Origin of the sequence: Streptomyces sp. MMBL 11-1 (assembly GCF_028622875.1) — a bacterium.
Taxonomy (GTDB): Bacteria; Actinomycetota; Actinomycetes; order Streptomycetales; family Streptomycetaceae; genus Streptomyces.
The window spans coordinates 4,558,342-4,671,462 of sequence record NZ_CP117709.1; the positions used below are offsets into that span (position 1 = coordinate 4,558,342).

The window sequence follows — 113,121 nt, forward strand, 5'->3', positions numbered from 1 at the left end:
GTTCGGGGTGTTCGCGGTGCTCGCGCCCTCGGAGGACCCGCCCTTCGGGGACGGTACGTCGGCGACGGCGTCGTGGCTCCTGGTCCCGGTGACGTCGTCGCTGCCGCCGCAGGCGACGGTGAGGGCGAGTACGGGCACGGCCACGAAGGCGGCCAGGCGGAGCTTGGCGGTGGTGGTGGAGAAGCTCATGGCCTCACGCTGGCCGCCGAGGATGACGGTCCGTCCATGGCCACGTGATGGGAAGGTAACAATGCCTCCGACCTGGGCTTCCGCCCTCGGGGGAGGAGGCGGGAACGGTCCCGGCGTGCGCATAATCGGCCTCATGCCGCATGTGCTGCTCATCGAGGACGACGCGTCCGTACGGGACGGGATGGAGCTCGTGCTGCGCCGGCACGGGTACGGCGTGGAGACGGCCGCCACGGGCGAGCAGGCCCTCGCGCTGCTGGCCGGGGAGCGGGGCGCGCGGGTCGAACTGGCCGTGCTGGACCTGATGCTGCCCGGCATGGACGGCTTCGAGGTGTGCCGCCGCATCCGGGCCCGTACGGCGACGCTCCCCGTCATCATGCTGACCGCGCGCGGCGACGACCGGGACATCGTGACCGGCCTGGAGGCGGGGGCCGACGACTACGTGGTCAAGCCGGTCACCGCACCCGTCCTGGAGGCCCGCATCCGGGCCGCCCTGCGCCGCGCGGAACCGTATCCCCGGCAGGGGCCCGGCGCACAGGCCCTCGACGCCGACCGCACCGATCACGCCGGCCTGGTGATCGACCGGGCCGGGCTGACCGTGACCAAGCACGGAACGGCCGTCCCCCTCCCGCCCACCGAACTGCGGGTTCTGCTGGAGCTGTCGGCCTCGCCCGGCCGGGTCCTCACCCGGGAGCAGCTCCTCGCCTCGGTGTGGGACCACACGTTCCTGGGCGACTCCCGGCTGGTGGACGCGGCGGTGGGCCGGCTGCGGGCCAAGATCGAGGACGTGCCGGCCAGGCCCCGGTACGTACAGACCGTGCGGGGGTTCGGCTACCGCTTCGGGCCGCTGTGAGCCGCTCCGCCCACCGGTCCGAGCCCCAGCCCGGGCCCCGGCACGAGCCCGGACCCGTGGCCGCCCCCCGGCCCGAGCCCGGGGGGCGGCCCCGGCCCGTCCTCCGGTGGCCGTCCGGGCGTTCCGTCCGGCAGCTGCTCGGGCGCGGCTCGCGGCGGCTCGTCGGCGGGCTGCGGGTCAGGCTCGTGGTCACCTTCGTCCTCGTCGCCCTGGTCAGCGCGGTGACCGCGACCGCCCTCGCCTACCGGGACGCCCGCACCGCCGTCCTCCAGCGCACCCAGAACACCGCCGTGAACGACCTCCGGGAGCGGGTCGCCGCCGTCGCCCCCGGGCTCGATCTGCCGCCGGACCAGCAGTCGTTGTCCCGGTTCGCGGCGAAGGTCTCCGAGGGCCTGGGCGCGCGCGTCGTGGTCGTCCGCCACCAGGACCTGTCGGCGGTCTCGGACGCGTACGCCGACACCGAGGGCCGGATCACCCCCGAGCTGCGGGCCGCCGTCCGGGCCGGTGACGGGGCCCGGTTCCAGCGGGTCCAGTGGCGGGGCGATCCGTATCTGGTCGTCGGCACACCCGTGACGTACGCCGACGGGGACCGGCGCACCTCGGGCCTGGAGGTCTTCGTGATCACCGACCTGCGGGCCGAGCGCGACGACACGGCCGCCCTGCTGGACTCCGTACGGACGGGAACCGTGCCCGTGGTGGTGCTGGCAGCGCTGCTGGCGCTGCTGGCCGCCGGAACGGTCCTGCGGCCGGTACGGAAGCTGGGGCGGGCCACCCGTGAACTCGCCGCCGGGGACCTCGGCAGCCGGGTCGCGGTGCGCGGCCACGACGAACTGGCCGAACTGGCCAGGACGTTCAACGAGACAGCCGACGCACTCCAGGCGTCCGACGCGGAGTTGCGGGCGCAGGAGGCGAAGGCGCGGCGGTTCGTGGCGGACGTGTCGCACGAACTGCGCACGCCGCTGGCGGCGATGACGATGGTGGCGACGGTCCTGGAGGAGGACGCCGACCAGTTGCCGCCGGACGCCGCCCACGCGGCCCGTACCGTCGGCGCGGAGACGGCCCGGCTGTCCCGGCTGGTGGAGGACCTGATGGAGATCTCCCGCTTCGACGCCGGCGCGGTCCGGCTCAACGCGTCCGTGACGGACCTCGCCGACACCGTACGGGCGTCGCTGGCGCTGCGCGGGTGGACGGACCGGGTGACCCTCGAACTCCGCGAGGACGTACGGGCCGTGGTCGACCGGCGGCGCGTCGACGTCATCGTGGCGAACCTGGTGGGCAACGCGCTGCGGCACGGGGCGCCGCCGGTCACGGTCACCCTGGCGGCGCCCGGCGGTGACCGGGTGACGCTGGAGGTCGCCGACGGCGGCCCGGGGCTGCCGCCGGAGGCCCGGGAGCGGGTCTTCGACCGGTTCTACAAGGCGGACGCGGCGCGCACGCGCAGCACGACCGGGGGTGGAGACCAGGGCGGTGGCGGCCCGGGGGAGGACGGAAGCCTCGGGCAGGACGGCTTCGGGCAGGACGGCTTCGGGCAGGGCAGTGGCCTCGGTATGGCCATCGCGCTGGAGAACGCCCGGCTGCACGGCGGCACCATCGAGGTGGGCCAACGCCCGCAGGGCGGCGCGGTGTTCACACTGCGGCTGCCCCTGCGGCACCTGGAGGAGGAGGGGGACGGGTGAGGCGCTCGCGGGGAGGGGTACGGAGGAGGCGCCGGCGGGGGATCGTCCTCACGGTGCTGGGGGCCGCGCTCGTCGGGTGCGGGGTCCAGCCGACCGGGGTGGTCGAGGCGGGCGAACCCGCGTCCGGGCTGACGCGCGGGATGCGGCTGTACTTCGCGTCCGACGCCGGGCTGCGGGCCGTGCCCCTGCTCGACCGGGAGGTCGGCGGCCTCGACGCGGCGATGAAGCTGCTCGCCGAGGGGCCGACGGCCGCCGAGCGGCGCGAGGGGCTGACGACGCTGCTCCACGCCCCCGGCGGCTACACCGTGACCGGCGGCGGAGACCGCGTCACGGTGGAGCTGGAGGGCCCGTACTGGGCGGAGGCGCGGGACCAGGTGACGGGGCAACTGGTCTGCACGCTCGCCAGCTTCCAGTCCGTGCGTGAGGCGGAGATCCGGGCGGACGACGTGGAGGTGACGATCCGCCCGGGGGAGGGGCCGGTGCTGGGGCCGCTGCGGTGCGCGGAGTACCTCGACGGCTGAGGGACGCACCGGCCCGCCCGGACCGGCCCGTGGGTGCGGCGGGCTGCCTCAGCAGTGGGTGCGCCGGGGCCGTACGGAACCTGCGCCCGGCCGCCCGGCCGTGGGTGCGCCGGGACCAGCCGGGACCGCTAAGACGGCCGGGACCGCCGGGACCGTACGGGGACCTGTGCTTGGCCGCCCGGCCGCCCGGCCATGGGTGCGCCGGACTGCGTCGGCAGCGCGTGCGCCTCGGCCGTCAGAACCGCACCGTCACCTGGGCCTGGACGTGGGCCCGCAGTACCCCCGCCATGTCCGTGGCGCAGTCGCTGATCAGCCACTGGATCTGCAGGCCGTCCATCAGCGCGATGAGCTGCTGGGCCGCGGCCGACGGATCGATGTCGTCCCGGAGTTCGCCCGCCTCCCGGGCCTGGCGGTAGGCCAGCTCGGTGTTGGCGACCGAGGTGCGGTAGCGGGCCTCGAAGTACGCGTGCGCCGGATGGTCGGGGGACGTGGCCTCCGCCGCGACCACCGAGAACAGCTCGACGATCCCGCGCCGCTTCGCGTTCAGCTCGGCGAGGTCGATCAGCCGGCGCAGATGGTCGACGCCCCGGGTCAGGCCCAGGGCCAGCCACGCGTCGTCCACGTCGTCCCGGTGCTGGAGCACGGCGAGGAGCAGGGCCTCCTTCGTCGGGAAGTGGTGCAGAAGGCCCGGGTGGGAGATGCCGCAGCGGGTGGCGATCACCCGGAGCGACGCGCCCCGGTAGCCGGCCTCGCCGAACAGGGCCATCGCCTGGTCGAGGATCTCGGTCCGCTTGGCCCGGCCCTTCGCGTAGCCGCGCCCCGCCCCGGAAGTCACGCGCCATCACCCGCTGTCATCGGAATCGGACACCTCTCTCGTACCGCCGCTCCGGCCCAGATTCTCACAGGGCCGACATCCCGGAGCCCTCAATACTTACCAAGCGGTCGGGATTGAGCGTACGGTACTGCGGAGTGCCGTACGCGAAAGGAACTCCTGTGGGCCCCAAGCCGCCGTACCTCGACCCCGCGCTGCCCGTCGCGGAGCGGGTCACCGATCTCCTGGGGCGCATGACGCTGCCCGAGAAGGTCGGCCAGATGCTCCAGCTCAACGCCAAGGAGGGGGTGCGGCACCTCGTCGAGGACCTGCACGCGGGGTCGATCCTCCACGCCTCGCCGGAGCGGGTGCGCGAGGCCGCCGCGCTCACCGCGAGGACCCGGCTGCGCATCCCGCTGCTCGTCGCGGAGGACTGCATCCACGGGCACTCCTTCTGGGAGGGGGCCACGATCTACCCGACGCAGCTGGGGATGGCCGCCACCTGGGACCCGGAGCTGGTGGAGCGGATCGCGCGGGCGACGGCGGTCGAGGTCGCGGCGACCGGGGTGCACTGGACGTTCTCGCCGGTGCTCTGCATCACGCGGGACCTGCGGTGGGGCCGGGTGAGCGAGACCTTCGGCGAGGACCCGTTCCTGATCGGCGAGCTGGCCTCCGCGATGGTGCGCGGCTACCAGGGCGACGGCCTCGACGACCCGACCGCGATCCTGGCCTGCGCCAAGCACTTCGCCGGGTACTCCGAGACCCAGGGCGGCCGGGACGCCAGCGAGGCGGACATCTCGCGGCGCAAGCTGCGCTCCTGGTTCCTGCCGCCGTTCGAGCGGGTCGCCAAGGAGGGCTGCCGCACGTTCATGCTCGGCTACCAGTCGATGGACGGCGTGCCGATCACCGTGAACGACTGGCTGCTCAACGAGGTGCTGCGCGGTGAGTGGGGCTACACCGGGACCCTGGTCACCGACTGGGACAACGTCGGCCGCATGGTGTGGGAGCAGAAGGTCTACGCCGACTACGCGCAGGCGTCGGCGGCGGCGGTCCGCGCGGGCAACGACATGGTGATGACCACGTCGAACTTCTTCGCGGGTGCCCAGGAGGCCGTGGCCCAGGGCGCGTTGACGGAGTCCGAGATCGACGCCGCCGTACGCCGCGTCCTGACGCTCAAGTTCGAGCTGGGCCTGTTCGAGAACCCGCGCCACCCCGACGCGGCCCGGCAGGCCGAGGTCATCGGCAGCGGGGCGCACGCCGCGCTGAACCTGGAGGCGGCCCGCCGCTCGCTCGTGCTGCTGGCCAACGACGGCACGCTGCCGTTCGCGGGCGGCCTGGAGGCGGACGAGGAGGGCAGGGGCAGGCCCCTCGCCTCCGGCGACCCCCGTACGGTGGCGGTCATCGGCCCCAACGCGGATGACGCGCAGACCCAGTTGGGCGACTGGGCGGGCTCCTCGGGCCAGGCCGACTGGCTGCCGGAGGGCCAGCCGCGCACCATGATCCGTACCGTCCTCGACGGCTTCCGCGACCACGTGCCCGCCGACTGGACGGTCACGTACGCGCCCGGAGCACGGATCCTCGACGTGGGCCCCGACCCGGACGGCGCCTTCTTCCCGGACGGGCAGCCCCGCCCGGAGGTCGTCGTTCCGGCGGCCCCCGACGCCTCGCTGGTCGCGGAAGCCGTCGCCGCCGCCGAGGCCGCCGACCACGTGGTCGCCGTCGTCGGCGACCGGATCGAGCTGATCGGCGAGGGCAAGTCCACCGCCACGCTCGAACTCGTCGGCGACCAGGTGGCGTTGCTGGACGCACTGGCGGCGACGGGCAAGCCGCTGGTCGTCGTGGTGATCAGCTCCAAGCCGCTGGTGCTGCCGCCCTCCGCGCTCGGCGCGGCGGCGATCGTGTACGCGGCCAACCCGGGGATGCTCGGCGGCCGGGCGGTCGCCGAGCTGCTGCTCGGCCTGGTCGAGCCCACCGGCCGGCTGCCGCTGTCCTTCGCCCGGCACGCGGGCCAGCAGCCGACCTACTACAACCAGGTGCGCGGCCAGCACGGTTCGCGCTACGCGGACCTCACCCAGCGCCCGGCGTTCGCGTTCGGCGAGGGGCTGAGCTATACGACGGTCGACTACACGGGCCTGGAGGTGCTGACGCCGGTGGTCGACGCGTCGGAGACCGTACGGGCACGGGTCACGGTGACGAACACGGGGACGCGGCCCGCGCTGGAGACGGCGCAGGTGTACGTGAGCGACACGGTGACGTCGGTGACCTGGGCGGAGAAGGAGCTGAAGGCCTACCGGCAGGTGGCGCTGGCCCCCGGGGAGTCGCACGAGATCCTCTTCGGACTCCCGGCGTCCGACTGCACGCTCGTGGACGCGGAGGGCCGCCGCGTCGTGGAGCCGGGCCGCTTCGAGCTGCTGGTGGGCCCGTCGTCCCGCGACGAGGCGCTGCTGCGGGGGGAGTTCACGGTCAAGGGGTGAGACCGGGGCCGTGGCCGGCCGTGGGCACCGAGGGGACGGCGGGGTGGCGGCGGGGTGGCTTCACGCTCCCCGACGGCCCCCGGCCCCCGGCCCTCGGCCCCCGGCCCCGGCGCGCCCGTCACGAACCGCCGGGGGCCCTCGTCAGCTCGTACAGGTCCCCGGAGTCCGGGTCGCCGATGTACTGGTAGAGGACGGGCCTGCTCTCCGTGCCGCCGACGTTCCAGTAGTCGAACGTGCACGCGTCGACGGTGACGTCCACCTCCTGCGACCACGTGCTCCCGCCGGGTTCGTACGTCCAGGTGCCCTGCCCCGTACACGCGTCGCGTTCGCCGTCGCCGTCGCCGTCGTCGTCGTAGTCGACGTCGATTCCCGCTGCGGTGACCCGCCCGTCCGCCGTGAAGGTGAGGGTTCCGTCGCGCCCGTCGGACCAGCGTCCGACGATGTCCGCCGAGGCGAGTGCGGGAGGGCGGTACTCCGGGATCAGCCCCGTCGCCAGACCGACGCCTCCGAGAACGGCCGTGAGGACCACGGCGGCCAGCCCCCACAGCATCACCGGCCCGAAGATCCGCTCCCGGCGCGACCGCCAGAGCAGGGCCGGAACGGTGAGCCCTGCCGTGGTCAGCAGCCAGGCCACCGCGATGCCGACGGGCCCCGCACCGCCGGACAGGGCGACGACCAGCACGAGGGAGACGGCCGCCGCCACCGCCGGAACCCACCACCACGCCTCCCGCCCGCCGAACCGGCGTCCCAGCACGCCGCCCAGCCAGGCGGTCGGGGAGACGAGGAGCACGGACAGCGCGCCCGCGACCGCGAGCCCGAACACGGCGAGGACGGGCAGGAACAGGACGAACAGCACCGAACCGCCGCCGCCGGCGTTCGGCGACTCCTGCGTGAAGCCGTACACGACGGCCACGATGAGGGCGATGCCCGCTTCGATGTGCAGGGTCAGGATCGAGAGGAGCAGTGACAGCCCGTAGAGCCGCTTCTTCTTCACCGAGGCGTCCTCCTGGTCAGCTCGTACCGGTCCACTTCGTCCGGTTCGACGGACCGCACGACGATCCGGTGGAGTGTGGGCCGGTCCTCCGTGCCGCCGACGTCCCAGAGCGTCCGGCCGCAGCTGGGCACGTCCACGCCGACACCCCGGGCATGACGGTCCGTTCCCGTGCCGTATCCCCAGGTGCCGCGCCCCACGCAGGCCTCACCTCGTTCGCCGGAGGTGCGGTCGAGGCCGGAGACCGTGGCCCGGCCCTCGGCCGTGAGGGTCAGCGTTCCGCCTTTCCCGTCGGACCAGGTCCCCACCAGCTCGGCGCGGGCGACGTCCGGCGGACGGTACATCGTCAGGACGCCCGTGCCGAACGCGACGCCGCCGAGCACACCGGTGAGGACCACGGCCGCCAGACCCCACAGCGCCACCGGGCCGAAGACCCGCTTCCGGCGCGAGCGGCAGACCAGCGCCGGAACGGCGAGCGCGACCGTGGTCAGCAGCCATCCCCGGGCGAAGCCGGCGGAGCCCGTGCCGCCGGCCACAACGGTGGTCGCACCCACGAGCAGGAGGGAGACGGCCGCCGCCACCGGTGGGACCCACCACCACGCCTCGCGTCCGCCGAACCGGCGTCCCAGCACGTCGCTCAGGGACGCGGTGGGGAGGACGACGGCCACCGACAACGCGGCGGCCGCCGTGGCCGCGAACAGCGCGAGGAAGGGCAGCAGCACCACGGACAGCGGGGAGCCGCCGGTCGGGGTCATGGCCCAGGACTGCTGCGTCAGGCCGTGGAGGACGGACACGACGAGTGCGAGCACCGCCTCCACCAGCAGGATCGCCGTCGAGAGCAGCAGCGACAGCCCGTACGGCCGTTTTCTCTCCACCGTTCAGTCCCCCCTCGCGCACGGTGATGTACGCGGCACGCCCTCGGCGGGGCGGCAGCTGCGGCCATCGTGTCAGAGCCGTTTGAACGCGTTCAAGGCAGGGTTCGCGGTGCCTGCGGCGGCGCCCCGGTGCGGCCTCGGTGCGGCCTCGGTGCGGCCTCGGTGCGGCACCGGTGCGGCCTCGGTGCGGCACCGGTGCGGCCCCGGCGGTGCCTTCGGCGACGTACGGGCGATGCACCGGCGTGCTGTCGTGGGAGAGGGCGGACGAGGGCGGATGGGGGCGGGCGAGTGCGAGCGAGTACCGGGTGAGTTTGGGGCGCGCCCGGGGCGCGTAAAGAAGAAGCGTTTCCGCGTGCGGGTATTCCCCCGTATGGGTGTGGCGAGGCCGTCCGGACGGTGGTCGGGCGAGCACAATGGGGCGGCGGTTCGTGCAGAGGCGCGCAGGCCCCTCTCCCGCACCTTGCGCTCAAGGAGGACCGGTGGCTGAGAGCTGGACGGTTCAGCGGACCGGGCCCGGGGATGCCGCGCGCACGCAGGCGCGGGAACAACTTCTGGAAGCTGCCAGAGAGTTGTACGGCATCAACGGGTACCGGGCCACCGCCGAGCATGACGTGTGCGCGGCGGCCGGCGTGCCGGTGGAGGTGCTGCGTCAGGAGTACGGCTCCCGGGAGGGACTGCTCATCGCCCTCCACAACCGGGTCACGACGACCGGACTGCGGGCGGCGGAGCGCGCCCTGCAGGCCGATGGCATCGAGAAGCGCTCGATCGCGGAGCGGGTCAGACTGCTCTTCGACGCGTACGTGGAGGCCGTCACCAGCGACCCGCGCGAGGCCAGGGTGACGTTCGTCGAGGTGCTGGGTGTGAGCGCCGTGGTGGACGAGCACTGCAAGCTCTGGCGGGCCCTCTGGACGGAGTTCCTGACCGGGGAGGCCGAACGGGCGGTGGAGCGCGGCGAGGCGGAGGACCGGGACCACCGGGTCGACGTGATGGTGATGGTCGGCACGGTCCACGAACTGATGGCCCACCACACCCGCCGCAGCCGCCGGGCCCGCCCGGAGGAGGTCTCGGGGGAACTGACGGAGCTGGCGCTGTCGATGCTGGGGTCGCGGCGGAGCGGGTGAGGTGGCTGCGGGGTGGGGTGGCTGCGGGCGAGGGGCCTGCCCTGCTTGGACGTCAGGGTCAGGCCGCCTGCGCCCGCGCCTGCGCGTGGTGCACGGCGTACGGCCCGCCCAACCCCCACGCCTGGTGCATCGCGTCGGCGAAGGCGGCGGCGAGTTTGTGCTCGCCCGTCGGCCCGGGGTGGGTGCCGTCGTAGGTGTCCGTGCGGATGTCGTACGCCGTGGGGTGCGAGGCCAGCAGGAGCGGTGAGGACGGTTCGCCGAGGTCGGCCACGGCCTTGGCGAGGAGTGCGTTGAAGCGGGCGCAGGAGGCGGCGAAGGGGGCGTCCGTCATGGCCCGGACGTTCGGTATCACCGGGAGCAGCACCATGCGCAGGTGCGGGTTGGCCGTGCGGGCCGCCGTGACGAACGCGCGGGCGTTGGCCGCCGTCTGCTCGGCGTCCGTGTAGAACCCGAGGTCTATCAGGCCGAGCGAGACCAGCAGGACGTCCGCCTCCGTCTCGCGCACCGCGTCCGCGATCACCGGGGCCATGTGCAGCCAGCCCTCGCCCCAGCCGGACAGGTGCCGGCGGGCGGCGGGCGGGAAGGACGGATCGGCGTACGCGTGGGAGACCGGGGCGTCCGCCTCGATGTCGTACAGCGTCGTGCGCGGGCCGACGATCTCGTACGGGAGGCCGGGGCACGCCTCCAGGTGCTGCCACATCCGGTAGCGCCAGGTGAAGTCGCCGGTGGCGCCGATGGTCATGGAATCGCCGACCGGGAGAAAACGCATGGCGTCATCATGGCCGATCACCGCTCCGGCCTGCGACGTGACGATGGACACTTGGGCCATGCGCTCGTATCCGACCGGCCCGGCGGGCCGCGCCGCCGCCACCCTCGCCGCCGCTCTCGCCGTCACCGTCCCGCTGCTCGCCGGGGCCGGTCCGGCCGTGGCCGACGACGGACGGCCCGACCGTGACTTCACGATCGAGGACCCCCGTATCACCGAGTCCAGCGGCCTCGCCGCCAGCCGCGCGCACCCCGGCGTCTACTGGACGCACAACGACAGCGACGACGGCCCCTACGTCTACGCCGTCGACTCCCGCACCGGGAAGACCCTCGCGACCATCACGATGCGGGGCGTCGGGGAGCCGAGGGACGTCGAGGGCATCTCGGTCGGGCCGGACGGCGACCTCTACGTCGGTGACATCGGCGACAACCTCGACGGCACCTGGGACCACGTCTGGATCTACCGCTTCCCCGAGCCGAAGACCCTGCGCGACGCCACCGTGACGGCCGTCCAGTACGACGTGACGTACGCCGACGGGGCCCGCAACGCCGAGGCGCTGATGGTCCACCCGAAGACCGGCCGCGTCTACATCGCCTCCAAGAACGAGGACGGCGGCGGCCTCTACGAAGGTCCCGCGAAGCTGACCGCCGGCTCCACGAACGTGTTCCGGCGGGTGGACGAGGTGCCGTGGGTCACCGACGGGGCCTTCTCGCCCGACGGGACCCGGCTGGTGCTGCGCTCGTACTTCAGCGCCCGGGAGTACGCCTTCGAGAAGGGCCGCCTCGGGGAGGAGCGCTCGGTCGGGGCCCCGTTCCAGCGGCAGGCGGAGTCGGTGACGTACACGGCGGACGGCTCGGCCCTGATGTTCGGCTCGGAAGGGGCGCGCAGCGGGGTCGTCCGGGTGGAGGTGAAGGGCGGGCAGGGAAGCGGTTCCGGTTCCGGGGCCGATTCCGGTGGGTCAGGTTCCGGTTCTGATTCCGGCGAAGGGTCCGGGGCCCCGTCGAAGGACGGTGGCGAGGGGAGTGCCGGCGACGCGGGTGAGGGCGGCAGCGGCAACGCGACCCTCGGGGTCGCCGTCCTCGCCGGGGCCGCGGTGCTCTGGTTCGCGCTGAAGCGGCGGCGCGGATAGGCGGACGGGGCGGGTGGGCGACCGCCCCGGGCGGCCGGGCACGTGGGCGGGCGGCGGTCGTCCCGGGTGGCCGGACAGGCGGGCAGGCGGGCAGGCGGGCGGCGGTCCCGGGCGGGTGGCGCGGTCGTGCTCAGGTGTCGTCGTCCGTGACCGGCCACACCTCGTAGTGCAGCGTCCGGTCCCGCTTCAGCCGGTGGGCCAGCGGGACGAGCACGCCCTGCACGATCGGGTACTTCCGCGACAGCATCCGCGCCGCGTGCGTGTTCTCCTTCGTACCCGCCCGCAGCAGCCGAGCGTGCGCCTTGATCTGCGGTCCCGTCGGCCTGCCCCGGATCGTGCAGGGGGCGAGTTCCACCTGCGGGTGGTTGCGCATCCGCTCGACCTTCCAGGCGGAGGAGAACGTGCGGATGAACGCGTGATCGCCCTCGACGGCGATGTTGACCGGGGTGCCGACGGAGGTTCCGTTCTGTCGGCGGGTGCTCAGCAGGACGGTGTACTGCTTGACGAAAGGAGCGAGTTCCGGGCTGGCGTCCATATATCCATTGGGGCACGGGCCGGGCACGCTGTCATGTCCGGGCCGCTGCCCGGCCCGCCGGTCAGCCCGCCGCCCGGTCCGCGGTCCGGTCTGCCGTCCGGTCCGCGGTCCCGTCTGAGCCCTGCTCCGAGCCCTGCTCCGAGCCCTGTTCCGCGACCTGTTCCGAGGCCCGCTCCGCGACCAGGGCCTCGAACCCGGCGATCAGCCGTCGCAGACCGAACTCGAAGTGGTCGAAGTCGGCGCTGAAGGTGTCCTCCGACATGCCCGCCATCATCGGGTACGCGCCGCTGAGCATGGCCCGCTCCAGGTAGGGGCGCTGGCTGTCCCAGAACTCCTCGTTGCTCAGCCCGGTCTGCGCCACCGCCTCCGCCGCGTCCCCCTGGGTACGGGCGAGGCCCTCCACGAAGCTGTTGACGGTGATGATCACGCCGATCAGTTCGGGGTCGCGCAGCCCCATGGACCGCAGGGCCGTGAGGGAGACCTCCAGACCGCGCAGGGCGCTGGGGCCGAGCACCGTACGGGCCTGGTTGATCTTCAGCAGCCAGGGGTGGCGGCGCAGGTTGTCCCGGTAGGACCGGGCCATGGCGCCGACCGCCGTCCGCCAGTCGTCGGGTCCGCCGTGGGGGCCGCCGGGACGGTCGGGCTCGGTGGACAGGGGCTCGCCCAGCACCCGGTCGAGCATCAGGTCCAGGAGTTCGGCCTTGCCGGGGACGTACCGGTAGAGCGACATCGTGCCCGTGCCGAGCTCGGTGGAGAGCCGGCGCATGGAGACGGCGGCCAGCCCGTCCGTGTCCGCGACGGCGACCGCGGCGGTGACGATCCGGTCCAGGGTGAGGCCCGGTTTGGGGCCGCGGTTGGGGCGCTCCCCGGTGCCCCACAGGAGTTCCAGGCTGCGCGCGATGTCGCCGCTCCCGGTGGCCGTGCCGTCCGTCGCCGCTGTCGATCCGTCTTTCGCCATGGGGTCAGCGTAGTGCTCCGGAACAGGCTTGGGTACACCGTACCCGTTTAGGAGTACACCGTACTCATTATGAGGTACGGTGTACTCGATTAATGACCGGCCAGTCGGGGATTCAGGGGGTTATGCCATGCCCATGCTTAAAAGCGGGCCCGCGTCCGGGTACGCGGTGCAGGCCGAGGGGGTCGTGAAGCGCTACCGGGGGCGGGGGAAGGGGGCGACGGAGAAGCGGGCGCTCGACGGATTCGACCTCGCCGTCCGCCCCGGCACCGTCCACGGCCTGCTCGGCCCGAACGGGGCCGGCAAGACCAGCGCCGTGCGGGTCCTCGCCACGCTCCTGCGGTACGACGCGGGCCGGGCGGAGGTCGCCGGGCTCGACGTGGCGCGTGAACCCCGCCGCGTACGGAGCCGGATCGGGCTCACCGGCCAGTACGCGGCCGTCGACGAAGGTCTCACCGGGCGGCAGAACCTGGAGATGTTCGGGCGGCTCTTTCACCTCGGCAACCGCCGGGCCCGGCAGCGCGCCGGGGAACTGCTGGACCGGTTCGACCTGACCGAGGCCGCCGACAAGGGCGCCAAGGAGTACAGCGGCGGCATGCGACGCCGTCTCGACCTGGCCTCCTCGATGATCCTCCAGCCCGACGTGCTCTTCCTGGACGAGCCGACGACCGGGCTCGACCCGCGCGGCCGGGGCGAGGTCTGGGACGCGGTCCGGGCGTTGGTGGCGGACGGCACGACGGTGCTCCTGACCACGCAGTATCTGGACGAGGCGGACCGGCTCGCCTCGCACATCACGGTCATCGACCGGGGGCGGGCCATCGCCGACGACACCCCGGACGCGCTGAAGAACCGGGTCGGCGGCGACCGGATCGAGGTGGTGGCCGCCGACGCCGCAGACCTCGCCGCGGTCGCGAGGACCGTCGACCGCGTGGCCGGGGGCGGACTCGTCGTCACCGACGCCCACGCCCGCCGGGTGCACGCCCAGGTCGCCGACCGGGTGGCCGCGCTGACCGAGGTGGTCCGGAGCCTCCAGGACGACGGGATCGCGGTGGAGGACATCGGGCTGCGCCGGCCGAGCCTGGACGACGTGTTCCTGCGCCTGACGGGACACAGCGCGGCAGGCGACGACACCGCGAACCACGGCACCACCACCGAGAGCCGCGACGCACGAGAGGCGGCGGCGGCATGACCACACTCGAAAGGAACCCCGCGGCGGCCACGGGCCCGGACCGCGAACAGCGCCTCGCCTACTGGGCGGTCGCCGACTGCTGGAACATCACCCGCCGCATCCTCACCCACTACCAGCGCCACCCCTCCGCCGTCGTCTGGCAGCTCGGCTTCCCGATCCTCTCCGTCCTGCTGTACGGATACGTCTTCGGCAGCGCGATGAAGGTGCCCGGGGGCGGGGACTACCGGGAGTTCCTGATGCCCGGCATGTTCGCGATGACCATGGCCATGGGTTTCATGAACACCGCCGTGGCCGTCGTCACCGACGCCGCCAAGGGGGTCGTCGACCGCTTCCGGTCCATGCCGATGGCTCCCTCCGCCTTCGTCTCCGGGCGCGGGGCCGCGGACCTGGCGGTGGCCGCCGCCGAACTGACCATCCTGGCCGCCACCGCGCTCCTGATCGGCTGGCGTGCGGACCGCGGGGTGCCGGCCGCCCTCGGCGCCTTCGGACTGCTCCTGCTGCTGCGGTTCAGCCTGATCTGGGTGGGCGTCTGGCTCGGCATGCTGGTGCCCACCCCGGAGGCGGCGGGCGGTCTGTACGCGGTCGCCTTCCCCGTCACGATGATCTCCAGCACCTTCGTGGCCCCGTCCCTGATGCCGGGCTGGCTGGGCACGATCGCGGCCTGGAACCCGATCTCCTCGACCGCGACGGCCACCCGCGAACTGTTCGGCAACCCCGTGGCGGGCGGCGGCACGTGGGTGGAGGACCACGCCCTGCTGATGGCCCTGGTGTGGCCGCTCGCGATCACGCTGGTGTTCCTGCCGCTGGCGGTGCGCCGCTTCCAGCGCCTGAGCCGGTAAGGGCCCGAGCCGGGACAGGCCGCGCACCGTTCGTGGGCGCGTGGGCTCGGCGGTTCGCTGCGCGGTACACGGGGACCTCCGATCGGCACCCTCCACAGCGAAAGCGCCGTGGAAGCTTCCTCGGCGCCCGGGGTGGCAAGGACCAGCGCCACGAACCGTTCAGCCTCCTGCCGGAGCGGCCACACCGGCCGTGAGCTGCGGAAACCAAGGTGCCGGGGGCCTGGTGGCCGACATAGGGTCGGGCACCGTGCCGACGACCATCACGCCCCTGCCTTTCACCACCGCCCGCCTCGACGCGCTCCCGCTCGATCCGGCGTACGCCGAGGAGATGGCGGCCGTCCTCGCGGACCCGGGACTGTACGAGTTCACCGGCGGCGGCCCGCCGGACCCGGCCGCGCTCCGGTCACGGTACGAGCGGCAGTGCGCCGGATCGCCGGACCCGGGGGAGCTGTGGTGGAACTGGGTGCTCCGGATTCGCGCGGACGGAAGCCTCGCCGGATACGTGCAGGCGACCGTCCGGGGCCCCCGGGCGGAGATCGCCTGGGTGGTCGGGACGCCGTGGCAGGGCCGGGGCTACGCGAGCGAGGCGGCGCAGGGCCTCGCGGCGCACCTGGTAGCGGCCGGAGACGTCCGGGAGCTCGTCGCCCACGTCCACCCCGACCACGCGGCATCGGAGGCGGTGGCCGAGGCGGCGGGCCTCCGGCCGACCGGGGAGTGGGCGGACGGCGAGAGGCGGTGGGCGGGCAACCCACCTGTGCCGGGGGCCCGTTAGGGCCTGCTGGGCCGGATGACGTCGGCCGGGTCCCGCAGCCACACCTGCTGGCCCCGGTCGGTCACGGTCAGCCCGAATTCCTCGGCGTCGGGTCGCCCCACCGCTTCGTACTCCCACCAGGCCTGCTCGATCTCCTCCCACAGGAACCCGGGCCCGTACTGCCACACATCCTCCCCGGAGGCGGCCGTGGCAGCACCACCGTCCTCCCGGGTCGCCCACACCTGAACGCCCTCGGCGGTGTTCTGGTGGATGAGCCGTACGCCGGGGAGCCGCGCTCCGGCGTACAGGGCGAACCCGAGATCGAGGAGGCGGGCGGGGTCCAGCCCAGCGGCACGCGCCCTTCCCTGGCCCCGCACCTCGTGGAGATCGGGGACGCGGTGGGCTCGCATCGGCATGTAGGTGGCCCCGCCGCAGAACGGGCCGGTAGCGGTGCCGTCAGCCTGTACGCGGAGCTGGACCAGCGCGCCGGACCAGAACTCCCGGGCGAGCGGGGCCACGACGACTCCACCGGGCCGAACCTGCCGGAGCAGCGCGTACGGGACGTACCGCAGGGCGCAGGTGGCGATCAGCCGGTCCACGAGCCCCAGGCCGGGCCAGGGCTGTTCGCCGTCCCCGACGCGCAGGTGCGGCCGGTAGCCGGACTGCGCGAGGGCGTCGGCCGCCTGCCGGGCCACGACCGGGTCCAGCTCGACGCTGTGGACGAGATCGTCACCGAGCCGCTCGCAGAGCAACGCCGCGACGTACCCGGTGCCGGTGCCGATCTCCAACGCCTTGTGCCCGTCCTGGACTTCGAGCAGCGCGAGCATCCGGGCGACCATCGAGGGCATCGAGTTCGACGACGTGGCGACACCGGGCCCGCCCGAGGCTCCGTCGTCGAGCTGGGTGACGACCGGCTCGTCGCTGTTCACCAACGCCAGCCACGCATCCGACCCCACCACCGGCTCACACCGGTCGGGCAACTGCCGCCACACGTCCGCAGGGACGAACCGGCTGCGCGGTACGGCCTCGAACACCCGCCGCCACTGGGCGGTGAGCAGCCCACGATCGGCCAACTCCTGTACCAGAGCCGGGTACGTAGGAACGCCCTGCGCGGTGCTCACGGCTGCGGGACGCACTGGGGGCGGCTGCCGTCCGGAGACGGCTTCGGCTCCGACGGCGGCGTCCACGGCTTGTCCGACGGAGGCCCGCCATGCTTACCGGCATCGGCACGTACGGAGGCAGTAGTCATCATGCATCTCCTCTGATCGGTGAAACGGTTCGATGGGCAGGACGGTGCAGCCGGTAGATCCCGTACGGCTGAAAGAGATCGACCCGGCGCGGACAGCCACCCTCGGCACACGCCCGGCACAACAGATCCCGACCGCCCTCGGTACGCCGTACGGCAGTGACCGGTGCGCGCCAACACGCCTCGCAGGTACGCACATCCGCAGCCGACAGGCTGATGCTCATCCGGCTTCCCGTAGAGCGGTGGCCGCCTCATGGCACGGGCAGACGCAGTCCGGCCGAAGACAGAGGGCGTGCACGTCGGCCAGACCGGTCACCGAGGCGCTGCGGCAGGCAACACCGTACGGACCGTCCGCCCCCGCCCGAAGCCCACCCAGGTCGGGCACCGTGCCGCCCTCGGTCACATCAGCGGAAACGATCGGGTCACCCCGCCACAACAACGTCACCGCATGCTCCGGACAGTAGGCGCCAATACCGTCCTCAACCGGAAACTCATGCGCGTCCCCCTCCGTGTAGCACCTCATGTGCTTCGGGCCTCCCGCCAGGCACGACCAAGGTGGACAGCGGCCGGACAGAAGACCCCGGCACGGCAGGCGGGGCAGCGCTGGGTGTGGCCGAGCCAGGTCCGGTACGCCCTTTCGCCGCTCCGTTGCCGTCGCTTCTCCTTTACCCCTGTCACAACGCCCCCGCTGTGGCGGGCTTCGAAACCGCAAGCAGGCGCGCGATACGGTCGGCGCACGCCTTCTCGTGTCCCCGCTCGCCGATCTCGTGGAAGAAGCTGGTGACGTAGCGCCCTTCCTCGGCGACAATCTCCTCGGTGAGGAGGCTGTGCAGAGGATTCGTGGCGTGCAGTCGAAGTTCGGGTTCGAGGGCGACAACCCGCAATCCGTGATCGCGCAGGTGTCCAGCCAGTCTCTGCAGGTCGGTGGCTTTCATGCCTCGACGGTCTCAACTCCGGCCGACTCTGGGGATATGACAAGCTATGACACGGAGTGGATCATGCGAACGGTGACGATCACGGGGACTCGCAAGACGGGCCACAAGTCCCTCGCCGAGTGCGCCGGCCTGTTCGAGCGGTACCTCGAACCCTTCGCTCCGGCCGCCCACTTCTACCTCGGCGGTGCCGTGGGCATCGACTCGCTCGCCCTTCTCTGGCTCGCTGACCGGACAACGGCGGCCATCACGGTCGTCACGCCGGGCACCCTGAGCCAGCAGCCGGCCGAGGCGCGTGAGGCCGTCGCTCGTGCGAGGGGCCGCATCACAGAGATCGTGGAGCTCGCAGCGGCCGAGCTCCGGTCCCCGGCCTACCACGCACGGAACCGGTGGATGGTCGACCGCACGTCGATGACCATCGGGTTCCCTCACGCCACGGGGCCGTCGACCGGCACGTGGCAGACGATCAACTACACAGCCGAGCAGGGAAAGCCACGACTGATCGTGCCGGTGTAGCAACGCACGGTCGCGGGCTGAGTCACTATGGCCGTATGGGCAACCGGGCCGCGGGGGCGGCAACTCTGAAACGCTTACGGCACGGCCGCGGTCTTTCCCTGGCCGGTACCGCACGTGCGCTCTCCCGGACCGCCATGGCCCTGCATCACCCGCGGCTACCTGCCGTGGCGAGTGTCCAGCGATCCGTTGCCCGCTGGGAGTCGGCCGCGCCGACACTGCCCGACGAGCGGTATCAGCTTCTCCTCGCCCACCTCTACGCCCGGACCCCGGCCGGACAGTTGTCTGTAGGTCCCGGGTCCGACCTGGCTGAGCTGCTCGGGGCGCTGCTCGATCTCGGCGAGAGCGAGTCCCGAGTCGCCGTACTGCGCACCGCGCTCGTCCGTACGGCGACGGACACCGGCGGCGTGCTGGCCTTGCTCTCCACACCCCTGCGGGCCGGTCTTTCCGCTGCCCTGACCGACCCCGGCAAGGTGACCGAGGAGACCGTGGCCGGGCTGGATGCGGTGGTGGCCGACATCAACGCGCAAGTGGGCGCGGTGCCGATGGTCCGTCTGCAACTGCTGCTCACGCCCGTGATCGACGCGTGCCGCACTCTGCAGGCAGGGGCACTCCCCGGCCCGCTGGTTGGTCACGTCCGCGCGGTTACCGTCGCCGCCTGTTCCCTGGCCGGCCGCCTGGCATTCGAGAACAGGGACGATCAGGCTTCACGCGCTCTGTACGCCACAGCAGCCGCGCAGGCCGAGCAACTCGGAGACTCGTGGCGACAGGCATCGGTGCACATGAGTCATGCGCTCGTGACCCTCTACTCGTCATCCGACCTCTCTGACGCCCAGCGGCTCGTCGACCGAGCGGTGCGTGCGACGCGCACGGGGGACAGCGTCCGGGTACGGGCACGCGCGCACGCGCTCCAGGCCGAGATCGCCGCGCGGGCGGGGCTGAAGCGGCAGGCACAGTCGGCGCTCGGGTTGGCTTGGTACGACATCGAGGGCCGGACCGACGGCGATCCATCGGGCAGCAGCTTCTCGGCGGGCCACCTGCGGGGGTTCGAGGGGGTGTGCGAGCTGTACGTCGGTGATCCTTCGGTCGCACATGACCGGTTCGCTGTTTCGGCAGCCGCGTTGGTCGCGCCTCGCGAGCAGGTGCAGCGCGCGATCGTCAGGACCGATCAGGCTCTTGCCCGCATTCGGATGGGTGATCCCCGGTCGGCTGCTGAGCTGCTGCACGAGTGCGTGCTCTCGGCTACGGTGACCGGCGGCCGTGTGCCGGTGATTCGACTGCGGAGGGCCAGGTCGGAGTTGCGGCCATGGCGACGTGAGGACTTCGTCACCGACCTGGACGATCACTTGATGGACGTGCTGGGGACATAACGTGTGGCGGCACCGCCCGAACGTACTGGCCCAGCAGTGATACGAAGGCCGCTTCCCCCATCATCTTGCGGTCACGATCCCAACCAGGTCCGTGAGAGAGCCGACCACTCAGTCGGCAGCCGCGTGCACGTGGTCGTCAGCACCCCATAGGTGTCCCCAGGGGCCGCGGCGGATGTGCGCGGTGCGGAGCCCTGCCCTGGCGGCGGGGAACGTGTCGTTCGCGGGGTGGTCTCCGACGCACACGGTGTCTGTGGCGGTGGCACCGGACGCCTCCGGACCTGTGCGAAGAATGCCGCCGAAGGCTTGGCGCAGCCCCACTCCTCAGAGGTTGCGACCGTGGCTCCGCAAGCGCTGGGCGGACGTCTTCGTACAGGTCGGACTCATCGAGGTGCTCACCCCGTCCGGCTGCCTCGCGGGCGGCGTACTCGGCCGGAATGTCGATACCCGGCTTCACCAGCTTCAGCGCTTCGGAGTTGTCGCGCCCTGGGCGGTCACGGCGCCGACCCGGGGCGGACAGCGTGTGTCTGGGCATGCCGAGCCAGGAACCCCAGGAGCCCCAGGAGCCCCGGGAACCCCGGGAACCCCGGGAACGGTCGTCGCGGACGACAGCCTCGCCTATGTCGAACACGAACGTCTTCACACGTCGAGCCCAGGCCGTTTCCTCCGGGCCACCTCGCCGACCGGATGAAGACGATGCGGGACCGCGAGGTCCGGACGGGCGGGCTTGTGCCAAGATCGCGGGATGTTGCGACTCACCGACTTCATTATCGACTGTCCGGACACAATGGAGCTGGCGGCCTTTTACTCCGAAGTGACGGGCCGTCCGATCAAGGAGGACAGCTCGGCGGACTGGGCGGGCATCCGGTTCGGCGAGATCGAGCTGGCATTCATCCGGGTGGATGACTACCGCGCCCCGCAGTGGCCCGACACCGAGCACCCCAAGCAATTTCACCTCGACTTCGAAGTGGACGACATCGAGTCGGAGCAGAGCCGCGTCGTCGCCCTCGGCTCGACGCTGAAGCAGGACTTCATCGGTCCCAACGGCTTCGGCTGGCGGGTCTTCACCGACCCGGTCGGGCACCCCTTCTGTCTGTGCCGCAACAAGGGTGTCGTCTGGGGCGAGCAGGGGCCGGTCTGGCCCGATCGCGGCTAGGGCGTTGCCTTGAGGGCTGGGGTGCCTCGACTGACCGCGAGCAGCCCTGGGTGAGGGCAAGAAGCAACCTTCTTGAAGCCCGGGGCCCGAAGCCCGGGGCTCGGGCTTCGGGACGGTCGGTTCACTCTTCCGGGGGACGTGAGTGGGCCCCCGGCCCGAAGCTCGGGTGTCGGGGCCCGGGCGTCGGGACTCGGGCGTCGGGATGCGGGACCCGGGATTCGAGCGCCTTCTTTAACCGGTAGGCAGAAGAAGGGGTTTGGGAAAACCTCCCTCCCTCCCCACCTCCGGAACGGTCAGCAAGTATGACTAATCGTGACAGCTTGCGGCGCAGCGTCACGACTGCTTACGGTGCGAGAACCAAGCGACCCCGACGCGGTGTAAGCGCACCGGCCGGGGTCTCACCACAAGATCGATAACCCAGAAAGCCGATCCCATGGCTACCCAGCACCTTAGCCCTGCCCTGCGCGCCCCAGCAGCCTCACCCACGTACCCGATGGCCAAGCCCGGCTACGGCAAACGCTCCGCACCCGACCAACGCCCGCGTACGCGCGACGACTTCGCGCTCCTGCCGACACGGGAGCGGTATGTCGCCGGGTTCGTCGACCACCTCCCCGAGGGCGCGGCGATGAGCGTCAAGACCCTGGCGAAACAGCTTCCGCTCTACGGCCAGCAGGCCATCTCCACCTCCCTGAACTCCCTGTCCGTCGCCGGACACCTACGCCGCGTCCGGTGCCCGGTCGTCGGAGCGGGAGACGACACGCGCTGGGTCTTCCGCACGTTCTGGTCCCGCACGGCCCGGGACAACGAGTGGTGGAACGCCTACCTCGCCACCGAGAAGGCCGCGCTGGACACAGCCCCCGTGCCCTCGCCGCCCGCCCCCGACACAGCTCCGCCGCCACCGTGGGCCCCGGCCGAGGAACCGCCACCACTGCCCGCCCCGGAACGCACCGGTACGGAACAGACCCCCGAGCCCACCGCCGTACCGCACCAGCGCACCCCGGCCCCGGGCCGGGCGCCCGAGCCAACTCCACCTGCCCCGGGCGGGGTTCCCGCAACGCCCCATGCCTCCTCCGGGGCCAGCCCTTCCCCCGCCTACCTCGCGCTGGCCCGCCTTGGCCGCGAGGACCACCGTCTGGCTCTGTCCGCCGACGACTGCACCGCCTTGGAACCGCAGGCAACGGAATGGCTGGCCCGGGGCGTGAGCGTCGACTACCTGACCCACGCCCTCACCGCAGGACTCCCCGCCAAGGTGGACAGCCCTCTCGGCTTCCTCCGCCGCCGCCTCACCGACAAGATCCCACCCCAACTCCCCACCGAGAACGGCTCACCCGGCACTCCCACCCCTGCCCACCATGTCCTCGTGGAATGCACAGCCTGCGGCCGCCCAGGCCCCCCGGAAGCCCTCCCCGACGGACTCTGCCGCCCCTGCCGCCAGGCCCACTCCGTGGACGGCGAGAACCCTCCCAACCCTGCCGAGATCGCCGACGTCAAGGCCCACATGAGAAACCTCCGCGACCTGCTCAAGCCCGTTTGAGCCCGAGCGTCACGATCAACTCGCCCCCTGGCCGACAGAAGCCACGGGCCAAGCGCACGACGGGCCACCGAACCTCCCGCAGGGCAGCCATGCGCCACCACGAGATCCCGAACACGACGACGAACGCCCTTCCTCGTGCCGAGAACGAGATACCGCACACGCCCGGCGACGGGCAGAATCACCCCTGTACATGCCCAGCTCCGGGCCAGGACGGTTTGCCACATCGAGGAGATATGTCCGTTTCTCAAGAAGTGGATAAAAACAGCCCCTCGGGTCCATAAACCCGCAGGTCACGAACACGGTCCCCGCGCACGCGGGGATGGCCCCTGGCCGGTGTTCGACCGGCTGACGGCCGCGCTACGGTCCCCGCGCACGCGGGGGTGGCCCCGACGCGATGGTCTTGCCGGACCGGACCGAGTCATGGTCCCCGCGCGCGCGGGGGCGGCCCCCGGGCCCCATAGGTGACAGCGGCCAACGACAGAGACGTGCCTGTCAGGACTCGGAAGGGAACTTCAGCAGGTCCCTCTCCTTGTCCGGCCGGGATATCGCCAGCGGCGTACGTACCCGCGGATGCCCGGCGCGGGGTCAGGCCCAGCCGTGCTCGGTCAGCGTGCTGTTGTCGGCGGCCAGGTACCCGAGGAGCCCCTCCTTGGGGTACTCGATGAGGTCAGGCAGGTCGTGGGCGCTTAACCACTCCAGGGCGAGGCATTTGGACGGTTCCTTGTAGACGGGGTCGCCGAACCACCGGGTCGCCTCGAAGAAGAAGCCGATGCGTTCCACCTCGCTGTCCTGCCGGTGGTGGACGACCTGCACCAGCGAACAGAGCGTCGAGTTCCCGGGCCGGTCGGCACGCGATATGAGCGGTAACTCCTGCATCGATCCTCCAGTTCAGCGGGCATGGGAGCCCCAGGTGAGCGTGGAAAGGGTCAAGGCGTGCAGAGCTGTACGGTCGGGACCGGCGAACGCGGTCCACATCGGACCGAACGACTTGTCCTTCTTGTCCGGCCAGGGGTGGGCAGGGGCGATCTGTGCGGCCCAGGTGCGGACCGCGAGGTCGTCGTGCGGGTAGGCGCTGAAATCACCGGTGAAGTCGCAGGCGGCAGCCGCAGCGGTCCAGGGGCCGATCCGGGGAACACTCACCAGTGCGGCGATCAGGTCGTCGGCGTTGAGCTGCTCCCAGGCCACGCCGTCCCGCACGTAGTGCTCCGCCGCGGCCTTGAGGACGCTGCGGTGGAACTTCGCCCCGATGCCGGCGAACTGTTCGTCCGCCAGCTCCAGGACCCGCTCCGCCGACGGAGCGATGGCGAGTTCGCCGTACGGGCCGTCCACAGTGGTTCCGTATGCCGAGCACCAGGCCCGGTAGAGCTTGCGGGCCTGCCCGGCTCGTACGACCTGGCGCAGAATCGCCGTGGTGATCGCGTCCCACAGCCACGGATTGGCCAGGCGCTGCGTCGGGCCGAGACCGCACAGGCCGGCTTTCAGCTTGGCAGGCACGGTCTCGGGCAGGCATCCGGGGTCAGTCGGGACGCTCCGGGGCTTCACGTCCTCCGTACCCGACACGCACTGCATGTGCAGGCCCGCGGAGTCCCACGACAGGGCCCAGACGCCGGTGTCCGTCCGCACGGCTCGCGTACGACCGTCTTCCCCGGCTTCGCTCCAGGCCGGGTGGTCGGTGGTCAGGACGGCGGACATAGGGGTTCTCCTCGGTGCGGGGGGCGTGCAGCAGGGCTCGTCCAGGGTGCTGCAGGGGTGTTACGGAACGTACCGAGGTTTCGTGAACGCCGTGCCCAGAACCGTGGAGACGAGTTCGGCGTGGGGCATGCTCGTGGCGGCGGCCGTCGTTGCCACGTTGCCGTGCCCGGACATGCCGGGAACCGTGTTGATCTCCAGCACCGGGCGTCGTCCGCTGAGGTCCAGCAGGAAGCCGACCCGGCTGGCCCGATGCGCCTCGACCGCTGGTGCATCCGGCGTGCAAGCTGCTGGAGACACGAGGACGCCCGGCTGGACACTTCTTCCCTTGCCCGCCGGCGAGGGGCAGAATCACCCCTGTACATGCCCAGCTCCGGGCCAGAACGGTTTGCCACATCGGGGAGATATGTCCGTTTCTCAAGAAGTGGGTAAAAACAGCCCCTCGGGCGCATAGACCCGCAGGTCACGAACTATGGTCCCCGCGCACGCGGGGGTGGCCCCTATGGAATGGATTCCAATGGATCGCAGCCGGTATGGTCCCCGCGCACGCGGGGGTGGCCCCCGGGCGACGCGCTTCTGGTCGCCGACGTCCTTATGGTCCCCGCGCACGCGGGGGTGGCCCCCACTTGTTGTCCAGGTACATGTCGTACCCGTTATGGTCCCCGCGCACGCGGGGGTGGCCCCAGGTCCTGCGTGGAGCGGGAGCCGGTGCCCCAATGGTCCCCGCGCACGCGGGGGTGGCCCCGCCTGGCGGCGGTCGGCGAGCCAACCGGTCATATGGTCCCCGCGCACGCGGGGGTGGCCCCGTCCCCCGCCAGAACGGGAAGGGCGGGATCATATGGTCCCCGCGCACGCGGGGGTGGCCCCTGGCCTGGCACTCCTCAGTCCAGCCACCCCCAATGGTCCCCGCGCACGCGGGGGTGGCCCCGCGCCGCCGGCGAACTGGGACATGTTCAACCGATGGTCCCCGCGCACGCGGGGGTGGCCCCCCGATCTCCGGCGGGATCGGCGCGCACGGCTCATGGTCCCCGCGCACGCGGGGGTGGCCCCTGGTCCACCGAACCGGCGCAGATCTGCTCTGCATGGTCCCCGCGCACGCGGGGGTGGCCCCTTCGCCCGCATCCGCCCCATCGGTCGCCGCCGATGGTCCCCGCGCACGCGGGGGTGGCCCTTACAAGAAGCACAACGACGCCGAGGGCACTCGATGGTCCCCGCGCACGCGGGGGTGGCCCCGTGGTCGAGACCACCGCGATGCCGGACAACAAATGGTCCCCGCGCGCAAGGGCGGCACCCCTTCTCCTGCGGGTCCCTCCATCTTGTAGCGCGGGCGCCTGCGGTCGGCGGGTCGGGAACTGGCAGGTCAACCGACCCGCTGATGGCTCATCAGTGGTCGGTGCCCGGCACACCGCACCGGCCTGCGGCGGTGCCGCGCATGCGGTTGCGGTGTCTCAGGCCTGTCGTAGGGTTCCGGGCCATGACCGCCGATCCTGACTTTCTGCACACCACCCGTGCTTCGTACGACGCCATGGCCCCCGCCTACGTGGATTTCGCGCGCGGCGAGTTGGCCGCCAAGCCCCTGGAGCGTGCGCTGTTGAGCACGTTCGCGGAACTCGTGGCGGCGGGCGGGAGCGGCCTCCCAGTGGCCGATGTCGGCTGCGGCACCGGCCGGGTGACCGAGTATCTGCACGGACTCGGCCTGGGGCTCGACGTCTTCGGAATCGACCTCGCCCCGCAGATGGTCGCCGTGGCGCGCAAGGAGCACCCGGGCCTGCGCTTCGAGGAAGGCTCCATGCTCGGCCTCGGGCTCCCGGACGCCTCGCTGGGCGGCCTCCTCGCCTGGTACTCCACCATCCACGTCCCGGACGAGGAACTGCCGTGCGCCTTCGGGGAGTTCCTCCGTGTACTGGCCCCGGGGGCCCACGTGCAGCTGGGCTTCCAGGTCGGGGACGAGCCGCAGCGGTATACGGAGGCGTGGGGCACGGAGATCTCGCTCGACTTCCACCGGCGGCAGCCGGAGAAGATCGCCGCGCTGCTGCGGGAGGCGGGCCTGGAGGTCCGGTCCGTGGTGTGGCGGGAGCGGGATGAGGACGGGCCGTTCCCGGAGCGGACGCCGCAGGGGTTCGTGCTGGCGCGCAGGCCGATTGTCAGTGGTGGCTGTGAGGATGGGGACACCGGCACAACGGGCTGACCGGTCAACGGGGGGACCTGCGACAGCGGGGGACCCGCACAGCGGATTGAGGGGGGCTCCATGGGCGCCTGGGACATCGGCCACTTCGACAACGACACCGCCGCCGACTTCGGTGGCCGGGTCGACGACGCGGAGCCGGGGAAGAAGGCGGACGTGCTCCGTGCTGTCCTGGCCGCCGTGGCGGACACCGGGCTCGCGGACTACGCGGACGGCGGGGAGGAGGCGGTGGCAGCCGCCGCGCTGATCGCCGCGCAGTGTCCCGGGGGTGAGCCCGTCACCACCGCGTACGGTCCGAAGGAGCCCCTGCCGCCGCTCCCCGCCGACCTGCGCCCGCTGGCCGTGCGCGCCCTGGACCGTCTCACCGCGGAGAACGCGGAACCGCTGGACCTGTGGGCGGACGCCGGCGCGGATCAGGAGTGGCTCGCGGGGATAGCCGCGCTGCGTGCGGTGCTGGCGGGCGTGCCGGGGGAGTGAGTGGGAGGGGCGGGCCAGGAGCTCAAGGGGGCAGCGGCTCAAGGGGGCAGGGCTCAGGGGGGGCAGCGGCTCAAGGGGGCAGGGCTCAGGGGGGGGCAGCGGCTCAAGGGGGCGCGGGCTCAGGGGGTCAGGGAGTCAGCGGCTTAGGGGGCAGAGGGCAGAGGGCAGGGGGCAGCGGCTCAAGGGCTCAGGCGGGGGCCGGGTAGCTGCCCGTCGCGCCGTCGATCAGCTCGCGGACGATGTCCATGTGACCGGCGTGCCGCACCACGTCCTCCAGCATGTGGATGAGCACCCAGCGCATCGACACGGTCCGCCCGTTCCACGCGGTGCCCGTCGTCTCCAGGTCCGTCTCCCGGATCGCGGTGTCGGCGGCCGCCCGGGCGCGGGCGTAGAACGCCAGGATGTCGGCGGTCGTCTCGTCCGGGCCGACCGTCATGTCCTCGGTCTCCGTGTCGAACCAGAACGTCTCGGTCGCCCGGCCGAACGGCGCGCAGAACCAGCCGTACTCGACGGTCGCCAGATGCTTCACCAGGCCGAGCAGGTTCGTCCCCGTCGGGGTCATGGGGCGGCGCAGCTGTTCGTCGTCCAGCCCTTCCAGCTTCCACAGCACGACATCGCGGTGCCGGTCGAGACTGATGTGAAGACTTTCCTTCTCGCCGCCGGTGTACGGCACATGGGGTACGGGGGCGGCAGGGGATACGGGTGAATTCATGGACCGCACCCTAGCGGCGCGCCCCGCTCCCGTCCTCAGCGTTTCGGGCGGCCCGCGCGCACGATCTCGTCGACGTCCAGGGAGACTTCGGTACCGATGGAGGCGGGGAGCGGGGCCTGCTGGCCGGGGGCGTACACCTCGTGGCGGTCGTAGCCGCTGGGGAGCGGTTCGGTCAGGACGTGGACCCGGCCGTGCTTGCGGTCGACGATCACGTAGACCGGGATCTTGGCCTGGGCGTAGGCGGTGACCTTGTGGCGCAGGTCGGTCTGATAGTTCCCGGAGGTGACCTCCAGGACCAGGCGGAAACAGGCGGGGTCGTAGCAGTTGTTCTCGATCAGGTGCTCGTCGAAGTCGGCGTCCACGATCGCCAGGTCGGGGATCACGTAGTCCTCGGGGCCACTGGGTAGCCAGAGACCGATGCCCTGGAGGACATTCGACTCCTCGCCGTGCAGACCGGCGGCGAGGAAGGGGACCGTGAGTGTGGTCAGGACGTCGGCGTGCGGGCCGTCCGGGAGTGGGGCCACGGTGACGAGGCCTCCGATGATCTCGACGCGATGCCCCGGAAGCTGCTCGGTGAGACGGTCGGCCGTTTCCAGCAGCGCTTCCGGCTCATCGTCACAGGGGTGCTCGACTGCTGCTGCAGACATTGCGGGCCTCCTGGAATGGGCTGGTGCCGAGAGCCTCATCGTAGGACGGGACAGCCGAAGACCGCGCTTCTGGCATATGCCACCCGGTCGCGTGACGCAGAAAGTGACGCAGAAACGGCCCGGCACACCGCGTGGGTGCCGGGCCGTATCCGTACAGCCGTACAGCCGTACGGCCGTGGAGCCGTACAGCCGTGGAGCCGTACAGCCGGGGACCGAGGTGCTACAGCTTCTCGATCACGTAGTCGACGCACGCCGTCAGGGCCTGCACGTCGGCCGGGTCGATCGCCGGGAACATCGCCACGCGCAGCTGGTTGCGGCCCAGCTTGCGGTACGGCTCGGTGTCCACGATGCCGTTGGCGCGCAGCACCTTGGCGACCGCCGCCGCGTCGATCTCGTCCGCGAAGTCGATCGTGCCGATGACCTGCGAGCGCTTCGCCGGGTCCGTGACGAACGGGGTGGCGTACTTGGACGCGTCGGCCCAGCTGTAGAGGTGGCCCGACGAGGCCGCCGTGCGGCCCGTCGTGAAGTCCAGGCCGCCCTGGGTGTTCATCCACTTCAGCTGCTCGTTCAGCAGGAAGAGGGTGGACAGCGCCGGGGTGTTGTACGTCTGGTTCTTGAGGGAGTTGTCGATCGCCGTCGGCAGCGAGAAGAACTCCGGGACGTGCCGGCCCGAGGCGTGGATCCGGGCGGCGCGCTCCAGGGCGGCCGGGGAGAACACACCGATCCACAGGCCGCCGTCGGAGGCGAAGGACTTCTGCGGGGCGAAGTAGTAGACGTCGGACTCGGTGATGTCGACCGGCAGGCCGCCCGCACCGGAGGTGGCGTCCACCAGGACGAGGGCGCCCTCGTCGGCACCCGCGACGCGCTTGACCGGGGCCGCGACCCCCGTCGAGGTCTCGTTGTGGGTGAAGGCGTAGACGTCGACACCGGCTTCGGCCTCCGGGTCCGGGTGGGTGCCCGGGTCGGAGGCGATGACGGTGGGGTCGGACAGCCAGGGCGCGAGCTTCGCGGCCTTGGCGAACTTGGACGAGAACTCGCCGAAGTTCAGGTGCTGTGACTTCGACTCGATCAGACCGTGCGTCGCGACGTCCCAGAAGGCGGTGGAGCCGCCGTTGCCGAGGACGACCTCGTAACCCTCGGGGAGGGAGAAGAGGCTGCGCACGCCGTCCCGGACCTCGCCGACCAGGTTCTTGACCGGGGCCTGGCGGTGGGACGTACCGAGGAGAGAGGTGCCGGTGGCGGCCAGCGCGTCGAGCGCCTCCGTCCGCACCTTGGAAGGACCGGCGCCGAAGCGTCCGTCTGCGGGCTTGATGTCAGCGGGAATCTGGATGTCGGCCACGGGACGGAGCGTAGTCCCTCGGTGGCACGGCCTCGTAACCGTGTCCGTCCGATGAGACGTGTGCTCCGGCCCGTGGACGTCATCCACGACGGGCGGTCAGGACGTGTGGCCGAACGGGCAGCCCAGTTCCACCGGCAGCTCGTGCAGGTCGTTCTGCGTGACGATCGGCTTGTTGCGCAGCTCCGACGCCGGGACCGCCAGCTCCAGTTCCGGGAACTTCTCGTAGAGGGCCGGGAGCGCGATGCCGGCCTCCAGGCGGGAGAGTGCCGCACCCGGGCAGACGTGCGGGCCGTGGCCGAAGGCGATGTGGCGGTTCGGGGTGCGGGTGGCGTCGAACTCGCCGGCCGTCGGCCCGTACTGCTCCTCGTCCCGGCCCAGCGCGCCGAACGAGACGATCAGGCCCTCGCCCTTGGGCAGGACCTTGTCGCCGACCTCGATGTCCTCCGTCGCGAAGCGGATCAGGACGTGCGAGGTGGGGGTGTTCCAGCGCAGTGTCTCCTCGATCACGCCGTCCCAGGCGATCTCCCCGTCCAGCACCTTCTTGCGCTGCTCGGGGTGGGTCTGGAGCGCCTCGACGGCGTTGACGATCAGGCTGATCGTGGTCTCGTGCCCGGCGGCGATGATCAGCTGCAGCGTGTTGACGATCTCCTCGTCGGAGAGGTGGTCGCCGTTCTCGGAGGCCGCGATCAGGGCGCTGGTCAGGTCGTCGCCCGGGTTCGCCCGCTTGGAGTCGACGATCTTGGTGAAGAGGGTGCCGAGGTCCGCCATCATCTGCGGGACCTCCTCCGGCGGTGTCTGCGTCGAGAAGAACTTCTCGAACAGCTCCTTCAGCCGGGGGTGGTCCGCCGCGTCCACGCCCATCAGTTCGCTGATCACGTTCATGGGGAGGGGATAGGCGAACTCGGCCTTGAGGTCGACCGGCTGTCCGGCCGGGAGGGCCGCCAGCCTCTCCAGGCTCGCGTTCGTCAGCGCCTCGATCCCGGCGCGCAGCCGCTCCACCCGCTTCACCGTGAGCGCCTGAGCCACCAGCGTACGGAGACGGCGGTGGTCGGCCCCGTCGACCGTCAGCATCGAGCGGCCCGGGTTGGCCAGGCCGATCAGCGGCCAGTCCATGGGTATCTCGCCGCGCTGCCAGGCGTTCCAGACGTTGATGTCCTTGACCACGCGGCTGTCGGTGAGCAGCGCGCGGGCCTCCGCGTGGCGGGTGACCGCGTACACGTGTACACCGCCCGGCAGCTCCACCTCGGCCAGCGGCCCCGCGGCCCGCAGTGCGGCGTTCTCGCCGTCGAGGTCTCTGACGAAGGGGTCGAGCGCGATGCGGGTCATGCGGGGCCTCCGAAGCTTCCGGGTCTTCCGACGGCGGGGGTGGGTGTGAAGAGGACCGGCAGGTCGGTGAGCCCGCGCAGCCACGGCGACGGGCGGCGGGTGAGCTGCTCGGCGGGGACGGCGAGGTCCACGTCCGGCAGCCGGTCGAGCAGGACCTCGATGCCGGTACGGGCGATGACCTCGGCGGTCTCCTGGGCCGGGAACGGGCAGCGGTGCTCGCCGTGGCCGAAGGAGAGGAAGGCGTTGTTGCCACCGGTCAGCGCCGAGCCGTCGGTGCGCACCTGCGGGTCGCCGTTGGCGGCGGCGAGGCCGAGGAGCAGCAGGTCGCCGGCGCGGATGTGCCGGCCGCCGAGGTGGGTGTCGCGGGCGGCCCAGCGGCCGGCCACGTTCTGGGTGGGGGTGTCCTCCCAGAGGACCTCGTTCATGGCCTCGGCGACGCTGTGCCGGCCGCCCGAGAGCGAGGCGGCGAACCGGTCGTCGGTGAGCATCAGGCGCAGCGAGTTGCCCATCCAGTCGGCGGTCGGCTGGTGACCGGCCGCCATCATCACCATGAGGTCCTGGGCGACCTCCTCGTCGGTGAAGCCGCCGGGGTCGGCGAGCATCCGGCTGGCGACGTCGTCGCCGGGCTCGGCGTGCTTGTCGACCAGCAGCTGGAACATCGAGGTGCCGAGGTGCTGCTGTCCGGCGAGGGCCCGCTCCCGGCCGTCGATCATGTCGTTGATCGCGCCGACCAGCGGGTGGGCCTCCTCGTCGGAGAAGCCGTAGATCCTGGCCAGCACGAGGGCGGGGAGCAGCTTGGCGTACTCCGCGATGATGTCGACCGAGCCCTTGGTGCAGAACCGGTCGATCAGCTCGTCGGCGAACTCCTCCGCGTACCGCTTCAGGGAGAACGGGTCGACGCCTTCCAGCGCGTTGCTGATCATCATGGCGCGGACGCTGTGGCGCTCGCCGACCGTGTAGAGGATCGAGGGCTGCTTGCGCCCGATCATCGGCAGCAGCGGCCAGTCGTCGGGGATGCGGTCCCACTGGTTCCACAGGTCGGAGTCCCGGCTGAAGAGGGCCGGGTCGCCGGTGACCTGGTGCAGTTCGCGGTAGCCGAGGACGAGCCAGGCCGGCACGTCGCCGTCCAGGACGACGGGGGCGATCGCCCCGTGGTCGCGGCGCATGTCCCGGTAGAGCTGGACGGGGTCGCTCTGGAAGCGGGGCCCGGACAGGGGGACGGAGGTGTGGGTGACGGGGCAGCCGGAGACAGGGGTCACGGGGCGGGCTCCGGGGTCGGGCCGGCCGCCGCCAGGGCCGCCTCGGGGGCGACCGCTTCGGCGGCCGTTCCGGGGGCGCGGAGGCGGGCGGCGGAGAGCGCGGCGAGGTGCTCGACGAGCGTGATGAGCACGTACTTGCTGGACGAGCGGTCGCGGGCGTCGCACTCCACCAGCGGTACGTCCTCCGAGAGGTCCAGGGCCTCGCGGATCTGCTGCTCGCTGTGGAGCGGGCCGCCGAAGTCGTTGCACGCCACGATGAACGGGGTGCCGTGGTGCTCCAGGCGGTCGATGGCGTACCAGGAGTCGGCGAGCCGCCGGGTGTCGACGAGGACGACCGCGCCGAGCGTGCCGGAGAACAACCGGTCCCACAGGAACCAGAACCGCTCCTGGCCCGGCGCGCCGAAGAGGTACAGCACGGAGCGGGCGTCGAGCGTGATGCGGCCGAAGTCGAACGCCACGGTGGTGGACGTCTTGGCGTGGATGCCGTCGAGGTCGTCGACGGCCTCGCCCGCGCGGGTCATGGTCTCCTCCGTGTTGAGCGGACGGATCTCGCTCACGGATCGGACCATGGTGGTCTTGCCGACCCCGAAGCCGCCGACGACAACGATCTTGAGTCCGTTGTCGGCCGTCGCGCTCAGGGCGGCGCGGTCAGAGGTTGCGGAGTCCAACGAGCACCTGTTCCAGGATGTCGGGGTCGGGGAGCCGGTCCGCGACACGGGCTGTACGGGGGTGGCGGGCGCTGATCCGGCCGGTGTCGAGCAGGTCGCACAGCATGATGCGGACGATGCTGACGGGCAGGTTCAGGGTCGCGGCGATCTCGACGACGGCGGTGGGGCCCTGGCACATCCGCAGGATCGCGACGTGCTCGGACTGCATCCCGGGTGCCGGGTCGCACTCGGCGACGACGAGCGTCACCAGGTCGAAGGCGGCGGAGTCGGAGCGGCTGCGGCCCCCGGTGAGGGTGTACAGCCGGTCCGGATCGTCGTCGCGGCCCGGTCGGGGGCGGGGTGCCGTCGTCATACGGCCGGGACCTCGGCGGGTTCGCGGGGCGGCGCGACGAGGTGTTCGCCGAGCTGCTCGACGAGCTCGCTCATGTTGTGGCCGACGAGACCCACATCGGAGTCCTCGTCGGCGACGACGGCCAGGTGGGCCCCGGCCCCCGCCTCGACGATGAACAGCACGCCGCCGTAGAACTCGGCCATCGCGGACCGGACGCCGCCGGTGCCGTCGCCGAACTCGATGGACGCGCCGTGCGAGAGGCTCTGGATCCCGGCGGAGATCGCGGCCAGCTGGTCGGCCTGGTCGACGGAGAGCTCGGGGGTGCGGCACAGCTTGAGGCCGTCGCGGGAGAGGACGAGGGCGTGGCGGGTACCGGGGGTGCGGTCGAGCAGCCCCTCCAGCAGCCAGTTGAGCTTCTCGTCGGTGGTCGCGGTCATCGGGTGTTGCCTTCCGGGTGCGTGGAGTTGGCCCGTACCGCCTTGCTGAAGGTGCTGAAGCGCGCTGCCTGGACCTTCGGGTCGGTGGTGCGGGCCCGGGGGCTGTCGGCTCCGCCGGGGGTGGCGTTGCCGGTACGGGCTTCGGCGGCGGCCAGGGTGCGGCCGCGGCGGCGCTTGGGCAGGCCGCTCTCGCCGAACGCGGGCACGGCGCCGGTGGACTCGGACTCGGACTCCGAATCCACCGAAGAGCCCGGGGACGCCGAGGACTCCGTCTCCGCCGCCGGGGTCAGGGGCGTGGAGGCGTCGTCCTCGGGGAGGGACCGGGCCGCGGGGGCGGCGCCGGTGGTGTCCGTTCCGGCGGCCGAGGCGTGCGAGGGCTCCGGCTCGGCGGGGGCGGTGAGGGGGGCCGGGGCGGCGGCCGGGGCCGGCGGCGTCGGTGCGGTCGAGCGGGAGATGAGGTCCTGGGGGAGCATCATCAGCGCGCCGGTGCCGCCCCGGGCGGACGGCCGGAAGGAGACGGTCAGACCGTGCTTGCGGGCCAGCCGGCCGACGACGGCGAGGCCGAGGCGGGTGCCGGAGAGGTTGGTGAGGTCCTGGTGATCGGCGGAGACCGCCTTCTCCGCGCGGCGCAGCTGCACCTCGCTCATGACGAGCCCGCTGTCCTCGACGGTGATGACGATGCCCGCCGGGACCTCCTCCACGTACACATGGACCTCGGCGGTGGGCGGCGAGAAATTGGCAGCGTTGTCGAGGAGTTCGGCAAGCGCGTGCATGACGCCCTCGGCCGCGTGACCGGCGATGGCGACATCGCTGGTGGAGTGCAGGCGGACCCGCTGGTAGCTGCCGATCCGGCCCATGGCGCCGCGCAGGATCGACTCCATGACGATCGGCTTCGCCCAGCGCCGGCCGGAGCGGGCCCCGGTGAGCACGGCGATGGAGTCGGCGAGGCGGCCCGCCTGGGCGGTGCGGTGGTCCAGGTGGAGCAGGTCCCCGAGCACGGACTCGTCGGAGTGCCGGTGCTCCATCTCGCGGAGGTCGGCCAGCATGCTGGTGGCCAGGGCCTGCATCCGCCCCGCCGCGTTGGCGCAGGCGGCGACGGCCGCTGAGCGCTCGGTCTCGGCGCGGGTGGCGCGGGCGGTCAGCCGGTCGACGGAGACGGCCAGGCGGGCCTGCTCGGCGGCGGCGGCCGCGGCGATCCGCTCGTTCTCGGCGCGGGCGTCGGCGGCGACCCGGGCGGTCTCGGCGGCGGCGGCGCCCTTGATCCGGGCGGTCTCCGCGGTGAAGCGCTGGGCCTCGACGGCGGAGGCGGAGACCAGGCGCGAGGTCTCGGCGGTGAACCGCTGGGCGTCGGCGGCCCGCAGGGCGCGCAGGGTCCGCGCGGTCCCCAGGGTGTGGACGGTGACGGCCACGCAGGCGCTCAGCAGCACGGCGGCCGCGCCCGCGCCCCAGGCCAGCGGGGTCCGTGCCGCGTCGGGGGCGGCGGCGACGCCCCACAGGGTCAGCGTGCCGGTGGCGGCTGCCGAGATCAGCAGGGCGAGTGCGGTGGGCCGGTGTGAGGGGCGCAATCGGAGTCCTCGGTGGCGGACGGTGCGGGACGGTATGAGGCGGTACGGGGCGGTGCGAGGTGATTCAAGTGGTGCGAACCGGGTGAATTCGACTAGTCGAATTCAGGACAGTTCGGCACGGTTATGGGCGATCATGCACAACTGGAGCTGCCAATTCCTGCGCAAGTCTTGGTCACTATAGGAGACTTGACGGTCTGTTTGGGAAGATCTTGTGGGCTTTTTTGTACTGCTTACGTGCTTTGGTCCGTCCGCATCCCAAGAGTTCACCTGCCCCGACGGCATGCTGAGACCATGGCCGAACAGCATCGACCGCATACCGACACTCCTTCGGCGACTTCCGCGACGACTTCCCCGACGACTGCCCCGACGGCTTCGCTCGCGACGTCCCCGGCAGCCCCTCCGGCTTTCGTCGCCGCCCTCCGCTCCGCCGTACGCGGCGCGAGCGACTTCGGGGCCGCCGCACGGGCGCTGACGACGATGGACGCCTCCAACTACCGCCGCGTCCCGCTCGGTGTGCTCGCCCCGCGCGACGCCGACGACATCGCCGCCGCCCTGGCCGTCTGCCGGGAGCACGGGGTGCCGGTGGTGCCGCGCGGCGGCGGCACGTCCATCGCCGGGCAGGCCACCGGCACCGGACTCGTCCTCGACCTCACCCGTCATCTGCGCACGGTCCTCGACCTGGACCCCGCCGCCCGCACCGCCGTCGTCCAGCCCGGCGTGATCCTCGACGACCTGCGGGCCGCCGCCGCACCCCACGGCCTGACCTTCGGCCCCGACCCCTCCACCCACAGCCGCTGCACCCTCGGCGGGATGATCGGCAACAACTCCTGCGGCGCGCACTCGGTCGCCTGGGGCACCACGGCCGACAACGTGCGGAAGCTGTCGGTGGTCCGTTACGGGGGCGAGGCCCTGCACCTGGAACAGGGGAGCGGCGAAGGGCCCGAGGGCACCGGCGCGCTCGTCGCCGCCCACCTCGCCCTCCTGCGCACCGGCTACCCCGGCCTCCCGCGCCGCATCTCCGGGTACGCGCTCGACGCCCTGCTCCCCGAACACCCCGGCGGCCCCGACCCGGTCCGGGCGTTCTGCGGCAGCGAGGGCACCCTCGGCGTCGTCACCGAGGCCACCGTGCGCCTGGTCGAGGCCCCGCGCGCCCGCGCCCTGGCCGTCCTCGGTTACGCCGACGAGTCCGCCGCCGCCGACGCCGCCCCGGGCCTCCTCCCGTACCGCCCGCTCACCGTCGAGGGCATGGCCGCCGACCTCGTCACCGAGTCCGCCGGGCTGCCGCGCGGGGCCGCCTGGCTGTTCGTCGAGACCGGCGGCGACACCCCGGCCGAGGCGAGAGCGCACGCCGAACGCGTCCTGCGGGGGGCCGACGCGGTCGACGGGACGGTCGTCACGGACCCGGCCGGGCAGCGGGCCCTGTGGCGGATCCGCGAGGACGCCGCCGGAACCGCGACCAGGATGCCCGACGGAGCCGAGGCCTGGCCGGGGTGGGAGGACTGCGCGGTGCCGCCCGCCCGGCTCGGCGCGTACCTCCGCGACTTCCGGGCCCTCCTCGCCGCACACGGCCTGCGCGGTGCCCCGTACGGCCACTTCGGCGAGGGCTGCGTCCACGTCCGTATCGACTTCGACCTGACCGGCGCGGACGGGGTGGCCCGCTTCCGCCGGTTCTCCGAGGAGACGGCCGACCTCGTCATCGCGCACGGCGGCTCCCTCAGCGGCGAGCACGGCGACGGCCAGGCGCGCGCGGAACTGCTGCCCCGGATGTACGGGGACGGGCTCGTCGCCCTCTTCGGCCGGTACAAGGACCTGTGGGACCCGGACGGCGGCCTGAACCCGGGGATGCTGGTCCGCCCGGACCGCCTCGACGAGAACCTCCGCTTCGCCGTCCTCCCGAAACGCCCGGTGGACGTGGAGTTCGGCTATCCGCAGGACGGCGGGGACTTCACGGGCGCGGTCCGCCGCTGCGTCGGCGTCGCCAAGTGCCGTACGACGGAGACGAGCGGCGCGGGCGTCATGTGCCCGTCCTTCCGGGCGACCGGCGAGGAGGCCCACTCCACCCGGGGCCGGGCCCGGCTGCTGCACGAGATGCTCGCGGGCGAGGTCATCACGGACGGCTGGCGCAGCGAGGAGGTCCGGGACGCGCTCGACCTGTGCCTCTCCTGCAAGGGCTGCCGCAGCGACTGCCCGGTGGGCGTCGACATGGCGACGTACAAGGCGGAGTTCCTGCACCACCACTACCGGGGCAGGCTCCGGCCCGCCGCCCACTACGCGATGGGCCGCCTCCCCCGGTGGCTGCGCCTGGCCGCCCCCTTCGCCCGGCCGCTGAACGCCATGGCCCGGCTGCGCCCCCTTGCCGCGCTCGCCAGACGGCTGGCCGGGATCGCGCCCGAGCGCACGATCCCGGTCCTCGCGACGGAGACGTACAGCCGGTGGCTGCTCCGCCGCCAGGGGAAGGGGACACGGATCCCGGACCCGGACCGGGTGGTGGCGCTCTGGGCGGACACCTTCACCGAGCACCTGTCGCCGCGGGTGGGCCGGGCGGCGGTCCGGGTCCTGGAGGAGGCGACGGGGCGTACGGTGCTGCCGCACCCGCGCGGGGCGTGCTGCGGCCTCACGTACGTATCGACGGGCCAGCTCGACGCGGCCCGCCGCGTGATGCGCCGCACCCTGGACCGGCTCCGCCTCCCGTCGGGCCTGCCGCTCGTGGTCCTGGAACCGAGCTGCGCCGCGACCCTCCGCACCGACCTGCCCGAACTCCTCCCGGACGACCCGCGCGCCGCCGAACTGGCCGCTTCCGTGCGGACGTTCGCCCAGTACCTGGAGGAGTACGCCCCCGACTGGACCCCGTCCCGCCGGGACCGCCCGGCCGTCGGCCAGACGCACTGCCACCAGCACGCGGTCCTCGGCGACGCGGCGGAACGCCGGCTGCGGGAACGGATGGGCCTCACCGGCGAACTCAGCGGCGGCTGCTGCGGGCTCGCCGGGAACTTCGGCTTCGAGAAGGGCCACTGGGAGGTGTCCGTCGCCTGCGCGGAGGAGCGGCTGCTCCCCGCCGTACGGGAGGCCGAACCCGGGACGGAACTCCTCGCGGACGGCTTCTCCTGCCGTACGCAGCTCGACCAGCTGGCCGGGCGGCGGGCCCGGCACCTCGCGGAGGTCGTCGCGGAGGCCATCGAGGAGGCCGGTGCGACGGCCGCCGCCGAGGGGCCGGGGGGCGACGCGTAGGGCCCGGCGCGCGGCCGGGACGGCCTGCACCCCACTGCCGGGACCGCAGGCGATCGCCCTGAGTCAGTCGTCGGCGTTCCCCGAGGCAGTGCGGCTTCCCGCACTGCCCAGTCCATTACAGTGTACTGATCTGTCTTGTACCTGTTCCTCCGGAAGGCCCTCCCGTGAACGACCAGCGCAGCGCCGCCGAACCGGCCGTCGCAGCCGTCGCCGTACCCGAAGCGGTGACGGCACTCGAGGGCGCCGGGGCCGGTGCGGACGTCCAGGGGGGCACCGGCGCGCCCGCCGCGCGGGCGGGGGCCGACCGCCGGGCGGCGCTGACGCCGATCGTGCTGGTGGTCGCCGGCGGCCTGTCCGTCCAGTTCGGCTCGGCCGTCGCGGCGCTCCTGATGCCGAAGGCCGGTGCGCTGGGCGTCGTCACCCTGCGGCTGGCGGCCGCCGCGCTGATCCTGCTGGTGATCTGCCGGCCGAAGCTGCGCGGCCACTCGCGTGCCGACTGGGGCACGGTGCTCGCCTTCGGCGTCGCGATGGGCGGCATGAACACGCTCTTCTACCAGGCGCTGGACCGGATTCCGCTCGGCATCGCCGTCACCCTGGAGGTGCTCGGCCCGCTCGCCCTCTCGGTGTTCGCCTCCCGCCGCCTGATCAACCTCCTGTGGGCGGGCCTCGCCCTCGCCGGTGTCGTCCTGCTGGGCGGCGGCGGCTTCGACCGCCTCGACCCGGTCGGCGCCGCGTACGCCCTGGGGGCCGGGGCGATGTGGGCGGCGTACATCGTGTTCAGCGCCCGGACCGGCCGCCGCTTCCCGCAGGCGGACGGGCTGGCGCTGGCGATGGGGGTCGCGGCGGTCCTCTCGCTGCCCCTGGGCATCATCGAGTCCGGTGCGAAACTCACGGTCCCGTCCACCGTGGCGCTCGGCGCGGCGGTGGCCCTCCTCAGCTCGGTGCTCCCGTACACCCTGGAGCTGATGGCGCTGCGCCGGCTGCCCGCGTCCACGTTCGCCGTGATGATGAGCCTGGAGCCGGCCATCGCGGCCGGCGCGGGCTTCCTCATCCTGGACCAGGCCCTCTCCACCACGGACGCCCTCGCCATCGCCCTGGTCATCGGGGCCAGCGTCGGCGCGGTACGCAGCCGGAGGGGCCCGCGCCACGTGGGGTGAGCCCTTCCCGTCCGTCCGCTTCCGGGCGTGGGTGGGTGAGCGGGCGCTGCCGTACGTCACACATGAGCACTTCCCGGTCGTGAGCACTTCCCGGTCGTGCGGGGTCGCCCTGCCGTCGAACCGGCTCCAATGGCGGATGCCGCTGTGCGCGGGAACGGATCGCGGGCGAGGCTGGCTCATGGCACCAAGGCGTCCATGCCATCGTGTATCCCGCTCCGACCCGCAGCGACAACGTGAGGACACGGCGACATGCCCCTGCAGCCCGATGACCTTGCCGCCCACTACGAGCGCCTCGCCGACGACTTCGAGGAGAGCTGGGCACACAGCCCGGCGTTTGTCTCATGGATGAACCGGTGCATCGGCACCAGGCTCGGTCTCCGGCCCCAGGACCGGGCCGCGGACATCGGGTGCGGCAGCGGCCTGTACGCGCGGTCCATGGCTGAGCACGCGCGCACCGTCCTGTGCGTCGATCCTTCCGCCAAGATGCTGGCGAGGCTGCCGGCCACGCCTTCCTTCGTGCCGGTGCGCGCGTCCATCGAGGACCTGGCCACCGGGTCCGTTCAGCTCCCCCACTCGGGGCGGCTCGACGGGGTGCTGGCCAAGGACGTCATCCATCACGCTCGCGATGTGCCGACGGCACTGCGCACGCTGGCGGGCCTGCTCGCTCCGGGAGGAAGGCTGGTCCTCGTGACCTGGCCGCTGCACATCGACTATCCGCTGTTCGACAAGGCGGTGGAGCAGCACGAGCAGGCCTATATCGACCCCGAGGACATGAGGAGTGTGCTCGCCGGCTGCGGTCTGGAGGTCGAGGTGACGTGCGAGAGGTACCCCTTGTCGATCGCCAAGGAGCAGTGGATGGCATGGGTGGCCAACCGCTTCATGTCGCTTCTCTGCACCTTCGACGACGGCGAGCTGTCGGAGGGCCTGCGCGAGATCGACGCCCGCCACCCCGGACCCGTGATCGAATTCGAGGGCCGATTCGTCTTCACCCGCGCACAGGGCTGAGCCCTCGCTGCCCACGCTCCCGGCTGAGAGCCCCGTGACCGTCATCGCGGCCCGCGGTGGGCCGTTCGGCGGCCAGAAAATCATGCAAGCATGCTTGCTTGTTTTCTGGTCCGCTGCCATGCTCCTGGGCACCACACCCGGTCCCGAGGGGAGCGCACGTGTCCGCTGTCGTAGCCGTGATCGACGATCTGCGCGAAGAGAGCGATGAACTCGACGCTCTGGTAGGGACGTTGGACTCCCGGGCCTGGCGCGGCCCGACGCCCGCCGCCCGGTGGACCGTGGCCCACCAGATCGCCCACCTCAGCTGGACCGACGAGGTCGCGCTGCTGGCGGCCACCGAGCCGGACCGGTTCGGCGACGAGGTGGTCAAGGCCCTGGCCGCGCCCGAGACCTTCGTCGACGAGGCGGCCGACGCCCTGGTCGCCGCCCATGACCCGGACGCCCTGCTCGCCCGGTGGCGGGAAGGGCGGCAGCGGCTCGACGCGACCCTGCGGAACGCCCCGGCGGGCACCCGGATCCCCTGGTACGGGCCGCCGATGGGCATCGCGTCCATGGCGACCGCCCGGCTCATGGAGACCTGGGCGCACGGCCAGGACATCGCCGACGCCATCGGGGTCACCCGGGGCCCCACCGCCCGGCTCCGGCATGTGGCGCGGATCGGCGTCCGGGCCCGGAACTACGCCTACGGGGTGCGCGGGATCACCGCGCCCGAGGAGGAGTTCCGCGTCGAACTCCACACCCCGGAGGGCGAGATGATCGCGTACGGGCCGGAGGGGGCCGCCCAGCGGATCACGGGGCCGCTCCTCGACTTCTGCCTCCTGGTCACCCAGCGCGCCCACCGGTCCGACCTCGCGGTCACCGCCGAGGGACGCGACGCCGACCAGTGGCTCGGTATCGCCCAGGCCTTCGCGGGGCCTCCCGGGCCGGGCCGCCCGCCCCGCGCGGAGCGTGCCGGCCGGGACGGTCACCGGTGAACGCCGCCCCCGGCCCCGCGCCCCTCCGGATCGGCAACGCCTCCGGCTTCTACGGCGACCGCTTCGACGCGCTGCGCGAGATGCTCACCGGCGGCCCCCTCGACGTCGTCACCGGGGACTACCTCGCCGAGCTGACCATGCTCATCCTCGGCCGGAGCCGCCTGAAGGACCCGGACAAGGGCTATGCCACCACCTTTCTGCGCCAGTTGGAGGAAGGGCTCGGCCTTGCCCACGAGCGCGGGGTGAAGATCGTGGCCAACGCGGGCGGGCTCAACCCGGCCGGACTCGCCGCCGCAGTACGGCAGTTGGCGGAGAAGACCGGCGTGCCCGTCGCCGTCGCGCACGTCGAGGGGGACGGCCTGCCCGTCCCGGACGGGTTCCTCACGGCCAACGCCTACCTCGGCGGCTCCGGGATCGCCGCCTGTCTGCGGGCCGGGGCCGATGTCGTCGTCACCGGCCGGGTCACCGACGCGGCCCTGGTCACCGGGCCCGCCGCCGCCCACTTCGGCTGGGGCCCGGACGACCTGGACGCGCTCGCGGGGGCCGTCGTCGCCGGGCACGTCCTGGAGTGCGGCACGCAGGCGACCGGCGGGAACTACGCGTTCTTCCGCGAGCGGGACACCCGTCTCCTCCGCCGCCCCGGCTTCCCGCTCGCCGAGATCCACGCCGACGGCTCCTCGGTCATCACCAAGCATGACGGCACGGGCGGGTTCGTCGACACCGGCACCGTCACCGCCCAGCTCCTGTACGAGACCGGCGCGGCCCGGTACGCGGGCCCCGACGTCACCGCCCGCCTGGACACCGTGAAGCTGACCCCGGACGGCCCGGACCGGGTCCGTATCGACGGCGTACGGGGCGAGGCCCCGCCGCCCACCCTCAAGGCCGGGCTCACCCGGCTCGGCGGCTGGCGCAACGAGGTCGTCCTGGTCCTCACCGGCCTGGACATCGAGGCCAAGGCGGCCCTGGTGAAGGGCCAGTTCGCCGACGCCCTAGAGCGGTCCGGCGTACGCCCGCCGGCCGAGGTGCGCTGGGAGCTGGCCCGGACCGACCACGCCGACGCCGCCACCGAGGAGCGGGCCAGCGCCCTGCTGCGGCTCGTCGTCCGCGACGAGGACGCCGACGCGGTGGGCCGGGCCGTCTCCGGGGCCGCCGTGGAGCTGGCGCTCGGCAGCTACCCGGGCTTCCACGTCACCGCCCCGCCCGGAAAGGGCGCGCCCTACGGGGTGTTCGAGGCCAGGACCGTACCGGCGACGGACGTCGAGCACACCGCCGTACTGCCGGACGGCCGCAGAGAGGTGCAGGAACCCCCCTCCCGCACGCAGGAGTTGACCGGGCTCGACGAGCCTCCGCTGCCCGAGCCGTATCCCGCCGGCCTCCCCACCCGGCGCGCGCCTCTCGGTCTGATCGCGGGCGCCCGCAGCGGCGACAAGGGCGGCGACGCCAACGTGGGCGTCTGGGTGCGTGACGACGACGCCTGGCGGTGGCTGGCGCACGAACTGACCGTCGAGCGGCTGAAAGAACTCCTGCCGGAGACCGCCACGTTGACCGTGGTGCGCCATGTCCTGCCCAACCTCCGCGCCCTGAACTTCACCGTCCACGGCCTCCTCGGCGAGGGCGTCGCCGCCCAGGCACGGTTCGATCCCCAGGCCAAGGCGCTGGGGGAGTGGCTGCGGTCCCGGTCGCTCCCCGTCCCCGTACCGCTGCTGGAAGGCGTCCCCCTCCCGGAGGTGACCGCATGACCGTCCTGCCCACCGCGCTCGACACCAACGGCCCCGAGTACGCCGCGCATCGGGCCGCCATGGTGGCGAAACTCGCCGAGCTGGAGACCGAGCACGCCAAAGCGCTCGCGGGCGGCGGCGAGAAGTACGTCACCCGGCACCGGAAGCGCGGCAAGCTCCCGGCCCGCGAGCGGATCGAGCTGCTCGTCGACCCCGACACCCCGTTCCTGGAGCTGTCGCCGCTGGCCGCCTGGGGCAGCGACTACGCCGTCGGGGCCTCGCTCGTCACCGGGATCGGGGTGGTCGAGGGCGTCGAGTGCCTCATCACCGCCAACGACCCGACCGTGCGCGGCGGGGCCTCGAACCCGTGGACGCTGAAGAAGGCCCTGCGCGCCAACGAGATCGCCTTCGCCAACCGGCTGCCCTGCGTCAGCCTGGTGGAGTCGGGCGGGGCCGATCTGCCCTCCCAGAAGGAGATCTTCATCCCGGGCGGGGCCCTCTTCCGCGACCTCACCCGGCTCTCCGCCGCCCGGATTCCCACCGTCGCCGTCGTGTTCGGCAACTCCACGGCCGGCGGCGCCTACGTCCCCGGCATGTCCGACCACACCGTGATGATCAAGGACCGGTCCAAGGTCTTCCTCGGCGGACCGCCCCTGGTGAAGATGGCGACCGGCGAGGAGAGCGACGACGAGTCCCTCGGCGGCGCCGAAATGCACGCCCGCACCTCCGGGCTCGCCGACCACTTCGCCCTCGACGAGCACGACGCGATCCGCCAGGCCCGCCGCATCGTCGCCCGCCTCAACTGGCGCAAGGCGCACCCCGATCCGGGCCCCGCCGAGCCGCCGAAGTACGACGAGGACGAGCTGCTCGGCATCGTGCCGGGCGACCTGAAGGCGCCCTTCGACCCGCGTGAGGTCATCGCCCGGCTGGTCGACGGCTCGGACTTCGACGCGTTCAAGCCGCTGTACGGGACGAGCCTGGTCACCGGCTGGGCGCGGCTGCACGGCTATCCGGTCGGGATCCTCGCCAACGCGCAGGGCGTGCTGTTCAGTGAGGAGTCCCAGAAGGCGGCCCAGTTCATCCAGTTGGCGAACCAGCGCGACATCCCGCTGCTCTTCCTCCACAACACCACCGGCTACATGGTCGGCAAGGAGTACGAGCAGGGCGGCATCATCAAGCACGGCGCGATGATGATCAACGCGGTCGCCAACTCGAAGGTGCCGCACCTGTCGGTCCTGATGGGGGCGTCCTACGGGGCCGGCCACTACGGCATGTGCGGCCGGGCCTACGATCCGCGCTTCCTCTTCGCCTGGCCCAGCAGCAAGTCCGCCGTCATGGGCCCGCAGCAGCTCGCCGGGGTCCTGTCCATCGTCGCCCGCGCCTCCGCCGCCGCCAAGGGGCAGCCCTACGACGACGAGGCCGACGCCGGGCTGCGGGCGATGGTGGAGCAGCAGATCGAGGCGGAGTCGCTGCCGGTGTTCCTGTCCGGGCGGCTGTACGACGACGGGGTCATCGACCCGCGCGACACCCGCACCGTCCTCGGCATGTGCCTGTCCGCGATCCACACCGCACCGGTCGAGGGCGCCCGCGGCGGCTTCGGCGTCTTCCGGATGTGATCGCTCATGAGACTCACCAGGAGCCTTCCGATGGTGACCCGCACGCGCCGTCCACGAGGAACCTTCCGGATGTGACCCGCCCATGAGGAGTGACGTGATCCACACCCTGCTCGTCGCCAACCGGGGCGAGATCGCCTGCCGGATCTTCCGCACCTGCCGCGACCTGGGCATCACCACCGTCGCCGTGTACTCCGACGCGGACGCCGGCGCCCTGCACGTACGGGAGGCCGACCTCTCCGTACGCCTGCCGGGCGCGGCCCCCGCCGACACCTATCTGCGCGGCGATCTCGTCGTGGCCGCCGCGCTGGCCGCCGGGGCGGACGCCGTGCACCCCGGCTACGGCTTCCTCTCCGAGAACGCCGCCTTCGCCGCCGCCGTGGGGGACGCGGGCCTGGTGTGGGTGGGCCCGCCGGTGAAGGCCATCGAGCTGATGGCGTCCAAGACCCGGGCCAAGGAGCTGATGGCCGGGGCCGGGGTCCCGTTGCTGGCCCCCGTGGACCCGGCGACCGCGGGCCCCGGCGATCTGCCGCTGCTGCTGAAGGCGGCGGCGGGCGGCGGCGGACGCGGCATGCGGATCGTCCGCGAACTGGACGCGCTGCCGGGCGAGTTGCTGGCGGCCGCCGCCGAGGCCGCGTCGGCCTTCGGGGACGGCGAGGTCTTCGCCGAGCCGTACGTGGAACGCGGCCGGCACGTCGAGGTCCAGGTGATGGCCGACGAGCACGACACCGTGTGGGCGCTCGGCACCCGGGACTGCTCGCTCCAGCGCCGCCACCAGAAGGTCATCGAGGAGGCACCCGCCCCCGGCCTGGACGACGGCCTGCGCACCCGGCTCCACGCGGCGGCGGTGGCGGCGGCCCGTGCCGTCGGCTACCGGGGCGCGGGGACCGTGGAGTTCCTGGTCTCCGCCGAGGGACGCCCGTACTTCCTGGAGATGAACACCCGCCTCCAGGTCGAACACCCGGTCACCGAAGCCGTGTTCGGGCTCGACCTGGTCGCCCTGCAACTGCGCGTGGCGGAGGGCGAGCCGCTGGCACCGACGCCTCCGCCGCCGTCGGGCCACGCGGTCGAGGCCCGGCTCTACGCCGAGGACCCCGCACGCGACTGGCAGCCGCAGACCGGAGCGCTCCTCGCACTGGACGTGCCGGACGCGCCGGGCCTGCGCCTGGACACCGGATACACCGGCGGCGACACCATCGGCGTGCACTACGACCCGATGCTCGCCAAGGTGATCGCCCACGCCCCGACCCGCGCCGGGGCCGTCCGGCTGCTGGCCCGCGCGCTGGAGCGGGCCCGGATCCACGGCCCGGTCACCAACCGGGAGCTGCTCGTACGGTCGCTGCGCCACCCGGACTTCGCGGCGGCGCGCCCGGACACCGGGTTCTACGACCGGCACCTGGCGGCCCTGACCGCCCCGGCCCCCGGCCGGAACCCGGCGACGGCCGCCCTCGCCGCGGCCCTGGCGGCAGCCGTCCGCACCACCGGCACCGGCGGCCCCGCCCCCATCCGCTTCGGGGCCTGGCGCAACGTGCCCTCGGGGCCGCAGGTCAAGCGCTACCGGAGCGAACCCGACGGGGCCGAGCACGAGATCACCTACCGCACCCCGCGCACCGGCGTCCCGGTACCGCACGACACCCCGGGCGTCCGGGGCCTGGCCGTCACTCCGGACCGGGTGACCCTCGAAGTGGAAGGGGTCGCCCGGCACTTCACGGTCACCGCCGACCGCGACAGCGACCGGGTGTACGTGGACACCGCCGACGCCTCGTACACCTTCACGGCCCTGCCCCGCTTCACCGACCCCGCCACCCACACCGACCCGGGCTCCCTGCTCGCCCCGATGCCCGGGACGGTCGTCCGCCTCGCGGAGGGCCTGGCCGCCGGCGTCGCCGTCGAGGCCGGGCAGCCGCTGATCTGGCTGGAGGCGATGAAGATGGAGCACCGCATCCTCGCCCCCGCCTCCGGCACCCTCACCGCCCTGCACGCCACCCCCGGCCACCAGGTCGAGGTCGGCGCGCTGCTCGCCGTGGTCCAGGAGGGCCCGGCCGCCATCCCCGTACCGGAGGAGACCGCATGAGCACCGCCCGTACCGTCGCCGGCACGACCCTCGAAACCGAAGAGCACCAGGCCCTGCGCGCCGCCGTCGCCGCCCTCGGCAAGCGGTACGGACGCGACTACATGACCACCGTCATCCGCGAGGGAGCCCACACCGACGAGCTGTGGGCGGAGGCCGCCAAGCTCGGCTACCTCGGGGTGAACCTCCCCGAGGAGTACGGCGGCGGGGGCGGCGGCATGGCCGAACTCTCCATCGTCCTGGAGGAGTTGGGTGCGGCGGGGTCGCCGCTCCTGATGATGATCGTGTCGCCCGCGATCTGCGGCACGGTCATCGCCCGCTTCGGCACGGAGGACCAGAAGCGGAAGTGGCTGCCGGGCCTCGCCGACGGAAGCCTCACCATGGCCTTCGGCATCACCGAGCCCGACGCCGGCTCCAACTCCCACCGCATCACCACCACCGCTCGCCGCGACGGAACCGACTGGGTACTGACCGGCCGCAAGGTCTTCGTCTCCGGCGTCGACATAGCCGACGCCACGCTGATCGTCGGCCGCACGGAGGACGCCCGCTCGGGGAAGCTGAAGCCCTGCCTGTTCATCGTCCCGCGCGACGAGCCGGGGTTCGGGCGGAACCGGATCGACATGGAACTCCACGCGCCCGAGAAGCAGTTCGAGCTGGTCCTGGACGACGTACGCCTCCCGGCCGACGCCCTGGTCGGCGACGAGGACGCGGGCCTCCTCCAGCTCTTCGCGGGGCTCAACCCCGAACGGATCATGACGGCCGCGTTCGGCATCGGCATGGGCCGCTACGCGCTCTCCAAGGCCGTCGAGTACGCCCGTACCCGGCAGGTCTGGAAGGCCCCGATCGGCTCCCACCAGGCCATCGCGCACCCGCTGGCCACCGCCCACATCGACCTGGAGCTGTCCCGCCTGATGATGCAGAAGGCGGCCCGGCTGTACGACGAGGGCGACGACGTCGGGGCGGGCGAGGCGGCGAACATGGCGAAGTACGCGGCGGGCGAGGCGTGCGTGAAGGCGGTCGACCAGGCCGTGCACACCCTCGGCGGCAACGGACTGACCCGCGAGTACGGCCTCGCGTCCCTGATCACCGCGTCCCGGGTGGCCCGGATCGCCCCGGTGAGCCGCGAGATGATCCTGAACTACGTCTCGCACCAGACGCTGGGCCTGCCGAAGTCGTACTGAACCTTTCCTGACCCGCTTCCGTCCGACCTCTCCCCATCCCTCCCCCACAGGGGTGATTCTGACCCTCCACACCCGCACGGCGTCCCGCGCCGCCACCCGGGCGGCGCGGGCATCCGCGACGACAGGGGACCGCCATGGTGTTCCGCAGCGAGTACGCAGACGTACCGGCCCTCGACACGCCCATCCACGAAGCGGTCCTCGGCGGGGCCGCCGGATTCGGTGACACCGTCGCCCTGATCGACGGGACGAACGGCGCCTCCCTCACGTACGCCCAACTCGACGGCTTCCACCGGCGCATCGCCGCCGCGCTCGCCGAGGCCGGTCTCCGCAAGGGCGACGTCCTCGCCCTCCACAGCCCGAACACCATCGCCTACCCGGCGGTCTTCCACGGCGCCACCCGCGCCGGCGCCTCCGTGACCACGGTCCACCCACTGGCCACGCCCGAGGAGTTCGCCAAGCAGCTCGCCGACAGCGGGGCGAAGTGGATCGTCACGGTCTCCCCACTCCTGGCGACCGCCCGCCGGGCCGCCGAACTCACCGGCGGCGTACGGGAGATCTACGTCTGCGACCAGGCGGAGGGCCACACCTCCATCCTGGACATGCTGTCCTCCACCGCCCCCGAGCCCGAGATCCTCATCGACCCCGGCGAGGACGTCGCCGCGCTCCCGTACAGCTCCGGCACGACGGGCACGCCCAAGGGCGTGATGCTCACGCACCGGTCGATCGCGACCAACCTGGAGCAGCTGAGACCGTTCATCCCCATGGGCGAGGGCGACCGCATCCTGGCCGTACTCCCCTTTTTTCACATCTATGGGTTGACCGCGCTGATGAACGTCCCGCTGCGCTGCGGCTCGACGGTCGTGGTGCTGCCCCGCTTCGATCTCGCGCAGTTCCTGGAGGCCATCCAGACCCACCGCATCACCGGTCTGTACGTGGCCCCGCCGATCGTGCTGGCCCTGGCGAAGCACCCGCTGGTGGGGGAGTACGACCTGTCCTCGCTCCAGTACATCGTCAGCGCCGCCGCCCCGCTGGACGCCGAGCTGGCGGCGGCGTGTTCGGCCCGGCTGGGCGTGCCGCCGGTGCGGCAGGCGTACGGGATGACGGAGCTGTCGCCCGGTACGCACGTGGTGCCGCTCTCCGTCGAGCAGCCGCCGCCGGGCACGGTCGGCAAGCTGCTGCCGGGCACCGAGATGCGGATCGTGTCGCTGGAGGACCCGGAGAAGGACGCGGAGCCCGGCGCGGACGGCGAGATCCTCATCCGCGGCCCCCAGGTCATGAAGGGCTACCTGGGACGCCCCGACGCCACCGCCCACATGATCGACGCGGACGGCTGGGTGCACACCGGCGACGTCGGGCGGGTGGACGCGGACGGCTGGCTGTTCGTCGTCGACCGGGTCAAGGAGCTGATCAAGTACAAGGGGTACCAGGTCGCCCCCGCCGAGCTGGAGGCCCTGCTCCTGAGCCACGAGCACCTCGCGGACGCGGCGGTGATCGGGGTGTACGACGCGGAGGGCAACGAGGTCCCGAAGGCGTTCCTGGTGCGGAGCCCGGCGGGCGGGGAGCTGACGGCGGACGACGTCATGGCGTACGTCGCCGAGCGGGTGTCCCCGTACAAGAAGGTGCGGCAGGCCGAGTTCGTCGAGGAGGTGCCCCGGGCGGCGTCCGGGAAGATCCTCCGGCGGGTGCTGCGCGACCGGGAGAGGGCGGCGGAACAGTGACCCTGATCGTACGGACGGGGGAGCGGGGCATCGCGACGCTGACCCTGGCGTCCCCGGCCAACCGCAACGCGCTGTCCGCGGCGCTGGTGGCCGAACTGCGGGAGGCTCTGGAGGGCTGCGCTTCCGACGACACCGTACGGGCGGTGCTGCTCACCCACACCGGCACGACGTTCTGCGCCGGGGCGGACCTGACGGCGCCGCCGGACCCGGAGGCGTTCGTCGGCCTGATGCGGCAGATCGTGGAGCTGCCGAAGCCGGTGGTGGCCCGGGTGGCGGGCCATGTCCGGGCGGGCGGCCTGGGCCTGCTGGCGGCGTGCGACATCGCGGTGGCGGGCCCGGCCTCGACCTTCGCCCTGACGGAGTCCCGGCTGGGCCTGGCCCCGGCGGTCATCTCCCTCACCCTGCTCCCCCGCCTGGACCGCGCGGCGGCCAACCGCTACTACCTGACCGGTGAGCGCTTCGACGCGGCGGAGGCGGCCAGGATCTCCCTGGTCACGGTGGCGGCCGAGGACGTCGACGAGGCACTCGTACCCATCCTGGACGGCCTGCGCCGGGCCTCGCCGCAGGGGCTGGCCGCATCGAAGGAGCTGGTCACGGCTACGGTGCTGAGGAGCTTCGACCAGTACGCCGAAGACCTCGTCGCCCGATCCGCCGCGTTGTTCGCCTCCGACGAGGCGAGGGAGGGGATGACGGCCTTCCTCGAACGACGGGACCCGGCATGGGTGCGGTGACACCACCTTCCAGCCCTCTGAGATCCGCTCACCCGCCCAAGCAGGACCGCAGCCGGGCGACGCGGCAGCGGCTCCTGGAGGCGGCGGTGGCCTGCCTGGCCGAACACGGCTGGGCGGGCTCCACCGTGTCCGTCGTCGCCGAGCGCGCCGGCGTCTCGCGCGGCGCGGCCCAGCACCACTTCCCGACCCGCGAGGACCTGTTCACGGGGGCGGTGGAGTACGTCGCCGAGGAACGCTCCGCCGCCCTGCGCGCGCTTCCCGTCCAGGGCCGCGCCGAGGTGGTCGCGGCCCTGGTCGACCTCTACACCGGCCCTCTGTTCCGGGCCGCGCTCCAGCTCTGGGTCGCCGCCTCCAACGAGGCCCAGCTCCGCCCGCGCGTCACGGAACTGGAGGCGCGGGTGGGCCGGGAGACCCACCGGATCGCCGTCGAACTCCTGGGCGCCGACGAGTCCTGCCTCGGCGCCCGCGAAACGGTCCAGGGCCTCCTGGACATGGCCCGCGGCCTCGGCCTCGCCAACCTCCTCACCGACGACACCGCCCGGCGGGCGCGGGTGGTGGCGCAGTGGGCGGCGCTGGTGGAGGAGGGGCTGGGGTGAGGCCCGTACGGGGCTCCCGGGCCGCCGACGGCAACGACACCACCCGGCCCCGGGCTCCGCACCGCATCCCGGCCGCGCCCGGCGAAGTCCGCTCGTTCGGGGCCGCGAGGCTCAGGGGCGCTCGGAGCTCTCCCGGGCCGGAACGGGCGTCGCCTGGTGGTAGTACATCCGCCACGACGCCTCCCCGGCCCGCCTGCGCCACAGCGAACTCCGGCGGGCCCGCTCGCCGCCGATGACGGTCTCGTACGTGAGGTGCACCAGCCCCGGCCCCAGCACCACCCCGGTCATGCCGGAGGCCTGGTAGCGCGGGCCTTCCGCGTCCCCGCCGTCCAGGCCGGGGAGCGCGGCGAGCATCTCCTCGTACGTCCACCGCCTCCCGGAGGCCCCGACCTCGACGAACTCCGGGTCGAGCAGCGTCTCGGCGACCGGCCGGGAGAGACGTACGGCGGGGTCCATCAGCCGCAACTCGCCGTCGATCGCCGCGCTTACGTCTTCGGTTTCCTGACTCATCCGGCCATCCTCGCCGATGAGGCCTCACCCTTCGGGCCTCGACCTCCAGGCCTCGCCTTTCGGAGGGGCGGCGGAGGCCCGGCCGGCGCGGTGGCGGCGAAAGGGTTGGTACGCGGGGCTGACGGAACCGGGTAACGTCTTTGTCATGTTCTTCCTGGCGCCGATGTACGAGTGAGAGCGTGATGGGCCGCCGCTGACGCCCTTGGGCGTCGCCGCCCGTCCCCCACCGGCGAATCCGTAGATCACCGCACATCCTTACCGGGAGAATCCATGACCGTGAGCAAGAACATCAACAACCCCGTGGGCCAGGGTGGCGGCCAGCGCAAGAAGCTGTCCCGCGCCGAGCGGCAGAACAACGGCCCGCACCGCAACCTCGACCGCCGGAGCGCGGCCGACCAGAAGGCGGAGCTGGTGCGCAAGATGCGCGAGAAGACCGGCGCGGCCGAGGGCACCGGGCAGACGGGCGACGACACCGCACAGAGCTGACGCACCGCCGCCGCGGTTCGGCGGCGAGCCGCACGAGGCAGTGCCTTTCGTGCTCCCCGGCCACCGCGTGATGGTTTGTCTTCGCCGACCGATCATCAGCGGTGGCCGCGCTATGTGCGCACCCCTAAGCGGGCCCGAATCCGCACCGATACCCGCACCGATACCCGCACCGATACCCGCACCCATATCCGCACCGATATCCGCAGTGGCTTTCGGCGGCCAGAATGACGGTCTTCGCCCGGAGCGCCGGGGTGTGTATGCGGCGTTCGAAATGAATACCGCATTCCGTTTGTTCGGCGCGTCGCGGAACCATAGCGTTGCGATCATGGAATCTCCGATGACGAACACCACCGACCAGGCGCCGGCGAACCCGGCCGCCACCGATGACATGCTGGCCACGCAGCCGGTCGGCTACTGGAGCGGCCTGGCCCACGCGACCGTCACGCGGCATCTGCGGGACGCGATGGCCAGGATCGACGTCACGCAGCCCCAGTACTGGGTCCTCAACCGCGTGAACGGCGGCCCCGCAGCACCGAGCCGCGAAGAGGTCGTCGCGCAGCTGACGCACCTTGCCGACGGGCCGCACGAGATAGCCAGGGTCGTCGACCAGTTGCTCCACCGTGAGTGGCTCGGCATCGATGACGATCAGCGCCTGCACCTCACGGATGCGGGGGAGGCCGCCAGGGTGCGGCTCCGTGAACTGGCGACCGAGGTACGCGCCGTGGTCCACAAGGGCATCAGCGACGAGGAGTACGTGGCCGCGCTCCAGGTACTGCGCAAGATGGTGGCCAATGTCGAGAGCGACGGGAATGCGGGAGCGACGCCTCGGACTTCGTGACGGGGCCCACGAGGAACCTCCTCCACCAGGGCGGCGCGGGGCGGTGATTCCCGACCGTGAGCGCGGGCCGCTGGATGCGGCGGGCGGTTACCTCGGAGGTAATTGAGGCCCTCCGTGGGGCCGCCTAACTTCAGCATTGTTCGGAGGCCCCACCCGAGGGGCCGCTTCCGTATCCGGGCGACTCCCTGGTGCACGAGAGGAAGACGACAATGGCTTCGACGCGGTATGACGGGCTTGCCTGCACGAGGGCGACGGGATCCGACGGGTTCGCCAGGCTGGCGCTCAAGCTGGACGCGGTGGTCACCGGCCTCAACGGCATCGCCTACCTGGCACTCGCCACGGTCCTCGACTCCTTCTTCGGCGTCACGACGGCGGTCCAGTACCCGGTCGGGGTGTTCCTGCTTCTCTACGCGCTGGGAGTGCTCGCGATCGGGACGCGGAAGGAGATCAACCGCACGGGACTGACGGCGGTCATCGCGGCGAACCTGCTGTGGGTCCTGCTCAGCCTGGTGGTGGTGGTCTCCGGCGTGCTGTCTCCGACCGGCGTCGGCGCGGTCTGGATCGTGCTGCAGAGCCTGACGGTCGGCGGCTTCGCAGCCCTCCAGTACGCCGGGCTCAAGCGGCTGTGAGCTGGTCCGGATCGGGCCCGAGGAGCCATGGGTGCGCCGGACCAGCTGTCTGCGGGCCACGTACGGGATCTTGAGACCATGAGCGGCCCATGGCAGGCTCGCGCCCCATGATCGACGAATTCGCGAAGGACCACCTGCACGGAAGATTGCGGCGGGACCGCGAGGCGCTGCTCTGGAAGCTCGACGGCCTGTCCGAATACGACGCCCGCCGACCTCTGACAGCGACCGGGACCAACCTCCTCGGCCTGGTCAAGCACGTGGCCACCGTCGAGGCCAGGTACTTCGGCGAGGTCTTCGACCGCCCTTCCCCGGAACCGCTGTCCCGTTGGCAGGACCACGACGGCAGCGATCAGTGGCCGGCCGAGGACGAGACCCGCGATCAGATCGTCGGGTTCTGCCGACGCACGTGGGAACACTCGGACGTGACGATCCAAGGACTTCCCCTCGACGCCCCCGGCCACGTGCCGTGGTGGCCGGACCCGCATCGCAACACGAACCTGTTCGCCGTCATGGTCCATGTCCTGGGCGAGACCAACCGCCATGCCGGGCACGCCGACATCCTGCGGGAGGGCATCGACGGCCGGACCGGCCTACGCGCAGAACACGAGCAGGAGATCGACAGGGCGGCCAGGGCGGCCTACCGCGCGAAGATCGAGCGGGCCGCCCGGACTGCCGCACCGCTCAAGGCTGAGACGTGATCCCCCGAGGAAGGGGCACCCCGGCCGGTGGGGGTCGGACGCTGCCGGCATCGGGCACCGGGGGTTGACCGCGCTGCGAGACTTCCGGCATGGACATGGGGCGTGAGTCGCGGTGGGACAAGGATGCGATGACGGTAGAGATCGCCTTCGCCCTGGTGACCGCCGCTGCCCTCGCCGCGGCGGTCTTCGCCGTCGCGCTGACCCTCACTCTCGTCCTTGACCTCTCCGACGCGGCGTCCACAGGCGTACGGGTGGGGGGAGCCCTGGCGGGAGGAGCGGCCGGAGTGTGGCGTCTGGTACGGGTGCTGCGTCGCTTCGACGTGGAGCGCCGCAAAGGCCACTGACGGCACGGCTCGACCCGCCACGAGCGCAAGGTCGGCCAGTGGACCAGCTTTCTCAGCATCGCCCGCACCTGCTGTCGCGGGCTCACTGAATGAGATGACTCCTACGGGGCTTTGAGAAGGTCGCGGAGGCCGGCGCGGCAGGGGCGGCAGAGCCCGTCGGGGAGGGCCTCGGACGGCGCAGGTGGAGCGGGCTCCGGAGCGGACCGGCTCCACCTGGAGCGGCTGCGGCCTCAGCGGTACCGGATCACGTGCAACGCCTGGACTCCGGTCGGGTCGAACGACACGGGTTCTTCGGACGAGCCGTCGAGGAGCAGCACTCCGGTCGCTGTGGTGAGTCCGTTGACCAGCCACCCCACGGCCTCGCGGCCCCGGCCGTCCGTGCGACGGATCCAGATCAGGGCCCGTGACCCGGCAGGGAAGGACGACAGTTCGTCGACCGCCGAAGACCAGACCTGGTGGTCCGACGTCGACAGAACGGGACCGAGCTGGGCGAGGGTCGAGTCGAACCAGTCGGCACGGCCGGGCGGGGGAGGAGTCGGAAACTTCCCGGTGCCGGGAACGCCTCCCGCATCCCAGTGGGCCAGCCACTCCCAGGGATCCGAATTCGGCAGACCGAACGGCTCGGCAGTGTCCTTGGGGACGACCAGTGTCGCGTCGAGCATGGTGTCCTGCCAGCGTCCCCCGCGTAGGTGCCGCCGGGTGTCGCAGGAGAAGACCCAGCCCCGCCGTGTCTCGTCGCCGGTGGTGGGCCCGACCAGCTCGGCCTCGCCTCCGTACGCGTTCTCCAGCCACAGCCGGGCCTTGGCCACCGCCGCCTCGAAGTCGTGAGCCTCCTGCTCCCAGGACCGGCGTGGAGTCCTCAGCGCCTCAGGCAGGGCACGGACGAGGACCAACTCGCGTACGTGGTCGGTGTCCAATCGGGCGAGGGACGACGTCAGGCTGTCGAGGAAGACGACCTGCCCCTTGTTGTTGTGCGCGTACACCAGATTGCCCGTGGCTTCCTGACCGGCGAGTTCGCGGCGTATCCACACCAACCCCCGAGTGTCGGGCCCCGGCTCCGCGACTGCCTTCACGACCTCGTCCCAACTGCTCGCGCGCACACGCTCGAACTCGGGGAAGTATCGGCGGGTCAGCCTGCTCCACCAGCCGGGAGCCTCGTCCGAAGGCTGCCAGGCGAGCGGTACGGAAGGGCTTCCGTTGATCGCCGAGTGCATGGCCACCACGGTGCCGCGCGCGTTGATCCTGCGCCCCTGGTTCTGGCTGCGCGCGACAGCGGCCTCGTACGACGCGGCGGGCTCCAGATCGGTGAGGGGCGCGCTCGGCGCGGGGTGGAAGGGGGAGCTGCCGTCCTTGGGGACGACCACCGAGGCCGCGAGCATGGGGGTGTGCGGGAAGCCGGGCTGCTGCACGGTCCGGCAGGCCATGAGCCAGGCCGTGGCCGACTCGGCCACAGGGTGCGGTGCCACCAGTTCCGCGAGCCCGCCATAGGTGTGGGCGAGCCAGGCAGCGGCTTGCTGGTCGGGGCGGAGCATGTCAATGCCCCTTCTTGGGCGGCCAGTTACCCGAGGCCTGGAGGGCCATGTATTCCTCTGTCGGCGGGAAAGTGGGAGCGAAATGGGCGGCGGAACGGTCGTGCGGGACCACGATCACGGCAGAAAAGGGCGCCTGAGTGAAATCGCCTGTTTCGATGTGTTCTTTGAAATCGAAACAAACTGTCCAGCCGTAGGTGAACTCAATGGCAGTATCCGGGCGCATCACGATGGAATCCGCTCGATCTGGATACGCGACTTTACGCAGGAATGCTTCGGCGCTTGTCACTGCTTCGTCTCTGCTTACCATCTAGGGAGCTCCATGGTGATACGGGGTCAGACCCTGAGTCCTGAGGTCCTCGCCGCCCCGTTCAGGTATCTCCCCTATGGGTGTGTGTCGGCGTCGATCGCGGCCTCATCGGGCACGATTCCCTTCACCGGCGATGATGAAGCGGATGCCGTTCAAGTCGGCGGTCAGTAGCCCTCGCTCTTCGTCGGGCGGGTGTCCATCGCCCAGCGGCACCAGGACCGGGGTGGCTCGGAGCCTTTCCAGCAACGCAGCATATTCCAGCCGAAGTTGAGTGACAGGGGCATCCTCGGTCGCCGGGCCCGCGCCGACCTGGGCCGTGGTGGGCTGCATCGGAGTCTCGGACTGCGCGGACGTCGAGTCCGCGGTGGAGGCATCTGTCGTGCTTCCCGACTCGCCGGATTCCCGTACAGGGCGGACCAATTCGGCGTACTCCGCGAGTCGCGACTTCGGGTTTCGGCCCGTGGCTGTTCGCCTGCCCGGCCCTTGTACTCAGGCGTGACGCACATCATCACATCTGCGATCTGGACGGCACGACGCACACCTGCAACACCTCTCAAGGGGCTTTGAGAAGGTCGCGGAGGCCGGCGATGTACGCCCCGATGTCGCGGGCGTCGGCCGGGGCCTCGACGGCAGGAGCCGGGGGCTCGGCCGACCCAGGGTCGTGGGCGGCGCGGCAGGGGCGGCAGAGCCCGTCGGGGAGGGCCTCGGGGCGCCCGGGGGTGCCGCAGTCGGTGCACTCCATCAGGATGCGGCGGGCGGGCGCGGCGGGCGACGCCTGCTCAGCAGGCAGCAGGCGGGGCGGGATCTTGTCGATGAGGCGGCGGCGGACGAAGCCGCGGGGGCTGTCGACCTGGGCGGGGAGCCCTGCGGTGAGGGCGGCGGTCAGGTAGTCGGCGTCCACGCCCCGGGCGAGCCATTCCGCCGCCTGGGCTTCCAGGGTGGCGCAGTCGTCGGCGGACAGCCCCAGGCGATGGTCCGTGCGGCCGAGCCTGGCCAGGGCGAGATAGGCGGGGGAGGGGAGAGGCGTCGGTGCCGTCGGATCAGCCGGACCCGTGGCGGTCGTCGCCGGAGCAGCGCTCGGGGCAGGGCCCGGCGCGGGTGCCGTGTCCGGAGGGTCGGCCGGGGTGCGCTGGTGCGGTACGGAGGCGGGGGCCGGGGCCTCCGCAGGCTCTGCGGGCCCCGGGGCGCCTTCCGCGCGGGACGGCTCCGGTGAGTCCGGGGCGGCTTCTCCCCGAGGCCTCTCCGGCGGCGTGGGCGGCGGGTTTTCGGCAGGGACCCAGGGAGGCGGAGGGGCGGCGGTGGCGGGGGGCGTCACTCCGAGCGCGGGGCGGGTGGCCCAGGCGTTCTCGGCGGTGAGATAGGCGTTCCACCACTCGTTGTCGCGGGCGGTCCGCGACCAGAAGGTGCGGAACGCCCAGCGGGTCGTCTCGCCCGCGCCGACCGCGCACCGTACGCGCCGCAGGTGCCCGGCGACGGACAGGGCTTTGAGGGCGGTGGAGATGGCCTGCTGCCCGTAGAGCGGAAGCTGCTTGGCCAGGGTCTTCACGCTCATCGCCGCGCCCTCGGGGAGGTGGTCGACGAACCCGGCGACATACCGCTCCCGCGTCGGCAGGAGCGCGAAGTCGTGCGGTGTGTGCGGGCGTTGGTCCGGCGCGGAGCGTTTGCCGTAGCCGGGCTTGGCCATCGGGTACGCGGTGGAGCGTGCGGGGGCGGGCAGGGCGGAGCTAGGGTGCTGGGTAGCCACGGGATCGACCTTTCTTCGATCGTGTGGTGAGACCCCGGCCTGGTGCTCCTACACACCGCGTCGGGGTCGCTTGGTTCTCGCACCGTAAGCAGTGCGGATGGCCCGCTGCAAGCTGCCGCGAATAGTCATACTTGCTGGCCGTGACGGGGGCGGGGAGGTGGGGGAGGTTTTCCCAAACCCCTTCTTCTGCCTACCGGTTAGAGAAGGCGCTCGAATCCCGGGTCTCGCATTCCGGCGCCTGAAACTCGCACCCCGAGCTTCGGGGCGGGGTGTCTATTGAGTACGCCCGAACGAGTGAATGGTTTGTACCGCATCTCGGGTCTCGGGTCCAGGACCCATGGCCGGGATGATGTCGCGATGCCTGACTGCCGTCCCTAGGCTCGACGCGTGAAGACGTTCGTGTTCGACATAGGTGAGACTCTCGTCCGCGACGACCGCTACTGGGGTTCCTGGGCCGACTGGCTCGGCATGCCCAGACACACTCTGTCCGCCCTGGTCGGCGCCGTGACTGCCCAGGGGCTCGACAACTCCGAAGCGCTGAGGCTGGTGAGGCCGGGCATCGACATTCCGGCCGAATACGCCGCCCGCGAGGCAGCCGGACGGGGTGAGCACCTCGATGAGTCCGACCTGTACGAAGACGTCCGCCCCGCACTTGCGAAGCTACGGCAACTCGGGATGCGCGTCGTTGTCGCGGGCAACCAGACCGTGCGCGCGGGTGAGTTGCTCCGGGCGCTCGACCTGCCCGCCGATCTTGTCGCAACCTCTGAGGAATGGGGCTGTTCCAAGCCTTCGGCGGAGTTCTTCGACCAGGTCCTCGAAGCGTCCGGTGCCCCCGCGAGAGACACCGTGTACGTCGGTGATCACCCCGCGAACGACACGTTTCCCGCAGCCAGGGCTGGGCTCCGCACCGTACACATCCGCCGCGGCCCCTGGGGGCACCTGTGGAGCGCCGACGAGCAGGTGAACGCGACTGCCGACTGGGTGATCCAGTCGCTCACGGAACTCCCGGCGATCGCCGGAAAGTAGAGAAATCAGGTTCCACAACGTCATCGCGCGCGTACGGTCAGTGGGTGTCTTCCGGCGGCCCGCAGAAGACCGGCAGGCGGATCTGCTTGCCCTGATCAGGAAGTGTCAAGTTCCCTGCGCATGCGCGCGGAACGGGTCTCGATGGCGATGGTGGCCACGGTGCGGGCGATCTCCACAGCTTGGTTTGGCTCCCGCGCTGCTGCGGCGGCGGTCGCCTGTCGGGCCATGTACACCCCGTGGTCTCGGCGGGCCGTCTCCGGTACCCCTGCCAGTACCTGTGTCCACAGGGAACCCGCTTCGGCGCCGAGGCCGAGCCGCCTGTAGCAGGTGGCTCGCTGTACCTCCAGGTATCCATGGGAGGAGATCGAGCAGGCCTGGTGGGAGTACGAGGCGCTGGGGCGACCCGACGCCGGGCAGTTCGGGCTGACCGTGACCGGCCGGGGCCAGCAGGTATGGCTGCGGGACCCGGCCGAGGTCGTCCGGCCCAGCAGGGCGTGACCCGAGCGCGGGGCCCGGCCGTGTGCACGGCCGGGCACCTCGATGCCGGGGCGGGGGCGGCCCCCTTCACGCCCTCACTCCTCGCGCAGGCTCATCACCAGCTCGCGCGGCAGGCCATGGGTGTCGTGGAGGTAGTGGAGGTCCTCCTCGGTCAGCGGGCCTCGGAACCGGGGCTTGGCGAGTACCCCTCGGCCGCGCTCCAGAAGCCGGCCGAACCGGCGCTCCTCTTCGAGCAGCATCCGGAGCACGTCGACCGGGCGCAGGTCCTGCCGGAAGTGGTCCACGGTGTGCCGGACCAGTTCTTCCGGAAGATCCCCGACACTGCGTGAGGGATCCTCCCGCCACAGCACGGTGAGTACCCGCCGTACCAGGCGGCGCAGCACATAGCCACGCCCCGTGTTGGCGGGGCGTACGCCGTCGCCGAGTACCACGACGGCCGAGCGCAGGTGGTCGCAGACCAGGCGCAGTGAAGGTTCGTCGAGCGGCCACAGGGCGGGCACCAGGCGGCGCCAGGGGTCGAAGAGGTCGCATGCGAAGACGGACGACTTGCCCTGGAGCAGGGCGGCCAGCCGTTCCAGGCCGAGGCCGGTGTCGACGTTGCGCTGGGGGAGGGGCACGAGGGAGCCGTCGCCGAGGCGGCGGTGGGTCATCGTGACGTGGTTCCACACCTCGACCCAGCGGTCGTCGCGGGTGGGCGTCGACTGCGGCGGGCCCTCGCCGGTCCACAGGAAGATCTCCGAGTCGGGGCCGCAGGGGCCGGCCCCGTCGTTGGGCCACCAGTTGTCCTCCACAGTGAGTTCCACGGGGACGCCGAGGCTCTGCCACAGGTCGACAGAGGCCGTGTCCGGTTCGGTTCGGCCGTCACCGCCGAAGGCGGTGGCGTGCAGCAGACCGGGATCGATGCCCAGGCCCTCGGTGAGCAGCCCGTACCCCCAGTCGAGGCTGCGCGGGCCCCCGTAGTCGCCCAGCGACCAGGTGCCGAGCATCTCGAAGACCGTCAGGTGGGTGGCGTCCCCGACCTCGTCCAGGTCCGTGGTACGCAGGCAGCGCTGTACGTTCACCAGCCGTCGGCCCAGCGGGTGGGGGCGGCCCTCCAGGTACGGAGTGAGCGGGTGCATGCCCGAGGTGGTGAAGAGTACGGGGTCGCCGTCGGGCGGCAGCAGGGTCGAGCCGGTGATGCGGCGATGGCCGCGCTCTTCGTAGTAATCGATGAACGTGCTGACCAACTGGTCCGTTCGCATGGAGGGCTCCTTCGCGTGACGACGGGAAGGCGCCGGAGAACGGGACCGTTCGGTCACCCGGGCCGGGGCCAGAGGCGCCACGGCACTGCCGACGGACCGTTTCCGGTCGCCGGGGGGAGAGAAGGTCAGGCGGCGGCAACCGGCGAGCTGGTCGCTCGCGCGGTCGCGGTGGTGCTGAGGCCGGTGACGTTCATGCGGTCGAGCCTAGCTCGCCCCGGCCACCGGGGCACGCGAATTCTGCGGCGAAGGGCTGTTCGCGGGCGGTGGGGCCGGTGGCGGGGTCGGGGGCGGTGGCGAGCGCGTGGCACAGGGCGCAGGGCGATGGACGGGGGGCTCAGGGGCTGTCCCCCGCCGGTCGCCGCTCCGGCACCTGGCGGGCTCTCAGGTGGGCTCGCTCGCCCTGGTGGCCGAAGAGGACCAGGAGCTCCACCGTCCGGTCGTTGTCGGGGCCGAGCCAGTGCGGCACGTGGGTGTCGAACTCCGCTGCCTCGCCCGGCTTCAGGACCAGGGTTCGGTCGCCCAGGATCAGCCGTAGCCGCCCGGCCAGTACGTACAGCCACTCGAAGCCCTCGTGGGTCCGCAGGGTCGGCTCGATGTCTGGCCCCGGCGGGATCAGCAGCTTGTGGGCCTGGACCCCGCCCGGGCGGCTGAGCGGTACGTAGGTGAGGCCTTCGCGGGTGACCGGGCGGAGGTGGATGCGCGGGTCACCCGTGCGGGGCGCGCCCACCAGCTCGTCCAGCGGTACCGCGTGGACCTCCGCCAGCGGCAGCAGCAACTCCAGCGTCGGCTTGCGCGTGCCGCCCTCCAGACGGGACAGGGTGCTCTCGTTGATCCCGGTCCGCGCGGCCAGCTCGGCCAGGGTCAACCCGTGCCTGCGCCGCAGTTCTCTGAGGCGGGGACCGACCGCCGCCAGCACGCCGTTCTTGGCGGTCCCGGCGGTCCCGGGGGCGGTCCCGGTATTCCTGGTGCTCCCGGGGTCCTTGGGCGTCTGTCGTGCTGCGTCTTCTTCGGCTGCCATGGCAGTCAGGTTGCCGAAACGGCATGGGAGCTTGCAAGGGCGGCAGGACGCGGCGCACCTTCCTGTCCAGCGGGGCGGCTCGTCCGGAGCGGCCTCCACGGGCATGAAAGGGAGCAGCCATGAGCAGCGACACCACCGACACCACCGGCGCCACCGACTCCGCCACCTTCTGGGAGAACCACTACGCCGGCGTGGACGCGCGGTGGGGCACCCGCCCCAACGCCGTCCTCGCCGAGGCCGTCACCGCCCTGGCCCCCGCTCCGGGCGACGGCGGACGGGCGCTGGACCTCGGCTGCGGGCACGGCGGCGACGCGCTCTGGCTCGCCTCGCTCGGCTGGGACGTCACCGCCGTCGACGTCTCGGCGACCGCCCTGGGCCGGGTCGCCGCCGGGGCCGCCGCCGCCGGGCTCGCCGACCGCGTCCACCCGAGCCGGCACGACCTGGCCCGGTCCTTCCCCGACGGGACCTTCGGCCTGGTGACCGCCAGCTATTTCCACACCCCTGTGGAGATCCCCCGCGACCAGGTGCTCCGGCGCGCCACTGAGGCCGTCGCCCCCGGTGGCCTGCTGGTGCTGGTCGAGCACGCCTCGCTCGCGCCCTGGTCCTGGCGGGACGGCCATGAGGACATACGCTTCCCCGCCCCCGACGACGTACTCGCGTCCCTGCGGCTCGGCGACGGGTGGCGGACCGAGCGGTGCCACGCGCCCCGGCGGACCGCCACCGGACCCGGCGGCGAGACGGCGACCGTGACCGACAACGTCATCGCCGTCCGCCGGGACGGGGCCACCTGAACTGTCGGAGGCGGGTGGCAGAGTGGAGACCGCCGGAATCGGAGGGCCGCAGGGGCCGAAGGGGGAGCCGTGGGGGATTACTTCCAGAGCATCGTCGACCGTGACGTGACCGAGGCCGATGCGGCCCCGCTGGCCGCACGTGTCGTCGCCTGGCTCGTGGCCGAGGGCGTCATCGGGCCCGAGCGCACCGAACTGGTCCTCGGCAAGGGGCCTGGATATCCGCCGGGACCGCGTATCCGGGAGGTCGTCGACAGCACCGGCTGGGGCGAGCCGTGGCAGGGCGGGCCGCTCGACGTCGAAGTCACGCGCACCGTGTTCGACGCCGGGCAGGGGGCCGATCCGGCCTCGGCCGGATGCCCGCGCTGTGAGCGGGACGTCGAGTTCCACGAGGAGGACTGGGAAGAGATACCCGGTGCCTGGGACCCGTTCTCCGAGGCGCTCACCGACTGGGAGGAGGGAGGCGAGGGCCTCGTGCGGTGCGTGCACTGCGACGGGTCGTCCCCGCTCGCCGACTGGACCGGAATGGACGGCTGCTTCGCGTTCGGCAACCTCGGCTTCACCTTCTGGGGATGGCCCGACCTCACCCCGGCCTTCCTCGCGGAGTTCGACCGCCGGCTGGACGGCCACCGTACGGCCTTCATGTCCGGGAAGCTCTGAGCCGGAAGCTCCGAGCCGGGAAGCTCCGAGGCGGAAGCTCCGAGCTGGTCCGGGGCTCAGCCCCGGGGCTTCGTCCCGGGGCCCCGGACCAGCGGCCTTCTCACCCCGCGACGATGGCGTCGTACCCGTCGATCTCGCGCGGGTCACGCGTCCCCGGGCCGATGTACGTCGCCGAGGGGCGCACCAGACGGCCCGTGCGCTTCTGCTCCAGGATGTGCGCCGACCAGCCCGCCGTACGGGCACAGGTGAACATCGACGTGAACATGTGCGCCGGGACCTCCGCGAAGTCCAGCACGATCGCCGCCCAGAACTCCACGTTCGTCGCCAGGACGCGGTCCGGACGCCGTGCGTGCAGCTCCTCCAGCGCCGCCTTCTCCAGCGCCTCCGCCACCTCGAAGCGCGGGGCGGCCAGCTCGCGGGCCGTGCGGCGCAGGACGCGGGCGCGGGGGTCCTCGGCGCGGTAGACGCGGTGGCCGAAGCCCATCAGGCGTTCGCCCCGGTCCAGTGCCTGCTTCACGTACGCGCTCGCGTCGCCCGTACGCTCGATCTCCTCGATCATGCCGAGGACCCGGGACGGGGCGCCGCCGTGCAGCGGGCCCGACATGGCGCCCACCGCGCCGGACAGGGCGGCCGCGACGTCCGCGCCCGTCGAGGCGATGACCCTGGCCGTGAACGTCGAGGCGTTCATGCCGTGCTCGGCCGCCGACGTCCAGTACGCGTCGACCGCCTTCACATGCTTCGGGTCCGGCTCGCCGCGCCAGCGGATCATGAACCGCTCCACCACCGACTGCGCCTTGTCGATCTCGTTCTGCGGCACCATCGGCCGTCCCTGGCCGCGCGCCGACTGGGCGACGTAGGACAGCGCCATCACGGCCGCCCGCGCCAGGTCGTCGCGGGCGGTCGCCTCGTCGATGTCCAGCAGCGGCCTCAGACCCCAGACGGGGGCCAGCATCGCCAGGGCCGACTGCACGTCGACCCGGATGTCACCGGAGTGCACGGGGAGCGGGAACGGCTCGGCGGGCGGCAGGCCGGGGGCGAACGCCCCGTCCACCAGCAGGCCCCACACGTTTCCGAACGAGACATGGCCGACGAGATCCTCGATGTCGACCCCGCGGTAGCGGAGCGAACCACCTTCCTTGTCCGGTTCGGCGATCTCCGTTTCGAACGCGACGACTCCCTCAAGACCGGGTACGAAGTCGGACATCAGTCGGCTCCCTCAGTTCGGCGGGCGGCGGGCGGCGGGCGGCAAGGCCGCTGCTGTGCGAAGGACGGTGGAGGACCGCGAAGGACACAGGGGCCTGCCCCAAGATATTGGCGGGTTCCCCGGGAGCGGGGAAGCGTGACATCCGGCACAGGGCCCCATTTCGACGCCGCGTGGTTACGGGGCCTCCCCGCCGGGCAGACTGGGCCGCTGCGGCAGGATGGGACCGTGCCCACACCAGATCACTCCGTGCCCCTTCCGGATCATGCTGTGCCCGCACCGGATCACGCCGCCCATCAGGCTCCTTCCGCCGTGCCCTCCCGTATGCCCTCTCCTGTCGATTCCACCACCGATCCGGCGGCGATGCGCGAGCAGTACCGTTCGGAGGACTTCACCGAGCACGATCTCAGCCCCGATCCGATGGACCAGTTCGCCCGCTGGTTCCGTCAGGTCGCCGTCGGCGGGGTGCTGCACGAGCCCAACGCGATGATCGTCTCCACCGCCACCCCGGACGGCCGCCCGTCGTCGCGCACCGTGCTCCTCAAGCAGTACGACGACCGTGGCTTCGTCTTCTTCACGAACTACGACTCCCGCAAGGGCCGCGAGCTGGCGGCCAACCCGTACGTCTCGCTGCTCTTCCCCTGGCATCCGATGGCCCGCCAGGTCATCGTCACCGGCACCGCCCTCCGCACCTCCCGCGAGGAGACCCTCGGTTACTTCCGCACCCGCCCGCACGGCTCCCAGCTCGGCGCGTGGGCCAGCGCCCAGTCCACCGTCGTCGGCTCCCGCGAGGAGCTGCTCCGCCGGTACGAGGAGCTGGCGGCCCGCTACCCCGAGGGCGAGAAGGTCCCGGCCCCGCCGCACTGGGGCGGCTTCCGGGTGGTGCCGGAGACGATCGAGTTCTGGCAGGGGCACGAGAACCGGCTGCACGACCGGCTGCGGTACGTGAGGGAGGGCGGCGAGCCGGGCACCGGTGAGTGGCGGGTGGAGCGGCTCTGCCCGTGACGCTGATGCCGCGACCCTGACGCCGTGAACCGTGAACGGTGAACGGGGGCCGGGAAACGCAGAAACCCGCAGGCTCTGGGTCCTCCGTGCACAGAGGAGCCGGCCGGACTTACCGGCGAGCCTGCGGGTCGGTGACTGCTTGGGATTGGCCGGCGTCCGGCCTGCACTGCAGAAAGAGTGCGACGACGGGCGTCAGCCCGCAGCCACCTCACGAGTCCGAGAAGAAATCACTTCTTGAACACCTCCTTTCCTGTGTGCCCCCAGAGTAGGAGCGCCCCGGATCGCGGTTCAACCGATTTATTCGGTGACTTTCTCCGCGCCGGACTCTCCGCCCGTGCCCGTGAGGCCCAGCGCGCCCCGGACCTTCCTCAGATCCACGAACTTGAAGCCGGTGGCCTCCCGTCCGTCCGGCGCCGGGGTGGCGTTGCCGTCCTGGACGACGAGCAGGCCGCCCGGGTACCGGCTGCCGAGCGGTTCGTTCAGTACCGCCGCGCCGTCGCAGACCTCGGACCCGTCCAGCGTCGCCGAGGCAGCCGTCACGCGGAAGCCGCCCGCGTACCGGGGGAGGGCCCGGTCCTCGTGGCGGGCCCCGTTCCCGCGGTCGGCCCCGTTCTCACGCCGGTCCGGCGGGCGTACGCGGCGAAGGTGTCGTCGCCCTGGCTGGAGGCCAGCAGATACCGGTCGCCGTTCCGCTCGGGGAGCAGGGTCAGCCCCTCCACGTCGGCCGAGATCCGGGTGCCGCCGAAGCCCGGGTCCTTCCCCGGGACGCACTCCTCGCTCTCCTCGTCGTACGTCCCGGGCACGCCGTACTCGCGGACCTTGTCGACCAGCACGGGCTTCCCCCGCAGGTCGGCGGGCATGCGCCAGATGCCCACGTCCTCCTGGCCGGCGTAGAGCGTGCCGTCGGCCGGGTCGACCACCATCCCCTCGACCTGGGGCAGCTCGCCCGGGTCGCCGCAGGGCGTCCAGGACGTGCCGTCGGGCAGCCGGAACTCGGAGGGCAGATCGAGGCTCCGGACCTTGCGGTACGTGACGGTGCCGGACCGGGTCGGGAGCAGCTCCAGCAGCGCGACCGAGGTGCGGTCTCGCCGGCTGGCCAGGGCGTATGCACGGCCGCTGCGGCGGTCCGTCCAGGTGGCCAGGCCGTACGCCGTCGCCTGCTCGTTGACCTCGTCCTGGTCGGCGGAGAACACCAGGGGCGCGGCCGGGTCGGTGACGTCGGTCAGCGGGCCGCCCGGCCGGGACGGGTCGATGCGGTGGATACGCAGCCGGTCGTGGCCCCGGTCGGAGGTGACCGCCAGGTCAGCGGTCCTGCCCGGGGAAAGACGCAGTCCGTGCACCAGGTCGACGTTGTTGAAGCGGCCCGGGGCGTCGTCGGGGCCGGGCGCGGCGGGCGCGGGCAGCGACTGCACCAGGCGGGCGTCCAGACCGTAGACCCGCAGCCCGCCCTCCTTGGCGGTGGCGATCACCAGGCTGCGGTCCGGGGCGGCGGGATCGCGCCAGATCGCGGGGTCGTCCGCGTTGGCGTTGCCGCCCTGCTCGTCGTCGTACAGCGTGGGGGTCTCGGCGCGCGGCGTCACGGCGGGGAGCGGCCGGGGGCCGTCCTGCCGACCGCCGGGCGCATGGGGTGCGGCGGGCGCCGGGGCGGCGGCGACGAGTGTCGCGAGCGCGGCGCAGACGGCGAGGGTGGCCGCCGCCGTCGGACGTGTGATGCGGAGTGGCGTCACGGAGGAGTCCTTGCGGTTGAGGGGCGAGGCGGGCGGGGGCGCGTGCGGGGGCGGGGGGGCGGGGGCGAACCAAGGCTGGGGGTGCCCGGTGGACTCTGTGTGACGTCGTCACCACGCACCGCCGTGCTGCCGGTGAACTCCCCATGCCGGAGCGCCGAACGAGGCCCTGGCGTGTTTGCGCGGGGTGGCGTGAAAGCGATGGAAAGCGATCGGAGATCCGGCGGTGGGAGAAACGATTTCGGTGAAGTTGATGTGTGCTGGGTCACGTTCGAGTTGAATGGTCTGACGTGCGGCAATACACGCGGCGACGCGTGGGAAAACGGCGGACACGTTCTGCGGGGGGTGCGAAGTGGGTGTTTCCAGGAGCAGCGGGACCACCGACGAGCTCGGGCCGGACGAGGATTCCGGCGGCGTGCCCCCGGGGCGCTCCGCGGACCCCGGGCCCCCGGCGGGCGAGGGCGGCACAGCCGGTGAGCCCCCCGGGTCCGAGCTGCTGGCCGCGCTGCTCGACGGCATGGACGCCGCGCTCTGCGCGTTCGACGCGGCCGGCACGGTCACCCACTGGAACCGCGAGGCCGAACGCGTCCTCGGCTGGTCGGCGCGCGAGGCCGTGGGACGTCACGGCTTCGCGGGCTGGGCGGTGCGCCGGGCCGACGCGGACGAGGTGCAGAAGCGGCTGATGTCGGCCATGGACGCGCCGGGGCGGCAGGTGCACGAGTTCGCGCTGCTGCGCAAGGACGGCGGCCGGGTGCTGGTGCGGACCCAGTCAGCCGGGGTGCGCGGCGCGGACGGGAAGCCGGCCGGGGTGTACTGCGCGTTCACCGAGGTGCACGCCCAGATCGACCTGGAGCGGGCCATCGCGCTGAGCGAGGCGCTGTTGGAGGACGCCTCCTGGGGTGTGGTCCTCCTCGACGTCGACCTGCGCCCGACGGTCGTCAACGCGTACGCGGCCCGCGCGCTCGGCGGGGCCCGTACGGCCCTCCTCGGCCGCCCGCTCGGCGACCTGGTGGTCGAGGGCGTGGAGGAACTGGAGGCGGCCCTGCACCATGTGCTCGCCGAAGGCGCCCCGAGCGCCCCGGCCGAGCTGTGGGTCACCCTGCGGACGGCGGAGGGCGAACGCCGCCGGTGCTGGCGCAGCGGATACCTGCGGCTGGCCTCGCCGCTGACGGAGGAACCGGTCCCGCTCGGGGTGGGGTGGCTCTTCCGGGACGTCACCACCGGCCGGCTCGCGGAGCGGGAGGCCGACCGGCTGCGGTTCCGGACGAGCCAGCTGCACCGGGCCGCCCGTACGGCCTCCGAGTGCGAGGACCCGATGGAGGCGGCGACCTCCCTGCTGGACTTCGCGCTCGCCGGGTTCGCCGACCACGTCCTGGTCGACCTGGCCGCCGGCGAGCGCCTGGTGCGTACGGCCGCCACGCCCTTCGACGCTCCCGGCCCCTGCCTCCCGGTGTCCGGCGGCGCCGTCCCGGCCCGCTACGGCCCCGGCCATCCGGCCCTCCAGTCGGTCGAGCGCACCGGCTCCGTCCGTACGAGCGCGGGCGCCGGAGCCGCCGCCCAGGCCTGGGCCGCGGAACGCCGCTGGCCCCGGGACGCGGCGCACGCGCTCTGCTCGGTGCTCCGGAGCCGGGGCCGGACGCTGGGCGTGCTGACGTTCCTCCGCGCGGCGAACCGGTCCGCCTTCGAGCACACCGACGCGGCGTACGCGGAGACGGTCGCCGCCCGGGTCGCGGGAGCGGTCGACCTGGCGCAGGTGACGGCGGGGACGTAGGCGGGCGGGATCTCGCCGCGTCCCTCCACCAGGGGCCGCACGCCGGTCCCGCATCGGCGCACGCCGGTCCCGCCCGGCGAGCTCGGCAGGGGCACGAGGCGGGCCGGGCAGGGGAACGAGGCGGAGCCGGGCCCCGCTTCGGACAATCCGGTCCGGCAAAGCGGCTGTGCGCGGGGCGGCGCGGGGCTGGGCTGCGCAGGGCGGGGCGGGGTGGGGCGGGGCGCTCAGTGGCGGTAGAAGATCCGGTCGCGGTACTCCGTCATGACCCGGCCGTTCCACTCGTGGCCGCCGTCGACGTTGCCCGAGCGCAGCATCGGCGGCTCGATGCCCCGGGCCACCAGCCGCTCGACGGCGGCGGCCAGCATCGCCTGCATGATCGCGCTGGTCACCACGGTCGAGGCGGGGGCGAAGGGGGCGTCGACGCCGGGAGACGTCAGCTCCGCGTCGCCGATCGCGATCTTGCTGTCCAGGACGATGTCGCAGTGGTCGCGCAGGAAGCCGCCCGAGGCGTGCCGGGAGCGGGTGCCCTCCGCGTACGCGACCGAGGTGAGGCCGATGACCTTCAGCCCGAGGGCGCGGGCGTTCTGCGCCATCTCGACCGGCAGGGCGTTGCGCCCGGACAGCGAGACGATCACCAGAAGGTCCCCGGCGGTGGCGGGGCTGGAGTCCAGGACGGCCGAGGCGAGCCCGTCCACCCGCTCCAGCGCCGAGCCGAGCGTGGCGGGCATGACGTCCACGCCGACCGCGCCGGGCACGGTGAGCAGGTTCATCAGCGCCAGGCCGCCCGCACGGTAGACGACGTCCTGGGCGGCCAGCGAGGAGTGGCCCGCACCGAAGGCGAAGAGCCTGCCGCCGGCCTCGACGGTGTCCGCGACGGCCGCGCCGGCGGCGGCGATGCTGTCCGCCTCCTCGTCCCGCACCCGCGTCAGCAGGCCGATCGCCGCATCGAAGAACTGACCGGCCAGCTTGCTGTCGCTCATCGGGAGAGCCCTTTCGGCGGGGATGGGGACGGGGTGGGGCGCGTGGTGGGCCGGGCGCCCCGAGGGGCGGGGACGCCGGTGCCGCCGATCACGTTGCGGTCTGGACCAGTGGCCTGTCAATAGCGCCTCGTGGCCCCGGCCGCACGCTCTTCCACCGGTCTTCCACCGGGGCGGCACGGTTGTCGGCGCCATGCGTCAGAATTGGTACAGGGCCATCGCACGACGTTTTCTAGTCACAGCATCGAGGGGCACGTATGTCCGGACTGATCGACACCACGGAGATGTATCTCCGCACCATCCTCGAACTGGAAGAGGAAGGCGTGGTCCCCATGCGCGCCCGCATCGCCGAACGGCTGGACCAGAGCGGTCCGACCGTCAGCCAGACGGTGGCCCGCATGGAGCGCGACGGGCTGGTCCAGGTCGCGGGAGACCGCCATCTGGAGCTGACCGAGGAGGGCCGTCGCCTCGCCACCCGCGTCATGCGCAAGCACCGGCTCGCCGAGTGTCTGCTCGTGGACGTCATCGGTCTGGAGTGGGAGCAGGTCCACGCCGAGGCCTGCCGCTGGGAGCACGTGATGAGCGAGGCGGTGGAGCGGCGGGTGCTGGAGCTGCTGCGTCACCCGACGGAGTCGCCGTACGGGAACCCCATCCCGGGCCTGGAGGAGCTGGGCGAGAAGGCGGAGGCCGATCCGTTCCTGGACGCCTCCATGGTGAGCCTGGCCGACCTGGACCCGGGCGCCGAGGGCAAGACCGTGGTGGTGCGGCGGATCGGGGAGCCGATCCAGACCGACGCCCAGCTGATGTACACGCTGCGCAGGGCCGGGGTGCAGCCCGGGTCCGTCGTCAGCGTGACCGAGTCGCCCGGCGGGGTGCTGGTCGGCTCCAGCGGGGAGGCGGCCGAGCTCGGCTCCGAGGTCGCCTCGCACGTCTTCGTCGCCAAGCGCTGACACGGCTGCCGCTCCGCGCCGCTGCGGCTGCCACTCGGCCTGGCGTGGTTGCCGCCCGGCCTAACGTGGTTGCCGCCCGGCCTGGCGTGGTTGTTGCCGACGCCGACGCGTTCGCCGCCCCGGGGCCGGTCCGGTGATCGGCCGCCGGCCGGTGACGGCAACACAACCGTGATGTGCGCTTTCCGATTTCCGTCCGGAATGGCAGCGGCCGGACGCGTCACATGCCAGGCTGAGGCCAGGCAGAGGACCTGGGGTGTCGGCCGGCTCCGGCCGGCACGGTCGGGGAGGGAGCAGGGAATGCGCCCGTCGTACCAGCTCGCGCACCGCACGGTGCCCGGAGCGCTTCTCCGCGCCCGGATCCCGGCCGGGGCGGGGCGGTTCGCGCTGCGGCCCGGCATCGTTGTCGAGGGTGCCGGGGTACGTCCCCGGACAGGGGGCGGCCCCGGCGTCCGAAGGCGCCGGGGCCGTTCCTCCCCTGTGCTGACCCGGAGCCCCGAGCTCTCAAGGTCAGTTCCCGCGGGCCCCTGTCCCCGAGCGGCCCGCCTCCCGCTGAAGATCTCCCCAGGCCGGTCGGCATCAATCCTTGACGGGTGTCACTCGAACGTGGGGTCTTGGGTGGCGGACCCCCGCTCTCGAATATGAGTTCGATAACCTGGCGAGGTGCGACCACACGGTGATCGAGGACCAGAAGGGGGTGCCAGGACTATGGTGCGGCGCATCGATGTGACCGGAACCGACGGCGTACGCCTCGCGGCATGGGAGTTCGCCGATCCGCCCAAGGGGCGCGCGGAATCGGAGAGTGCTCCAGGGGTCTTACTCCTGCACGGGCTGATGGGCCGGGCCTCGCACTGGGCCCCCACCGCCCGCTGGCTGGCCGAACGGCACCGCGCGGTCGGCCTCGACCAACGGGGCCACGGCCGCAGTGACAAGCCCGCCGACGGCCCGTACACCCGCGACGCCTACGTCTCCGACGCCGAGGCCGCGATCGAACAGCTCGGGCTCGGTCCCGTCACCGTCGTCGGCCACGCCATGGGAGCGCTCACGGGCTGGCAGCTCGCCGCCAAGCGCCCCGACCTCGTCCGCGCCCTCGTCGTCTGCGACATGCGGGCCTCCGCCCTCGGGGCGGCTTCCCAGCGCGAGTGGAGCGACTGGTTCGACTCCTGGCCGCTGCCCTTCGCCACCCTCGCCGACGTACGGAAGTGGTTCGGCGAGGACGACCCCTGGGTGGAGCGGCCGAACCCCTCGCGCGGGGCTTTCTACGCGGAGGTGATGGCCGAGCGGGAAGACGGCTGGCGCCCCGTCTTCTCCCGCCGCCAGATGCTCCGCACCCGCGCCACCTGGGTCTTCGACGCCCACTGGGAGGAGCTGGCCCAGGTCCAGTGCCCCGCGCTGGTGCTGCGCGGCCTCGACGGGGAGCTGGGCCGCGCGGAGGCCCAGGAGATGGTCCGGGTCCTGCCCCGCGGCCAGTACGCGGAAGTGGCGGACGCGGGCCACCTCGTCCACTACGACCAGCCGGAGGGCTGGCGGGCCGCGGTCGAACCGTTCCTGGAACAGGTGAGGGCTGCCCCGGACGACCACGAACCGGCCTCCTCGTAGCCCACGGACGACCACGAACCGCCCCCCCCGTAGCCTCCGGCTGACCTGACCTGACCTGACCGGCCCGGCCGCCCCCGGGTTCTCAGCCCTTGCTGACCGCCGACAGGATCTCCGGCAGCCGGGCCGCCGTGCGCCGCGCGGCGATCCGCAGCCCCGCCCACCCGACGAGCGCCCCGTACAGGAGCCCGCCCGGCACCAGGAGCCACAACGCGTCGTGGTGGTCCGTGACGTGCATCCAGATGATCGGCGCGATCGCCGGCGCCGCCAGCAGCCCGGCGGCCAGCATGCCGCCGAGGATCGAGATCCAGGCCAGACCGCCCTGCCCCGGCACCACGTTCTTGAACGCGCCCTCCTGCGGAATCGAGTACGGGAACAGCGCCGACGCCACCGCGCCCGTCGCCAGCATCGAGCCCAGCAGCGCGAACGACAGGCCCAGCGCCCCCGGCAGCGACCGCCAGTCACCGATCACCGCCGCCGTCACCCCGCACACGAGCAGCGTGAACGGCAGGGTCAGCAGCAGCAGGACCAGCGCCCGCGCCCGCAGTTCGACGTACGCGTCCCGGGGCGAGGAGATCGTCAGCGCCACCATCCAGAAGGCCGAGGTGTCCTGGCCGAACTGGTTGTACATCTGCATGCCGAGCATCCCGGCGGCGAAGCACGCGAAGTAGACCGAGCCGGTGCCCTGCACCGCGTTGAGCAGCGGCACGATCGCCCCGACCGCCAGCGCCGTCACCCAGGCAGCTTTGGTCTTCGGGTCCCGGGCCACGTACCGCAGGCCGCGCTGCATCACCGTCGCGGTGCGGCCCTCCGGCAGCAGCGCCGAAAGACCGCCCCGGCCGGACTCCTCACGGGCCGGCTCCGCCGCCGCCAGGGTCGAACCGTCCGGCGAGGTCATCAGCCTCACCATGCTCCGCTGCCACATCCACATCAGCGCCACCAGGGCCGCCACCGTGATCAGCACCTGGAGGGCCGCGGCCCCGTACGCACCGTCCGACGCCGTCTCCACCGCCCCCACGGCGGAGGCGCCGGGCAGCCAGCGGACCACGTCGCCCGCCGGTTCCAGCGTGGAGAGCCCGCCGGACTGCCCGAGCCGCTGCGCGCCGAAGTTGACGAACTGGATGCCCACCGCGATCACCAGACCGCTGAGCACCGCGAGGTCGCGGCCCTTGCGGGAGTTCAGCAGCCGGACGTTGGCCGTGGTCACCGCCCGGGACAGGGCCACGCAGAGCAGCATCGTCAGCGGGACCGCGAGCACCGCGAACAGCACGCCCGCCGCCCCGTGCGCCAGCGCGATGACCGAACCGGCCACCAGGCACAGGGTGAACAGCGGGCCGATGCCGATCATCGAGGACACCAGCAGGGCCCGGATCAGCGGCTGGGGCCGCAGCGGCAGCATCACCAGCCGGGTCGGGTCGAGGGTGTCGTCACCCGTGGGGAAGAACAGCGGCAGCACCGCCCAGCCGAGCGCCACGACACCGGTCAGCAGCACCACGACGGTGCCCGCGTGCTCGTCGCCGCGCAGCAGGACCAGGCCGAGCACCTGTCCCGCGGCGAGCAGCAGCGTGAAGACCAGGGAGGTGATGAACACCGCCTTGCGCCCGGAGGACTGCCGCAGCCCGTTGCGCAGCAGCGTCAGCTTGAGCCGGACGAAGATCGGAGTCAGCCCCGTCGTCGGCGCCGCCGGGGCGGCCGGTGCGACCGGGGCGTCCAGCACGCTCATCGGGAGCCGCCCAGCCAGTCGAGGGAGTCGCCGGCGTCCCGGCCGCCCGCGCCGACCAGTTCGAGGAAGGCGTGCTGCAACGAGGGGGCGTCGCCGCGCACCTCGTCCAGTGTGCCCCGCGCCTTGATCCGGCCCGCCGCCATCACGGCGACCCAGTCGCACAGCGACTCGACCAGCTCCATCACATGGCTGGAGAAGACCACGGTCGCCCCGGACCGGGTGTAGCGCTCCAGCACCCCCCGGATGGTCTGCGCCGAGACCGGGTCCACGCCCTCGAACGGTTCGTCCAGGAAGAGCACTTCGGGGTTGTGGAGCAGAGCGGCGGCGAGCCCGATCTTCTTCCGCATGCCGGTCGAGTAGTCCACGACCAGCTTGTGCTGCGAGCCCGCGAGATCCAGCACGTCCAGCAGCTGGGTGGCCCGCTTGTCCACCTCGTCCCCCGGCAGGCCGCGCAACCGCCCGTTGTAGGCCAGCAGTTCACGGCCCGAGAGCCGCTCGAACAGCCGCAGCCCCTCCGGCAGCACCCCGATCCGGGACTTCACCTCGACCGGATCCGTCCACACGTCGTGGCCCGCGACCTCGATCTTTCCCATGTCGGGCCTCAGCAGCCCGGTGACCATCGAGAGCGTCGTCGTCTTGCCCGCCCCGTTGGGCCCCACCAGGCCGATGAACTTCCCTGCGGGCAGCTCCAGATCGATCCCCCCGACGGCGACCTGATCCCCGAACCGCTTCCACAGCCCCTGTACGCGGACGGCGGGCCGAGCCTCGTGGGCACCGCCCGTCCCCGCGTCTGTCTCCGTACGTGCATCTGCCCGGTCCGGCATGGCACAGCCTTTCGATATCCCCATAGATGGGGACCACCCTACGAAAGGCCCTGGCCGGAGCCCCAGGAGACGCCGTCCGGGCGCTACGGAACGACGCGCGTACGGGCGTCGGTCGCCTCCCGCGCGCAGGCGTACGCCAGCGGGCTGATCAGCTCCTCCACTTCGGGCAGCCAGCGGTTGGCATGCGTGGGCTGCCGGGCCCACTGCACGGCCCCCCGGGCACCGACCCGGGTGGGCGGTGCGGCGATGTAGTGGCCCTCGCCGCGGCCGGTCAGGTCGATCGCCTCGGCGTTCCAGCCGAGCCCGCGCACCAGCTCGGAGGCCTTGGCGGCGGCGCCCGGCAGGACGAAGAAGAGCATCCGGCGGTCGGGCGTGCGGGTCACCGGGCCCAGCGTCAGGTCCATCCGCTCCATCCGGGCCAGTGCCAGGAACCCCGCGGATTCCGGGACCTCCAGCGCGTCGAAGGCCCGGCCGGCCGGCAGCAGTACCGAGGCGCGGGGCTGCCTGCTCCACATGCGCCGGGCGGCGGCCCCGCTGCCGGTCGCCCGGCCCGCCCAGTCGGGCCGGTCCGCGTGGGCCCCGGGCAGGGCGCAGTCGGCGTCGCCGCACGAACACCGCTCCCCGCCGCCCACCGCCTCCAGCCAGGTGCCGGGGAACACGTCCCAATGACGCTCTTCCGCATACCGCACCGCGGCGTCGAGCAGATGCCCGACGCGCTGCTGAGGGACCTGTACGGCTTCCGTGACTCCGATGGGCTTTTCCACGCCCGGCACAACTCCCGCCGTCACCTGGGGTTACGGCCTCCCCTGAACCGGGGACCGGCGCATCGAAGCCGCACGCGGGGCGCATCGGTGCACGAGCGGGGGCGCGCGTGAGGCCTCGCACCGAAGGCGGGGTAACCACCTCCAGGACCGCCGCCCAGGGCCGCTCCCCGGCCTCCAGGACGGTGCAACGCGCCATGTCCGTACCGAATGCCGATGGAATATGCGCATTTCTTGTGTATGTGACGGGCAGTGATCCCTTCCACCGATCACTGCACATAACCGATGCTTCAGGGGGACATATGGCTGCAAGGCCTCTCGTAGCCCGCCAGCCCAACGAACGGCTCCAGACGCTCATCCAGGAAGCCGCCTGTTCCAACGCGGGCCTGGCGCGCCGCGTGAACATGGTCGGGGCCGAGCGTGGTCTCGATCTGCGCTACGACAAGACCTCCGTGGCCCGGTGGCTGCGGGGACAGCAGCCCCGGGGCCGGGCCCCGGGCATCATCGCCGAGGCGCTGGGCCGCAAGCTCGGCCGTACGGTCACGATCGACGAGATCGGCATGGCCAACGGCAAGAACCTGGCCAGCGGCGTCGGCCTCCAGTACGCGCCGACGGTCGCCGGGGCCGTCGAGCAGGTCTGCGAGCTGTGGCGCAGCGACGTGGGCCGCCGCGACCTGCTCGCCGGGTCGGCGGTCGCCGCGTCCGCGCTGGTCGAGCCCAGCCGGGACTGGCTGATCTCGGGTCCGGACGCGCAGGTCGAGCGGACGGCGGGGGCCCGGGTCGGGATGTCCGACGTCGAGGCGGTGCGGGCGATGACCGCCGCGCTGACCGACCTCGACCACCGTTTCGGCAGCGGCCATGTGCGGCCGGTGCTCGTGCACTACCTCAACAGCGTGGTCTCCGGGCTGCTTTCGGGGGCGTACCGCGAACAGGTGGGGCGGCAGCTGTTCGGCGCGGTGGCCCGGCTCGCCGAGCTCGGCGGCTACATGGCGGTCGACACCGGCCAGCCGGGCCTGGCCCAGCGCTACTACATCCAGGCGCTGCGGCTCGCGCAGGCGGCGGGCGACCGGGCGTACGGCGGCTATGTGCTCGCCGCGTCGATGAGCCACCTCGCCGCCCAGCTCGGCAACCCCCGTGAGATCGCCCAACTGGCGCGCGCCGCACAGGAAGGGGCCCGGGGGCACGTCACCCCCCGCGCCCAGGCGATGTTCTACGCGGCGGAGGCCCGGGGGCACGCGCTGCTCGGTGACGCCCGGACCTGCCACGCGGTGTCGGGGCGGGCGGTCGCCGCGCTGGAGCAGGCGGGCCCGGAGTCCGGCGACGACCCGGCCTGGATCGCCCATTTCGACGCGGGCTACCTCGCGGACGAACTGGCGCACTGCCACCGGGACCTGGGGCAGCCGGAGGCGGCGGCCCGGCGGGCCAAGGAGGCGCTGGCCGCGCTGCCGGAGACCCGGGCCCGGCGCCGGGGCATCGCGCTGGTGCTGCTGGCCTCGGCCCAGGTGCAGCAGCGGGAGGTGGAGCGGGCGTGCCACACGGGGACCCGGGCGATGGAGTTGCTGGCGACGGTGCGTTCCAGCCGGGGTGCCGAGTATCTCGACGACCTCCAGCAGCGGCTCACGCCCTACGGCGAGGAGCCCGCGGTACGGGAGTTCGGCGAGCGGCTGGAGCTCCAGGCGGCCTGAGAGGACACGGGTCGCCGATGCGGTCCGGGCCGTGTTCGCGGCGGCCCGGCCGTTAACAGCGTCGCGGGGCGGCGTGATGTTACCCGCCCTGTGAAGGGGTCGTGAGGGGCACCACGCGCTTGGCGGAGGCGGGCGACCACCCGATAGCGTGAGCCGACGGTTCCGTAGGTTCACACGTAGGAGTCCTGGTGACGCAGAGCGGACAGGGCGGCGAGCACGAGCTCCCCGCCGCACGACCCGCGCACGAGGGTGTCGTGCTGCCTGCCGACGGAGGAGCCCCCTGGACCCCTGGGGCGCCCGGTGCCGGGCAGGGCGGGCAGCAGGGCGGGCAGGCGGCGCCCGCGGGCGGTCAGCCGTGGGGCGGGCAGTGGGGGCCGCAGTCCGCCGCCCCGTCGCAGCCGGGCCAGCAGGCGCAGGGGGCCTACGGCTACCCGCCGGCGCAGCCGCTGCCGCCCGCGCAGCAGCCGCCGGGCCCGGAGGCGTACCAGCAGCCCGGGGCGTATCAGCAGCATCAGCAGCCTCAGCAGCCCGGCTCCTACCAGCCGCAACAGCAGCAGCAGTCCCAGCAGCCCCAGCAACCTGGTGCCTACCAGTCGCAGTACCCCCAACCGCACCAGAGCCCCCAGCAGCACCAGGGCCAGCTCCAGGGCCAGCAGCACCAGCCGCCGCAGCCCCAGCCGTACGCACAGCCGCTGCCGCCGGAGGCCGGACCGGGCGGACCGGCCGGACCGGGCGGTCAGAGCGGACCGGGCGGTCAGAGCGGGCAGGGTGCTCCGGGCGGTGACGCGGACGCCACGCAGTTCATCGCGCCCGTCCCGGGCGGCCCCGGCCCCGTGGGGGCCCCGCAGGGCGGCGGCGACGCCGACGCGACGCAGTACATACCCCCGGTGCCCGGAGGGGCCCCGTACGGGATCAGGCCGGGCGCGCCGGGGGACCGGCAGCCGCCCGCGGAGTTCGACAACCTGTTCCGCAGCGAGGAACCGGCGGGCGCCACGCAGCAGATGCCGCAGTTCGACGCGGGGCAGCAGCCCCCGCAGGCGTACCAGCAGCAGCCCCCGGCCCCGTATCAGCAGCAGGGCCACCAGCCCCACCAGTCCCAGCAGCCTCACCGGCAGCCCCAGGGCGGCCAGTTGCCGCCCCAGGCGCCCGGGGGCTACCCGTCCGGCCTCCAGGGCCTTCAGGGCCGCGCGGAGCACGACGGCCCGGCCCCGCAGCCGAGTGGCGGCGCCCCGCGCCGGCGGTCCGCGCATGTCCCGCTGATCGCCGCCGTCGTCGTGGGCTGCGCCGTCATCGGACTGGGCGCGGGCGCGCTGCTGAGCGGTGGCGACGATTCCGGCAAGGACGACAAGCAGCCGGTTGCCGCGCAGAGTTCACCGGTCGCGGACCCCACCACCGAGGCCGCGCCGCCCGATCCGGCGAAGCCGCAGGCCGAGGCGCTGGACAAGTTGCTGGCCGACAGCAACAACAGCCGGGCCGCGGTGATCAGCGCGGTCGAGAAGATCAAGTCCTGCAAGGACCTGGACCGGGCGGACGCCGACCTCAGGGGCGCCGCCCAGCAGCGCCGCGACCTGGTGACCCGGCTCGACGGCCTGACCGTGGACAAGCTCCCGCAGAACGCGAAGCTCACGGCCGCGCTGAACCGGGCGTGGAAGGCGTCGGCGGCGGCCGACGACCATTACGCCACCTGGGCGCGGCAGGCCAAGAAGAACAAGTCCGTCTGCAAGGGCGGCAAGGCCCGGTCGACGAACGAGACGGCCAAGGCGAACAACCAGAGCGGGGTGGCCACCCAGGCCAAGCGCGAGGCGTCCACCCTCTGGAACGCGATCGCGGTGAAGTACGGCCTCACCAAGCACACGCCCACCGAGCTCTGACGCCGGGGTCCCGGGGCGGCCCTCAGCCGCGCGGGGCGTCCGTCAGGGTGTCCGAGACGTCCACGAAGCCCTTCTTCTGGGCGGTGAGCCGGCCCTCGCGGACCACCTGGAACGTCACCTTCGTGTTGACGATGCGCGGGTAGCTCAACGTGCCGACCAGGTCCTTGAAGCGCCAGCGGAGCGTCGGGGTCAGACCGCCGGTGTCGACCTCGACGCCCCCGTTGAGGGCGGCCACGACCCGGCCCGGCGTGACCTCCTCGTCGTCGATCGCCCGGACGGCCGCCCGCAGTGCCGTGTACGCGATCCACGTCGTCTGCACGGCGGTGTCGTCCGGGTCGATGCGGTTGTCCCCGAAGGCGTACTTCCCGACCACCTCGCGCATCTCCTTCCAGCGCGCGTTCCTCGCGTCCGGGTACCAGCCGGTGACGTAGGCGCCCTCGAAGGGGCTGTTCGGGCCGCCCGTGCGGTCGATGAGCGGCTGGCTGACGCTGCCCAGCACGGAGGAGATCCTGACCTGCTCGCCGTCCGGCTCCAGGCGGCGGAAGGAGTCGAAGAACGTCTCCGTACGGGCGCCGAGCACCGCCGTCACACAGCCGCCTTCGGACCGTTCCAGCGCCTGCGTGGCCTGCTCGTCGTAGGACGTGGCGTCCAGCGGGGCCAGGATGTCGGTGGAGGCGGGCCGGTCGGCGGCCATCAGCCCGTTGTTGAGGAGCGGCGGCATGCCGTCGCCGCCGATCGAGTCGGGCCGCACCAGCGAGACCCGCTCGCAGCTGCGGCTCAACTGCTGTCCGTGCCCGGCCAGCAGCGCCGGCTGGCCGCCGTTGACGGGGTACGAGAGGTAGCTGCTGAACTCCTCGGTGGAGGCGCCGTAGCCGCCGATGTAGGGGACGCCACCCGCCTCCAGCGCCGGCATGAAGCTCTGTCCGTGGCGGCTGTAGGAGCCGACGACGGCGGCCACCTTCTTCTCGACGGCCTCCCGGGCGCACCGCTCGGCGCCGAGCGGGGTGTCGCCCTCGTCGCAGACGACCACCTTCAGCTCGCGCCCGTCGATGCCGCCGGTGTCGTTGACCCAGCGGGCGTACGTCTGCGCCATCGCGGGCACCCCGGACATCTTCACCGCGTTGATGTCCTCCGAGCGGTCGGGCGCCCAGGTCATCACGGTGACGGGCCCCCTGGACCCCCCCGAGGCCCCAGGGAGCACGCCGCAGCCGGACAGCAGCACCGCCCCCGCCGCCGCCGCGCTGATGACGCCCGGGAAGGGGCGGGGAAAGGTGGGGCGTCGCCGTCCGGTCATGGACCAGGACCCTTCCGGGCCCCGGGTAACGGCGCGGTGTGCCGTTCTCAACGCATGGTGACGTCCAGGTGAATTACGGGGGCCCGTGCGGAGGCGCGGTGAAGGAACGTACGATCGACGACCGTGCAGCAAGGTTCGGAGAACTCTTCCCGTCGCGGCCGTCGCTCCTCCACCATGGGCGGCATGCCGCTCACTGACATGCCGTGGTGGCGCTGGCGCACCAACGTGCGCTCGGCGCTGCACATGCTCTCCGACCCCGCCTTCCACCACGAGTGCTGGCTCGCCGGCCGGGAAGGGTACGGGGACGTCACCGACGCCGTGTACCGCCTGGTCGAGGACACCTGGCTCGACAACTGGTCCGCCGAGAAGTACGTCGGCACCATATTCAGGGACTCCGCCGAGGCCGCCGCCGTGGACGCCGCCGCCCTGCGGGTGCTGCGGATCATGCACCAGGTCGGCGCGGACGCCCCCGTCTCCGCCTATCTGGAGCACCACGGATGGCCCGAGGCCGTCCACGCGGCCCGCGAGGCCCATGTGATGCTCGCCACCAACGACGCGGAGGATCCGGACATACCGCCGCGCTCGCTGGACGTCATCCGCATCATGACCAGGACCGCCTGAGACACGGCGGGTGTGGCACCCTACGAGCATGACCGCGCCGCAGCCCGCCCTCTCCGCCGCCTCGGACGCCGCCGCGACCGAGCAGTACGTCCTCACGCTCTCCTGCCCCGACAAACAGGGCATCGTGCACGCCGTGTCGAGCTATCTCTTCATGACCGGCTGCAACATCGAGGACAGCCAGCAGTTCGGGGACCACGACACGGGCCTGTTCTTCATGCGCGTCCACTTCTCGGCGGACGCCACCGTGACGGTGGACAAGCTGCGCGCCAGCTTCGCCGCGATCGGTGAGGCCTTCCGGATGGAGTGGCAGATCCACCGGCCCGCGGAGCGCATGCGGGTCGTGCTGATGGTCAGCAAGTTCGGCCACTGCCTCAACGACCTGCTGTTCCGCTCCCGCACCGGGGCGCTGCCGGTCGAGATCGCCGCCGTCGTCTCCAACCACACGGACTTCGCCGAGCTCGTCGCCTCGTACGGCATCCCCTTCCGGCACCTCCCGGTGACGAAGGACAACAAGCCGGAGGCCGAGGCGCGGCTGCTGGAGCTGGTCCGCGAGGAGGACGTCGAGCTGGTCGTCCTGGCCCGCTACATGCAGGTCCTCTCCGACGACCTGTGCAAGCAGCTGAGCGGCCGGATCATCAACATCCACCACTCGTTCCTGCCGAGCTTCAAGGGCGCCAAGCCCTACCACCAGGCGCACGCGCGCGGGGTGAAGCTGATCGGCGCGACCGCGCACTACGTCACCGCCGACCTCGACGAGGGCCCGATCATCGAGCAGGAGGTCGAGCGCGTCGGTCACGACGCGACGCCGGACCAGCTGGTCGCCATCGGCCGGGACGTGGAGTGCCGGGCGCTGGCGCGGGCGGTGAAGTGGCACGCGGAGCGGCGCATCCTGCTCAACGGCCGCCGTACGGTGATCTTCGCGTAGAGAGTGGTCCGGGGGCCGCATGCCGCCTGGCGCTTGCCGCATGCCCTAGGGCCGGACGAGACTTCGCGGACACGCCCTAAAGCCGGCTGAGCGCGGCCGTCGCGAACAGCACGTCGCGGATGGCCTCGCGGTCGCCCTCCTGGCCGGCGGCCGCTTCCACCGGCGAGATGTGGCCCGCGACGAGCCGGCAGAACTCGACCCCGTCCAGGGCGACCTGCGCCACCGCGCGGTCGGGCGAGCCGACGGCGGCCGGGGAGTCCAGCGCGATGTACCAGTCGCCTCCACCGTGGCCCTCGATCTCCAGATGGACCGAGCGGCCCGGCGCACCAGCCGTGACGAGGTCCTTCGCCGGTCCGGCCAGTCCGGCGCGGCGGCGTCCCGCCACGGCGGCCGGAAGCATCCGGGCCGCCAGGTCGATCATCCGGTGCAGATGGGCCGCGGACGGGGCCCGGTACGGGTAGTCGACGGCGTCGGCGATGTCCCCGCCGTGCACCCAGCACTCGAAGGCGCGGTCCAGAACCGCGTCCTGGAGCGGCAGGGCGAAGGCCCCGTAGGAGACGGAGGTCTCGGCGACGTTCCGCCCGGCGAAGGACGCCGTACGGATCAGCTCGTGGCTCTGGGCCCGCCAGGGCTCGCGGACGGCCCGGGTGGGCGGCCGGTGCGCCGACGACCAGTACGTCTCGGTGCGTTCGGCGGGGTCCAGCGGCGCACTGTCGCCGAGCGGGTCGTCGAGGCCGAGCGCGGCGGACAGCAGTCCGTCGACCGCCGTCAGATGGGCGATCACGCCGGCGACCGTGGTCCTGCGGCTGACCTCGCGCTCCTCCTCGAACCACCGCAGCCGCACCGGCGCGTGCCATTCGGAGTCCCCGATGTCGCGGAGCAGCGCGTCGAGCCGGGCGGTCTCGGCGTCGTACGGGGCGGCCCACTCCGGCACCGGTATCCGGGCCGGGCGCCGGCCCAGGCAGCCGTCGATCACCCGGGACCGCAGCGTCGGATCGAGGTCGAGGGAGCCGTCGGTGTGCAGCAGCCCCACAGCGTCCCGCAGCCGCAGGGCCTCGTCCGCGCACGGGGCGCACGCGGTGAGGTGGTCCTCCACGGCGGCGGTCTCCTCGGCCGAACAGGCGGACAGGGCCCAGGCGCCGAGGAGGGCCTTGAGAACCCGGTGGGGGAGACGCGGGGCGGAGGTCATGAGCGGCTCAAGCGGCTCAGGGGTGGCCGGTTCGGGTCCGGCCGTCGGATCGGAACCGTGCGCGGACGCGGACTCGGACGCGGGCTCGGACGCGTGCTCGGCCATGGGCTCAGGTCCGTGCCAGGCCACCTGCTCGGCCCCAGGCTCGTTTCCGGGCTCGGCCACGGGCTCGGGTCCGTGCCCGGCCACAGGCTCGGGTCCCGCCTCGGCCACGGGCTCGGCCTCCGGGATCTCCGGCGGATCCGGCTCCGGTACGGACGGCTCCGGTACGGACTGTTCCGGGACGGCCTCGTCGGGGGCGGCCGGTCCGGCCGGCGGCAGGGGAGGCAGCGGCACGGACTCCAGGTCGAGGTCGTCCGCCGCCCCGCGCGGGCCAGGTATCCGGCGGGCGCCGCGCACCTCCTCCTCGCCTCCCTCGCTCTCGCGTCCGCCGTCGCTCACCGGACCCGTCCGTAACCGGGTGGCGAGGCCCCTTCGAGCGGGTGTGCGTTCGCCGTGGAGAGCAGCTGGAGCCCCAGCCGGAGCCGCCGGCGCGCCTCGTCCTCGGTGACCCCGAGGTCGGCGGCGGTCTGCCGGTAGTCCCGGCGATGGATGTACGCCAGCTCCAGGGCCTGCCGCAGCGGCGCGGGCATCGAGGAGACGATGTAGTCCGCGCGGGCGGCGGCCGTGGCACTGCGCACCCGCCGCTCCAGCTCCTCCGGGTCGGGCGCCGCGCCCTCGCCGTGCTCCGCCGCGTACGAGGAGGCCGCCGCGCGGCGCAGCCGCTGGACGGACTGGCGGTGGGTGAGGCGGGCCACCCAGGAGCGCATCGAACCCTGCTTCGGGTCGTACGCCTCGGGGTTCTCCCAGACCTGGGCGAAGACCTCGCGGGTCACCAGGTCGGCGGCGTCCTCGTCGTCGAGCATCAGGTGCGCCTGGCTGTGGACGAGGGCCGCGAACCGGTCGTAGAGCTCGCCGAGCGCCGCCGCCTCGCCGCGGGCCAGCCTCTGCTGCATCCTGCGGTCCCAGCGGGGTGCTGTCTCCTTCGCCATGAACCCCCCAGCCCCCGGCCTGTCACCCAGCTCCGTGTCTGTCCACCCTGTGCCCGTGCCCGTGGGGACCGAATGTAGTCCGCCGGGCGGGCGGCGCACGCGCCTTTGCGGCAACTCTCATCCCGTGGCGCGTGGCCGACGACGCTAGTCGATTTTCGGCCCGGATGCCTCCTGTCCGTTCTGATCAGCGAAAACAGCCCGAAGTGATCCTTTCCGCCGGAAACCTCCTGGGCGTCGGTCGGCGCGGCGGTGTTTCATGGGGGTGCGGTGGGGCAGCCGCGAGAAGGAACGGAAACTTCCGGATTGCCGGGAGCCCCGGAACGAGAGGTCCAGTCGCGTGACGCTGAAGGTGGACGAGGCGGAGCAGGGCGCCTGGACCGTGCTGCGCATGAGCGGCGAACTCGATCTGGTGACCTCGCCCGTCGTGCGCCAGTCCGTCCACGAGGCGGTGGCGGAGGGGCAGCACGATGTGGTGCTCGATCTGTCCGAGGTGTTCTTCTGCGACTCCAGCGGTGTCGGCGTGCTGATCGCCTCGCGTCGGCTGATGAAGTCCTGCGGCGGCCGGCTGCGGCTGATTCTCCCGGCCCGGGGCGCGGAGGACGGTTCGCACGTCAACAAGGTGCTCGGGGCGCTCGGGGTGCGCCGTCTGTTCGACGTCTACCCGGACGCGCGGTCCGCGACCGACGAGGAGTGCAGTCCGCTGAGCGCCTGAGCGCCTGAGCGGCTGTCTCCGATGCGAGGTTGTCACACAGGAGGACCTCCTCGGTGACACGTGAGCGCTGCGGGCGTCGTACGCTCCCCGCATGGACAGCGCAGAGTACGAGCGAAAGATCGCGCACCGCTTCGCCGCCTTCGACCAGGACGGCAACGGCTACATCGACCGTGCCGATTTCAACGCAGCGGCGGCCCGTCTGCTCGCCGAGTTCGGTACGACGGCCCGCTGCGACAAGGGGCAGGCGCTCTACACCGGTGCCGAGGCCTTCTGGCAGGGCATGGCGGGGATCGCCGATGTGGACGGGGACCAGCGGGTCACCCGTGAGGAGTTCGTGGGCGGGGCGGTGAAGCGGCTCCGGGACAATCCCGGGCGGTTCGCCGAGATCGCCCGGCCGTTCCTGCGGGCGGCCATCGCGGTCGCGGACAGCGGGAACGACGGCAGGGCGGCGGTGGCGGACGTGGAGCGGGCGCTCCGGGTCCTCGGTGCCCGGGCCGAGATCGCGAGCACCGGCGCCCGGAGCCTGGACACGGACCAGGACGGGCTGGTGGCGGAGAGCGATGTGGTGGCGGCGTTCGCCGTGTACTTCACGGTGATCGAGCCCGACGCGTAGAAGCCCGTGGCCCACCTGGCGGAGGCGGACGCCGTGCTGGTGGGCTCCGGCGCACTCCTCGGTGAGCCGCCGCGCGCCTGCGTCGTCGTGGCCCTTGCCCGTACGGTCGATGGATCCGCTCACCCCCTGGGCCGGGTGGAGGGGCGTGCGGCAGCGCCAGAGGCGTACCCCGGCGCATTCGCTTACGAGGGGGCGCTTCTCAGTGCTGCCGAACAACTCGGCAGCGCCGCCCGTACCACCGAGACAGCTGTTCAACACGCCAGGGAATGCCAGCAGTTCTGATCGCCCATCGGATCGTTCCGGGCGGTCAGACATCTCTGCGCCGACATGCTCGCCCGCACCGAACCGGCCCGCGCCGCCGTGTACGCGGCTGCCGTGACCGGCGACCCGGTGGAGATCACGGCGGCGAAACCGCTCGCCGGCGAGGCGGCCGTACGCAACGCGCGCGGCTGCCCTCCAGATCCACGGCGGGACGGGCTTCACCTGGGAGGCAGATGTTCACCTCCACCTGGAACGGGCCTGGTTCCGCTCCGCGGGCCGGGTCACCGGGGCCCGCGCGGAGGAGCTCCTGGCCGCCGGCCTGGGGGCCGCCCGGCCGTGTCCGGGCAGGGCGGGCGGCGCCCGGCGGAGGAGGCCCGGGAGCGGGGGCGGCGGAGGGTGACGCAGCGCAGCCGTGCGATGCCGATGCCGACCTGCGCCCTTTGCGTGATTCGTCACCGGGTGGAGTCGGTGTCCGGCTCGGGTACGCTCCGTGGGATGCGAGTGGTTCTGGAACCGGGCGATCCGGGAGCGGCCTGTGCGGCGGCTCCGGTCCGGGGCGAGGGCTCTCGCCGGAGATGTGCCGGGCCTGCCCGAAGAGCGTTTCTCGCAGTCCCTGCGCGCTCCTGTTCGACTCCCCGCAACGTGCGTCGCACAGTATGCACCACGCATACTCCTTCGCGCTGGAATATGCCCGAAGCGCTTGTTGCGGTGACTGTACGTCAACCATGCTGTCGCGTAGGGGAATCACGTTCCGTGACCCTGAGGAGGCGCGAGGCGATGTGTCCGCCGGTTCGGATGGTGTGAGCGGTGCAGGTGCTTCAGGTTCAGCTGGAGGTCGGTCCGGATCCCGCGGAGGTGGGGCGGGCCCGTAGGTGGGCGCGGTCGCGCCTGGTCGGTTCCGGGATAGGGGATGACGAGCCGCTCGCCGAGACGCTCATCCTGCTGATCTCGGAGCTGGTCACCAACGCCGTCGTCCACACGGGCTGTCCCGCCGTGCTGCGGATGCTCTTCGGCGGGGCCGGGGCGTCCGGCGCGGCCGGGACCGTCCGGGTCGAGGTCGCGGACGCCAGCGACCGCCCGCCGCTCCAGCGGCACGCGGAGGGCGACGACACGGGCGGCAGGGGCCTGGAGCTGGTGGACGGCCTCGCGGACCGCTGGGGCTGGCTGCCGGAGGGCGGCGGGAAGCAGATCTGGTGCGAGGTCGACCGGTGCGCCCCGGTGCGGCTCCCGGAGACGCCCTCGGCCGCCGGCCGGGGCGGCGAGGGGTGCGAACCGCCCTCCTGCCTCTTCACCAACCTGACCTGAGTTTCCGGCCCCTCCCCTCCTCGGGGAGGCCTTTCGCAGGACCGACGCCGGGGTGACCGGCGATCCGGTCACCCCGGCGTCGGTGATCAGGCGCATCAGGACGCGGTGGCCGCCGGACGGTCTCCTCGAAGATCACAGGAAATTCGCGTAGTGGTATAGACCATGAGCTGATACAGGTTGGCGACGTGATGGAGAAGCCGACGGAGCGCGCGTCCATACCCGATGCCGCGCGCGACACCCGAACGACCGCCACCCCGACGTCGAACCCGCTCCCGGCCCTGCCCCCGCTCGATCCCGGCGGACCGGGCGGCCCCGCCGGAACGGGTCGGGGCGCAGAGGCCTCCTCCGGCCCTGCCCCCGGCCCCGCGCGGCTCTGGAACCGTAACTTCCGCTGCTTCTTCGTGGCCCGTACGGTCGCGCTCTTCGGCGACGGCATGATCCCGGTGGCCCTGACCGCCGGGCTGCTGGGTGCGGGGCGGCCCGCGTCCTCGGTCGGCTTCGCGCTCGCCGCCTGGATGGGACCGCTGGCGGTGTTCGTCCTGTTCGGCGGGGTGCTCGCCGACCGGTTCACCCCGCGCCGCATGATGATCGTCGCCGACGCCCTGCGGCTGATCGGCGCCTCCGTGCTGGCCGTGACCTTCGCGACGGGCAATCCGCCGCTGTGGGCGGTGTACGTCCTCAGCTCCGTGGCCGGCGTCGGCGCGGCGCTCTTCCAGCCCGGGGTCGCCTCGACCGTGCCGCGCGTCTCCTCGGACGTCCAGCGCGCCAACGCCGTCCTGCGGGTCGCCGAGGCGCTGATGACCATGGCCGGGCCCGCCTTCGCCGGGGCCCTCGTCGGCCTCGCCAGCGCAGGCGCCGTCTACGCGGCGAACGCGGCGACCTTCGCGGTCTCCGGGGCCTGCCTCTTCCTGATGCGGCTGGCCCCGGCCCCGCACGACGACGCGGCACGCGGCACCTTCGCCGCCGAACTGATCGGCGGGTGGCGGGAGTTCCGGGCCCGGTCCTGGCTGTGGGGCGTGATCGCGGTCTGGACGGTGTACGGCTTCGCGGTCCTCGGCCCGATGCTCCCGCTGACCGCTGTCCTGGTCACCGAGGCGCACGGCTCGGGGGCGTACGGGATGCTGATGGCGGTGAACGGGGCGGGCAGCGTCGTGGGCGGTCTTCTGGCCCTGCGGCTGCGCCCGTCGCATCCGCTGGCCGCGGGGGCGGCGGCGCTGCCGCTGATGGCGGTGAGCCTGCTGGTGCTGGCGCTCGGGATGCCCGTGCCGGTGCTGGCGGCGGGACAGCTGCTGGCGGGCGGATCGGCCGCGTTCTGGCTGGTGATGTGGTCCACGACGGTCCAGACGCACGTTCCGCCGGAGGCCCTGAACCGGCTGCACGCCTACGATGTGGCGGGCTCGCTCCTGATGGTCGCGGCGGGCCGCGCCCTGGCGGGCCCGGTGGCCGAGGCGGTCGGGGCGCCGGAGCTGCTGGTGGCGGCGGCCGTGGTCAACCTGGGGGTGGTGGCGGTGCTGTTGGTGTCCCGGCCGATTCGGCAGCTCAAGAGGATCGGGTTCGTATGAGGGCCCCGGCCCGGTCCGCGCGATCCACCGGCGACTCCCCGGCCTGCGGGCGCGGGGCCCGTCCGCTCATGGCCCGCGCGTCCATGGCCCGTGCGTCCATGGCCCGTGCGGTCGCGGCGGTGGCGGCTGTGGTCACCGTCGCCGCGGGCCTCGCCGTGCGCGCCGGGGCGGACGGCGCGTTCGCGAAGTACGCGGGGAGTGCGCTCTACACGGTGCTGCTCTGCACCCTCGTCGCCTTCTGCGCGCCCCGCGCACGCCCGGCGGTTGTGGCCTCCATGGCGCTCGGCCTGAGCTGGGCGGTGGAGTTCGCGCAACTCACCGGCGTACCGGCGGAGCTGTCGGCGCAGAGCACGGCGGCCCGGCTGGTGCTCGGCTCGACCTTCAACGCACCGGACCTGCTCTGGTACGCGGTGGGCGCGGCGGCGGCCTGGTCCGTCCACACGGGAGTCCGGCGGCTCGCTCCGTGTTGACCTCGGGCATGCGCGACATGTCCGTTCCGGGGGCGGAGACCGCGCCGTCGGCTGATGCCCGTCCGTGGTTCAGCCCGGCGGCCATGGCCTGGGGCGTGTCCCATCACGCCCGCCACGAGAGTTGACGAGTCGTCAGATGTGGACCCGTGCGGCAAGGCCGACCAAGACGGCCAGGCCGGCCAAGTCGCACGGTGGCTCGGTGCGGGGCGGTCGGCCGTCAGGCTCCGGAGCGCCGGGCGTAATGGCGCTGTGCCTTCGCGCGGTTGCCGCAGCCCGCCATGGAACACCATCGACGCGTCCCGTTCTTGGAGACGTCGTAGAAGTGCAGGATGCAGGCGTGGTTCGCGCAGGGGCGGATGCGGTCGGGCCGGTCCGCGACCAGCCGCAGCCAGTTCTCCGCCGCGTACCAGGCGGGGGCCCAGGACGGGTCGTCCATCTCCACCACCGACATCGGCGCCCCGTCGGGGCCCAGGGTGCGGCGGATGCGCCCGTGTGAGAGGACCTCGTTCAGCCGGTCGGCGCTCTCGGGGGTGGCCGGATCCTGACGGGCGGCCGAGGCGACCAGGGTGTCGAGCGCCGTCCGGGCGAGGAGGAGCCGGTCCCGTGTGGCGGGGTCGGCGGCCGGGGTGGGGTCGAGGTGGCCCCGCACCGCCGGGCTGTTCAGCCAGACGCCCAGGCCGGCCACGGAGTCCAGCAGGTCGTGCGGGCCACTCCCGTCGATCCAGCGGGTGTTGAGCAGGTCGAGAGCGAGCGGCTCGCCGGTCAGTGGCCGGGGGTCCGCGCCGGGGGGATGCGACACGGCTGGCTCCTTCTGTCACGGGGGGCGGGGGCGACTGCTCCGTCAATCATAACCAGCCAAATGAAGATCACCGGTTGACCTGGTTCGATCTAACCCCCAAACTCGATATCAGCGGTTGTGAGATCACCTCGCGACCCTGACCGAAGGAGCGGGACCGATCATGGGCAAGGCGAAGAACCTGCAGACCGGCCACGTCGGCCTCAACGTCACCGACCTGGAGCGCTCGGCCGCCTTCTACCGCGAGGTCTTCGACTTCGAGGTGCTGGCCGAGGGCAAGGACGCCGATCGCCGCTGGATCTTCCTGGGGCGCGACTCCCGGCTGATGGTGACCCTGTGGCAACAGAGCGAAGGCGCCTTCGCGACGGCCCTCCCCGGCCTCCACCACCTCTCCTTCCAGGTGGACTCCGTCGAGGAGGTCCGGGCCACCGAAGAGGTCCTGCGCGGGCTGGGCGTGGAGTTCGCCCACGAGGGCGTCGTACCGCACGGCGAGAGCGGCACATCGGGCGGCATCTTCTTCACCGACCCCGACGGCATCCGCCTGGAGATTTACGCGCCGACCGGGGCCGACCCGGCGGACGCCCCTGTCGCCGGCGCTCCCACCTGCGGCTTCTTCTAGGGCAAACAGCTTCCAGACAACCGGAGAACCGGGCGGCCAGGCATCCGGGCGTGCAGACATGCGGGCGTGCAGGCATGCGGGGCGCGCAGGCGTGCGGGCCTTCGGACGTCGAGGCGTCCGGGCAGCGGGCGTCCAGGCGTCCGGGCAGCGGCAGAAGAGCAGGAGGGTGGGGTCATGAGCGCATATCACCGGGGCGAGGTCGCCGCGCAGGAGCGGGCGGGGCTCACCCGGCGGGCGGAGAGTGCGGGGCGGGCCATCCGCTCCGACATCCCCGAGGTGGCGGCGGACTTCCTCGTCCGGCAGCCCTTCCTGGTGGTGGGCGGCGCGGACGAGCGGGGGCGGATCTGGGCGACGCAGCTCACCGGCGCACCGGGGTTCCTGAGCGTGCCCGCGCCGGACACCCTGATCATCGGGGCACTGCCGTCGCCCGACGACCCGCTGGCCGGTCCGCTGTCCGGCGCCGGCGCGGGTGGGGCCGCCCCCGCACGCATCGGCATGATCGGCATCGAACCGGCCACCCGGCGCCGGATGCGGATGAACGGCCGGGCGGTCCGTCACGGGGACGGGCTCCGCGTCGCCCTCGACCAGGCCATCGCGAACTGCCCCAAGTACATCCAGGTGCGACGGCACCACCGCATCGTTCCGGGCGAGGAGACCGGGCAGCGGCCCGCGGTCGTGGACGGCGACGCCCTGAGCCCGGCGCAGCAGGAGGCGCTGCGGACCGCCGACACCTTCTTCGTCGCCACCGCGTCCGACCGGGGCGACGCCGACGCCTCGCACCGGGGTGGCAACCCGGGCTTCGTCCAGGTGCTCACACCCCGGCTGCTGCGCTGGCCCGACTATGCGGGCAACGGCATGTTCCTGACCCTGGGCAACCTCGAACTCAACCCGGCCGCCGGCCTGCTCGTGCCCGGCTGGGACACCGGGGCCTCCCTCCACCTGACCGGCTTCGCCCGCACGGTCTGGGACGGGGACGCGGTGGCGCGGATCCCGGGGGCGGAGCGCCTCGTGGAGTTCGAGGTCACCGCCGTGCGGGAGATCGCCGCCGCCTCCCCGCTGCGCTGGTCGGAACCCGCCTTCCACCGCTTCAACCCACCGGTGGCCCGCTGATCCCACGGCCGGGGGTGGTCCTCTCCGTGCCCCGCCGTCAGTGCCGGCTGTCAGCGCCCCGTCAGCGCCCCCGGTACTCCGGCGACCGGCGACCGGCGCTCGACGAAGGACGCCGCGCCCTCGTTGGCGTCGCGCGTGGCCATGTCGATCTCCTGGGCGGCGGTCTCCGCCGCGAACGCCATGACCCGGTCACCGTCCAGCGAGAGGCCATTAGTTGACGCTACGTCAGGGCGCTGAACTGGTGATGCGTCAGAAATGGGTGTGCGCGCAAAGGCTCGCGCGATCATCCGCCGGCCGTGCGGGCGGAACGTGCCGTGGTCACGGAGAGGTAATCCGTGGCGTAGAGTGGTGTTTACCGACGCGGGGTGGAGCAGCTCGGTAGCTCGCTGGGCTCATAACCCAGAGGTCGCAGGTTCAAATCCTGTCCCCGCTACTGAAGAACACGACCGAGGCCCGGATCCCTGTGGATCCGGGCCTCGGTCGTTTCCCGGTGGGGGCCGCCGTGCCGCCTCCGCCGGACGCTCGGACATGCCTCCCGGTCACTGAGCCATGGGCGGGGCAGCCCCGCCGGGTGAGGCTGGTGCCATGAATCGGACAGACACGACCTCCGCGCAGGAACCCGTACTCGTGATCGGCGGCACCGGCAAGACCGGCCGCCGGGTGGTGGCCCGGCTCCGTGAGCGGGGAGTGGAGACCCGGGCGGCCTCGCGGACCGGCGACACCCCGTTCGACTGGGCGGACCCCACCACCTGGGCGGCCGCCCTGGACGGGGCCGCCGCCGTCTACATCACCCCGCTCGACGCCTCCCCCTCTCCTACACCCGCCTTCGTCGAACAGGCCGTCGCGAGCGGGGTGCGGCGGCTGGTGCTGCTTTCGGCCCGGGGCGTGGACGTGCCCGGCTTCTTCGGCCCCGGGTACGAGAACGGCGGCCCGCACGGCGAGGGCGAGCGGGCCGTACGCGCCTCCGGGGTGACCTGGACGATCCTGCGGCCCGGCTGGTTCGCCCAGAACTTCAGCGAGGGCGTCCTCCTCGACGGCGTACGCGGCGGCGAACTGGCCCTGCCGACCGGGGACGGGAGGGCCGCGTTCGTGGATGCCGACGACATCGCGGACGTCGCCGTCGCCGCGCTCACCGAGGACGGTCACGCGGGCCAGGAGTACGGGCTGTCGGGCCCGCGCGCGCTCGGCATCGACGATGTCCTGGACGAGATCGCGAAGGAGACCGGGAAGCGCGCCGCGTACGTCCGCGTCGACACGGACGCCTTCCGTGCCGGGCTCGTCGCCCAGGGCTTCCCGGACGAGGAGGCCGGCCTCTGGACCGACGCGCTGTACCCGATCATCACGAGCGGGGAGGCGCCCGTCCTGGACGGGGTGCGGCGGGCGCTCGGCCGGGAGCCGCGCGACTTCGCCGTGTTCGTCCGGGACGCGGCGGCACGGGGCGTCTGGGGCTGAGACCCCCTGCCGGTGTCCCTGCCCCTGCCCCTGTCCCTGCCTCGCCGGTTCCGGCACCGGCACCACCGGCCCCCCGGCACCACCGGCCCCGGCGGGGGCGTGGGCGGGGGCGGACGCCGGAACCGGGATCAGGGCCGGAGAGGGGCCGAGCCCGGGGGCGGAGGCGGGCCAGGCCCCGGGCTCCATGAAGAGGCAGCCGCCCCCGCGCCCCGGGGGCGGCTCACCCTTTCGCGGGGTCCGTAAGACGGTTTGCCGGGGCCTGGGGCCTGGGGCCCGGGGGCGGTTTGGCGGGGACCGGGAGGCGGTTCACCCCGCCGGGGCGGCCGTCTCCACGGTGTCGGCGGCCGAAGCCGCGCGCCGGAACGCGGTCGGGCTCTCGCCGCGCAGCCGCTTGAACGCCGCGCTGAAACCGAACGCGTCCGCGTAGCCGACCCGCCGGGCCACGGCCGCCACCGTCAGCTCCGGGCGGGTTAGCAGGTCGGCCGCGAGCGTCATCCGCCATGCGGTCAGGTAGGCCACCGGGCCTTCCCCGACCAGCTCGGTGAACCGCTTCGCCAGGGTCGTCCGGGAGACACCCGCCCGGACCGCCAGTTCCGCCGTCGTCCAGGGATGCGCCGGGTCCTCGTGCATCGCCCGCAGGGCCGGCCCCGCCACCTGGTCGCCGAGCGCCCCGTACCACCCCGGCGGATCCGCCTCGGGCCGGTCGAACCAGTCGCGCAGCGTGCACACCAGCAGCCAGTCCAACAGCCGGTCGAGCACGATCTGTTCGCCCGGCCGCCCGCCGCCGATCTGTCCCTCCAGATAGTCGCGCATCGGCGCGCAGTCCTGCTCGTCGGGCACCACGAGGGCGGGCGGGAGCGCCCGCAGGAGCCGCTGCGGCACCTGCGCCCGCACGTCATAGGTGGCGGCCAGCAGCACGGTGGGGAAGCCGGACCCGGGCCCGGCTTCCGGCGCGGGGGCGCCGGCCGGGGCCATGGCCCCGGCCACCTCCCGTGCGCCGCCGGCGAGGCCCGTCCCCGTACCGTTCGCCGGGTCGTCGGTGAAGACGAACGGGGCCGGGCCGCGGACGATCGCCGACTCGCCGACCTCCACCCGCAGGGGCTCGCCGCCCTCCGGCACGATCCACCCCCCGCCCCGCATCGGCAGGCACAGCGTCAGATACGCCCCGTCGGTGAACCGCACCGACCACGGCGCGCGCAGCACCGAACGGCCGAACACCGCGCCACTGCCCCGCACGCCCCGCAACAGCTCGTCGAACACGTCCATGACGCAACTGTAGGCAGAGCCGCCGCCGTTCCGGACGCTCCCCTATGCACGACGGACGGACGCCCATGGGCCCGGCGCGATCCCCGCGGTGGACTGGGCCCATGACGACGAAGAGCACGCACAGCGTTCCGTCCGGGATCCTCGTCCTCGGGGCCACCGGCAAGACCGGCCGCCGGGTCGTGGCCCGGCTGCGCGCGACCGGGACCACCACGGTCCGCCCCGCCTCCCGCTCCGGCGAGGTCCGGTTCGACTGGACCCTCCCCGACACCTGGGAGCCCGCCCTCGCCGGGGCCGACGCCCTCTACCTGGTCGCCCCCGAGGACCCGTCCCCCGTGAAGGACTTCGTGACCCGCGCCGAGGCCTCCGGGGTCCGCCGCTTCGTGGTCCTGTCCGGCCACGGCATCGAGCACGCGGGCGAGGGCTTCGGCCGGGGCATGGCGGCGGCGGAGGACGCGGTCCGGGGGACCGGGGCCGAGTGGACCCTCCTGCGCCCCAACAACTTCTTCCAGAACTTCGACGAGGACCTGTGGCGGGCCCCGCTGGGCGAAGGCCGCCTCGGCCTGCCCATCGGGGACGTCCCCGAACCCTTCGTCGACGCCGACGACGTGGCGGCGGTCGCGGTGGCCGTCCTCACCGGGGACGGCCACGCCGGCCGCACGTACGAACTGTCCGGACCCCGCGCCCTCACCTTCGCCGGGGCCACGGAGACCATCGCCCGCGCGGCCGGCCGGCCCATCCGTTACGAGGAGCTGACCCCGGAGGCGTACCGCGCCGAACTCCTCGCCCAGGGCTGGCCGGAGGCCGCCGCCGACTCCCTCGGCGCGATGTTCGCCCTGCACCGCGCGGGCCACACGGCCGAGGTGACCGACGGCGTCCGACAGGTGCTCGGCCGGGAGGCGGCGGACCTGGAACCGTGGGCGCGGCGCATCGCCGCCACCGGGGTCTGGGCCGAGGGCGCGTCCGGCGGATCGTGACCGGGCCCGCGACGCCTGGCACCCCCTACGGTCGCCCGTCCGGATCATGCCGGGCCCGCGCGGTCCGGCATGATCCGGACGGGACAGCTCTCCGCTCTCAGGCGAACTGCCCGACCCGGTAGCCGCCGGCCGGCTGCTGGAGGATGACGTTCAGCCGGTTGAAGGTGTTGATCAGCGCGATCAGGGAGGCCAGGGCGAGGAGCTGTCGTCGTCGTAGTGCTGGGCGGCGTTCGCCCAGACGTCGTCCGGGACCCCGCCCGCCGCGTCCGCGATGCGGGTGCCCTGCTCGGTCAGCTCCAGCGCGGCGCGCTCGGCGTCGGTGAAGACGGTGGACTCCCGCCAGGCGGCGATCAGGTTGAGCCGCAGCGCGGTCTCCCCGGCCGCGGCGGCTTCCTTGGTGTGCATGTCCAGGCAGCCGCCGCAGCCGTTGATCTGGCTCGCGCGGATCTTCACCAGCTCCTGGGTCACCGGGGGCAGCGTCGTGTCCTCGACGGCTTTGCCCGCCGAGAGCAGGTGCCCCACGACCTTTCCCGCGACCGGGCTGGCGAAGGCGTTGAGTCGGGCGTTCATGGTGTGCTCCCTCTGCTGTCGTCCGTAGCTGCACACAAGGACGGAACGGGCCCCGGAGGATGTGACACCCGAGGGAGTGACGGGCGTCACCCGAAGGGGCGGCGAGAGGGAGCGCCGAAGAGGTGGCGGAACGCTGAAGAGGTGGCGGAACGCTGAGGAGGTGGCCGGGGGAGCGGCGAAGGGGGCGCGAGGAGGCCGCTCAGGGCCGGGGCACGAGGTTCAGTTCCGCCAGTTCCGCCAGTGCGGCGTCGGCGTGGCCGGTGTGGCCCGACGTGTGGCTCTTGGCCCGTGCCCGGTTCAGGTGGCGCCTGGCGGCCTCCCGGTCGCCGCGGAGCCGTGCCGCCCGTCCCAGGCCGATCTCGGCACGGATCTCGCCCACGCTGTGGGCGCGCTCGGCCGACACGGCCAGCGCGCGCTCGTACAGTTCCGTCGCCCGCTCGGTACGGCCGCCCGCCAACGCCGTTCTGCCGAGCCAGGTCAGCGCCTCGACGACCTCGGTCCACAGGCCGAGCTCCTCGGCCATCAGGAGACCTTCCCGGTGCAGCTCCTCCGTCCGTACGAGGTCACCCCCGCGTTCGGCCGCGAGCGCCAGGGCCCGGGCGGCCCGCAGCCGGCCCCAGCGGTCGCCGGCCTCGGCGAAGAGTGCGGCGCCCAGCTCCGCTGACGCGTCCTGGCCCGGGGCATGGCCGGCGAGCTCGACCAGTGCCGCGGCCTCGCCCCAGCGGTCCCGGGCGGCGCGCGCGCCGGCCAGACTCGCCTCCACCAGCCGCCGCCCCTCGCGGTGGTGGCCCCCGCCGGTCAGGCCGGTGCCGACGAACCACTGCAGCCGGGCCCTCAGCACAGGATCCTCGACGCCGGCGGTGGGGTCCCCGCCCGCCGGGGCGGCTGCCGTACCGGTCCCCGATGTGCGCAGCTCAATACCGGCCAGCCAGAGCCGTGCCGCCACGCGCGCGGCCGGGGCGGCCCCGCCCCCGGCGGCGGCCAGCGCCGTCCGGATCGACCTGCGGGCCTCGGTGAGCCGGCCGCGCAGGAACCAGTACCACGCCTGCGCGTTCACCAGCCGAACGGCGTATCCGGCGGCGTCCTGGGTGACCGCGAGATCCAGGGCACGGCGCAGGTTGACGGTCTCCGCGTCGAGGCGCTCCAGGCAGCTCCGCTGGTCCGGGCCGCGCAGCCGCTCGCTCTCCCGCTCGGCCAGCTCGGTGCAGTGGCGTACGAACCGTGCGCGTACGGCGGTCTCCTCGCCCGCCTCCACCAGCCGTTCGGCGCTGTAGGCGGCCACCGATTCGAGCAGCCGGAACCGGTCTCCCTCACGGACCACGAGCGAGCGGTCCACCAGCCGGGACACCAGGTCGGGGATGCGTTCGGCGCCCAGCCCGGCGTCGGCGCAGACCGCTTGGGCGGACGCCATGACGCAGCCGTCGGCGTGCACGACCAGGCGTCGCAGTACGGTGCGCTCGTCCTCGGTCAGCAGCTGCCAGCTCCAGTCGAGCATGCCCCGCAGCGTCTGCTGGCGGTCCGGAAGTCCGCGTACCCGGACATCGGGCCGGGTGAAGCGGTCGTCCAGACGGGCGGCGAGTTCCTGCGGGCTCAGCGTCCGCAGCCGGGACGCCACGAGTTCCAGGGCGAGCGGAATACCGTCGAGGCGACGGCAGATGGCGGCGACGGCCTCCGCGTTGTCCGCGTCGAGGACGAAGCCGGGCGCCGCCGCGGCGGCCCGCTGCACGAACAGTTCGACGGCGCCTGCCCTCGCCACCGCCCGCGGGTCGGTTCGTTCCGGCAGCGTCAGCGGCGGTACCGGATGGACCACCTCGCCGGGGACGTCGAGGGGCTCCTGGCTGGTGAGCAGGAGGTGTGCCGCGGGCACGGCCGACAGCACGGCACCCGCGAGCACGGCGACCGGCTCGATGAGGTGTTCGCAGTTGTCCAGCAGGATCAGCAGCCGTTTGTTTGCCACCGCCCGGCACAGCCAGCCCACCAGGTCGTCCAGATCCGGCTCCGTCGCCGCGGTGTCGCACAACCCCAGCGTCGTGATGACCCGTTCGGCGATGTCGTCCGGGGCCGACGCGGCGCCCAGCCCCGCCAGTTCGACCAGCCACACCCCGTCGGCGAACCGCGCGGACGCGTCGCGTGCCGCGGCGACCGCCAGCCGAGACTTGCCCACTCCGCCGAGACCGGTGAGGGTGACGAGACGGGTGTTCCCGCCGGGGTCCAGCCGGGCCAGGACCCGCTCGGCCGCCTCGCGCCGGCCGATCAGCGGAGTCAGCGGGGCGGGAAGATTGGTACGGCACGACAGCGATCCGACCGTGGGCGTGGCCAGCCGCGCCTCCTGACGCAGGATCGCCTCGTGCAGCGCGCAGGCTTCCGGGCCGGGTGACGCCCCCAGCTCCTCGGCGAGTCGCCGCCGCAGATCCTCGAAGCTCCGCAGGGCGTCGCCCTGCCGCCCGGCCCGGTACAGGGCACGCATATGGGTTATGCGCAGCCGCTCGCGCAGCGGGTGGCGCTCCACCGAAACCCCCAGCTCCGCCGCCAGTGCCGCGTGCTCGCCCCGTGCGAGGCGCGCCTCGGCGTGGTCCTCGACGACGTTGAGGCGCAGCTCCTCCAGCCGGGCGATCTCGCCGCGGGCGAACAGGGACTCGGCCACATCGGCGTAGGCCGGCCCCCGCCACAACGCGAGCGCTTCGGCGAACAGGTCCGCCCGCACCGCCGGTTCCCGGTGGGCGCGGGCGCGCTCGGCCAGCTCCTGGAACTCCAGGGCGTCGACCTTGCCGATCACGTCGTGCCCGTCGTCCGCGAGCAGCAACCGGTAGCCGACGGGCTCGCGGATCACCCGCTCCCGGCCCAGCACGCGGCGCAGCTGGGAGACCTTGGTCTGCAGGGTGTTGGCCGACCCGCCCGGCGGGCCGCTCGCCCACAGGTCCTCGATCAGGCGGTCCGCCGGCACCGGCCCGCCGCCGTGGACGAGCAGATCCGCCAGCAGGGCGCGGACCTTCGCTTCGGGGACCTTGACCGGCCGCCCCTCGGCGTCCCAGACGGCCAGCGGGCCGAGCACCCCGTAACGCATGGCCGGAGTCTAACGCCGGACGACCATCAGGAAACCGTGCGTGAGGGTCGGCACTGTGGCGCGTGCCCGTTGTCGAGACGCGGGACGCGAGACGCGCGACGCGGGACACGAGACACGAGACACACAGGGGAGCGCCATGAGCACAACGACCGTACGCAGAGCGGGTGCCCGGGAGTGGGGAGGGCTGGCCGTCCTCTCCTTGCCCACCGTGCTGCTGGGCCTCGACGTCACCGTCCTGTACCTGGCGCTTCCCTCGCTGGCGGAGGATCTGCGGCCGTCCGGCACCCAGGAGCTGTGGATCATGGACGCCTACGGTTTCCTGATCGCCGGTTTCCTGCTCACCATGGGGACGCTGGGCGACCGGATCGGCCGTCGCAGGCTGCTGATGGCCGGGGCAGCGGCCTTCGGGATCGTCTCGGTGCTGGCGGCCTGGTCCCCCAGCGCCGACCTGCTCATCGTCGCGCGGGCGGCCCTGGGGATCGCCGGGGCCACACTGATGCCGTCCACACTGGCCCTGATCAGCAACATGTTCGCCGATCAGCGACAGCGCTCCCTGGCCATCGGTGTCTGGGCGACGAGCTTCGCACTCGGCATGGCGCTCGGGCCGGTGGTCGGCGGTGTGATGCTGGACCACTTCTGGTGGGGTTCGGTGTTCCTCCTCGCGGTGCCGGTCGCGATCGTGCTGCTGATGGCCGCTCCGGCCCTGATCCCCGAGTACCGGGCACCGCGAAGCGGCCCGTTCGACCTGCTCGGCGTCGCGCTGTCGCTGATGGCGATCCTGCCGGTGGTCTACGCGGTGAAGCGGTTCGCCGAGGACGGCCCCGACGGGCCCACACTCGCCGCCGCGCTGCTCGGAGTCGGCTTCGCGGTGCTGTTCGTCCGGCGTCAGGGCAGACTGGCGAGCCCGCTGCTGGACGTGCGCCTCTTCGCCGACCGGACGTTCAGCGCGGCGTTGAGCGTGCTGCTCATCGGACTCGTCGGCGTCGGCGGCTCGATGCTGCTGATCACTCAGCAGCTCCAGTTCGTCGAGGGGCTGCCCCCCGTCGAGGCGGGCCTGTGGATGGGGCCGCCCGCCCTGCTGATGTTCCTGGCCGCGATCGGATCGCCCCTGGTCGCGCGCCGGGTGCCGCCGGGGATCGTGGTGGCGGCCACCCTGGCGCTGTCCACGGCCGGGTACGCGCTGCTCGCCCAGGTGGACGCCTCGGACGGCATCGCCCCGATGGTGACCGGTTTCGGTCTCGTCTACCTCGGGCTCGGGGCGATCGCGGCCCTGGGCACCGACCTGGTGGTCGGCGCCGCGCCGGCGGAGAAGGCCGGCTCGGCCTCGGCGATGTCGGAGACCGTGCAGGAGCTGGGCCTTGCCCTGGGCGTGGCGGTCCTCGGCAGCCTGGCCACCGCGGTCTACCGCGACCGGGTCGAGATGCCCGCCGACGTCCCGCCCGAGGTGGCCGAGGTGGCGGGTGACAGCCTCGCCGGTGCGGTCTCCTCGGCGCAGTGGATGCCCGCAGGATGGCTCGACCACGCCAAGGAAGCGGCCACCTCCGGGATGAACACCGCGATGACCGCCGCCGCGGCGTGCGCCCTGGTGCTCTCGATCCTCTCCGCCGTCGTGCTGCGGCGCGTCGGCGTCATCGGCGGCGACGTGCCGCAGCACGACGGGGACGACCCGGCGGAGACGGCCCTGTCGGACGTCTGACCGGGGCCGGGGCCGGGCCTGCCCTCGCCCCACGGCACGCCGGGGCACGCGTGGCTCCGGGCCCGCGGACTTTGGGGTACGTGCGTGGGGCTCCGGGGGGTACGTGCTTGGGGCTCCGGGGTACGTGGGGGCTTCGGGCCGTCAGTGCGAGGCCCGCGCCACCCTCTTCGCGATCTTCTCGGCGTCCAGGGCCATTTCGCGGAGCATCCCGCTGATCGGGTTGGTGAATCCGGTGAAGTAGAGCCCCGGGGCGCCCTTCGGTGAGCGTCCGCCGCGGGTGACCGGGCGGCCCCGCCCGTCCAGGACGTCCAGGTGGCCGAGCAGCGGCTCCAGCGCCCGGTCGTAGCCGGTGGCGGCGATGACGGCGTCCGGGGTGAGGCGGGAGCCGTCGGCCAGGACCACCGTGTCCTTGTCGAAGGAGGCGACCGTCGCCACCGGGGTGACCGCGCCGGACCTGACCGCGTCGACCAACCCGGCGTCCTGGACCGGGATCGCGCCCTGGCGGACCCGGGAGTACAGGCCGGTGTCCGGGCGAGGGAGGCCGTGGGCGGCCAGATCGGGCACGGCTATCCGGCACATCACGGCCCCCGCGCCGTCGACGAGCCGCACCGGCAGGCGGCGGACCAGGATGCCGGTGGCCTGGGCCGGCCAGCCCGCGGTGGAGCGGCGGACGATGTGCGGGACCGTCCGGACCGCGATGCGCACCCGGGACGCGCCGCCCTCCGCGAGGTCCGCGGCGATCTCCGCGCCCGTGTTGCCGATGCCGACGACCAGGACGTCCCGGCCGGCGTACGGGGCCGGGGCGCGGTACGCCGCCGCGTGCAGCAGGTCGCCCGTGAACGTGTCGCGGCCCGGCCAGTCGGGGATGCGCGGGGTGTGGTTGAAGCCGGTGGCGACGACGACCGCGCGGCCCCGCAGGACCCGGCCGCCCGTCGCCCTGAGCTGCCAGTCGCCCGAGCCGTCGGGGGCCCGGTCCACCCGCGTCACCTCGACACCGGTGACCACTTCCAGCCCGTGGTGCTCGGTGTACTTCTCCAGATACCGCACCATGTCGTCCCGGCCCACCCAGCGCCCGAATCTGCGCGGCATTCTCAGCCCCGGAAGCGCCGACCAGCGGCGGGTCGTGTGCAGGCGGAGCCGGTCGTAGTGGCCGCGCCAGGAAGCGCCGACCCGGTCCGACTTCTCCAGGACCACGGTCCGTACACCCCGGGCGCGCAGTGCGGCGGCGACGGCGAGGCCTCCGGGGCCGCCGCCGATGACGTAGACGGGACGGTCGTCCGTACGGTCGGTGAAGGCGGCGGCGTCACTGCCGGTGGGGGACGGGCTGTTGGGCATGGTTCGGAGCGTAATCGCCCGCTCTGTTGATGGGTCTCGGTCAAGAGCGAAATCGATTGCGAATTGATCACGGGCGGGGGCGGTCGATCACGGGCGGGGGTCGGTCGAGCGCGGGCAGGGTTCGGTCGTTCCGGTCGTTCGCGGGCGGGGGCGGTCGTTCGCGGGCAGGGGACGGCTGACCATGGGCGGGGCCCCGTCGGTCACGGTCACGGTCACGGTCACGGGCAGGGGCCGGGGGCGGCCAGAGCCGCGGCCAGCGCCTCGGCCCGGGCGGCGGCGACGGACGGGTCGGCGCCGGTCGCGGCGACCATGGCCCACCGTCGCGGTACGCAGGCCACCGCCTCCAGCAGGGCGCCGGGCACGGCCATGGACCGGGCCGTCGCGTCCATCTGATGGAGTGTCCGGTCCGCGGGCGGCAGGAAGACGCGGGTGGAGGCGTACGGTTCGTCGATCGCCTGTTCCCGGGCACGGTCCCGGAAGGTGCGCAGGCTCTCGGCACCGTGCGCGGAGAGGTTGAAGTCGATCGCCCCGACCAGGAGACGGTCGCCGAACGCGCCGCCGAGCCGGCCCACGGCGAAGTCGATGCCGCCGGTGACCAGCCCGCCGTAGCTGCCGTCCGCGACGCTCCCCGGGCCCCGGAAGGCCGAGCGGACGGCCTCCAGCGCGGCGCGGACGGTCCGGTACGCGTCCCGGGGCAGCCCGAGAGCGGTCCAGCCGGCCTCGTCGACGTAGTCGTTGCCCCGCCAGGAGTAACCGTCCAGCATCTGGAGGGTGAGGCCATCGGCGACCTGCCCGTTGCGGATGTGCCCCGACGGCACGACCGGGACGCGGCGAGCCGCCGGTGGTGGCCCGGCCTCCGGGGAGGCGGGCTCGGCTGAGGCGGGTGCCGGTGGGCCGGGCTCGGCCTCCTCGCCGCCCAGGGAGACGGTGAGGAAGGTGACCCAGGCCTCCAGGAGGTGGTCGTCCCCGACCGCGTGCGCGGTGCGGGCCTCCGCGGCCAGCCGTCCGGTGTCGGCGAGGTCCAGGTTTCCCACGATGCGGGCCCCGTCGCCCGCGTCGGCGGGCTTCAGCGCGGCCCGGTCCAAACCGTAGCGGGATCGGAGGAGGGCGGCCGCGTCGAGCACGTCGGCCACGAAGGCCTCCCGGTCGACGCCGGTGCGGGCGATCGTGTAGCCGGGCAGGACCGGGACGGTCAGCCCCAGGCGCCGGTGGGCCCGCCCGAGACGCTGCTCGGCGGCGAGCAGCTCCTCGGGGGGCAGGTCCAGCGCGGACACGGGCATTGCGCGGGCGTCGGCGACGGTGGGGTGGATGTGGTTCTTCCGGTTCCATTCGGTGGCGACCACCGGGCTGTTGGCGTCCGTGGCCAGCTCGGCCAGCCCGGTCCTGCGGAGCAGCCAGAGCAGGAAGATCTGCGTCTCCACGTCCAGCGCGTACAGCCGGACCACCGCGTCGGGGCGGTCGCGCAGCCAGTCGATGACGTGGCGCAGGGGGGTGTCCGCCCCCTCCTCGTGGGCCTCCGCCATGAGCAGCAGGGCGTGGGTCAGGTAGTAGTGGTCCAGGTCGCCGATGTCGACGGCGGGGACGCCCCGGAGCGCCGCGGCCTCGGCCCAGGGCGCGGTGCGGCCCAGGGTGAGGTCGTCGGGGGTCCCCAGATACACCGACCTGGCTTCGACGTACGTGGTCACGTCGTGGGGTTCCTGGCCGCTCAGCAGAGCGGCCAGGTCCCCGTCGAACGACTTGAGCAGGGGCGTGGTGGTGTGCAGCAGGAGTGCGGGGGCGGTGCTTTCCGGCTGGGCCCGGTACGGCCGCACCGCCTCGCCCGCGGCCCTCGCCACGGCCGCGGTGTCCATGCCGAGAAGCCGTTTGGCGCTCTCCGCGACGCGCGTCTCGTCCCAGACCAGGTGTCCGGTGAAGAAGCCTTCCCAGCGTGCCTTTCCGCCGTCTCGTGCGGAGTGGACGGACGCGGCGACGGGTGAGAGCACCGTGTTCCCTTTCAGCGATGATGTTTCCGGTTTCCGGTTCCCCGTGATCCGGTTTCCCGTGTTCCGGTTTCCCGTGTTACGACGCTCCGGCGTCCGGTGATCCGGCGTCCGGCGATCCGGTATTTCGGGTTTCTTGGCTTCCCGCGCTCCCGTGTTCCCGTGTTCCCGATTTCCCGGTTTCTCGTGTTCCGGTGTGGTGCGTCAGTTGCGGACCGTGGTGAATACGACCGTTACGTAGGGTAGCTCGAAGGTGTTGCCGCTTTTCAGTTCCGGGTGCACGGTGGCGAGTTCGCGGATGCGTTCCTCGATTTCCCGGCGGCGTTCCGGAGAGGACGTCAGGTAGTACGACCGTGATTTTATGAGCGTGACGAGAGAATCGATCGTCTTCGGCTCGGAGTGCGGGAAGAAGCCCTGTTCGACGGCCCCGAACTCCGGCCCGAACGTGGGGTCGCGCAGCCAGCCGGTGAGCCAGGCGGTGTCCTGGGTGCGCAGCGCCCTCAGCGCGCCGTGCAGCATGATCGCCGCGGGGGTGCGCGGGTCGGTCCCGGTGTCCTCGTCGGCGAGGATCCCGGACAGCGCCGCCGACCAGGGGACCTCTTCGTCGCGGAGGTTCCAGAGGGTCGCCAGGACTCCGCCGGGGCGCAGTACGCGCGCGATCTCGGCGTGGGCGGGGTCGGGGTCGAACCAGTGGTAGGCGTGGCTGACCAGCACCGCGTCCAGGCTGGCGTCGGCCAGCGGGATGTTCTCGGCGCTGCCGGCCAGGGCCACGGATCCGGGGGCGGTGGCGGTGATGCGGGCGCGCATCGCGCCGTCCGGTTCGACCGCCCGGGTCCGGTGTCCCTCGGCCGCCAGCACCCGGGTGAGCAGGCCGGTGCCCGCGCCGAGGTCCAGCACGTCCCGCGGTTCGGTTCCCAGGATCCACCGGACGCTCTCGACGGGATATCCCGGCCGGGTCGTCTCGTAGGCGTCGACACCGTCGCCGAAGGAACTGCCTCGCTGCTGCCATGCCGTCGTGTCCGCCGTGGCTTCTTCGTCCGTCATTCCGGGAGCCTCGCATCCTGTTGTCCGTAGAACATACGGAGTCGATTCGGGTGATAGTCGAAGTGCATCGGATGGCTTTCCCCGCGCAGTGCCGCCGCCACCGCCTCGGCGGTCACGGGGGCCTGGGCGAATCCGCCCGTGTTGTGGCCGCCGGTGACGAGGAGGAGCCCGCCTCCGGCAGTCCTCGTGGTCTCGAAGACCGGAAGGCTCGAAGCGGTCCAGGGCCGCACGCAATACCTTCTGCTCCGCTTCAGCAGACCGGATCTCCGGGCCTCGTCGAACGCGTCGGGAAAGAAGGAGGACGCCGTGTCGTCGACCGCCGCGTAGAGCGCTTCGAGCTGCGTCGGATCGATGTTGTGCGGGTCGGCGCCGGTCCAGCCGTAGCCCGATCCAACGGTGAGGAAGGAGCGGCCGTCCGGGCCCTCGGTGACGGTGACGTTGGCGTCGGCCGCGGTGTGCCCGCTCCGGGTGATCTTCAGGGAGTTCTTCAGTCCCCGGCCGGCGTCGGGGAGGGTGAGCCAGACGCCGACCATCCCGTGGATCAGCCCGGCGGACGCGGTGCCGCGCAGCAGCGCTTCCCCGTAGGCGCCGGGGGAGAGGACGTAGTGGTCGGCGCGGACCGTCTCGCCGTCACGGCAGCTGATGCCGTCCGGCGCGCCGCCCTCGCCCGGGACGAGGGCGTCCACCGGCCGTCCCCAGTGGAAGACCGCGCCCGCCCGCTCGGCCGCGTCGGCCACGGCGCCGAGGAACCGGTGCACCTGCACGGTGAACCCGTTCACCTCGATGCCGCCGACGAAGGCCCCCGCCCGGTGCGCCGCGGCCAGCGCAGGGTGCCGGGCACTGACCCGGTCGGCGGACAGGATCTCGAAGTGCCGGTCCGTGAGGGCGCGTTGACGCGCCACATGGGCTTCCAGTACGGCCTGATCGCTGTAGACCCGCAGGATGCCCTCCCGCAGGCCGACTCCGTGGAACAGCTCCGGAGCGTCGCGCCGGAGCTCCCGCCAGAGCCGGTCGGACGTGAGGTTGTAGCCCAGGACGTCCTCGGTGAAGGACCGGGCCAGCCAGCCGGGGACCCGGGCGTTGTCCTCGGCCCAGGCCGCCTCCGCAGGCCCGAGGCGGGCCAGGTCGGCCAGGCCCCAGCCCTTGTCCTTCACCGGCTGGGTGAAGGGCGGGGGCCCGCCGCCGGGGCTGCCGAAATAGCCGTCGGCCTCGGTGAGCGTGAACATCCGGGCGTCGCCGCCGCCCCTGCTGCATCCGAAGCATGTCCACGGGGCGTCGGACCGGGGGTCGGGGCCGCTGTCGTAGAACGTCACACGGTGACCGGCCCGCAGCAGCCGCAGCCCGGTCAGCAGGTTCACCACCCCGGCGCCCACCAGCACGACCGAGGCCGCTTCCGGCCGGACGGCGCCGAGGTGCCCGGCGAGCGCCGGGCCGACCCGCTCCGCCAGGAAGCGCCGTTCGGCCGTGGCGAGCGCCCGTGCGTAGAGGTCCGCGGAGGGCTCGGCGGCCCCGGCCGACGGGCACGCGGTCACGCGTAACCGGGATCCGGCCGGTCCGGCCCCGGGTAATCGGCGGGTGCGCGGGCGGCGGACCCGCGCGGCGCCCTCGCGTACGCCGCCCGGCCCGGCCACCCGGTCCAGGAGGACGACGACCAGGGGGCGCTCGCCGGCCGCCTCGCCCCAGGCGGCCGTCTCGGCGGCCTCGGGAACGGACCGGGTGAGCAGGACGTCCGGCCGGTCCCGGGCCAGCGCCCGGCCGCGAAGGGCACCCGGCCGGGCGCCCAGCGTGGGGCGGTGCAGTATGTGTGCGCCTCTCAGCAGCGGCTCGACGGAGGTCGGCACTGGGTGATCCAGCAGAACCAGCAAGGGGCCTCCTCTGCAGGCTGGTTGGTCAGTTTCCAACCGGTCGGTCGGCGAAACGCCGAGAGGCCCCGGTGGCCGGATTTACGGCCTTCTACGTCTCGGAATCCCGACCGCGGGCCTCGCGCGCCGCATGCCGGGGCCGATGCCTGGCGGTGCCCCCACATGCTCCCGGCACGTGCCACGCCCGGACGCCGGGTTCGCGGGCGGTGCCGGGCACCGGTGTCCGGCACCCGGCTTCCGGCTTCCGGTTCCCGGCTTCCGGCGTAGGCCGGATATCGCCGCTCTCCTGCGCGGGGCAGCCCTGGCCGCTGAGCTGACTCTGCAACGTAACTGACGACACGTCAAAAACGGTTCCGGACCCGGACTCCCGCCGGAAACGGTCTGCCCGTGGCCGCCACCTGTGGAAGGGTGGCGCGGGGGCCATGATCCGCGGGTGCGAGGGGGCGGCGTGCGACGGTCGGGGGAGGTCACGGGCTGGGCGTTCCTGGCGGAGGTGGACGGAGCCCGGCACGCCGGGCTGGCGGTCGGACAGGCGGGGCTCAGCCCGTTCACCGGGGCCGGTCCCGGCGGAAGCCTGTTCACCCGGGCGTACGCGCGAGGGCTGGCCGTGCTCACCTCGCTGGACGGACTGCCGTTCGCCGACGCCGTCGACGCACGGTGGTGCGTCCACCGGGACACGGCGGGCGTCTTCGCCGTCTTCGGCCCCGGCGGCCTGGAGCTGGCGTACGACCTCGGCCTGGACCTGCCGCCCGGCTGGCTGGAGACGGCCGCCGGTGCCGGATCGCTCGTCCTGGTGGTGTCCCACGTGCTGCCGGCCGCGGGCGACATGGTCGGCGTGCTGACCGACGAGACGCGGCGGGGGATGGTCTGCGCCGGACGGGTGCGGTTCGGTCCGCCCGGCCGTGCGGCGGCCGGTCCGCCCACCGTGACGTACGTCCTCGACCCGGTGTCCGTCCTGCTGGAACTGGCGCTCCACGTCGGGGACCGGGTGCTGTCCCTCGACGCGGCCAAGCTGCGGGCCCGGGGGATGGAACGGACGCGGCGCGGACTGGAGCGGCAGCTGGAGGAGGCGCACGGGCTGACCGCCGAGGCGATGCTGGACGCGCTGACCGCGGAGGCGTCCCGGAGCCGGGACGCACCCGCAGACATCCTCCACCACTACTGGCGGCTGGTGGCCGAGGTCGCCGAGGAGTGCGGGGCGGAGTCCACCTGGCGGCAGGCGGCCCTGCGTACGGTCGAGAGCGCGGCGCCGGTTCTGGCGCAGCGCTGCGACCGCTCGGTCTTCGAGGAGGCCGACACGGTGGCGGGCCGCCTCGTCGCGGAGCTGGAGGGCTCCCCGGGCCAGGCGGCAGCCCTCCTGGCGGCCGCCCGGCTGCGGCTGGCGGTACGGGGGCCGGAGGACCGGGGCGGCGACCGGTACGCCGGTGAGGGGCGGACCGTGCGGGCCGCCCAGCTCGCCGCCGACCTGTACCGCTCTCCGTCGCACCGGCCGTGGTCCGGCGGGGAGCAGCCGTTGCGGTTCGACTCGCGGCTGCGGGCGGAGGCGGGCCGACTGCTGCGACGGGCAGCCGAGTCGGACGACCGGGAGCACGGCCCGGGCAGCGCGCTCCGCCCGGCGGTCCTGGCCGCGCGGGCCCAGGTGCTCACGGAGGACGGAGGAGTGGACCAGGAGACCGCGCGAACCGCGTTCGCCGCGCTGTACGAGGCGCCCGGGGCCGCTCCGCCGGACCTCCTGCTCTTCCTGCTCCGCTCGGTGGCCGACGACATGCAGGGCACCCTCGTCGACGCCGTACGCGAGAACGTGTTCGGCTCGGACACGGGGGCCTTCCTCGCCGCGTACGGCGGTGCCGTCGCCGCCCGCACCGTCGACCAGGGCGTCAGCCTCGCCCGGGAACGCGCCGACCGGCCGCTGCTCCGGGCCGCACTGGACTGGGCCGACGGCTCCGGCCTCATCCGGGGCCCCGCGCACCGCAGGCAGCTGACGGAGGCCCGGCTGCACGCACTCCCCGACGACCCCACCGGCTGCCCGGCCCCCGGCGACCCCCTCCCGCGGTCCTTTCCGGCGTCCTGGCCGGCGGCCCGGCGCTCCGCCGCGCTCCTGCACGCCGCCGCCCACGCCCGCGAGCGGCGGCAGCCCGCGCTGGGCGCCGACCTCCTGCGGCAGGCGGATGCGGGCGACAGCGCGGCGGTCAGACTCCTGACGGCGGACCTGTACCGCCTGGCCGTGGAGGTGGGCGAGCCGGTCTCCGACGTGGTCCCCTTCCCGTGGGGCCACTCCACGTACGCCGCTCTCTCCTACGCCTCCCTGGGCCAGCGGGACCTGGCCCAGGCCTGCCTGCTGCCCGTCCTCCGGGAGATACCGCGCCTGCGCGGCGACGCGCTCAGGAACGCCGTGTACGCGATCATCGTGGACGTCCCCAACTTCGACACCAGCGGAGCACCGGCGCTCGGCGAGGTGCTGCGCGACCTCGTCCACGCCGCCGTATGGCAGCTCACCGTCGAGATCGAGACCCTGCCGGTGGCGCTGATGCTCGGCCTCCACCAGGCGGGCAAGGGCCCGGAGGCGGGCGCGTGGCGCCGGATCGACGGCCCGGTCACCCCGCCCCCGCACATCGGGAACTACGTCGAGAAACTCCGTGCCCTGGAGAGCCCCACCGCCCCCGGCGGCGCGACGGCGAACCTGCTCGACGTGCTGGACGCCGACCACGGCCCCGGGGGCGAGGACGGTGGGGGCGGCGGGGGCGGCAATGACGGTGGGGGCGACGGGAGCGGCGGGGGCAGCGCGGGCGGCGGGGCCGACCGGGGCGACGGGGGCGACTGGAGCGACCGGGGCGACCGGGGCGGCGAGGAACGCGAGGAGTTCGCCCGTAACCTGCGTCGGCGCATCTCCTCGTTCATCGACGACGAACTGCGCAGCCGCTCGGCGGCGTTCGTGGACGACGCGCACCTGTGGGCGCGTACGGCGGAGCTGCTGGACGACCGCACGGTCCTGCTCACCTGGTTCCTGCCCACCGCCGTGAACGGCGCGGCCGTCCTGCTCGCCGTCACCCGCGAGGACAGTGCGATGATCGTGCAGCTCGGCGACACCGCCGACGGCGGACCGGAACGGGCCGCTGCCTACGCCGACCGGCACCCCGTCGCCGACCTGGTCGAGGCGGTCCGCGCGGAGGTCGAACGCGACCCGCTCTTCGGCGACGTGACACCGGAGGGCCGCCGACTGCTGACGGGACACGAACTCCCGCTCGTCGCGGGCGACCGGTGGGCCGCGTGGCGCGCCCGGGGCAAGGACCGGCTCCTGCTCTGGCCGCACGGCGCGCTGCACTACCTGCCGGTCGCGCTCTGCACCGCCGGGGGCCGCGTGATCGCCGACGACTGGGCCGTCACCACCATCGCCGGTCTCGAAGCGCTCCTCCCCGCCGCCGGCCCCGTACGCCCGCGCCGCACGGCGGTACTCGCCTCGGCCACCGGCGGCGTCCCCTACGGCCTGCCCGCCGAACCCGCGCTGGAGGAACACGCCAGGGCGGTCGCCGAGGCGGTCGGCGCGACCGTGCTGACCGGCCCGGCCGCCACCCGCGCCGCCCTGCTGGCCGAACTCGCCACGGCCGACGTCGTCCACCTCGCCGTCCACGGCACGATGGACCAGGACGCCCCCTGGCTGCACTGCCTCTACCTCACCCCGGACGAGGACGACGACGGCCGCCTCCTCGCCCACGACTTCCTCGGACTCGACCTGAGCGGCGTCCGCCTGGTCACGCTCGCCGCCTGCGAGTCGGCGCTGGGGCGCTTCGACCGGGCGGACAACATCCGCGGCGTCCCCGCCGCGCTGATCACCGCCGGTGTGCAGGCCGTCGTGGGCTGCCTGTGGGCCGTCCGCCCCGAACCGGCCACGTACTTCTACCACCGCCTGCACCAGCGGGCCGCGTCGGGAGAGGATCTCGAAAGCGCGTTCCGCGCAGCGCAGACCGCCACCCGGGCCCGGTACTCCCACTACCGGGACTGGGGAGCGTTCACCTTCCTACTGGGCCGGAGCAAGGGAGCCAGCACATGACCGAGGTCCAGCTGCACGATGTCGCCCTGGTGCCGGAGCGCACGCTCGGCGCCCCGGCCGAGGACGGACCGCTGCGCGGCCGGCTCACCTTCGGCTGGGACCTGCTGCCCGCCGACCACCCGGGCGCCACCGCCGACTGGCTCGCCCAGGTCCGCGGCACGCCCGGACGGGACTACCGCCACCTGCTGCTGGTGTGCTCCTTCCGCCCGGAGACCCCGCAGTCACCGGGCGTCTTCCGGCACGCCTCCCTGGCGGTCTCCCTCACCACCCCCGATCCCGCCGTACGGCCGGTGGCCCGGCTCATCGACCCGGGCGAACGCACCCGCCCGGCGGCGGCCGGCCCCGGCACCGGACTCAGCTTCACGGTCAGCACCGGCATTGTGGACGTGGGCGTCGAGCGGCAGCCGGGCGGCGCGGGCCCCGGCCGGGAGGAGTGGATCGTGCGCGGCCACGGGGCGTCCCAGCCGGACCCGCAGTGGGAGTTCCGCAGCCTGCGCCGCCTGCCGCTGGTCGGCGACCACCCGGTCGCCGCCCTGGTGGAGCTGGTCCCCGATGCGGTGAACACGGCGGAGGTGCTGGTCGCCGCCGAACTGGAGCACCGCAGCTGGGGCATCCGCCGCTACCGGGCACGCCTGGAGCCCGCACGCCACGGCATCAGGCTGAGCCCGTGAGTCCGTGAGCCTGTCCTCCTCCGGCGCCCCGCACCGCAGCTCAGCGGATACGTGTTGCCGGGGCGGGCTCACAGCCCCGGCGCCCCCCACACGGGGAACCACCGGGACAGGTCCTTCTCCACCCGGAGGTCGTCGCCGAGGGCGCCCCTGACCTGGAGCTCCAGCTGGTTGTCCCGTTTCTCGGCGCCTCCGGGCAGCGGCGCGAACGGATAGAAGGTCCCGCGCTTGTACAGGTAGACCAGGGCGAGAGCCCGCCCCTCCGCGTCCCGGAAACCGATCAGCGAGCAGAGCAGGTGCGGGCCGAAGCCGCCGTCCTGGAGCAGGGTGTTCACCGCGTGGAGGTCGTTGACCAGCCCCGCCGTGTCCTCGGCCGGATGGCTGGCCAGCAGCCAGGTGTAGCCGTACGCGTCCCGGCTGAACTCCACCGGAATGCCGCCGCGCTCCGTGTCCGCGTCCAGCAGTTCGCGTACGTCCTCCTGGAGGCGCGCGAAACCGCCGCCCTCCACTCCCGCGAAGCAGACCGAGCCCAGGCCGGTCGGGGCGAGGCCGGTGGCGGCCTGGAGGGTCAGGGCGGCCGAGGGGACGGCGAAGAGCTGGTCGAGGTCGGGGCGGACGGGCTTGCTCCGGCCGAGGATCACGTCGAGCAGGCCCACGGGCGTAACTCCTTCACGTCGCTTCAAGCCGTTTCACGTCGCTTCACATCGCGCGAGCCGCTCACGTCGCGCGAGCCGCTCACGTCGCGCGAGCCGCTCACGTCGCTTCCCGTCGCTCAGCGGGACAGGTCGGCGGAGATGCGGGACAGCTGGTCCAGGCGCTGCTCCAGCGTCGGGTGGGAGGAGAACAGCCGGCCCAGGCTCTCCTTCGCGGAGAACGCCGGCATGAAGTAGAACGCGTTGTACGGCTCCGCCTTCCGCAGGTCCTCCGTCGGGATGCGGGCCATCTGCCCGCTGACCTTCGTCAGGGCGGAGGCGAGCGCGGAGGGCCGGCCGGTGAGCAGGGCGGCGGCCCGGTCGGCGGACAGCTCGCGGTAGCGGGAGAGCAGCCGGGTCAGCAGGAAGCTGATCGCGTACACGACGGCGCTGATCAGCGGGATCAGCAGGAGCAGGATGCCCGCCGGATCGTTGCCCGGTCTGCTGCGCGCGAAGCCGCCCCACAGGGCGATACGGGTGATGATGCCCGCCAGCACCCCGAGGAACGAGGC

At 72.9% G+C, this 113,121-nt stretch carries 100 protein-coding genes, 1 tRNA gene, 6 pseudogenes and 1 CRISPR repeat array (2 of these 108 cut by a window edge); of the genes and pseudogenes, 57 read left to right on the forward strand and 50 right to left on the reverse strand.

Features of this window, described 5'->3' with window-relative positions; genetic code table 11:
* Positions 1-189: the 5' end (the start) of a hypothetical protein gene (locus PSQ21_RS20060; RefSeq protein ID WP_274032003.1), read on the reverse strand. It extends 483 nt beyond the left edge of the window; only the first 189 of its 672 coding nucleotides appear in the window; it begins with the start codon at positions 187-189; its stop codon lies beyond the left edge, outside the window.
* 133 nt (positions 190-322) lie between these two features.
* Between PSQ21_RS20060 and PSQ21_RS20065 the strand changes: the two genes are divergently transcribed.
* The 3 genes from PSQ21_RS20065 (at position 323) to PSQ21_RS20075 (ending at position 3,236) form a co-directional block, all read left to right on the forward strand.
* Positions 323-1,039, forward strand: a complete 717-nt coding sequence (locus PSQ21_RS20065; protein WP_274032004.1) for a response regulator transcription factor — start codon at positions 323-325, stop codon at positions 1,037-1,039.
* Between the two features lie 170 nt (positions 1,040-1,209).
* Positions 1,210-2,715 (forward strand): sensor histidine kinase, encoded by a 1,506-nt coding sequence (locus PSQ21_RS20070; RefSeq protein WP_274035857.1) that lies wholly within the window; start codon positions 1,210-1,212, stop codon positions 2,713-2,715.
* A 53-nt stretch (positions 2,716-2,768) separates the two neighbouring features.
* Positions 2,769-3,236 carry a GerMN domain-containing protein gene (locus PSQ21_RS20075; RefSeq protein ID WP_274032005.1) on the forward strand — a complete coding sequence of 156 codons (468 nt, stop codon included), beginning with the start codon at positions 2,769-2,771 and terminating at the stop codon, positions 3,234-3,236.
* A gap of 235 nt (positions 3,237-3,471) precedes the next feature.
* Here the strand turns inward: PSQ21_RS20075 and PSQ21_RS20080 are convergent, their stop codons facing one another.
* Positions 3,472-4,071 carry a TetR/AcrR family transcriptional regulator gene (locus tag PSQ21_RS20080; protein WP_274032006.1) on the reverse strand — a complete coding sequence of 200 codons (600 nt, stop codon included), beginning with the start codon at positions 4,069-4,071 and terminating at the stop codon, positions 3,472-3,474.
* Positions 4,072-4,229: 158 nt separating this feature from the next.
* On the opposite strand from PSQ21_RS20080, the gene PSQ21_RS20085 reads away from it, so the two are divergent.
* On the forward strand, positions 4,230-6,521 hold the full coding sequence (locus PSQ21_RS20085) for a glycoside hydrolase family 3 N-terminal domain-containing protein (RefSeq protein WP_274032007.1): 2,292 nt from the start codon (positions 4,230-4,232) through the stop codon (positions 6,519-6,521).
* Positions 6,522-6,639: 118 nt separating this feature from the next.
* On the opposite strand, the gene PSQ21_RS20090 is transcribed toward PSQ21_RS20085, so the two are convergent.
* Both PSQ21_RS20090 and PSQ21_RS20095 read right to left on the reverse strand, forming a co-directional pair.
* Positions 6,640-7,515 (reverse strand): hypothetical protein, encoded by an 876-nt coding sequence (locus tag PSQ21_RS20090; RefSeq protein WP_274032008.1) that lies wholly within the window; start codon positions 7,513-7,515, stop codon positions 6,640-6,642.
* Positions 7,512-8,387, reverse strand: coding sequence for a hypothetical protein (locus PSQ21_RS20095; RefSeq protein ID WP_274032009.1), 876 nt, complete (start codon positions 8,385-8,387; stop codon positions 7,512-7,514). The genes PSQ21_RS20090 and PSQ21_RS20095 overlap by 4 nt, the downstream gene beginning before the upstream one ends.
* A gap of 479 nt (positions 8,388-8,866) precedes the next feature.
* Here PSQ21_RS20095 and PSQ21_RS20100 point away from each other — a divergent pair, with 479 nt between their 5' ends.
* The gene (locus tag PSQ21_RS20100; RefSeq protein ID WP_274032010.1) at positions 8,867-9,508 is read left to right on the forward strand and encodes a TetR/AcrR family transcriptional regulator; all 642 of its coding nucleotides are present in this window, start codon (positions 8,867-8,869) and stop codon (positions 9,506-9,508) included.
* A 58-nt stretch (positions 9,509-9,566) separates the two neighbouring features.
* Here PSQ21_RS20100 and PSQ21_RS20105 read toward each other — a convergent pair whose 3' ends face one another.
* Positions 9,567-10,277, reverse strand: coding sequence for a GDSL-type esterase/lipase family protein (locus tag PSQ21_RS20105; RefSeq protein WP_337961679.1), 711 nt, complete (start codon positions 10,275-10,277; stop codon positions 9,567-9,569).
* A gap of 58 nt (positions 10,278-10,335) precedes the next feature.
* Here PSQ21_RS20105 and PSQ21_RS20110 point away from each other — a divergent pair, with 58 nt between their 5' ends.
* Complete coding sequence (locus tag PSQ21_RS20110) at positions 10,336-11,403, forward strand: WD40 repeat domain-containing protein (protein WP_274032012.1); 1,068 nt, start codon at positions 10,336-10,338, stop codon at positions 11,401-11,403.
* Positions 11,404-11,533: 130 nt separating this feature from the next.
* On the opposite strand, the gene PSQ21_RS20115 is transcribed toward PSQ21_RS20110, so the two are convergent.
* Both PSQ21_RS20115 and PSQ21_RS20120 read right to left on the reverse strand, forming a co-directional pair.
* Entirely contained in the window at positions 11,534-11,938 is a 405-nt protein-coding gene (locus PSQ21_RS20115; protein WP_274032013.1) for a PPOX class F420-dependent oxidoreductase, read from the reverse strand.
* A 61-nt stretch (positions 11,939-11,999) separates the two neighbouring features.
* Positions 12,000-12,896, reverse strand: a complete 897-nt coding sequence (locus PSQ21_RS20120) for a TetR/AcrR family transcriptional regulator (RefSeq protein ID WP_274032014.1) — start codon at positions 12,894-12,896, stop codon at positions 12,000-12,002.
* Between the two features lie 127 nt (positions 12,897-13,023).
* Between PSQ21_RS20120 and PSQ21_RS20125 the strand changes: the two genes are divergently transcribed.
* The 3 genes from PSQ21_RS20125 (at position 13,024) to PSQ21_RS20135 (ending at position 15,693) form a co-directional block, all read left to right on the forward strand.
* On the forward strand, positions 13,024-14,082 hold the full coding sequence (locus PSQ21_RS20125; protein ID WP_274032015.1) for an ATP-binding cassette domain-containing protein: 1,059 nt from the start codon (positions 13,024-13,026) through the stop codon (positions 14,080-14,082).
* Positions 14,079-14,921 carry an ABC transporter permease gene (locus PSQ21_RS20130; protein WP_274032016.1) on the forward strand — a complete coding sequence of 281 codons (843 nt, stop codon included), beginning with the start codon at positions 14,079-14,081 and terminating at the stop codon, positions 14,919-14,921. Before PSQ21_RS20125 ends, PSQ21_RS20130 begins: the two co-directional genes overlap by 4 nt.
* 247 nt (positions 14,922-15,168) lie before the next feature.
* Complete coding sequence (locus PSQ21_RS20135) at positions 15,169-15,693, forward strand: GNAT family N-acetyltransferase (protein ID WP_274032017.1); 525 nt, start codon at positions 15,169-15,171, stop codon at positions 15,691-15,693.
* On the opposite strand, the gene PSQ21_RS20140 is transcribed toward PSQ21_RS20135, so the two are convergent.
* Complete coding sequence (locus tag PSQ21_RS20140) at positions 15,690-16,793, reverse strand: methyltransferase domain-containing protein (protein ID WP_274032018.1); 1,104 nt, start codon at positions 16,791-16,793, stop codon at positions 15,690-15,692. The two genes, PSQ21_RS20135 and PSQ21_RS20140, sit on opposite strands and share 4 nt — an antisense overlap.
* A 799-nt stretch (positions 16,794-17,592) precedes the next feature.
* Positions 17,593-17,853 carry a hypothetical protein gene (locus tag PSQ21_RS20150; RefSeq protein ID WP_274032020.1) on the reverse strand — a complete coding sequence of 87 codons (261 nt, stop codon included), beginning with the start codon at positions 17,851-17,853 and terminating at the stop codon, positions 17,593-17,595.
* 36 nt (positions 17,854-17,889) lie between these two features.
* Here PSQ21_RS20150 and PSQ21_RS20155 point away from each other — a divergent pair, with 36 nt between their 5' ends.
* Both PSQ21_RS20155 and PSQ21_RS20160 read left to right on the forward strand, forming a co-directional pair.
* Positions 17,890-18,366: a DNA-processing protein DprA gene (locus PSQ21_RS20155; RefSeq protein WP_274032021.1), complete on the forward strand. Its 477-nt coding sequence runs from the start codon at positions 17,890-17,892 to the stop codon at positions 18,364-18,366.
* 35 nt (positions 18,367-18,401) lie between these two features.
* Positions 18,402-19,733 carry a hypothetical protein gene (locus tag PSQ21_RS20160; protein WP_274032022.1) on the forward strand — a complete coding sequence of 444 codons (1,332 nt, stop codon included), beginning with the start codon at positions 18,402-18,404 and terminating at the stop codon, positions 19,731-19,733.
* 108 nt (positions 19,734-19,841) lie between these two features.
* Here the strand turns inward: PSQ21_RS20160 and PSQ21_RS20165 are convergent.
* Positions 19,842-20,373, reverse strand: a pseudogene (locus PSQ21_RS20165) (HAD family hydrolase).
* Between the two features lie 102 nt (positions 20,374-20,475).
* Here PSQ21_RS20165 and PSQ21_RS20170 point away from each other — a divergent pair.
* Positions 20,476-20,886 carry a VOC family protein gene (locus tag PSQ21_RS20170; protein WP_274032023.1) on the forward strand — a complete coding sequence of 137 codons (411 nt, stop codon included), beginning with the start codon at positions 20,476-20,478 and terminating at the stop codon, positions 20,884-20,886.
* Positions 20,887-21,319: 433 nt separating this feature from the next.
* A complete protein-coding gene (locus tag PSQ21_RS20175) occupies positions 21,320-22,420 on the forward strand; it encodes a MarR family transcriptional regulator (RefSeq protein ID WP_274032024.1) in 1,101 nt (366 codons plus the stop codon).
* Positions 22,421-23,005: 585 nt separating this feature from the next.
* Here the strand turns inward: PSQ21_RS20175 and PSQ21_RS20180 are convergent.
* The 3 genes from PSQ21_RS20180 to PSQ21_RS20190 are packed head-to-tail and all read right to left on the reverse strand — an operon-like array spanning position 23,006 to position 24,409.
* Positions 23,006-23,296 carry a hypothetical protein gene (locus PSQ21_RS20180; RefSeq protein WP_274032025.1) on the reverse strand — a complete coding sequence of 97 codons (291 nt, stop codon included), beginning with the start codon at positions 23,294-23,296 and terminating at the stop codon, positions 23,006-23,008.
* 12 nt (positions 23,297-23,308) lie between these two features.
* Positions 23,309-24,112, reverse strand: coding sequence for a hypothetical protein (locus tag PSQ21_RS20185; protein ID WP_274032026.1), 804 nt, complete (start codon positions 24,110-24,112; stop codon positions 23,309-23,311).
* A 60-nt stretch (positions 24,113-24,172) separates the two neighbouring features.
* A complete protein-coding gene (locus PSQ21_RS20190) occupies positions 24,173-24,409 on the reverse strand; it encodes a hypothetical protein (RefSeq protein WP_274032027.1) in 237 nt (78 codons plus the stop codon).
* A 172-nt stretch (positions 24,410-24,581) separates the two neighbouring features.
* A CRISPR array of direct repeats spans positions 24,582-25,342; the repeat unit is 29 nt; unit sequence ATGGTCCCCGCGCACGCGGGGGTGGCCCC.
* A gap of 241 nt (positions 25,343-25,583) precedes the next feature.
* Here PSQ21_RS20190 and PSQ21_RS20195 point away from each other — a divergent pair.
* Together PSQ21_RS20195 and PSQ21_RS20200 are read left to right on the forward strand one after the other, a co-directional pair.
* Entirely contained in the window at positions 25,584-26,297 is a 714-nt protein-coding gene (locus PSQ21_RS20195) for a class I SAM-dependent methyltransferase (protein WP_274032028.1), read from the forward strand.
* Between the two features lie 60 nt (positions 26,298-26,357).
* A complete protein-coding gene (locus PSQ21_RS20200) occupies positions 26,358-26,771 on the forward strand; it encodes a DUF4259 domain-containing protein (protein ID WP_274032029.1) in 414 nt (137 codons plus the stop codon).
* A 187-nt stretch (positions 26,772-26,958) separates the two neighbouring features.
* Here the strand turns inward: PSQ21_RS20200 and PSQ21_RS20205 are convergent, their stop codons facing one another.
* From PSQ21_RS20205 to PSQ21_RS20245, 9 genes are all read right to left on the reverse strand, one after another.
* The gene (locus PSQ21_RS20205) at positions 26,959-27,483 is read right to left on the reverse strand and encodes a DinB family protein (RefSeq protein ID WP_274032030.1); all 525 of its coding nucleotides are present in this window, start codon (positions 27,481-27,483) and stop codon (positions 26,959-26,961) included.
* 35 nt (positions 27,484-27,518) lie between these two features.
* A complete protein-coding gene (locus tag PSQ21_RS20210) occupies positions 27,519-28,130 on the reverse strand; it encodes a Uma2 family endonuclease (protein ID WP_274032031.1) in 612 nt (203 codons plus the stop codon).
* A 220-nt stretch (positions 28,131-28,350) separates the two neighbouring features.
* Complete coding sequence (serC, locus tag PSQ21_RS20215) at positions 28,351-29,469, reverse strand: phosphoserine transaminase (protein ID WP_274032032.1); 1,119 nt, start codon at positions 29,467-29,469, stop codon at positions 28,351-28,353.
* A 96-nt stretch (positions 29,470-29,565) separates the two neighbouring features.
* The gene (locus PSQ21_RS20220) at positions 29,566-30,795 is read right to left on the reverse strand and encodes a cytochrome P450 family protein (protein ID WP_274032033.1); all 1,230 of its coding nucleotides are present in this window, start codon (positions 30,793-30,795) and stop codon (positions 29,566-29,568) included.
* On the reverse strand, positions 30,792-32,054 hold the full coding sequence (locus PSQ21_RS20225) for a cytochrome P450 (RefSeq protein WP_274032034.1): 1,263 nt from the start codon (positions 32,052-32,054) through the stop codon (positions 30,792-30,794). The genes PSQ21_RS20220 and PSQ21_RS20225 overlap by 4 nt, the downstream gene beginning before the upstream one ends.
* On the reverse strand, positions 32,051-32,722 hold the full coding sequence (locus PSQ21_RS20230; RefSeq protein ID WP_274032035.1) for a GTP-binding protein: 672 nt from the start codon (positions 32,720-32,722) through the stop codon (positions 32,051-32,053). Before PSQ21_RS20230 ends, PSQ21_RS20225 begins: the two co-directional genes overlap by 4 nt.
* Positions 32,703-33,074 carry a DUF742 domain-containing protein gene (locus PSQ21_RS20235; RefSeq protein WP_073740608.1) on the reverse strand — a complete coding sequence of 124 codons (372 nt, stop codon included), beginning with the start codon at positions 33,072-33,074 and terminating at the stop codon, positions 32,703-32,705. The genes PSQ21_RS20230 and PSQ21_RS20235 overlap by 20 nt, the downstream gene beginning before the upstream one ends.
* Complete coding sequence (locus tag PSQ21_RS20240; RefSeq protein ID WP_006126641.1) at positions 33,071-33,490, reverse strand: roadblock/LC7 domain-containing protein; 420 nt, start codon at positions 33,488-33,490, stop codon at positions 33,071-33,073. The genes PSQ21_RS20235 and PSQ21_RS20240 overlap by 4 nt, the downstream gene beginning before the upstream one ends.
* The gene (locus PSQ21_RS20245; RefSeq protein WP_274032036.1) at positions 33,487-35,055 is read right to left on the reverse strand and encodes a sensor histidine kinase; all 1,569 of its coding nucleotides are present in this window, start codon (positions 35,053-35,055) and stop codon (positions 33,487-33,489) included. The genes PSQ21_RS20240 and PSQ21_RS20245 overlap by 4 nt, the downstream gene beginning before the upstream one ends.
* Positions 35,056-35,346: 291 nt before the next feature.
* On the opposite strand from PSQ21_RS20245, the gene PSQ21_RS20250 reads away from it, so the two are divergent.
* The 11 genes from PSQ21_RS20250 (at position 35,347) to PSQ21_RS20300 (ending at position 51,047) form a co-directional block, all read left to right on the forward strand.
* Positions 35,347-38,283, forward strand: coding sequence for an FAD-binding and (Fe-S)-binding domain-containing protein (locus PSQ21_RS20250; protein WP_443334399.1), 2,937 nt, complete (start codon positions 35,347-35,349; stop codon positions 38,281-38,283).
* 164 nt (positions 38,284-38,447) lie between these two features.
* The gene (locus tag PSQ21_RS20255) at positions 38,448-39,440 is read left to right on the forward strand and encodes an EamA family transporter (protein WP_274032037.1); all 993 of its coding nucleotides are present in this window, start codon (positions 38,448-38,450) and stop codon (positions 39,438-39,440) included.
* A gap of 249 nt (positions 39,441-39,689) precedes the next feature.
* A complete protein-coding gene (locus PSQ21_RS20260; RefSeq protein ID WP_274032038.1) occupies positions 39,690-40,445 on the forward strand; it encodes a class I SAM-dependent DNA methyltransferase in 756 nt (251 codons plus the stop codon).
* Positions 40,446-40,603: 158 nt separating this feature from the next.
* Positions 40,604-41,419 (forward strand): TIGR03084 family metal-binding protein, encoded by an 816-nt coding sequence (locus PSQ21_RS20265; RefSeq protein ID WP_274032039.1) that lies wholly within the window; start codon positions 40,604-40,606, stop codon positions 41,417-41,419.
* Positions 41,416-43,158 (forward strand): acyclic terpene utilization AtuA family protein, encoded by a 1,743-nt coding sequence (locus PSQ21_RS20270; RefSeq protein WP_274032040.1) that lies wholly within the window; start codon positions 41,416-41,418, stop codon positions 43,156-43,158. Before PSQ21_RS20265 ends, PSQ21_RS20270 begins: the two co-directional genes overlap by 4 nt.
* The gene (locus PSQ21_RS20275) at positions 43,155-44,753 is read left to right on the forward strand and encodes an acyl-CoA carboxylase subunit beta (RefSeq protein ID WP_274032041.1); all 1,599 of its coding nucleotides are present in this window, start codon (positions 43,155-43,157) and stop codon (positions 44,751-44,753) included. The genes PSQ21_RS20270 and PSQ21_RS20275 overlap by 4 nt, the downstream gene beginning before the upstream one ends.
* 82 nt (positions 44,754-44,835) lie before the next feature.
* Entirely contained in the window at positions 44,836-46,824 is a 1,989-nt protein-coding gene (locus PSQ21_RS20280; protein ID WP_274032042.1) for an acetyl/propionyl/methylcrotonyl-CoA carboxylase subunit alpha, read from the forward strand.
* Positions 46,821-48,002, forward strand: a complete 1,182-nt coding sequence (locus tag PSQ21_RS20285) for an acyl-CoA dehydrogenase family protein (protein WP_274032043.1) — start codon at positions 46,821-46,823, stop codon at positions 48,000-48,002. The genes PSQ21_RS20280 and PSQ21_RS20285 overlap by 4 nt, the downstream gene beginning before the upstream one ends.
* 134 nt (positions 48,003-48,136) lie before the next feature.
* The gene (locus PSQ21_RS20290) at positions 48,137-49,720 is read left to right on the forward strand and encodes a 4-coumarate--CoA ligase family protein (protein WP_274032044.1); all 1,584 of its coding nucleotides are present in this window, start codon (positions 48,137-48,139) and stop codon (positions 49,718-49,720) included.
* Complete coding sequence (locus PSQ21_RS20295) at positions 49,717-50,451, forward strand: enoyl-CoA hydratase family protein (RefSeq protein ID WP_274032045.1); 735 nt, start codon at positions 49,717-49,719, stop codon at positions 50,449-50,451. The genes PSQ21_RS20290 and PSQ21_RS20295 overlap by 4 nt, the downstream gene beginning before the upstream one ends.
* Positions 50,439-51,047 (forward strand): TetR/AcrR family transcriptional regulator, encoded by a 609-nt coding sequence (locus tag PSQ21_RS20300; RefSeq protein WP_274032046.1) that lies wholly within the window; start codon positions 50,439-50,441, stop codon positions 51,045-51,047. The genes PSQ21_RS20295 and PSQ21_RS20300 overlap by 13 nt, the downstream gene beginning before the upstream one ends.
* Positions 51,048-51,158: 111 nt before the next feature.
* On the opposite strand, the gene PSQ21_RS20305 is transcribed toward PSQ21_RS20300, so the two are convergent.
* Positions 51,159-51,557, reverse strand: a complete 399-nt coding sequence (locus PSQ21_RS20305; RefSeq protein ID WP_274032047.1) for a nuclear transport factor 2 family protein — start codon at positions 51,555-51,557, stop codon at positions 51,159-51,161.
* A 270-nt stretch (positions 51,558-51,827) separates the two neighbouring features.
* Between PSQ21_RS20305 and PSQ21_RS20310 the strand changes: the two genes are divergently transcribed.
* The 5 genes from PSQ21_RS20310 to PSQ21_RS20330 all read left to right on the forward strand — a co-directional run bounded on the left by PSQ21_RS20310 (position 51,828) and on the right by PSQ21_RS20330 (position 54,552).
* Positions 51,828-52,043 (forward strand): DUF6243 family protein, encoded by a 216-nt coding sequence (locus PSQ21_RS20310; protein ID WP_007454046.1) that lies wholly within the window; start codon positions 51,828-51,830, stop codon positions 52,041-52,043.
* 325 nt (positions 52,044-52,368) lie between these two features.
* Positions 52,369-52,881, forward strand: coding sequence for a MarR family winged helix-turn-helix transcriptional regulator (locus PSQ21_RS20315; protein ID WP_274032048.1), 513 nt, complete (start codon positions 52,369-52,371; stop codon positions 52,879-52,881).
* A gap of 209 nt (positions 52,882-53,090) precedes the next feature.
* Positions 53,091-53,510, forward strand: coding sequence for a hypothetical protein (locus tag PSQ21_RS20320; RefSeq protein ID WP_274032049.1), 420 nt, complete (start codon positions 53,091-53,093; stop codon positions 53,508-53,510).
* A 107-nt stretch (positions 53,511-53,617) separates the two neighbouring features.
* Positions 53,618-54,208, forward strand: coding sequence for a DinB family protein (locus PSQ21_RS20325; RefSeq protein WP_274032050.1), 591 nt, complete (start codon positions 53,618-53,620; stop codon positions 54,206-54,208).
* Between the two features lie 89 nt (positions 54,209-54,297).
* Positions 54,298-54,552 carry a DUF6332 family protein gene (locus tag PSQ21_RS20330; RefSeq protein WP_274032051.1) on the forward strand — a complete coding sequence of 85 codons (255 nt, stop codon included), beginning with the start codon at positions 54,298-54,300 and terminating at the stop codon, positions 54,550-54,552.
* Positions 54,553-54,782: 230 nt separating this feature from the next.
* Here the strand turns inward: PSQ21_RS20330 and PSQ21_RS20335 are convergent, their stop codons facing one another.
* The 4 genes from PSQ21_RS20335 to PSQ21_RS20350 form a co-directional block, all read right to left on the reverse strand.
* Entirely contained in the window at positions 54,783-56,084 is a 1,302-nt protein-coding gene (locus PSQ21_RS20335; RefSeq protein ID WP_274032052.1) for a YrhB domain-containing protein, read from the reverse strand.
* Position 56,085: 1 nt separating this feature from the next.
* Positions 56,086-56,370 carry a YrhB domain-containing protein gene (locus PSQ21_RS20340; protein WP_274032053.1) on the reverse strand — a complete coding sequence of 95 codons (285 nt, stop codon included), beginning with the start codon at positions 56,368-56,370 and terminating at the stop codon, positions 56,086-56,088.
* Between the two features lie 126 nt (positions 56,371-56,496).
* The gene (locus PSQ21_RS20345) at positions 56,497-56,721 is read right to left on the reverse strand and encodes a hypothetical protein (RefSeq protein WP_274032054.1); all 225 of its coding nucleotides are present in this window, start codon (positions 56,719-56,721) and stop codon (positions 56,497-56,499) included.
* A 223-nt stretch (positions 56,722-56,944) separates the two neighbouring features.
* On the reverse strand, positions 56,945-58,135 hold the full coding sequence (locus PSQ21_RS20350; protein ID WP_274032055.1) for a MarR family transcriptional regulator: 1,191 nt from the start codon (positions 58,133-58,135) through the stop codon (positions 56,945-56,947).
* A gap of 387 nt (positions 58,136-58,522) precedes the next feature.
* Between PSQ21_RS20350 and PSQ21_RS20355 the strand changes: the two genes are divergently transcribed.
* Positions 58,523-59,161 (forward strand): HAD family hydrolase, encoded by a 639-nt coding sequence (locus PSQ21_RS20355; protein WP_274032056.1) that lies wholly within the window; start codon positions 58,523-58,525, stop codon positions 59,159-59,161.
* Between the two features lie 101 nt (positions 59,162-59,262).
* On the opposite strand, the pseudogene PSQ21_RS20360 reads toward PSQ21_RS20355, so the two are convergent.
* Positions 59,263-59,514, reverse strand: a pseudogene (locus PSQ21_RS20360) (Twin-arginine translocation pathway signal); the annotation flags it as partial.
* Between the two features lies 1 nt (position 59,515).
* Here PSQ21_RS20360 and PSQ21_RS20365 point away from each other — a divergent pair.
* Positions 59,516-59,659: pseudogene (locus PSQ21_RS20365) on the forward strand (methyltransferase domain-containing protein); the annotation flags it as partial.
* A gap of 74 nt (positions 59,660-59,733) precedes the next feature.
* On the opposite strand, the gene PSQ21_RS20370 reads toward PSQ21_RS20365, so the two are convergent.
* On the reverse strand, positions 59,734-60,900 hold the full coding sequence (locus PSQ21_RS20370) for an alanine--tRNA ligase-related protein (protein WP_274032057.1): 1,167 nt from the start codon (positions 60,898-60,900) through the stop codon (positions 59,734-59,736).
* Positions 60,901-61,234: 334 nt separating this feature from the next.
* On the reverse strand, positions 61,235-61,918 hold the full coding sequence (locus tag PSQ21_RS20375) for a helix-turn-helix domain-containing protein (RefSeq protein WP_274032058.1): 684 nt from the start codon (positions 61,916-61,918) through the stop codon (positions 61,235-61,237).
* Positions 61,919-62,037: 119 nt separating this feature from the next.
* Here PSQ21_RS20375 and PSQ21_RS20380 point away from each other — a divergent pair, with 119 nt between their 5' ends.
* Both PSQ21_RS20380 and PSQ21_RS20385 read left to right on the forward strand, forming a co-directional pair.
* Positions 62,038-62,709 carry a class I SAM-dependent methyltransferase gene (locus PSQ21_RS20380; RefSeq protein ID WP_274032059.1) on the forward strand — a complete coding sequence of 224 codons (672 nt, stop codon included), beginning with the start codon at positions 62,038-62,040 and terminating at the stop codon, positions 62,707-62,709.
* A 69-nt stretch (positions 62,710-62,778) separates the two neighbouring features.
* The gene (locus tag PSQ21_RS20385) at positions 62,779-63,366 is read left to right on the forward strand and encodes a hypothetical protein (RefSeq protein WP_274032060.1); all 588 of its coding nucleotides are present in this window, start codon (positions 62,779-62,781) and stop codon (positions 63,364-63,366) included.
* A 100-nt stretch (positions 63,367-63,466) separates the two neighbouring features.
* Here the strand turns inward: PSQ21_RS20385 and PSQ21_RS20390 are convergent, their stop codons facing one another.
* Complete coding sequence (locus PSQ21_RS20390; protein ID WP_274032061.1) at positions 63,467-64,570, reverse strand: citrate synthase 2; 1,104 nt, start codon at positions 64,568-64,570, stop codon at positions 63,467-63,469.
* 360 nt (positions 64,571-64,930) lie between these two features.
* On the opposite strand from PSQ21_RS20390, the gene pdxH reads away from it, so the two are divergent.
* Positions 64,931-65,572, forward strand: coding sequence for a pyridoxamine 5'-phosphate oxidase (gene pdxH, locus PSQ21_RS20395; RefSeq protein ID WP_337961704.1), 642 nt, complete (start codon positions 64,931-64,933; stop codon positions 65,570-65,572).
* Positions 65,573-65,869: 297 nt separating this feature from the next.
* On the opposite strand, the pseudogene PSQ21_RS20400 reads toward pdxH, so the two are convergent.
* Positions 65,870-67,299, reverse strand: a pseudogene (locus tag PSQ21_RS20400) (phytase).
* Between the two features lie 349 nt (positions 67,300-67,648).
* Between PSQ21_RS20400 and PSQ21_RS20405 the strand changes: the two are divergent.
* Positions 67,649-69,067, forward strand: coding sequence for a PAS domain-containing protein (locus tag PSQ21_RS20405; RefSeq protein ID WP_274032062.1), 1,419 nt, complete (start codon positions 67,649-67,651; stop codon positions 69,065-69,067).
* Positions 69,068-69,291: 224 nt separating this feature from the next.
* Here PSQ21_RS20405 and PSQ21_RS20410 read toward each other — a convergent pair whose 3' ends face one another.
* Positions 69,292-70,047, reverse strand: coding sequence for an SIS domain-containing protein (locus PSQ21_RS20410; RefSeq protein WP_274032063.1), 756 nt, complete (start codon positions 70,045-70,047; stop codon positions 69,292-69,294).
* 254 nt (positions 70,048-70,301) lie between these two features.
* Here PSQ21_RS20410 and PSQ21_RS20415 point away from each other — a divergent pair, with 254 nt between their 5' ends.
* Positions 70,302-70,994: a metal-dependent transcriptional regulator gene (locus PSQ21_RS20415; protein ID WP_274032064.1), complete on the forward strand. Its 693-nt coding sequence runs from the start codon at positions 70,302-70,304 to the stop codon at positions 70,992-70,994.
* Between the two features lie 705 nt (positions 70,995-71,699).
* Positions 71,700-72,590, forward strand: a complete 891-nt coding sequence (locus PSQ21_RS20420) for an alpha/beta fold hydrolase (RefSeq protein WP_274032065.1) — start codon at positions 71,700-71,702, stop codon at positions 72,588-72,590.
* 82 nt (positions 72,591-72,672) lie between these two features.
* On the opposite strand, the gene PSQ21_RS20425 is transcribed toward PSQ21_RS20420, so the two are convergent.
* The 3 genes from PSQ21_RS20425 to PSQ21_RS20435 form a co-directional block, all read right to left on the reverse strand.
* Positions 72,673-74,310, reverse strand: a complete 1,638-nt coding sequence (locus PSQ21_RS20425) for a transporter (protein ID WP_274032066.1) — start codon at positions 74,308-74,310, stop codon at positions 72,673-72,675.
* A complete protein-coding gene (locus PSQ21_RS20430) occupies positions 74,307-75,134 on the reverse strand; it encodes an ABC transporter ATP-binding protein (RefSeq protein ID WP_274032067.1) in 828 nt (275 codons plus the stop codon). The genes PSQ21_RS20425 and PSQ21_RS20430 overlap by 4 nt, the downstream gene beginning before the upstream one ends.
* An 83-nt stretch (positions 75,135-75,217) precedes the next feature.
* Complete coding sequence (locus PSQ21_RS20435; protein ID WP_397990061.1) at positions 75,218-75,898, reverse strand: bifunctional DNA primase/polymerase; 681 nt, start codon at positions 75,896-75,898, stop codon at positions 75,218-75,220.
* A 299-nt stretch (positions 75,899-76,197) separates the two neighbouring features.
* Between PSQ21_RS20435 and PSQ21_RS20440 the strand changes: the two genes are divergently transcribed.
* Entirely contained in the window at positions 76,198-77,580 is a 1,383-nt protein-coding gene (locus PSQ21_RS20440) for a transcriptional regulator (RefSeq protein WP_274032069.1), read from the forward strand.
* 188 nt (positions 77,581-77,768) lie between these two features.
* A complete protein-coding gene (locus PSQ21_RS20445; RefSeq protein WP_274032070.1) occupies positions 77,769-79,451 on the forward strand; it encodes a hypothetical protein in 1,683 nt (560 codons plus the stop codon).
* Positions 79,452-79,473: 22 nt separating this feature from the next.
* Here PSQ21_RS20445 and PSQ21_RS20450 read toward each other — a convergent pair whose 3' ends face one another.
* Positions 79,474-80,745, reverse strand: coding sequence for an ABC transporter substrate-binding protein (locus tag PSQ21_RS20450; RefSeq protein WP_274032071.1), 1,272 nt, complete (start codon positions 80,743-80,745; stop codon positions 79,474-79,476).
* 174 nt (positions 80,746-80,919) lie between these two features.
* Here PSQ21_RS20450 and PSQ21_RS20455 point away from each other — a divergent pair, with 174 nt between their 5' ends.
* Both PSQ21_RS20455 and purU read left to right on the forward strand, forming a co-directional pair.
* Positions 80,920-81,366, forward strand: coding sequence for an SCO4402 family protein (locus PSQ21_RS20455; protein ID WP_050361140.1), 447 nt, complete (start codon positions 80,920-80,922; stop codon positions 81,364-81,366).
* 28 nt (positions 81,367-81,394) lie between these two features.
* Positions 81,395-82,291, forward strand: a complete 897-nt coding sequence (gene purU, locus PSQ21_RS20460; RefSeq protein WP_274032072.1) for a formyltetrahydrofolate deformylase — start codon at positions 81,395-81,397, stop codon at positions 82,289-82,291.
* A gap of 76 nt (positions 82,292-82,367) precedes the next feature.
* Here the strand turns inward: purU and PSQ21_RS20465 are convergent, their stop codons facing one another.
* Together PSQ21_RS20465 and PSQ21_RS20470 are read right to left on the reverse strand one after the other, a co-directional pair.
* The gene (locus tag PSQ21_RS20465; protein ID WP_274032073.1) at positions 82,368-83,921 is read right to left on the reverse strand and encodes a zf-HC2 domain-containing protein; all 1,554 of its coding nucleotides are present in this window, start codon (positions 83,919-83,921) and stop codon (positions 82,368-82,370) included.
* Positions 83,918-84,511, reverse strand: coding sequence for an RNA polymerase sigma factor (locus PSQ21_RS20470; protein ID WP_274032074.1), 594 nt, complete (start codon positions 84,509-84,511; stop codon positions 83,918-83,920). The genes PSQ21_RS20465 and PSQ21_RS20470 overlap by 4 nt, the downstream gene beginning before the upstream one ends.
* A gap of 337 nt (positions 84,512-84,848) precedes the next feature.
* On the opposite strand from PSQ21_RS20470, the gene PSQ21_RS20475 reads away from it, so the two are divergent.
* The 6 genes and pseudogenes from PSQ21_RS20475 to PSQ21_RS20500 all read left to right on the forward strand — a co-directional run bounded on the left by PSQ21_RS20475 (position 84,849) and on the right by PSQ21_RS20500 (position 89,434).
* Complete coding sequence (locus tag PSQ21_RS20475; RefSeq protein ID WP_274032075.1) at positions 84,849-85,223, forward strand: STAS domain-containing protein; 375 nt, start codon at positions 84,849-84,851, stop codon at positions 85,221-85,223.
* Between the two features lie 91 nt (positions 85,224-85,314).
* Complete coding sequence (locus tag PSQ21_RS20480) at positions 85,315-85,836, forward strand: EF-hand domain-containing protein (protein WP_274032076.1); 522 nt, start codon at positions 85,315-85,317, stop codon at positions 85,834-85,836.
* A 3-nt stretch (positions 85,837-85,839) separates the two neighbouring features.
* Positions 85,840-86,497 (forward strand): annotated as a pseudogene (locus PSQ21_RS20485) (acyl-CoA dehydrogenase family protein); the annotation flags it as partial.
* Positions 86,498-86,904: 407 nt separating this feature from the next.
* Positions 86,905-87,402 carry an ATP-binding protein gene (locus PSQ21_RS20490; protein ID WP_274032077.1) on the forward strand — a complete coding sequence of 166 codons (498 nt, stop codon included), beginning with the start codon at positions 86,905-86,907 and terminating at the stop codon, positions 87,400-87,402.
* A gap of 188 nt (positions 87,403-87,590) precedes the next feature.
* Positions 87,591-88,964: an MFS transporter gene (locus tag PSQ21_RS20495; RefSeq protein WP_274032078.1), complete on the forward strand. Its 1,374-nt coding sequence runs from the start codon at positions 87,591-87,593 to the stop codon at positions 88,962-88,964.
* A 68-nt stretch (positions 88,965-89,032) separates the two neighbouring features.
* A complete protein-coding gene (locus PSQ21_RS20500; RefSeq protein WP_443334425.1) occupies positions 89,033-89,434 on the forward strand; it encodes a ribosomal maturation YjgA family protein in 402 nt (133 codons plus the stop codon).
* A 217-nt stretch (positions 89,435-89,651) separates the two neighbouring features.
* Here the strand turns inward: PSQ21_RS20500 and PSQ21_RS20505 are convergent, their stop codons facing one another.
* Positions 89,652-90,233 (reverse strand): CGNR zinc finger domain-containing protein, encoded by a 582-nt coding sequence (locus tag PSQ21_RS20505; protein WP_274032079.1) that lies wholly within the window; start codon positions 90,231-90,233, stop codon positions 89,652-89,654.
* A gap of 160 nt (positions 90,234-90,393) precedes the next feature.
* Between PSQ21_RS20505 and PSQ21_RS20510 the strand changes: the two genes are divergently transcribed.
* Together PSQ21_RS20510 and PSQ21_RS20515 are read left to right on the forward strand one after the other, a co-directional pair.
* The gene (locus tag PSQ21_RS20510; protein WP_274032080.1) at positions 90,394-90,849 is read left to right on the forward strand and encodes a VOC family protein; all 456 of its coding nucleotides are present in this window, start codon (positions 90,394-90,396) and stop codon (positions 90,847-90,849) included.
* A 174-nt stretch (positions 90,850-91,023) separates the two neighbouring features.
* Entirely contained in the window at positions 91,024-91,959 is a 936-nt protein-coding gene (locus PSQ21_RS20515) for a pyridoxamine 5'-phosphate oxidase family protein (RefSeq protein ID WP_274032081.1), read from the forward strand.
* A 50-nt stretch (positions 91,960-92,009) separates the two neighbouring features.
* On the opposite strand, the gene PSQ21_RS20520 is transcribed toward PSQ21_RS20515, so the two are convergent.
* Positions 92,010-92,141 carry a hypothetical protein gene (locus PSQ21_RS20520; RefSeq protein ID WP_274032082.1) on the reverse strand — a complete coding sequence of 44 codons (132 nt, stop codon included), beginning with the start codon at positions 92,139-92,141 and terminating at the stop codon, positions 92,010-92,012.
* A gap of 177 nt (positions 92,142-92,318) precedes the next feature.
* On the opposite strand from PSQ21_RS20520, the gene PSQ21_RS20525 reads away from it, so the two are divergent.
* Together PSQ21_RS20525 and PSQ21_RS20530 are read left to right on the forward strand one after the other, a co-directional pair.
* Positions 92,319-92,392 (forward strand) — tRNA-Met (locus PSQ21_RS20525).
* Positions 92,393-92,544: 152 nt separating this feature from the next.
* Positions 92,545-93,411, forward strand: a complete 867-nt coding sequence (locus PSQ21_RS20530; protein WP_274032083.1) for an NAD(P)H-binding protein — start codon at positions 92,545-92,547, stop codon at positions 93,409-93,411.
* Positions 93,412-93,717: 306 nt separating this feature from the next.
* Here PSQ21_RS20530 and PSQ21_RS20535 read toward each other — a convergent pair whose 3' ends face one another.
* The gene (locus PSQ21_RS20535) at positions 93,718-94,677 is read right to left on the reverse strand and encodes an AraC family transcriptional regulator (RefSeq protein ID WP_274032084.1); all 960 of its coding nucleotides are present in this window, start codon (positions 94,675-94,677) and stop codon (positions 93,718-93,720) included.
* 101 nt (positions 94,678-94,778) lie between these two features.
* Between PSQ21_RS20535 and PSQ21_RS20540 the strand changes: the two genes are divergently transcribed.
* Positions 94,779-95,651: an NAD(P)H-binding protein gene (locus tag PSQ21_RS20540; RefSeq protein ID WP_274032085.1), complete on the forward strand. Its 873-nt coding sequence runs from the start codon at positions 94,779-94,781 to the stop codon at positions 95,649-95,651.
* Positions 95,652-95,748: 97 nt separating this feature from the next.
* On the opposite strand, the pseudogene PSQ21_RS20545 reads toward PSQ21_RS20540, so the two are convergent.
* Together PSQ21_RS20545 and PSQ21_RS20550 are read right to left on the reverse strand one after the other, a co-directional pair.
* Positions 95,749-96,221: pseudogene (locus PSQ21_RS20545) on the reverse strand (carboxymuconolactone decarboxylase family protein).
* Positions 96,222-96,420: 199 nt separating this feature from the next.
* Positions 96,421-99,285 (reverse strand): BTAD domain-containing putative transcriptional regulator, encoded by a 2,865-nt coding sequence (locus tag PSQ21_RS20550; RefSeq protein WP_274032086.1) that lies wholly within the window; start codon positions 99,283-99,285, stop codon positions 96,421-96,423.
* 136 nt (positions 99,286-99,421) lie between these two features.
* Between PSQ21_RS20550 and PSQ21_RS20555 the strand changes: the two genes are divergently transcribed.
* Positions 99,422-100,981, forward strand: coding sequence for an MFS transporter (locus PSQ21_RS20555; RefSeq protein WP_274032087.1), 1,560 nt, complete (start codon positions 99,422-99,424; stop codon positions 100,979-100,981).
* Between the two features lie 141 nt (positions 100,982-101,122).
* On the opposite strand, the gene PSQ21_RS20560 is transcribed toward PSQ21_RS20555, so the two are convergent.
* The 4 genes from PSQ21_RS20560 to PSQ21_RS20575 all read right to left on the reverse strand — a co-directional run bounded on the left by PSQ21_RS20560 (position 101,123) and on the right by PSQ21_RS20575 (position 107,204).
* Entirely contained in the window at positions 101,123-102,316 is a 1,194-nt protein-coding gene (locus tag PSQ21_RS20560) for a flavin-containing monooxygenase (RefSeq protein ID WP_274032088.1), read from the reverse strand.
* Positions 102,317-102,534: 218 nt separating this feature from the next.
* Entirely contained in the window at positions 102,535-104,298 is a 1,764-nt protein-coding gene (locus tag PSQ21_RS20565) for a hypothetical protein (protein WP_274032089.1), read from the reverse strand.
* 201 nt (positions 104,299-104,499) lie between these two features.
* Positions 104,500-105,339: a class I SAM-dependent methyltransferase gene (locus PSQ21_RS20570; RefSeq protein WP_274032090.1), complete on the reverse strand. Its 840-nt coding sequence runs from the start codon at positions 105,337-105,339 to the stop codon at positions 104,500-104,502.
* Positions 105,336-107,204 carry an NAD(P)/FAD-dependent oxidoreductase gene (locus PSQ21_RS20575; RefSeq protein WP_274032091.1) on the reverse strand — a complete coding sequence of 623 codons (1,869 nt, stop codon included), beginning with the start codon at positions 107,202-107,204 and terminating at the stop codon, positions 105,336-105,338. Before PSQ21_RS20575 ends, PSQ21_RS20570 begins: the two co-directional genes overlap by 4 nt.
* A gap of 445 nt (positions 107,205-107,649) precedes the next feature.
* On the opposite strand from PSQ21_RS20575, the gene PSQ21_RS20580 reads away from it, so the two are divergent.
* Positions 107,650-111,249: a CHAT domain-containing protein gene (locus PSQ21_RS20580; protein ID WP_274032092.1), complete on the forward strand. Its 3,600-nt coding sequence runs from the start codon at positions 107,650-107,652 to the stop codon at positions 111,247-111,249.
* Positions 111,246-111,920 carry a hypothetical protein gene (locus PSQ21_RS20585; RefSeq protein ID WP_274032093.1) on the forward strand — a complete coding sequence of 225 codons (675 nt, stop codon included), beginning with the start codon at positions 111,246-111,248 and terminating at the stop codon, positions 111,918-111,920. The genes PSQ21_RS20580 and PSQ21_RS20585 overlap by 4 nt, the downstream gene beginning before the upstream one ends.
* A gap of 68 nt (positions 111,921-111,988) precedes the next feature.
* Here the strand turns inward: PSQ21_RS20585 and pspAB are convergent, their stop codons facing one another.
* Both pspAB and htpX read right to left on the reverse strand, forming a co-directional pair.
* Positions 111,989-112,573: a PspA-associated protein PspAB gene (pspAB, locus tag PSQ21_RS20590; protein ID WP_274032094.1), complete on the reverse strand. Its 585-nt coding sequence runs from the start codon at positions 112,571-112,573 to the stop codon at positions 111,989-111,991.
* A 116-nt stretch (positions 112,574-112,689) separates the two neighbouring features.
* Positions 112,690-113,121, reverse strand: partial view of a zinc metalloprotease HtpX gene (gene htpX / locus PSQ21_RS20595; RefSeq protein WP_274032095.1) — the final stretch only. It continues 477 nt past the right edge of the window; 432 of the gene's 909 nt are visible here — the last part of the coding sequence; its start codon lies off the right edge, out of view — the gene reads right to left on this strand; the stop codon is at positions 112,690-112,692.

Coding starts and splice junctions, on each gene's coding strand:
- PSQ21_RS20425 (WP_274032066.1), bottom strand. CDS start 74,310: ATGAGCGTGCTGGACGCCCCGGTCGCACCGGCCGCCCCGGCGGCGCCG.
- PSQ21_RS20120 (WP_274032014.1), bottom strand. CDS start 12,896: ATGGCGAAAGACGGATCGACAGCGGCGACGGACGGCACGGCCACCGGG.
- PSQ21_RS20500 (WP_443334425.1), top strand. CDS start 89,033: ATGGCCCGCGCGTCCATGGCCCGTGCGTCCATGGCCCGTGCGGTCGCG.
- PSQ21_RS20550 (WP_274032086.1), bottom strand. CDS start 99,285: ATGCGTTACGGGGTGCTCGGCCCGCTGGCCGTCTGGGACGCCGAGGGG.
- PSQ21_RS20110 (WP_274032012.1), top strand. CDS start 10,336: ATGCGCTCGTATCCGACCGGCCCGGCGGGCCGCGCCGCCGCCACCCTC.
- PSQ21_RS20240 (WP_006126641.1), bottom strand. CDS start 33,490: ATGACCGCGACCACCGACGAGAAGCTCAACTGGCTGCTGGAGGGGCTG.
- PSQ21_RS20310 (WP_007454046.1), top strand. CDS start 51,828: ATGACCGTGAGCAAGAACATCAACAACCCCGTGGGCCAGGGTGGCGGC.
- PSQ21_RS20585 (WP_274032093.1), top strand. CDS start 111,246: ATGACCGAGGTCCAGCTGCACGATGTCGCCCTGGTGCCGGAGCGCACG.
- PSQ21_RS20275 (WP_274032041.1), top strand. CDS start 43,155: ATGACCGTCCTGCCCACCGCGCTCGACACCAACGGCCCCGAGTACGCC.
- PSQ21_RS20235 (WP_073740608.1), bottom strand. CDS start 33,074: ATGACGACGGCACCCCGCCCCCGACCGGGCCGCGACGACGATCCGGAC.
- PSQ21_RS20115 (WP_274032013.1), bottom strand. CDS start 11,938: ATGGACGCCAGCCCGGAACTCGCTCCTTTCGTCAAGCAGTACACCGTC.
- PSQ21_RS20390 (WP_274032061.1), bottom strand. CDS start 64,570: ATGTCCGACTTCGTACCCGGTCTTGAGGGAGTCGTCGCGTTCGAAACG.
- PSQ21_RS20415 (WP_274032064.1), top strand. CDS start 70,302: ATGTCCGGACTGATCGACACCACGGAGATGTATCTCCGCACCATCCTC.
- pdxH (WP_337961704.1), top strand. CDS start 64,931: ATGCGCGAGCAGTACCGTTCGGAGGACTTCACCGAGCACGATCTCAGC.
- PSQ21_RS20380 (WP_274032059.1), top strand. CDS start 62,038: ATGAGCAGCGACACCACCGACACCACCGGCGCCACCGACTCCGCCACC.
- PSQ21_RS20185 (WP_274032026.1), bottom strand. CDS start 24,112: ATGTCCGCCGTCCTGACCACCGACCACCCGGCCTGGAGCGAAGCCGGG.
- PSQ21_RS20570 (WP_274032090.1), bottom strand. CDS start 105,339: ATGACGGACGAAGAAGCCACGGCGGACACGACGGCATGGCAGCAGCGA.
- PSQ21_RS20325 (WP_274032050.1), top strand. CDS start 53,618: ATGATCGACGAATTCGCGAAGGACCACCTGCACGGAAGATTGCGGCGG.
- PSQ21_RS20205 (WP_274032030.1), bottom strand. CDS start 27,483: ATGAATTCACCCGTATCCCCTGCCGCCCCCGTACCCCATGTGCCGTAC.
- PSQ21_RS20180 (WP_274032025.1), bottom strand. CDS start 23,296: ATGCAGGAGTTACCGCTCATATCGCGTGCCGACCGGCCCGGGAACTCG.
- PSQ21_RS20335 (WP_274032052.1), bottom strand. CDS start 56,084: ATGCTCCGCCCCGACCAGCAAGCCGCTGCCTGGCTCGCCCACACCTAT.
- PSQ21_RS20495 (WP_274032078.1), top strand. CDS start 87,591: ATGGAGAAGCCGACGGAGCGCGCGTCCATACCCGATGCCGCGCGCGAC.
- PSQ21_RS20210 (WP_274032031.1), bottom strand. CDS start 28,130: ATGTCTGCAGCAGCAGTCGAGCACCCCTGTGACGATGAGCCGGAAGCG.
- PSQ21_RS20170 (WP_274032023.1), top strand. CDS start 20,476: ATGTTGCGACTCACCGACTTCATTATCGACTGTCCGGACACAATGGAG.
- PSQ21_RS20130 (WP_274032016.1), top strand. CDS start 14,079: ATGACCACACTCGAAAGGAACCCCGCGGCGGCCACGGGCCCGGACCGC.
- PSQ21_RS20470 (WP_274032074.1), bottom strand. CDS start 84,511: ATGGCGAAGGAGACAGCACCCCGCTGGGACCGCAGGATGCAGCAGAGG.
- PSQ21_RS20345 (WP_274032054.1), bottom strand. CDS start 56,721: ATGCAGCCCACCACGGCCCAGGTCGGCGCGGGCCCGGCGACCGAGGAT.
- PSQ21_RS20200 (WP_274032029.1), top strand. CDS start 26,358: ATGGGCGCCTGGGACATCGGCCACTTCGACAACGACACCGCCGCCGAC.
- PSQ21_RS20375 (WP_274032058.1), bottom strand. CDS start 61,918: ATGGCAGCCGAAGAAGACGCAGCACGACAGACGCCCAAGGACCCCGGG.
- PSQ21_RS20430 (WP_274032067.1), bottom strand. CDS start 75,134: ATGCCGGACCGGGCAGATGCACGTACGGAGACAGACGCGGGGACGGGC.
- PSQ21_RS20515 (WP_274032081.1), top strand. CDS start 91,024: ATGAGCGCATATCACCGGGGCGAGGTCGCCGCGCAGGAGCGGGCGGGG.
- PSQ21_RS20320 (WP_274032049.1), top strand. CDS start 53,091: ATGGCTTCGACGCGGTATGACGGGCTTGCCTGCACGAGGGCGACGGGA.
- PSQ21_RS20150 (WP_274032020.1), bottom strand. CDS start 17,853: ATGAAAGCCACCGACCTGCAGAGACTGGCTGGACACCTGCGCGATCAC.
- PSQ21_RS20315 (WP_274032048.1), top strand. CDS start 52,369: ATGGAATCTCCGATGACGAACACCACCGACCAGGCGCCGGCGAACCCG.
- PSQ21_RS20535 (WP_274032084.1), bottom strand. CDS start 94,677: ATGGACGTGTTCGACGAGCTGTTGCGGGGCGTGCGGGGCAGTGGCGCG.
- PSQ21_RS20105 (WP_337961679.1), bottom strand. CDS start 10,277: ATGCGTTTTCTCCCGGTCGGCGATTCCATGACCATCGGCGCCACCGGC.
- PSQ21_RS20280 (WP_274032042.1), top strand. CDS start 44,836: ATGAGGAGTGACGTGATCCACACCCTGCTCGTCGCCAACCGGGGCGAG.
- PSQ21_RS20555 (WP_274032087.1), top strand. CDS start 99,422: ATGAGCACAACGACCGTACGCAGAGCGGGTGCCCGGGAGTGGGGAGGG.
- PSQ21_RS20370 (WP_274032057.1), bottom strand. CDS start 60,900: ATGCGAACGGACCAGTTGGTCAGCACGTTCATCGATTACTACGAAGAG.
- PSQ21_RS20560 (WP_274032088.1), bottom strand. CDS start 102,316: ATGCCCAACAGCCCGTCCCCCACCGGCAGTGACGCCGCCGCCTTCACC.
- PSQ21_RS20260 (WP_274032038.1), top strand. CDS start 39,690: ATGCCCCTGCAGCCCGATGACCTTGCCGCCCACTACGAGCGCCTCGCC.
- PSQ21_RS20510 (WP_274032080.1), top strand. CDS start 90,394: ATGGGCAAGGCGAAGAACCTGCAGACCGGCCACGTCGGCCTCAACGTC.
- PSQ21_RS20420 (WP_274032065.1), top strand. CDS start 71,700: ATGGTGCGGCGCATCGATGTGACCGGAACCGACGGCGTACGCCTCGCG.
- PSQ21_RS20330 (WP_274032051.1), top strand. CDS start 54,298: ATGGACATGGGGCGTGAGTCGCGGTGGGACAAGGATGCGATGACGGTA.
- PSQ21_RS20305 (WP_274032047.1), bottom strand. CDS start 51,557: ATGAGTCAGGAAACCGAAGACGTAAGCGCGGCGATCGACGGCGAGTTG.
- PSQ21_RS20065 (WP_274032004.1), top strand. CDS start 323: ATGCCGCATGTGCTGCTCATCGAGGACGACGCGTCCGTACGGGACGGG.
- PSQ21_RS20285 (WP_274032043.1), top strand. CDS start 46,821: ATGAGCACCGCCCGTACCGTCGCCGGCACGACCCTCGAAACCGAAGAG.
- PSQ21_RS20155 (WP_274032021.1), top strand. CDS start 17,890: ATGACAAGCTATGACACGGAGTGGATCATGCGAACGGTGACGATCACG.
- PSQ21_RS20300 (WP_274032046.1), top strand. CDS start 50,439: ATGGGTGCGGTGACACCACCTTCCAGCCCTCTGAGATCCGCTCACCCG.
- PSQ21_RS20450 (WP_274032071.1), bottom strand. CDS start 80,745: ATGACCGGACGGCGACGCCCCACCTTTCCCCGCCCCTTCCCGGGCGTC.
- PSQ21_RS20195 (WP_274032028.1), top strand. CDS start 25,584: ATGACCGCCGATCCTGACTTTCTGCACACCACCCGTGCTTCGTACGAC.
- PSQ21_RS20175 (WP_274032024.1), top strand. CDS start 21,320: ATGGCTACCCAGCACCTTAGCCCTGCCCTGCGCGCCCCAGCAGCCTCA.
- PSQ21_RS20480 (WP_274032076.1), top strand. CDS start 85,315: ATGGACAGCGCAGAGTACGAGCGAAAGATCGCGCACCGCTTCGCCGCC.
- PSQ21_RS20410 (WP_274032063.1), bottom strand. CDS start 70,047: ATGAGCGACAGCAAGCTGGCCGGTCAGTTCTTCGATGCGGCGATCGGC.
- PSQ21_RS20125 (WP_274032015.1), top strand. CDS start 13,024: ATGCCCATGCTTAAAAGCGGGCCCGCGTCCGGGTACGCGGTGCAGGCC.
- purU (WP_274032072.1), top strand. CDS start 81,395: ATGACCGCGCCGCAGCCCGCCCTCTCCGCCGCCTCGGACGCCGCCGCG.
- PSQ21_RS20250 (WP_443334399.1), top strand. CDS start 35,347: ATGGCCGAACAGCATCGACCGCATACCGACACTCCTTCGGCGACTTCC.
- PSQ21_RS20220 (WP_274032033.1), bottom strand. CDS start 30,795: ATGACCCGCATCGCGCTCGACCCCTTCGTCAGAGACCTCGACGGCGAG.
- PSQ21_RS20520 (WP_274032082.1), bottom strand. CDS start 92,141: ATGGCGTTCGCGGCGGAGACCGCCGCCCAGGAGATCGACATGGCCACG.
- PSQ21_RS20440 (WP_274032069.1), top strand. CDS start 76,198: ATGGCTGCAAGGCCTCTCGTAGCCCGCCAGCCCAACGAACGGCTCCAG.
- PSQ21_RS20455 (WP_050361140.1), top strand. CDS start 80,920: ATGGGCGGCATGCCGCTCACTGACATGCCGTGGTGGCGCTGGCGCACC.
- PSQ21_RS20160 (WP_274032022.1), top strand. CDS start 18,402: ATGGGCAACCGGGCCGCGGGGGCGGCAACTCTGAAACGCTTACGGCAC.
- PSQ21_RS20530 (WP_274032083.1), top strand. CDS start 92,545: ATGAATCGGACAGACACGACCTCCGCGCAGGAACCCGTACTCGTGATC.
- PSQ21_RS20540 (WP_274032085.1), top strand. CDS start 94,779: ATGACGACGAAGAGCACGCACAGCGTTCCGTCCGGGATCCTCGTCCTC.
- PSQ21_RS20290 (WP_274032044.1), top strand. CDS start 48,137: ATGGTGTTCCGCAGCGAGTACGCAGACGTACCGGCCCTCGACACGCCC.